The following is a 107868-nucleotide window of genomic DNA, read 5'->3' on the forward strand; positions in this document are numbered from 1 at the left end:
AGGAATCCGGCAATCGCACCGGCGTCCGCCGATTGTCGATTACGGACAGCCGCGGGCTGGGAATTTCATTGAGCGCAGCGCCATCCGCGCCGGTGGAATGCAATGTATCGCCGTATACCGCTTTCGAGCTGGAAAATGCGGCGCATCCTTGGGAGCTGCCTGCTGTGCATTACACCGTCGTAACTGTTGCCGGACGCCAGATGGGCGTAGGCGGCGACGACAGCTGGGGAGCGCCTGTGCATGACGAGTACGTCATCCCTTCCGACTGCGAAATGACTTTTGAATTTGTATTGTCAGCGGTGGATCGTTCCGCAGAATAATAAGAGGGCTGATGCTTCCCGGTTCGAATTAGGACTAGGCGGGGCGTCGGCCTTCTTTTTTTCTGGTTCAGAGGCCGTTTATTTCATTATGAATCATGCTACAATGGTACATAACGATGAGAGAAAGGCGGAGATTAGATGGCTTATCCATTTGCAATCGAACCTGCTGATTATACGGTATTTGAGAATGAGGCAGCGCAGCTCGCCCAGTGCAAAGAATGGGGCTTGCTTTCAGATAAAGCGACGAAGAATAAGGTGTTTTACTATAAAGGAAACGGCTTGAATGAGGCGGTCTCCATTATTGGCTATGCCGACAAGCTGACAGCTGTTATCGAGCTGGGGGACGGTGCTGTACGGCATTGCATTCATCCTTCGTATTTGAAGGAGATGCAGGCTTCCAACTACAGCGGCGTGAAGACGGCCGCAGCGGCGGAGACTGATGCTGGCGAAGACGTGGAAGCAGCAGAGGCAATAGATGCTGCAGCGCAGCCGGAGTTCGACGGTGGCGATGGGGAGCAAGGAGCTGCTGAGCTGGCCCAGGCAGGCGAAGCTGCGGCTGATGCGGCAGCTGGGTCTGTGAAGGCAAGTGAAGCTGTGGATAGTGTGACGGCGGGGTCTGTGGATGCAGGCGACATTGCTGCTAATGTGGATGCGGAGTCGGTGAAGGCAAGTGAAGCTGCTGCTGGCGGCAGCGAGGAGGCGTCCGTGTCAGCGAAACCAGACGCTGCAAGTGAAGCGGACGAGCCTGCTGCGGAGAAAGTGGCAGCGAAGCCGAAAGCGCCGCCGAAGGCGAAGAAGGAGAAAGCGCCAAAGCTTGAGCTGCCTGAGGAGAAAGTCAGGCTGACGGCGACTGTGCAGGAATTTACGACTGTCCCGAACCATTTCTCCGATACGGATGACGAGGTTATTATTTATGAAGCGGTGGCCATTCTGGAGTCTTCGACGGATGTCGGTCTAGCATGGTCCAGCCATAGCGCGACCTTGAAGAAGCTGGAGCTTGAAGTCGGCGATACGATCCAATTCGATGCTAAAGTTGTAGCCAAGAAGCTGACGAAGCACCCGGTACCTTACAAAATCAACAACCCGGCAAAAATCCAAAAGGTTGAAGACTAGCAGAGACGGTTGTTTAGAGCTTTGGCCAGGAAAGTCTAGTTCATAACATGCTGCGACATCCACCTAACTCTGTAGACGTTACCACATGTGCGTCCCGCATGCTGGAACTTCATGTGGTCATACCAAGCAATCCGGTTCCTTAATGGCACCGGATTGCTTTTTATTTAAGTTCGGTTTGGAGTGGATGTGACCCTGGTTGTTGTATAGATAGGCGGCAAAGAAGTCTAGTTTATTCGGTTGCCTTCTTTATCGTGTGCCGCAATCGTTATATCGTTCAATGCCTCTTCACTTAGTAAATAGTTCAAATCCTGCTTGGACAGCGGCGGGGAACGGAGCACGGCTGCATTAGTAACAATTTTCTGTGAGATTGAACCGCTTTCTACTAGTGTGTATCCCTTTATATAACCGGATTCATTGACCCCCAGAATCTCGGCTGTCTTGCCTGTATAATGAAGCTCGATTGCCAGTTCACGAAGCTGATCTTCCGGTATTTGTTCAACCAAAGCGGTGATGTCATACTGAACACCCTCATAAGGGCGGCCGCCTTCTTCGAAGGAAGTTACTCTTGCTTTAATGTTTTCTACGTTAAATGATTGAAGGCTGACTTTGCTGTCGATTTCTTTAGTCTTCTTATTCGGTTGAGCAACAGTGCAGCCAGCAAGCAACACCGAGGAGATCAATACAATAACTGCAGCTTTATTAAAGCGCATGATAGACATCCTTTCTTAATTACGAGTTACATTGAGCATTAACGAAGCAGCTTCGCTGTATAACGAACTGAATTTCGCTAATGGAGCTACTTCTGTGTAGCATCGGGTATTAGCGAACCAAATTTCGCTGTTGGAGAACTTAGGTTCATGAGCAACTAAATATGGTTCGCTATCTGATGCGGTCACTGCTGCATGCCGCCAATGAGCGAAACCAGGTTCACTATTTAGCGAACCTGATTCGTTCCCGCACTCGCCTCACTGTCTGATTTACATAATTATACATTGAGCGTAGCGAGTATAGCTATCTTCACCTTTCCAGAGGACTGAGAGCAACAAAAAGACCGTCCCACTTCCTGATCATAGGAGGAAGGGACGGTCTTTTTGCGGGCTTCTGCTAGGATTCACCGGGCGATCCGGCAAGCTGCAGCTGGTGGTATTGTTGTTGAATAGCTAGTTGGTTTATTTCCAGCTCATTTAAGTAGGTTTGGATATTGGACTCCAGTTTATGGATGATTTGAAGCTTCATGTCGTGGATTTGGTCTTCTCGGCAAAAGGCGGAGCAAGAGAGGAAGCCGTGTGCAAAATGTTTGCTTTCTTCACAGATGGTGTTCAGCTTCTCTTTATAGAGCCGTTTTACGGCGCCGGTCTCCGGTTTAATCTCATAATACCGATTCGTTTCGATCAACAGTTTCCACTTGCCTATTCTGAAGAGGAGCTCTCCGTTATTCAAATCGCCGGTTACTTTGCAGAATGTCGTTGCCTTCGTCATGTTGTATGCAATCCTCTCGTTCATTCATGCATGTCACGCTAATAAATCCACTATGACGATCATGGTGGATATGGAAATTATAGCATAAAATGCGACTTAGAAACTATGAATAATATGTGAAAAGTAATTCTTAAGAACTATTTTTGTATGAGAGTGATTTCATCGTAAAACAAACTGCACTGGCTAATCGTTTAGACATGTTTCATAATAGGGAATGCGCTAGAATGAGAGAGCAAACCGACGGAGGCATGACGGTGAAAACGATACTGCAGTTGAACACGATTTTTTTGAGCATGATTATGGAGGCTATTCCGTTCGTGCTGTTAGGCGTCTTGATCTCCGGCTTTATTCAAATTTTTTTAACTGAAAAATGGATCGCCCGCATGATGCCGAAAAACCGGTTTCTAGCGTCTTTGATCGGCTGCGGGATCGGAATCTTTTTCCCGGCTTGCGAGTGCGGAATCGTTCCCATTACGAGAAGGCTGTTGAAAAAAGGGGTTCCGCTGAACGCCGGCATCGGCTTCATGCTGACAGGTCCTATCATTAATCCGGTTGTATTGTTTGCCACCTATATCGCTTTCGGCAATGATTGGAAAATGGTGGGTATCCGGGCAGGGCTAGCTATCGCGGTTGCTTTGGCCGTATCGATCATAATAGGCTTTTTGTTTCCTGTATTGCCGCTGCGTCTATCCGTTGCGGAGCAGCAGGCCGCAGCCGCACTTGCTATCTCGGATATGCAGTCAATTCCCGTGGAGCCTCCAAAGCCTCCATTAAAGCATCAGCTCATGGATGTGCTCAGCCACAGTGTGGAGGAGTTTTTCTCAGTTGGAAAATATCTCGTGCTAGGCGCTTTTATCGCTGCTTGCATGCAGACCTTCATCCCGACCTCGACACTGCTGCATTTAGGCAGCAATCCGCTGACGGCTTCTTTAATTATGATTGGGCTCGCCTTTACGATGTCCCTATGCTCGGAAGCAGATGCGTTTATTGCTTCATCCTTCCGAAGCACATTTTCCACAGGCGCGCTTTCGGCCTTTCTGGTCTATGGCCCGATGATCGATATTAAAAATACGATTATGCTTCTGGCATCGTTTAAAGGAAAATTTGTAGCGGTGCTTATCGCTTTGGTGACGCTGTTTACTTTGGCCGGATCATTGCTGGTAGGGAGGTTGTTCGGATGACGCGTCTTTATATTTTGATTGGTTTTATACTTATGTTCGCCTTGATGCATAGCAGCGGCGATTTGAACAAATATATTAACATGAAATACGCTTATCTCTCGATTAGCGCGATTGTTCTGCTCGCTGTGCTCGCGATTGTTGAGTTTGTCCGTATCTATCAAAAGGAAGGGGCGGAAAAGGCGAGGGCCGAGGCTGCTGCGGCCGCTCATGCTAAGGAGCATGCTGGCTGGGCTGGTGATGTGCATAGCGAGGGCGAGGAAAGAACGCATGACCATGAGCATAGCTTTGGTCACGTTCATGCGCATGATCATCATACACATGGCCATGGTGATCACACTCATAGTCATGATCATCATACACATGGCCATGGTGATCACACTCATAGTCATGATCATCATTCACATAGCGATAATCATCACCATCATGATGGCGATGACAGTCATTTTGGCCATTCGCATGAACCGTCCTCCAGATGGAAGCGGGTCCTCGGTTATTTTATTTTAATCGTACCGATTCTTACGGGTATCTTCCTCCCGGTACAAACGCTCGACTCCAGCTTTGTAAAGGCGAAGGGCTTCTCTTTTCCAACCTTTGAGGAAGCAGAAAATAATCCCGGACAGCATCAGTTTCTAAAGCCGGATTCCAGCGTGTTTTATGGTAAGGAAGGTTATGAGAAGCTGAAGAAGAAAGAGCTGTCCGAATTTGCAGGCATGGGGCAGATCGAGTTGAACGACAGCAATTATTTGAAGGGTATGGAGGCGCTGTACAACAATCCGGGGCAGTTTATGGGGGCGTCTATTAGCTTTGACGGTTTTGCCTACAAGGGCGAGCAGGTAGACGGCAATCATTTCTTTGTGTTTCGCTTCGGCTTCATTCATTGTGTGGCGGATTCCGGTGTATTCGGCATGCTAGTCGATTTTCCGAAAAATACGAATTTGAAAGATAATGATTGGATTAACGTAACCGGGAAGCTCACTTGGGAGTTTTACCAGCCATTCAAGCAGACCATTCCAGTGCTGCAGGTGACGTCGTGGAAGCCGATTGCTGCACCGAAAGATCCTTATGTTTATCGGTTATAATAGTTTTTGAGCAATTAGGGATTGCAATTCGTCGGCGTCTAGCCGATAGTAGAGTTATTACTTAGAAGGAGTTGACTTATAAGTGCGTATTGGAGCGATTGAAGCAGGCGGAACGAAATTTGTCTGCGGCATCGGCAATGAAGAAGGCGTAATTGAGGATCGCGTAAGTTTTCCAACGGAGCATCCGGAGAGCACAATGGCAAATGTCATCGCATATTTCGAGGGCAAGGGAGTCGAGGCAATCGGTATCGGTACATTTGGTCCGATTGATATTGATAAAGCAAGTCCTACTTACGGTCATGTAACGACGACACCAAAGCCGGGCTGGTCTGGTTTTGATTTTCTAGGCACGATGAAGCGCAATTTCGATGTTCCTTTCGGCTGGGATACCGACGTGAACGCTGCTGCTTTTGGCGAAGCGACATGGGGTGCTGCAAAAGGGCTCGACAGCTGCGTTTATTATACGGTTGGTACGGGCGTCGGAGTTGGCGTATATAGTGAAGGTAAACTGGTTCACGGTCTTGTTCACCCGGAAGGCGGTCACGTGCTGACCCGCCGTCATGCTGACGATGACTATGAAGGCTTCTGCCCTTATCACGGAGATTGCTTGGAGGGGATGGCGGCAGGTCCCGCATTGGAGAAGCGCTGGAAAGTAAAAGGCAGCGAGCTGCCGGTAGATCACCCGGCTTGGGCGCTGGAAGCTTATTATCTCGGACAAGCGGTTAGCAACGTGATTCTGATGCTTTCCCCGAAAAAAGTAATTCTCGGCGGCGGTGTTATGCATCAACTGCAGCTTTTTCCGATGATTCGCGAGGAAGTGCGCAAGCAGCTTAACGGCTACGTAAGTGCCAAAGAGATCGTAAGCGGTCTCGACAGCTTCATCGTACCTCCGGGTCTTGGCGACAACGCCGGCCTTAGCGGCTCTCTGGCCCTTGGCTTGGACGCGCTTAAAGGCAAATAAGTAATTGTGATAAGAGGCGGTGCAGGATAAATTCCTGTACCGTCTCTTTTTTATGCTAGGGGAGGGCTCTGCAAGCTTGAGGTTAAGAGTCACTGAGGGCCTTAAGGGAATAGCTGCCCCCGTAAAAACGAGCAACGGAGCTTGGTTTCGGACTGTTAAGACCCCGGGAGGGTCTTAACAGTCCGAAATAATTGAATTATTGATAGGTTAAAGCCCTGAGAGGGCTTTAAGGTAGCTGTCTTCCCCGTAAAAACGAGCAGAGGAGCGCAAATTCATACTGTTAAGACCCTGGGAGGGTCTTAACAGTCCGAAATGATTGAATTATTGAGAGGTTAAGGCCCTGAGAGGGCTTTAAGGTAGCTGTCTTCCCCGTAAAAACGAGCAGAGGAGCGCGGATTCAGACTGTTAAGACCCCGAGAGGGGCTTAATGTGTTGAAACTAATAAATTTCTGAGAGGTTAAAAGGCTCAGAGAGCCTTAATGGAACAATTGCCTCCGTAAAACGAGCAGCGGAGTGTGCTGTGACTACGTTAAAACCTTTTGAGGGTCTAGTAGGTCTACTGGGTTACAACAAAATAGCAGCTTCAGAACGCCGCAGTTTGCACCACGCAAGAGCTGCACAAACAAGCTTCATTCGAGTCAGGCAACCTGCGTCAATTAGTTCCCCGCACAAAAAAAGACCCCAAAGGGTCTTTTTTTACGCAGCCGAGTCAACAATCATCGTCTTCAGGCGTTTATCTCAATCCAATATAGAATTATTTAATGTACTATAGAATAGTATTATAATAGGAATTATAAGAATTTAATTGCTCCAAGTAACCAGCCGTGCTAGAATAGTTCAAATTAATGGAAAAGCATAAGGGAACGGAGCTGAGGGTCATATGAAATTTGCATTGTTCAGCATTATGATGAATGTCCCAAACGCGGTAAGCGGGGAGACACTGACTTCGCAGCAAAAATTTCAAAATATATTAAAGCAAGCGGCATTGGCGGAGGAGGTTGGCTTTGAGGCATATGGGGTGGGCGAACGGCATGGAGAGCCGTTTCTGTCCTCCTCGCCTCCCGTGGTGCTTGCCGCAATAGCTGCACGCACCTCCAAAATCCGCTTGCTGACGACGGTAACGGTACTGAGTATACTCGACCCGGTAAGGGTCGCTGAGGACTATGCAACGCTGGACCATCTCTCCGAGGGAAGGCTGGAGCTGATCATCGGCAAGGGCAATGACCCTCGCCACTATCCGCTCTTTGGCATCAAGGAGGAGGAACAGTGGGAATCGCTTGCCGAGCGGTACGCCCTCCTCAAGCAGCTGTGGAATGAGGAGAACGTAACCTGGCAAGGGAAATATCGGCCTGCGCTGGAGGGAGTAACGACTTATCCAAGGCCGTTCCAAGCCTCTATTCCAGTCTGGCACGGAAGTGCCTCGAGCACCAATTCCACCGAGCTGGCGGCGAAATATGGCGAGCCGTTATTCTCATCAAATACGTTTCACCCGCAAGCGAAATATAAAGCATTAATCGATCATTATAGGGAACGTCTCGCTTATTACGGACATGATCCGAAAAAAGCCGTTGTCGGCTCAGGGGCGGGAAGCCTTTATTTGGCTAATACCCGTGAAGAGGCGATCAGCCGATTCCGGCCTTATTATGATGCATTTCAAGGAACGGGAGCGGCGCTTCACAACAATTCGCCATTTAAGGGACTTGAAGACAGTATCGAGAACGGCCCTACATTGGTGGGCAGTCCCGACAGCGTCATTGAGAAAATTTTGAATTACTATGAAGCGTTCGGCAATCAAGTGCTTAGCATATCTGTCGACGGATTGACCGAAGCCGAGCAGCGTGAGCAAGTGCAGCGGTTTGCGGACGAGGTTGCTCCAGTGCTTAGAAAAGAAATTCCGAGCAGCGTATGGGAAAATAATAAGCCGTCCGTGTCCTCATCCGCCTCTCTCGCCATTTAAGCGCCGCTTTTTAACACTTGTCTTTCTTCCGCAGTCGCGCTGCGATCTTCGCTGCTGTTGGAGCGGGAACGAACGGATCGGCGGTAGGCAATGGTTGTGATGCTGACCGCTATAGCAACGCCAACGGCGCCGATCCAGCTTACCGCATGCAGCGAGCCCTGCTCAACGACGATGCCGCCCAGCGCCGCGCCTGCAGCCATGCCTAACTGCAGCACGGAGCTGTTCAAGCTGAGCATAATACCGGTGGCGCCTGGAGCCATGCTAATCAGGTTATACTGCTGCGTTGGACCAGAAGACCAGGCTGAGAATGCCCAAAGCATCAATAGAGGGAACATTAGAGCAGCAGACTGGCCAGCGGCTGCAAGCAGCAGCAGCGCAACAATTTGCAGAGACATGCCCCCGATAAGCGTTCGAGGGGCTCCCCAGCGATCTGTGCTAAAACCGCCCAGCTTCGAACCGAACAGACTGGCGATGCCAAAGGCAAACAGGCCGATGCTGACCCCTTGCTCGCTCATGCCGGTAACCTCCAGCAGGAACGGTGATATATACGTATAAGCGATAGAATAGCCGCCGATCCAGAAAAAAGTAACCAGCAGGGCCGCCGTAATACGCGGCTCTTTAAACAGTTTCAGCTGGTTGCGGAGCGGTATCGGCTCATCGCCATTCATTTTCGGAATGAAGAACGCGATAAGAAGCATGGAAAGCAGGCCTAGTACACCAATTCCTCCGAAAATCATTTGCCAGCTGTAGACGGATGCTATGACCCTTCCTAGAGGTACACCCACAATGAGTGCGGCACTAAAGCCCATTACGACAGTAGCGATCGCGCTGCCCTGCTTCTCCGGCGGAGCCAGTGCAGAGACGACAGTCAAAGAGGTTACGACGAATACGCCTGCGCTAAGCGCCAGAATAATTCGCGAAATGATCAGAAATTCAAATCCGGACAATACTGCAGCAATGCCGTTGGCTACGGCAAATATAGCAAGCGAGTAGAGGAGAAGCTTCCTTCGTTCCATCCGGGAAGTGAAGGCAATTAAAAAAGGCGTACCGAATGCGTAAGCAATCGAGAATACGGTAATAAGCTGGCCGGCTGCCGATACGGATACGTGAAGATCTGCGGCGACCCGATCCAGAATACCTGCGATAATAAACTCAGAGGTACCTACAAGAAAGCTGATGACAGCCAGCAAGTAAATTTTCCACACTTGCGACATAAATGAATTGCTCCTCTCTCCACTCCAACTCTAATATTTTATATTTCTAAATATATAGAAATAACGACGAAAAAAAATTACTCCAGCAAATAAGGGGCATATCTCCGCGCCAGCTCGCGGTCAATGCTGTAGTAGATGTAGGTGCCGTCTTTGCGCGTATGAAGAAGCCCGCATTCCGTCAACTGCTTCAAGTGATGAGACAGCGTTGAGCCTGCCACCTTTTCGAGTTTGCTCCCGATATCCGAGCAGCACAAATTTTTCTCATCCATAAGCAGAAGAGCGATTTTAATCCGGGTAGGCTCTCCCAATGCTTTGTATACTTTTACGGCTTGACGTACTTCCTCGGTATCCCCTGCCATCGTCCCTCACCTTTTTTTGCTGCGTCATTATTTCGATAACTGTGGAAATAAAGATAGCACACCTTTTCAGGATTGTAAATGGCATTTTTCCGATTTCTGATTTCGGATAAATTCCCCCAATTATGAAACCATTACCTTTTTCCAGCGTCTAATCTAAAATAGAAAAATGTTGAAAACGGAGGGGGAGGGTAATGCGGAAATATGGAATGGGTTTGCTTTTGCTCGTCATAGCTGTCTCATGGGGCGGGAATCTTTGGTATTATAAAATGCAAAAACTGGAGCAGCCGATTTTTCTGCAGCATTATTATGAGATGCCTGCATCGTTGTTCGAGCATACAAGCCTATACTATGTGTTGAATAAGGATGATCGCAGAGAAGCGGGATATTTTGAACTGCCAAACGGGCAGCTTCTGCAGGTAGAGCATACGCAAATTCGAGAAGAGCAAGGGCGGCTGCAGCTGAAGGAAGCCATCGTCTCGCCTGTCATTAAAGAGGAAATGGAGCAGCTGAAAGAGCCGCTAATTATTGATCAATTGAAGGTGTACTATACAACTGGCGGAGAGAATGAAACGGTATCGATCGGCAAAATCATCGTTTATCCGGAGCGCAGAGAGGAGCGGGCTTTGGAGCAGCAGTCGGTTCATGCCTCATCGGGCGGGACCGGATCAGCCAGTTACACAACCACTCGAGACTTAACAATTGCAGCTGTCGATTATAGTTTTCCCGAAATGCTCCAAGGAATACTAGACGTTAAAGCGAATGGAATAGATGCTGCAGACGTTGCTTCGTTTCCGATTCAACTGAAAAAAAGCACAGGCTTTCATGTAACTTACAGCTCTCGCATGCCTAAAAATGATAAAAGACGATTCCAGTCATTTATCGTGCGAATTAATTATTGGGATGAGAAAGGCGGCTCATTAGGAGCGCAAACTTTCTATATGCAACCACAGCTGTACGGCAGTGACCTTCGTTCCTATGTGAAGTCGAGGGAAGGAGGCGACAGCCGTGAGTAGAGCTTTTTACCGGATGAGCTGGGGCCTTTTATTGACCATATTGGATATCCGATTTGGCTTTTTCGATATTTTACCTGATTTTATCGGCTATTGTATGATTTGGAGCGGTATTCGGTCGCTTGAGAATTACTACAGCGATTATCGCAAGGCGAAGCCATTTGCAATTCTGTTGGCAGTTGCATCGTTAAGCGAGATACTGCCGCTTTGGCCGGGCAGCAGTATTCAATTAACGACTAATGAAATTGTTTTTTCCCTCCCCAGCCTAATTTATTTGGGTGCAGTTTTGCTGGCTCTGCTGCTTATGCTGAACAGCTTTCTGTCAGCGCTTCATAAGCATGCTTTGCAAGAGGGAAAAAGAGAATTAGCCTACAGCGTCCGAGCAAGAAGACGTTTCTTTACGTTTGTATCAGCGGCAGCCTTGATTGTACTTCCTTTCAGCATGAACGCAACGAGTGATGTGCTTCTCACGATGATACCTATTATGCTGCTTGGGACGCTGGCATTAACTATTGTCTTCTTCACCCTAAGGAAGGCGGGAAAAACATTTGTCCTCGCTGACAGTCGCGAAGCTAATTCTATGCTGGAGGAAGAGGAGGATTCCTGGGAGGAGAACGAGGAATTCATACCTGCGGATGAGTCCGCTGATTCCTCGCCTGCCCCGCCGAATGAGGGCAACGACAAAACATAGCTCCGACTGCTGGCAAAGTGAACTGGGATATGTAAAAGATAGAGCAGCCTCGCGAGGGGCTGCTTTTTTGCTGCGTGAGGATTAGCGGAGTCCAAGCGGACTCCGCTTACTGCTGCGAGCGTATTTGCTGTGCAAAAGCGGGCACCAAGATGCGCAGAAAGGTGCCGGACTTGGCGCAGTGCGAGCCCGCGAGCGAAGCAGCTTCGCAATATACGCGAAGCACAGATGCGCAGAAAGGTGCCGGACTTGGCGCAGCCAGAGCCCGCGAGCGAAGCAGCTTCGCAATATACGCGAAGCACAGATGCGCAGAAGGTGCCGGACTTGGCGCAGTCCAGGCCGCGAGCGAAGCTGAGATGCTATGCAAGAACTCGGCGCAGCCAATGTCCGCGAGCGAAGCAGCTTCGCAATATAGCGAAGCGAATTTCGCTGTGGATGCCTCAACAGCGATCGAGTGTGGCATTTGCGAACTAAAATTCGTTATCCGCGAACCTAGATTCGCGAATAGCGAATTTTAGTTCGTTGTACCTCTGCAATCAACTCGGCTGGCAGGCAGCAGCGAAGCAAGGTTCGCTAAATTGCGAACTTGCTTCGCTCGAGTAAGTCTTCCGATTCAGAGGTCAGGGACTATGGACTTTGACGAGTAGTGCGATAGTAACGGATCTCTTTTTGCCGTAAATTGGACATTTCAGCGCCAGCTTGGCCTTTACAATAACCTATCACTTCTGTCAAAAATATCGTGCTAAACTAATGGCGGATTCAAACTACGTCTTATCGAAAATTAGGAGGCATGGGATGAGAGGGCTGGAGTTTTTTAAGAAGAAAGGTGTCAAGCTGGCGATACTGTTATCACTCGTACTGTCGATTCAAACCGGATTAATCCGCAATTATGAGACAGTGCATGCAGAAGGGCCGGTCGATCCGGCACCGTATATTGAAGCGAAGGTCGTTAATGGAAATGCAGGTAAAAAAGTGTTGTTCGACAATACGCACGCTCAAACATCAGGTGCAGCGGACTGGGTGATTGACGGCGGCTTTTCCGACTTTGGACAAGCACTTGCGGCAGACGGCTATTATGTCAAAGAGCTGCGCAAAGCTTTGCCCTTCAACTTCAATGATTTGAAGGACTATGACGTATTCGTTATCGCGGAGCCGAACATTCCGTTCAAGCAAAGCGAGCAGGCTGCTATGGAGCAATATGTACAAGGCGGCGGCAGCATCTTCTTCATCGGCGATCATTACAACGCTGACCGCAACAAAAACCGCTGGGACGGCTCGGAAGCCATCAACGGCTACCGCCGTGGAGCTTGGACCGATCCGGCCAAAGGCATGAGCGCTGAGGAGAGAAACTCAGCAGCTATGCAAGGCGTAGTCAGCTCCGATTGGCTGAGCGACAACTTCGGCGTCCGCTTCCGTTACAACGCGCTGGGGGATATTGATGCGAACAACATCGTAGCGCCAAGCCAAGCCTTCGGCATTACGCAGGGCGTGAACGCCGTAGCGATGCACGCCGGATCGACGCTGGCAATTACAGATCCGACGAAAGCGAAAGGGATCGTATATTTGCCAAAAACGAATGCAGCATGGGGCAGCGCGGTTGACCAAGGCGTCTACAATGGCGGCGGCGTTGCAGAAGGGCCTTATGTGGCCGTAGCCAAAAAGGGCGCGGGCAAAGCTGCTTTTATCGGTGACTCGTCGCCGGTCGAAGATGCAACTCCGAAATATTTGCGCGAGGAAACAGGCGCTAAGAAAACGACATACGACGGTTTTAAAGAACAAAACGACGGAGTTCTGCTAGTCAATGTTATTAACTGGCTTTCCAAGAAAGAGAGCTATACAAGCTTGGATCAAGTAGCAGGCTTGCAGCTTGACCAGCCGACAGCGCTGCTTCCGATGGAAACGCCGGCCTTGTCGACAGAGCCTCAAGCAGAGCCTTGGGCAGCACCTGCAGCCGGCTACAAATGGTATGACAGCTCTACGTTCAAGCCTGGCTCATACGGCGGTACTACAACTAGTGCCCCGGCAGCTTACAGCTTTGTAAACCAGGCGCAGCTTCCGAATGCGCAAGACTTCCAGATTCGTGTTGTTGTAACGAATTTGGCTCCGAATACGACGGTATCCGGCTTTAGCACTGGCATTTATTTGACCGGCGGCACGCAAGTTGCGTTGTTCCAGAAGGATGACGGCACTTGGCCGACGGCGTATGGCTACAGCTCGAATTTCAGCGTTACCTCCGACAGCAAGGGACGAGCAGTTAAGGATATTACGGTCCGGATCAAAGGGGGAACGGTCAGCAGCACAGCCAGCCTGCGTCTCCGCTTGAACGGTACCAACCTGATCACGAATACGGTGTCGATCGCGGATGTGCCGGCAGAACCGCTGCCGGTAGAAGAAGGCCCCATTCCGGCGAAAATTACAGTAGCAGAAGCACGGAGCAAAGCAGAAGGTACGACGGTTACGGTTGAAGGCGTCGTAACGACAGAGCCGGGCGCATTTGGCGGCCAGGCGTTCTATCTGCAAGACGCTACAGGCGGTATTTATGTCTTCCAGTCGCAAAGCGGCTTCCATCAAGGCGACGTTGTGAAGGTTACCGCACCGCTCGCGCTGTACAATACTGAACTGGAGCTGGCTGATGTTGCAGCCATCGAGAAGACAGGAACAGCTTCGCTTCCAGTTGCAGCACAAGTTGGCGCTATTACCGATGGTCTGCAAGGGCAGCTTATTCAACTCACTGATGTGAAAATCAGCAATATCATTACAGCAACACCTGCCGGTTCTTTTGAATTTGACGCTGTAAAAGGAAATGTGAGCAACCATGTTCGGGTTGATGTCCGTACGGGCTTGACGCTTGCCAACTTCCCATACGCAGAAGGCGATGTTGTTGATATTACTGGCGTAGCCGCTATTTTCAAAGGTGTGTATCAGCTTAAGCCTAGAGGCATCAGCGATTTCCATCATCAAGCGGATAGCGCAGCTCCTGTGACGACAGCAACTCTGTCGGCTGAACCGGCTGCCGGAGCAAACGGCTGGCATAAGGAAGCAGTGACGGTCACGCTGAAGGCAGTTGACGATCAACCAGGCACTATTAAAACGTACTATACGATTGACGGAGGCAGTGCAGCGCTTTACAACGGTCCAATTACAATCGGCACCGAGGGTGTTCACACACTTCGCTATTATTCGGTTGATGCGGCTGGCAATGAAGAATCGCCGCATGCTTTGGAAGTCAAGGTTGATTTGACAGCACCAGCTGCAGTGCTGACGCAAAATGGCGGAGCAGTTAGCGACGTAACAGATACAGCTCAGCTGATTTTTGAATTAAAAGGAACAGACGCGCAATCCGGTATTGCCTCCGAGAGCTTGCTGCTTGACGGAAAAGCAATTGTCAGCGGCCAATCGCTGAATGCAGCAGCTTTGGGCACAGGCACCCATACACTAGCATATACAGTGACGGATTTTGCCGGACATTCTACGCAAGGCAATGCATCTTTCAAAATTACAGCTTCAGAAACGCCTAAGGCAACAGGAGCGCCTGCCAAGCCTGTTCTTTCCGACAATAACGGGCAAGCAAGCGGACTTCGCGGCGGCAGCTATACGGTTACAATGAATGTATGGTGGGGCAACAACGGCTCGGAATTCAAGCTTTATGAGAATGGCGTGCTGATCAGCACGAAGCGCGTGACAGACAACTCTCCAGCAGCGCAAACCGTGCAGGTTGACGTTTCCGGCAAAAAGAACGGTACCTACATCTATGTAGCTGAACTGACTAACCGTTTTGGCACGACTACGAGCGCACCGCATGTTGTTAATGTAACGGATGCAGCACCGGGTAAAGCGGTATTGTCCCACAACAATTGGAGCGGCAGCGGAAGCTACAGCGTTACGATGAATCTGTGGTGGGGAACGAATGCATCGGAATACCGTCTATATGAGAATGATAAACTGATCGATACGAAAAGCTTGAAGGAAGCTACCCCGAATGCGCAATCGGCAGTAACGGCAATCGAGGGCAGAGCACCGGGCCGTTATGTTTACCGCTGCGAGTTAATCAATGCGGCAGGCTCGACATTCAGCGAGACGATTACGGTACAAGTGAAATAGCAGCATGAAACGAAAGGACCTCACAACCCGCAGCAGAGCGGGGAGTGAGGTCCTTTTTCTAAATCCAATTACGGCGTATAACATTAACCGGCAAGCACGATGTTGAAATCTTTTTTCAAATAGTTATGAATGCGTTTGAAGTCATCTGGCGTAAGCTCCTTCAGCCGCTTGTGGCCCGATTCACGGCCGATTATGATGCCAATCGTTTGGGCAGCTGTAGCTGTATTCGGCATAATTCTCGCGCTTCCGTAAGCCTGAATCGATGCACCGACGTTTTTGCCTGCGACAATGACATTCTCGTAAGCCTTGAGCTGGAATGAACGCAGCGGCATGCCGTAGCGGTCCGTTAAGCCAAAGCCGATTCCTGACGGTATCCGTTTTGTAGCCTGCAGATCCATTCCATATCCGCCAATGCTCACATTATCCCAAAACATCTTGTTCGACTTTAAATCGTCTTTCTGGAGAATATGCTCCGTTTCAAAACGGTTATAGTCTCTTACGTAAAGGTAGTCCGGAAAACCGTCGAGCTCGGCATTGGCAAAGCCGGGAATGTTCTGGCGTAAAAATTCCAAAATATGCGGAGCCTCTGCCGACCCTTTGGAAATAGCCGCTTCAACTGACTCCGGATTGGACGGGTCCACATCAAAAATAAGCAGCGCATTCATAATAGCCCGACCGTTTTTCTGATTGAGCGTATTCATGCCTCTTAACACCAATTGCGGATCAGTAGTCTTGTATTGATTAATCAAATTTCCGAAGCCGGTCGCAATTGTCCAATCGACATAGGTGTTCGGGCCATACTTCTTCTGAACGTTCCTCAGCGGATAATCCTTAAGAATCGTCTTATGAAGCTTGGACCAATCCACATTTTTGAATTTGATCATCAACGTTGAGGACATATATTCAGGCGTGGGATCTTTCTTGGAGACAAGGCTTTCCATTCCCGGTATCCGCTTGAGCTCAAGCAGTCCTGTAAGGGCGTTGAAATCTGTATTTTCGACCCAGTAATTCGCTTGTACTTCACGCGTTATGCCGTCTTTCGTTTGGTAGGTGATGGATTTCAGAGACTTTTCTGCTGCTAACGGCACCGTTTCGATCGTCTGAATCGTAATGCCCTTTTCAATAGGAATTCCCCGGGTTAAATGATTGAAATATTGATTGAATTCATGTGCTTTGCGAATGGTTCCTGACTTATAGGCGTCAAATAAATATTTAATTTCTCCCTGTACAATGCTCTTGTTATTCCGGTCATTGGGGATATCCAGAAAGTGCATCTGTCCTTGAACGAGCTCTCCTCCGGATTGAGTGCGAGGATCAAGAATAAGGACGCTTTTGCGTGCTTTGTGAACCTCTTTCGCCAACAGAACGCCTTGAATTTCGCTGCCGATGACGATTACGTCATAGTAGCTGCAATCTTTATCGCAGGACGACTCTGCTTGCAGATGCGGCTCAAGCGAGCTTGGCGCAACGAGCTGAAAAACAATTGAGAGCATGACGACAACCATAATGGTACGAGCGGCTTTAGAAGCTTTTAATCGATTAAACAAAGCTGTTTATCTCTCCTCTGGAACAATAATGGATGGAAATATAATATTTTCCATAAAGAAATATAACAACCTTGAGGGTAACATAGAATGATGAATCTATCAAATTTTTAGCAGAATAGGGCGGCCTTCTAGGAGCTGAAACTGGAACTGGGGAATATAAGCTCAGCTCGAAGAAGGCGCACTATGTTAGGGGGGATGAATGAGGATTATTAGACTAGACGTTTGCGGATCAAGCCGGAGATTGCGTCGATTACGGTAATCATAACGATGATGCCGAGCAAAATAATGCCGACGCGGTCCCAATTGCGCGTGCTCAGCGCGAAGATCAGCGGGGTTCCGATGCCGCCGGCTCCGATAACGCCGAGAATGGTGGCGGAACGCACATTAATCTCGAACCGGTACAGCGTATAGGACAGGAAGCCCGGCAGCACCTGCGGAATAACGGCGAACCATAGCAATTGGAGACGATTCGCTCCTGCTGCGGTCAACGCTTCTAACGGGCCGCGGTCGATATTTTCAATTTCATCGGCAAACAGCTTGCCAAGCATCCCGACGGAATGAAGGCCAAGCGCCAGCACCCCGGCGAAGGAGCCTGGGCCAACGGCTTTGATGAATAAAATAGCCATGACGATCTCAGGGAACGTACGAATGATGCTCAGCAGCAGCTTGCCCGAGCCCGATACCGCGCCGGAGCGGCTCATATTGGTTGCCGACCAGAATGCGAACGGAATACAGATTAGCGTAGACAGAAAGGTGCCGCCAATCGAAATGGCGAGTGTATCCAGCAAGCCGCGCAGCAGGTCCTCGCCGTCGGGCAAATAGACGTAGTCCCAGTCGGGGGAGAAAATGCCGCTAATGATCGCTTTCGTAATCTGAGCAGCCGTCTCTTTGAAACCCGTGAACGGAATGCCGGCAAGCGCCCAAGCATAGACGGCTATAAGTGCAAGGAGAATGAGCCAGCGATAGCGGTTTTTGCGTGGTTTGGGAACGAGGGTATCCCATGACTTACCCGCTCGTACTGTAGAATTCGTATTGTTGGTTGGATTCGAATTTGTCCTCATAGCAGCTTCTCCCGCAGCTTCGTGCTTGCAAAATCGATAATCAGCACGATAGCCAATGTGAAAATAATGATGGTGCTTGTTTTGTCATATTCCAGGAAACCAAGCGTTACTTCATAATAATGTCCGATACCGCCGGCTCCAACGAGGCCGAGAATCGCTGCGGCGCGGATGTTAATCTCGAACGTATACAGCGTAAAGGACATAAAGTGAGCCTGAATTTGCGGAATGACGGCGAAAATAATTTTTTGCAACCGGTTTGCACCTACCGCTGTCATCGCTTCAAGCGGCCCGCGATCGATCGTCTCTAGCGCTTCATAGGTCAGCTTGGCGATAAGGCCGATGGAGAAGACGGTCAAGGCGAAGATGCCTGGCACCGGCCCAAGGCCAAAGATCGCGACAAACAGAGCTGCGAGCAGCAGGTCAGGTATCGTCCGTATGAGATTCAGCAGCAGCCGGATCGGATAGAATATCCATGCGGTGCCGACCATATTGCTTGCACTCAGCAGCGCTATCGGCACGGCCAGAATTGCGCCTGCCGTCGTTCCGATGAGTGCCATGCGGATGGTCTCCAGCATCGCATCAGTGATTTTTTCAAAGTAGCTCCACTTTGGCGGGAACATCTCCCGCAGCAAGTCCATCATATTGGGCAGTCCGCCGATCAGCTCGCCGAAGTTCGCTTCCGTCTGAAAGAAGCTGCCCCACAGCAGAACGATGAGCAGTGCTCCGGTCATATAAAGCTTCAGTCTTCCGGGCGGCTTTGGCCGGTTCAGTTCCGTGTTCGCTTTCATCCTTCAAGCTCCCCTAACAGCTCGTCCCGCTTGATCGGACGACCGTAGATTTCAGCGAACTTCTCATCTGTAGCCTCTTCCACCGGCCCGTCGAATACAACCTGGCCAGCGCGCAGCCCGATAATTCTCGTCGCATATTCCCGCGCAAGGTCGATAAAGTGCAAATTGACGATCGTCGTAATACCAAGCTCTTGGTTAATGTTTTTCAGATCGTCCATAACTTGCTTTGTCGTAAGCGGGTCGAGCGAGGCGACGGGCTCGTCGGCCAATATGATCTTAGCTTCTTGAGCGAGCACTCGGGCAATTGCAACCCGCTGCTGCTGGCCGCCGGACAGCTCGTCTGCACGGGCATACGCTTTTTCCACGATATTAACGCGGTCCAAAGCCTGGAAGGCAAGCTCGGTGTCGCTTTTCGGGAACAAGCCAAGCAGCGTCCGCCAAGTGGAACGGTAGCCGACACGCCCGGCGAGCACGTTCCGCAGGACGGAGGAGCGTTTGACCAGATTGAAGCTCTGGAAGATCATGCCGATATCGCGGCGGATAAAACGCAGCTTTTTCCCGGAGGCTTTCGTAATTGAGGCGCCATTAATGAGAATTTCGCCTTCGCTTATATCATGCAGCCGGTTGATTGAGCGGAGGAGCGTTGATTTTCCGGCCCCCGACAAGCCGACAATGACGATAAATTCCCCTTCATGGATCGTCAGGTTAATATTGTTCAAGCCTTTGGTTGCGTTGGGATACACTTTAGATACGTTGCGGATTTCGATCATCTTCATGTTGATCCTTCCTTTTCGCTTCATAAAAAGTACAGCCAGCACGGGCTGCGCCCACACTGGCTAAATGCCTAGCTGATTATGCGATTGCCTTTGCCAATACCGGCCTACTCGGTTTTTACTTTTTCGCCGTATTCGCGAACGATGTTGAAGATGCTGTCATCGGATTTAACGTAGCCTTCGTGCGAATAGATTTCTTTAATGATGGCATGTCCATCCGGGTCATTGCCGATATCGATGAAAGCTTGCTGCAGCTTAGCGATCCACTCTGCACTCATGTCGGAACGAACGGAAATCGTATCGTTAGGGATAGGCTCCGTGAACGTAAGTACGCGAGTATCTTCGAATACCGTCGGATAGTCTTTGCTTACAATGTTGCGGGCGTCTTGGAAAATCGCTGCGGCATCAACATCGCCGTTCAATACAGCGATAACGCCTTGGTCATGGCCTTTAACCGTTACAGGTACAACGTCTTTCAGCGGATCAATGCCGTTCTCCAGCAATTTGCCTGCCGGCCATACGTAGCCTGCAGAAGAAGTTACGTTTTGGTAAGCGATCTTTTTGCCTTTCAGATCGGCAACGGATTTGATTGGCGAATCCTTCTTAACGATAATCATCGATTTGTAGAAGTCGACCAGATCTTCTGTTGGAGCGCCAGTCTCGTCTTGTACGCCAAAACGCTGTGCTTGAAGGATAACTTCAGCTGCGCCTTTTTGCTTAGCCAGTACATATGCGGATGGAGGAAGGAAGCCGACGTCGATTTTTTTCGAAGCCATTGCCTCGATAATCGTGTTGTAGTCGGTCGAGATGCTTACTTTTACGTCAATGCCAAGCTTGTCGCTGAGCAGCTTCTCAAGCGGCTTCGCTTTTGCTTCGAGCGTGTCAGCGTTTTGCGAAGGTACGAATTGCACCGTCAACGTTGTTGGCGCATAGCCTTCCGGTTTCGGAGCCTCGGTGGCCTCAGGCGTATTTGTTGCTCCGCCATTTGCAGCGTTGTTCGGGGCATCATTTTTCGCGCCGCAAGCGCTCAACAGGGACACGGATACTAACAGTGATAGTACGACTGCCGTCAATTTTTTCAATTCCAAAACCCTCCAGAAATAGTTTGTTTTTTGGTTGCTTGTTCACTATAGGGAAAGTTTATTAGCTGTCCGTAAACGGTGGTATAAGTATTTGTAAATGTCGGGGACAGGCATTAAAAAATAGGAGGCATCCTGTTAAACTAACCTTGCGCTACTGTTGGGCATTATGAATAGAGGTTGGGAGATTGATGCAGAAAATGAATAGGACAATGACAGACAGCGGCTTGTATCGCTTTACGGTTTTGGCGACAAGCGATGTACACGGGCAGATCGTTCCTATAGATTATAGGACGGGTACACATAGAATAGCTTCGCTTGCAAGTCTGGGTACTATGATTAGAGAAGAAAGGGAGGCTGCGCCGGAACTGCTGCTCATCGACAACGGCGATGCTCTGCAAGGAACGCCTCTGGCCCATCATGTGTCCCGGCTGAGCGAGGCTCAGATCCATCCCATCGTTGCGGCGATGAATGAGCTTCAATATGATGCGGCGGTGCTTGGCAATCATGAGTTTAATTTCGGAAGAGAGCTGCTGGATAAAGCGATTGGTCAATCGGCCTTTCCTTGGTTGTCCGCAGGTATTGCAGATCAGGCAACAGGTAAACCGGCTTTCGGCAAACCTTATCTCATTAAAATGCTGAATGGCGGCTCCATTAAAGCCGCGCTGCTTGGCGTAACGACGCACTACATTCCGAATTGGGAAAATCCGGAGTATATATCCGGTCTTGTTTTTCATGATGCATTAGATTTGCTGCTGAGCTGGGCAGCGCGCATCCGGGAAGAGGAGCAGCCCGATGTGATTATTGCCGCGTATCACGGCGGCTTTGAGCGGGATTTGGCTAGCGGAGAGCCGACTGAACGATTGACGGGCGAAAATCAGGGCTATGCAATGTGCCAGGCGGCGAAGGAAGCCGGAATTGATGTGCTCATTACCGGCCATCAGCATCGGCTTATTGCATCCGAAGTGGCAGGAGTGACGGTAGTACAGCCCGGTACGGGCGGGCAGGCGCTCGGGAAAATTGAGATTGCCTTTGCGCTGGAGCAGGGGAGATGGATTGTGAAGGAGAAGCGGAGCGAGCTGTTGTTTCCGGATGAGCGCACGGTACCTGATGCCAGGATAATGGCCGTGATGGAGGAAGCGGAGGCAGGTACGCAGATTTGGCTTGATCAGCCGCTTGGCTATGTGACCGGAGATATGTCAGTTGGCGATCCGCTGACATGCCGGCTTGCGGATCATCCGTTTCTATCTTTTGTCCAACGGGTGCAGCTGGAAGCATCGGGTGCCCAGTTGTCGGTTGCGGCACTGCTCAGCGAGCAGCCATCAGGCTTTGGCGCAAACGTGACGATGCGCGAGGTGCTGGCGAACTTTATGTTCCCCAATACGCTGACGGTGCTGCGCCTGTCTGGACGCGATATCCGAGCGGCGCTTGAGCGGACCGCCGATTATTTCCGGTTGGGAGAAGATGGCAGTCCAATCGTGAACCCGGCCTATATAGAACCGAAGCCGCAGCATTACAATTACGATATGTGGGCGGGAATTGCCTACGAGCTGGACATTAGGCGTCCCGTGGGCCAGCGGGTTGTTAAGCTGGAGCGTGACGGACGTCCAGTAATGGATGGGGACAGCTTTGACGTGGTCATGAATAATTACCGGGCGAGCGGGGGCGGCGATTACGAGATGTTTCAGGGCAAGCCTGTCGTGAAGGAAATTATGGCAGAATCGGCTGAGCTGGTGGCCGATTATTTCCGCCGATACGGTACCGTGACGGCTGAGTGCGATAACGGCTGGCGGGTTATTTATTAGTTAAAGTTTGTTCAGATTCTGCAGTTTTGTATGCAGAATCTTTTTGTTTTTTTACTTATTATTAATTATTCGCACGCAGCAGTTGGTTATTGCATGCATTTCTTGCAGCAAGCATCATTTATTACTAGGATAGATAATAGAGTAAACTTTGGATTGCAGATATAGCTGCATTTTGCAATCAAGTATAGGGAGTCTGGTTATGAATGGCTGAACAAAGAGCTGGTATTGGCGCAACTGAAGCACATGGCCTGCTTCTGGCAAACAGCTTTAAGAAATGGACGGGCAGAGAGCTGGTGTCATTGCCGGAGGGAGAAGGCAGCTTGTCCGAAGCGCTGTTTGAGGCGCCATTTGTCATTTTGTCTCACGGAACGGAAGCTGATCCGGTATTGAACTATGGGAATGCAGCTGCGCTCCGGTTGTGGGAGACAACCTGGGAGGAGCTCACTTCAACGCCGTCCCGTCTGACGGCGGAGCCGATGGAACGGGCCGAGCGCGACCGTTTCTTCGAGCAGGTGACAGCCAACGGATTCGTAGACAATTATACGGGCATCCGAATATCCTACGCCGGCCGGAGATTTTACATCGTAAACGCAATCGTCTGGAATTTGATTGACGATGAGGGTGTATACAGGGGACAGGCGGCTGCATTTTCGGAGTATCGGTATTTGGATTGAAGTAAATTTGGGCAATGATGCAAAGCCTATTATCGATTCGGTTCTATAAAAGTTAGAACTGCCGTCTTACGGGAGAGTTGGTTACGATTGAGCGGTAATCTATATTTTAACCGGGGATGATCGCTCATGACTCAGTCGTTATGGAGAAAATGCTTTACCTATTTATGTGCCAAATTGGCCGCCTCTGGCGGATTGTTTTTGCTGTTTATGCTCGTTACGTCTGGCCTGGATTTGTATAAATGGTCGCAGACGGCGAGCTTTTCGTTTGTATGGATATTGTTTTACGGGTATGCCTTCTGTTTTTCAATAGCTGGGGACGTCGTTTTAAAATTAGCCCGAAGATCTGGAGAATGGTATGTATTGCTGAAAATTCCGTTGTATATCATAGGGGGAGTATTGCCTTTTCTTTTCATGCTCGGAGGGTTCGAAGGTGCAGGACATGCATCTTGGCCATTCATTCTTTTTGGATTTTTGGGTGCCATTTGTGCTGCGATTTATGACGGAATTTACTTTTATATGCGAATGAGATTTTCATACACGGCTATCGTTGCGCTGACGCTGCTGCTGTTATTTATTGTACTTTCGAAAGCAGATATGACTGTGACGAGAGAGTGGAAAGCGGTGCAGACAGATGGGAGCTATGAGGCGAACTTCGATTATTTCCATGGAGAAAAGGCGATTAAGATTGCCTTGGAGAAAGGGCAGTCGCTGCATTTTAAGGTTGACTGGCCGTCGGAAAATAGCGGCGGCTACGGATTGCATGTGTTGGATAAACAAGGCAAGCTGGTGCCGCAATATGACGCTACTGAATATGGCGGAATAATTAAAGCCGAGCAGACTGAGGCATACCGGATCGTGGTGACGGGCGATAAGCTGAAGGGCGCACTATCGGTGCGCTGGAGTGTTAAGTAGTGCGGGGTGTACAAGTAGCTTGAAGTTAGTGGCGGGGATGGGGTTTGGAGTTCTACAGGTACGATTTTGAAAATAGCGAAGCTGGTTCGCAAAAGAGCGAAGCGAATTTCGCTAAATCGAAGCTGCAGTAAGCTGAACTGCCCCGCAGCGAATCAAACTTCGCAATTGGAGAACCAGGGTTCACGACTAGCGAAGATTAGTTCGTTGTAGCAGTGCGTGCCCAGTTGGTGGGTACGTACAAGTAACTTGGGTTCGTTATATAGCGAATCAGGTTCGTTGTAGTGGAGATGGCTCGACTGGTGGGTCTGAACAAGTAACTTTTGTTCTTTAAAAAGCGAATCATGTTCGCTGTAGTGGAGAAAGCTCGGCTGATGGGAAAGTACAAGTTACTTGAAGCTGGTGGTGGGCATGAATTTCGTAGTCCATTGGGTGCGATTTCGAAAAGAGCGAAGCCGGTTCGCAAAAGAGCGAAGCGAATTTCGCTAAATCGAAGCTGCAGTAAGCTGAACTGCCCCGCAGCGAACCAAACTTCGCAATTGGAGAACCAAGGTTCGCGACTAGCGAAGATTAGTTCGTTGTAGCATAGAGCGCCCGGTTGGTGGAGTTCTACAAGAAACTTGGGTTCGTTATATAGCGAAATAGGTTCGTTGTAGCAGAGAAAGCTCGGCTGATGGGTCTGAACAAGTAACTTTTGTTCTTTAAATAGCGAATCAGGTTCGCTGTAGCGGAGAGTATGGCAACGGACAACCAGCAGCACTCCCTTGAAAAACCAATTCCAAAAAAAGGGTTGAACACCTTTGGAAAGAGTGCTATTATTAACCATACAATTCCACTGGGAATAATTATTTAGAGCACGACCGGATAACCGGAGGCTTCGTCGCTGCAGAGCAGCACGGGGCCTTTTTCTGTATGTTGGCCGTCCTCGATACTACTAAAATCATGATCTTTACCGGACAGCCGGAGAGGTCGCATCCTGCGACAACTCTGGCTGTTTGCTATTGTAAAGCGCATCGGTTGAGCCGCGTCCAAAAGCGCGGCAGCCGCATACGCTTTAAGCGCAGCTGGATGGCGAACAACATACGCTTGAAGCCAGCGCTGCGCCATTAAAGGAGGCAGAGCGAACATGGCAATTACATCCGAACAATCGCAGCAGCAACAAGAACCGGAGAAAGAGGGGAATACGTTCCCTGGAGCCGCATATGCCAAAGCGGTGCTACAGCCCGCTTACGATAATGCGAAGCAGCATTTGCTGGAGCCGATGCTGGCTATTCATAAAGCGCATCTCATCATGCTGAGGGAGCAGGGGCTGCTTCAACGAGAAGATGCCGAGCTTATGGCAAAAGCACTGCTCCAGCTGGATACCGGCAAGCTGAGTACAGGCACGTACAGCGGGAAATTCGAGGATCTTTTTTTCGAGGTGGAGCATCTGCTGCTGGAATTGTCGGAGCAAGCATCCGGCAATCTCCATATGGCACGAAGCCGCAACGATATGGGCATCGCGATATATCGCATCGTACTCCGAGAAAAGCTGGCGGCCGCAATCACCCAAGCACAAGCGCTGCATGAGGAGCTTCACAGCTTTGCGGTCCGGCATGCGGAGACGATTATGATTGCACATACGCATACGCAGCAAGCCCAGCCAACGACGGTTGGCCATTACATTGCAGCCGTGACAGATTCGCTATCCCGCGATATCCGCAGACTGAAAGCGGCCTATGAGGGATGTAATCTCAGCAGCTTAGGTGCTGCCGCACTAACGACGTCGGCATTCCCGATAAGCCGGGAGCGGGTCGCTGAATTGCTTTCCTTCGATGGATTAATAGAAAACAGCTACGATGCGGTAAGCGGTGCTGACTATGTTGGTGAAATCGTATCAGCTGTTCAACTGGCGGCCATTAATTTAGGCCGCTTCGCACAAGAACTGCTGCTGTGGTGCATGCAGGAATTCGCTATTGCCCGCGTAGCAGCACCATATGTGCAGATTAGCTCCATCATGCCGCAAAAACGAAATCCCGTTTCCATCGAGCATGTTCGCTCGCTTCTGTCCAGCGCTGCTGGCGATGCGCAGACAGTCCTCTCGATGATTCATAATACGCCGTTTGGCGACATCGTCGATACGGAGGATGACTTGCAGCCGTATGCTTGGCGCAGCCTAGGCACGCTTGAGTCGGTGTACCGGCTGCTGAGTAAAGTGATCGCAACGCTGGAGATCAATGAAGGGGTGCTTCGCGAGCGTGCAGCGAACAGCTACGCCACTGTAACGGAGCTGGCGGATACGCTGGTGAGGGAGGAGGGGCTGAGCTTCCGGGCGGCTCACTCTATCGTCAGCAAGCTCGTCACCTTGGCTGCGGAGCGAGGAGTCAGCGTAGCTGACTTAAATCTTGCCAGCCTGAACGAAGCTGCTGCCGCAGCAGGACATAACCAGCCGGTTAAGCTCTCAGCCGAGTCGCTGCGCAAAGCGCTTGATCCTGAGCATTTTGTCCGAATCCGCACTCTGCGCGGAGGCCCAGCGCCAAGCGAGCTGCGACGCGCGCTCGACAGTCAAAGCTTACGGCAAGCCGAGCTTAAGCGCTGGCTGGAGGCTAATGACCAGAAGAGGCAAAAGGCGCTCAAGCAGCTGGACCTGATTTTGAACGAATGGCTGGCCGAATCAAGCAATCCCGAATAGGAGAGGTGACTGCAAATGTTCCGAAATAACTTTCAGGTGTATGACATCCATGGACATTTACCGTATCGCATTCAAATCGGCGGAAGCTGGAGCAAGCATGAGCTGATAGAACGCTATGGCAAAGAACGGGGAGAGCGGTTCCGGCTGACCTGGGATTTTCCCGAGGGCGGCGCTGCCAGCTCAGCGGATGATACGACGCCGCTCATTGATCGCTGGGTGCAGGAGCTGGACAAATACAATATTGGCGGCATGAATTTTCTGACTGCGCTGGACAACGACAATATGGCGGATCAACTGGCGCATTTTCCAGATCGGTTCACAGGCTTTGCCTTCCACCCTATCGAGGCTCCGGATGCGGCAGATGAGCTAAAGCGCGCGGTCAATGAACTGGGCTTGAAGGGCTATAAGCTGTTCGGGCCGTTGACGCAAATTCCGTTCGACGACCCTTCGTTGAAGCCGGTATGGACCTTTCTAGCGGAAAAGAAACTGCCCGTTCTCATCCATTTCGGCATGCTTGGCCACGCCGGCGGCATCGTTCACCATCCGAATATTAATCCGCTGGCAATCTTTAATACGGCGCGGGAATATTCCGATATTCCGTTCATTATTCCGCATTTTGGAGCGGGCTACTTTCAAGAGCTGCTGCATTTGTGCTGGAGCTGTCCGAACGTCTTGATCGATACATCGGGCTCGAATCAATGGGTGCGCTGGATGCCTTATGAATTGACGCTGGAGTCGCTTTTCCGCAAGACGTATGAGCTGATCGGGCCGGAGCGGATCGTATTCGGAACCGATGCAAGCGGCTTCCCGCGCGGGTTTCCGTACCGGTACTTGCAGGATCAGGTGCGCGTGGCGAGGGAGCTTCGATTTAGCGAAGATGATATTGAACTTATTTTCGGCAATAACACAAGACGGCTGCTGGGACTTCCAATTCCGCAGGAGGCGGGGCCGGAAGCAAAACAAACGAAATAACGGGAGGAATATGGAGATGAAAAAGAGACCAATACTGGCAGTCGCTGCGGCTGCACTGGCTTTAACACTGGCGTTGACCGCATGCGGCAACGGCGGCAGTAGCAAAACCACTAATGAAAAGGCGGATTCCGCCAATAAAGAAAAAGCGTCAAATACGCAAACGTCCGAGCTGCCCAAGCTCGATCCGAATGCAAAGGTGACGATCGAATACTGGCAATATGAATTTCCTGCCAAGGTCGAGCTCATTAACGAGCTGATCGGACAATTCCAGCAGGAGCATCCCAACATCACCGTCAAACAGACCAATTTCCCTTACGATCAATATAACCAAAAGGTAGCGACGCTCGTTCCAGCGGGCAAAGGGCCGGACGTCATCAATTTGTACTACGGCTGGCTGCCTAAATATGTAGCCTCGGGCTATTTGCAGCCGCTGCCGGAAGCGGACTTTCCCGCTGCGGACATTGAAGCGAACTTCTTCCCGTTCGTAGAGACGGCTAAGCTGAACGGAAGCTACTATGCGCTGCCGACCGGCGTGCGGACGCTGGGGCTATTTTACAACAAGGATCTGTTCGTCAAAGCGGGTCTTGATCCGAATAAGCCGCCTGCAACTTGGGAGGAGCTTGTCACTTACACGAAGAAGCTGACGGAGCTCGATGACAAAGGACAATTTGTCGTAGAAGGCTTCGGTTGGGAGCCGGGGTCGCAGCTGCATCACTGGTTCCGCGACGGATTGCTCTATCAGGCTGGAGCGCAGGATACGAGCGAGGACCGGAAAAAGCTGCTATGGAATGAAACGCCGGCCGGACTGGAAGCTTTCAAATACTTAATTGATTTTGCCAAGGAACATAAGGTCGGCATAAACGGTTTCTACACGGATGACTCCAACGCATTCAAAACAGGCCACGCGGCTATTAACGTCGACGGCTCTTACCGGCTTAGCTCGATTAAGAAGGACGTTCCCGATTTGAACTATGGCATCGCGCCGCTCCCTTCTTATAAGAACAAGTCGACGCAAGCCTCGTTCTGGGCGAATGCAATTCCTTCTAATGTGAAGGGCGATAAGCTGGCTGCTGCGGTCGAGTTTCTGAAGTTCCTAACGAGCAAGGGCGTTCAGGAGCAATGGGTTGAGAAGATCGGTGAGCTGCCGGCACAGAAAGAGGTTGCGCTCCAGGACAAATATGTGAATGACGAGAAGCTTGGCCCGTTTATCGCACAGCTGCCGGACGGCCGCGCTCATTTCTTCATCGATGAGACGCAGGAGCGTACGCTGTTTGTCGAGGCTGTTGATCAAGTGCTGCTGAAGGATGTGCCGATCGAGAAGGCCTTTGAGGATTTAATTACGAAGACACAGAAGCTCTATGACGACTATTGGGCGAAAAAATAACGCCGAACCGGCGCAAGTGAGGTGGTGACGTATGGAGCGGGTCATCGATTCGACGCCTGCGGATAGCGGAAGTCTCGCGGACTCAACACCGACAGGGTCCCGCGAGCGCCAGTGGCGTCTGCCTCGGATTGGCAGGAGAGCGCTAGGGCTTCGGGGCAAACGGTATTTGTTCATTTACGGCTGTCTGCTGCTTCCTTTGCTGTTTTTTGCCATCATACGGCTGTATCCCATTATTTATTCGTTCAATGTCAGCTTGCGGGAGTGGGCGATTCTATCGCCCGACAAACCGTTCGTCGGGCTCGCGAACTTCGCATCGCTGTTTCAGGATGAAGTGTTCCTTGGGTCGCTTCGCAACACAGCGGTCTATGTCATTGTCGGTGTACCGGGGCAGATTATAGCGGGGCTCGCCGTTGCCCTGCTGCTGCAGCGGATTACGATGCTGCGAACCTTTTTCCGCACGGCCTATTTCATTCCGTACATTACGAGCGTTGTTGCGGTCAGCTGGGTGTTCCGCTGGATTCTGATGAAGAACGGTGTCGCCAATGGGATTTTGCTGGAGCTGGGCCTTGATCCGCAGCCGTTTCTGTATTCGCCGACGCAATCGATTTTTTGGATTATTGCAGCGATGATCTGGCAGAGCATCGGTTTTCAAATGCTGGTGTTTCTCGCCGGATTGGAGAATATTCCGCGTCTCTATTACGATGCGGCGTCGATTGACGGGGCAGGAGGCTGGAGCCGGTTCCGCCATGTGACGATTCCGCTGCTTAATCCGGTGCTGCTGTTCTCCGTAGTAATTGCTAGCATCGGATTTCTGCAATCTTTTACACAGGTGCTTAATATGACGGGCGGCGGGCCGCTAAACTCGACGAATTCGATCGTGCTCTATATTTATAATACAGCCTTCAAAAGCTTTGAGATGGGGCGCGCTTCAGCGGCGACAGTCATTCTGTTCGCTATTATTTTAGCATTTACCGTCCTGCAGCTTAAAGTATTGGACCGCAAGGTAGAGTATTGAGGAAAGGGGCGGGTAGAGAGATGGGCAAGATGGTTTCTGCCGGTGGAGATGCTTCGGGAACGGTCCGCACGGCAGGCGAAGTCGGAGCTACAGCTGGAGCGGGAGCAAAGAGTTCGATTAAACGCCAGTCGGCCGCGTTGTCGACAGCCAGTTACCTGCTTCTGACCGCAGGGCTGGCCGTCATGGTATTTCCGTTCATATGGATGATTGCGACCTCGTTGAAAACGCCGCAGGAAATGTATTCCTTAAGCCTTATTCCGCAATTGCCGGCTTGGGACAATTACAAGGCGTTATTTACAGGGTCGCCTTTCGGAACCTGGATTATCAACAGCTTCATTGTGGCAGTGATTGCGACGGCGAGCGTCTGTTTGTTCGATACCATGATCGGCTACATATTGGCGAAATTCCATTTTCACGGTAAAAAAACGATATACCTCTTTATTCTGAGTACGCTGATGGTGCCGACGGAAATGCTGATCATCCCGTGGTTTCTATATTCCTCGAAGCTGGGCTGGGTAGATACGTATTGGGGCATATTATTTCCCGGCCTCATTACGGCCTTTGGTATTTTCCTGATGCGGCAGTTCATGGAATCCGTGCCGTCTGATCTGCTGGATGCAGCGCGAATTGACGGGATGAGTGAATGGGGCATTATGTTCAAAATCGCCCTCCCGCTTGTCCGCTCCGCGATTGCGACGCTGTGCATTTTGACTTTTCTCGGGAGCTGGAATTCCTTTATCTGGCCGTTAATCGTTACGCAGACTGAGGGGCGGTTCACGATCCCGGTCGGCATGGCCTTTTTCTCCAGCGAAGCGAAGGACAGCAGCAATTGGATTCAGATTATGGCGGGAGCTACAGTCTCGGTGCTGCCGCTGCTGATTGTGTTTGTTGTGTTCCAGAAGCAGATCATCCGCGGCATTGCGACGACAGGGCTAAAGTGAAGTTATGTATAGGGAGAAAAGAAAGCGGCATCCGGCATAGGAGCAGATCATTTCTGCTCAGCTGGAGGCCGCTTTCCGCGTTTCAGATCGGCGATTGAATAGCCGAAGTCCATTTGGAGATGCGGGTAATCGCGGAAGTTTTTCCAGTCTCCGCCCCAAGTGAAGCCTAGCTTTTTGGCAATCGCTACGACTTCCATCCAATCCGCCTTGCCGTTTCCGTTGCCGTCGTATTCCATATCCCAGACGACACTGTTATCCTCGACTGTCCGCAGCGCAAAATCGATAGCGAGACCGTAGTTATGATACGACTCTCCTCCCCGAACATTTGTAACGATCGGTCCGCTTTTGCTGCGGCCTTGCTCGTAAAGGCGATCCTGCTCCTCGCTCGTCCGCATTCCGTCCGTAATCAGAATCGTAATGCCGATCTTTGCCGTTTGTGAGATAAGCTCATCCTTCTTGGCAGCTACGATCGGGTGCAGCTTTGGAATTTCGCCGGCGGGAGCCGTTTCTGATTCCGATACGGTGTCTGGAGAGGAAAGCAGCCGCTCAAGCACATTCAAACCGCTGATGCTGCTCCACAGCAGTGCAGCAATCATGGCGAGGATGATGGCGGTCATGAACGGATTGCGTTTCGGTTTTCGTCTTGCTAAAGGCTGGCCATGTCCGATAGCATGCTCATTTGGCGACCATTGATTTTGAGGTGTCATATTCTAGTAATCTCCTAAAATTGTCTCTATCATACTAGTGTATCATAGAAGTTTCCTCGTCACCCCCGACCTGAGGTGGGGGTGGCCGGCTTGGCGAGAAGGAACATGAAGCGATTATTTCGGCAGGCGGTTGTCTTTGCCGCCCACACGGGCTTTGGCGGTGCGGGCATACTCCGATGGAGACATGCCTGTCGATTTCTTAAAATCGCGGGAGAAATAGTGGATGCTGCCGTAGCCAAGCGCAGCCGCGATTTCCGTATAATTAAGCGCATGCTCGCGAATAAGCGTTTTTGCTTCTTCGATTTTCAGCAGCTTGAAATATTCAATTGCTCCCGTTCCGGTCTGGGAGTGGAAAATTTCCTTCAGACGGCTTTTGCCAAGATGCGTTTCCTTGCACAGCTGCTCCAGCGTTAGCTGCTCAGAAAGCTTCGATTTCATAAAATCGATAATGCCGCCAACGATACGTTGTTCAGCCTTTTCCGTCTGAATTGATGAAGGCCGGCGCACTCCAGCAGCTCGGCTCTGTTCAGCGGACCTGTCTGCATCCATGCCGCGCACCAGCCGGATGAGGAGCGCCTCTAAGTAGCCCTTCATCGCTTGTTCACTGGCGAAAGGGGCTTCCGGATTGCGGATCAGCTCATGGACGGAGGGATTATCGTAGGGAGGAAGAAAGGAATGGAAGCCCTCCTGCAGCAGCAGCGACAGCAAATTGCGCTCCGGTGTCCCAAGCGGCAGCAATAAGCTGGCAAAGCGGTCCATGAAAGCGGAGCGACATTCAAAGGCCAGCACGATCAGATTCGGCGGCTTATGCCCTTCACCGACCCGAACGGTATGAAACTCGCCGGGCTTATGGAATATAATCATCCCTTGGGTCAGCTCGTAGGTACGGTCGTCCGCACGTACTTCAACCGCGCCTTTATCCACATAGAGCAGTTCCCAGAAATCATGCTGCTCCCCCTCGAACACATACCCTCTTGTATATTCAAAATAATGAAATGAAATCAGCTTATTAACCGTGATTACTTCCTGAAGCGTCAGCCGGTTGAACTCCATCAAGGACATCCTTTCCCCGGCGCCTGCCGGTTATAAGATTACGCTTGCAATTTTATCATACTTCCATCCAGCATTGTGCAAAACGTCCGGCTGATTGGCTAAAGTCGAAGAGCCCGCTGTCCCTCTATAATGGGCTTACAGTTGAACGAGGAGGGCTTGCAAATGGCGTTGAAAAAAGGAATTAATGCATGGTCGTTTCCTGCGGACCTTAGCGTACGGGAGAGCATCCTGCTAGCTGCGGATGCAGGATTTGACGGTATTGAGCTGTCGCTTAATGCGACCGGCGAGCTTAGTCTGGAGAGCACAGAGGAGCAGCTTCGCGAAATCCGCAGTATAGCGGATGATGCCGGCATTGCACTGACAAGTCTTGCGAGCGGCCTTTACTGGGATTATCCGCTGACGAGCGCCAATGCTGAAACCCGGCAAAAAGCGAAGGACGTAGCGAAAAAACAGCTTGAATCGGCAGCGATTCTTGGCGTAGATACGATTCTTATTGTACCTGGCGCGGTTGGCGTTGATTTTATACCGGGGTCGGAGGTCGTACCTTATGACCAAGCCTATGATAATGCGTTGGAGGGCTTCCAGTCGCTTGCTCCCCTTGCGGAAGCGGTCAAGGTTGCAATCGGGATTGAAAATGTATGGAACAAGTTTCTGCTCTCGCCGCTCGAAATGCGGGGCTTTATCGACGCAGTAGGCTCTGATTATGTCGGCTCGTACTTTGACGTCGGCAACGTCGTGTATGCGGGTTATCCGGAGCACTGGATTTCGATCTTGAACAAGCGGATTAAAAAAGTGCATTTCAAAGACTACCGCAGACAAGCTGGCGGGCTGCATGGTTTCGTTGATCTGCTCGCCGGTGACGTCAACTATCCGGAAGTTGTGAAGGCGCTTGGCGAGATTGGCTATGACGATTATGTCATTGCGGAGATGATCCCGCCTTATACGCATCATACGAAGCAAATCATTTACAATACATCGGCGGCAATGGACGCTATCTTAGGAAGGACGGAACGCTAATGCTGCGAATCGGATTGATCGGACTAGGCTTTATGGGCAGATCGCACTTGGAAAATTATCTTCGCCTGGAGCGGGAAGGTGCGCAAATTGAAGTTGTGGCATTATGCGATATGGACGCCAACAAGCTGGCCGGCGGCAGTGCGGGCGGCAATATCGATACTTCCTCTGAGAATGTAATCGACTTTAACCGGTTCAGCAAATATGCTTCTGTTCAAGACATGCTGGATAAGGAGCAGCTCGACGCGGTAGACATTACGCTGCCGACCTTCTTGCACCGGGAAATAGCGGTTCAATGCTTGAACGCCGGCCTGCATGTGCTGTGCGAGAAGCCGATGGCTATGAATGCTGAAGATTGCGATGCGATGATCGCGGCTGCCGAGGCGAACGGCAAGCAGCTGATGATCGGCCATTGCTTGCGGTTCTGGCCGGCATACGTTTATTTGAAGGAAATTGTAACGAACGGCAAGTTCGGCAAGGCAACAAGCGGCGTCTTTTACCGCGGCGGCGGCACGCCGACTTGGGGACCTTGGGTGCTGCAAAAGGAAAAAGGCGGCGGAGCTCTGCTCGACATGCATGTGCATGACACCGATGCGATTCACTGGCTGTTCGGCAAGCCGGAAGCCGTATCCTGCAGCGGCAAGAACGTGATTGCAGGAAGCGGCTACGATATTGTATCGACCAACTATCGCTATGAGGATGGCAACGTCGTTAATGCTTGCGTAGACTGGACGCTTAACGGTGATTTTGGCTTCGAAATGGGCTTTAGAGTTAATTTTGAAGGCGGCAATATTCAATTTAATGGCGATCGGGTCAAAGTGAACCCGAATGACGGATTGGGCTTCGAGCCGCAGCTGTCGCCAGACCAAGGCTACTATTTTCAGCTGAAATACTTTGTCGAGACCATTGCCAGCGGCGGTCAAATTGCCGAAGCAACTTCGCTGAGTGCAAAGGGCAGCATTCAAATAATTGAAGCCGAGCGTGAATCGGCTGATAACCGCGGGGAATGGGTCGCTGTCAAATAAAGCGGCGTCAATCACGGATTTAATAGAAAGAGTGAAACCTCTCCGGCTCAGGGGAGGTTTTTCATTCCCATTTGTTCGGCTGCTGTGGAGATGAGTGCAGGCGCTATTTTCCAACTGTTGCGATATAATAGGAAGGGCTGTTGATATCGATCGTTAGAAGGGAGCTCGGGCGATGCGTTATGTATGCAGAAAAGTAGAAGGGCCGATTGAGTCGGTGAAATGGGACGGGCTGGAGGCCGTTTCTCTCGTTCAAGTAGTGAACGGTGAGGCCGCGAGGCTGCAAACCTCCGTTAGAGTGTGCTGGTCTGAGGATGCTCTCATGGTCCGCTTCGATTGCGAGGATGACCACCGTGTAGCGACGATGACGGAGCGGGATGCTCCGCTTTATCAGGAGGATGTCGTTGAAATTTTTCTGGATGCCGCCGGCAAAGGCCGCCAGTACCGGGAATTTGTCATCAGTCCGCGCAACATCGTATATGATGCGGCGATCGGCAATGACGGCGAAGGAAATATCGATATAAATGTCGGATGGAATGCAGAGGGGCTGCAAACCTCGGTTATTGAAGGGGAAAATGGTGCATGGGCTTGCGAGCTGTACATCCCGTTCATTAACTTCGACGCTGTGCCTATTGCTGGTATCGAGTGGCGCAGCAACATGTACCGGATTGATGATGACAAGCAAGGCAACCGTCACTTCTGGTCCTGGTCGCCGATAGGTTCGGTTCATTTTCATCTGCCCAAGCATTTTGGTACGCTAGTATTTGCGGAATAATAGAATAAGCTGCTTTTACGTAATTTTGAGGTGAAAAGAATCTTCATTCCCACTTTAATAGTGGTTTTGAAGGTTCTTTTCTTATGTTATCAAAGTCGCTCACCGAGGTTTACCCTTTGGGGACCATTCTTTACAGTTTTTCGCACCGCACGCCCCCCGGCAGGCGCTGCCATCCTGAAACGCGGTACTCGGTCGCACGTCGGCGGTCCAACCTCGTGTTGTTAGCGAAGCTCGTTCGCTTTTTAACGAACTTAACTTCGCAATTGTTCCTCTCGCGGTGTGTCATTCTTCCATTAGAGAAGAGCTCTTCGTTATCCGTGAACCTGCGTTCATGAACAGCGAAATTTGCTTCGCTGTTTTCTGAAGGGGGTCCAGCTACACCCTCCTACAACGAAACTGACTTCGCTAATTTGCGAACCTGCTTCGCTCTAGCACTCGTATCAACGTGTGAATGAATGTGAGACAGGTTCAGTTAGATTACCCGCACTGCCCTGTATTATGTCGTTACTAGGGGCTCAATGACGGCAGTTGGAGGTGAAGGGCCGCGACCGCCCTTTCATTAGGTTCAAGCAATAGAGTGAATTCAATTACGGTCTCTTATTACCAATAACTAAGCAATGCCGCATTGCCCGGCCTTTGCTACGATATAGAGATTGCAGCTCTTCCAATCTAGCTGATCAAACCGATCAACTGGAAGGATAGAAGAGAAGGAGGATCTCGATGTATCGGAAAATTGGGAAATGGGCTGTGGTGCTCTTTGCTCTCACTCTTGTTTTTCATATGCTGGACGGTGTTCCGCGCTTGTCGGCTGCCGAACTAATGACGGCATTAACAGGTGAAAAGGATAAAAGACCGTTTGACGATATTGCTGGAAGCTTTGCCGAGGCAGCCATTATTCGGCTCAATGAGAAGAAGATATTACAAGGCACAGCGGAGCGAACCTTTTCTCCTAAAAATCCGGTTACGCGAGCTGAGTTTATAACGATTGCGGACCGTGTGCTGGGGCTGGAGCAAGTGCAGAGTCCCATCCAGCCGTTCTCGGATGTAGCGCAGAATGCTTGGTATACCGGGTATGTTCAAGCAGCGGTTCAGCTTGGCTTAGCTGACGGTACAGGGCCTCGAACCTTTGAACCGGCCAAGCCGGTGACGAGACAAGAAGCGGCGGCGCTGCTCGTGCGTGTATTTAAGCTGACTGCAGCCAGCCACGGAACGCTCCCAGCCTTTAATGACGCTAATCGTATTGCCGATTGGGCCAAGGACGCTGTTGCGATTGCGCAGGACGTTGGTTTAATGAAAGGTGACGATAACGGCAAGTTTCGTCCTGAAGCGCCGCTAAGCCGGGAAGAGACCGCTGCCATACTGGATCGTGCGCTGCAGAACAAAGAGTGGGCAGCTGATTTGGCAGCCAAGCCTCAGACCAAAATCCAGCTCGGCTGGCAGTATGGACAAACGACGGAGCAATTCGAGCAGTCGGTGCTGCGTTCGAAGACGGTCAATACGCTGTCGCCGCGCTGGTATTTCACCGATAAAGCGGGCAATCTAACGGATACAACCGATTCATCGCTTGTGACGTGGGCTTCACGCAACGGCAAGCAAGTATGGGCCATGGTCGGCAATCGCTCTAACATGGAAGCTACTCATCAATTGCTGTCCAGTGCCACAACCAGAAATAAGCTGGCGGCGAGTCTTGCGAATGTCGTTCAGAAGAATAAGCTTAATGGACTCAACATCGATTTCGAAAATGTCGATCCACAGGATCGGGCTAATTTTACTGCATTTATAACTTTGCTGGGCAATAAGCTGCATGCGATCGACGCGGTTTTATCAGTCAATGTATCGCCTGATTTAGGAACGGACTGGACGGAAGCGTTCGACTTTAAGGCGCTTGGCTTGCAAGCCGACTATATCGTCATGATGGGGTATGACGAGCATTGGGAAGGCGGCTCAGTGGCAGGCTCTGTCGCTTCTTTGCCTTATGTAGAGCATGCTGTTACTACTTTGCTTAAAGCTGTTCCAGCGGATAAAATCATACTTGCCATGCCGTTTTATAACCGCGACTGGGCATTGAATAGCAATGGAAGCGCCGCTTCATCGGCGGTGCTGTCGCTTGGTGAACAGAACACACTGGTATCCAAACGGTCCATTAAGCTGCTGTGGGACAGCACCGTCGGCCAGTATACAGGCGGCTACCGTCTGCAAAACGTACAGCATCGGATATGGCTGGAGGATGGACGATCCTTGTCAGCTAAATATAAATGGGCAGTAGACGAACAATTGGCGGGATTGGCTTATTGGTATGTCAGCGGTGAAACGCCGGATATATGGAGTAGTTTGCGCAATGCTGACCGATTTTATGGGATGAGTCTGGGTTTGACTACGCCATAGTTAACGGCATGAATGAATTATTGATGAGCTCGAATACGGCAGCTGGTTCATAGCCTTTGCTGCGCTGGAACCACGAGACGTTGCAAAAACGTCTGTCGTGGTTCTTTTTTTGCTGCCCCAAATGTGACATGATAGAGCAAGGAGGTGATGGGGTGTACGCTGATATTAAAATTGCAGACGACCGGCCGGTATATATACAGGTCAAGGATTATATGAAAAGGCTTATCCGGAGAGGCGCTCTGCAAGGCGATCAGAAGCTCCCGTCTACCCGAGAATTAAGCGCATTAATGAAAATTAGCCGGAACACAGTTGTTACAGCTTATAATGAGCTGGAGGAAGAAGGCTATATATACGCCGTGCAAGGCAAGGGCAACTTCGTTGCTCCGGGGGCTGCAGGAAACCTCAGCGAGCTTTCTTATGAAGAAGGAGAGTCCGGGTCCGAGGACGATGGCGGGCATATCGACTGGCGTCAGCGTATCAGCCATTATGCAAGCGAGGCGGAGCGGCTGGATCTCATGAAGCGGGGCATTCGAGCGGAAAAGGGTTCGATTTCTTTTACAAGTATCGCGCCTGACGAGAAGCTCTTCGATCTTCACAATGTGAAGCGGGCGTTCATGGACCGGATGTCCATTGAAGGCGAAGTGCTGCTCAACTACGGATACGCCAAAGGCTATAAGCCGCTGATTGATTTTTTGCTCCGTTATATGGAGAACAAGGGCGTTGATCTGACCGGCAAAGATATTCTGATCACGAACGGATTTACCGAAGGCTTTGACATCGTGTTATCTGCACTGGGCAAAAATAGCGGCAGAGCGATTTGCGAGAATCCGACGCATAATACGGCGCTCAAAAATATGAAGCTCCACGGCTATGCCATCACCGGCGTCGACATGGAGGCAGACGGTATCGACCTTAGGCGGCTTGAGCTGGAGCTGGATTCCGGCGAGTTCGACCTTGCTTATCTGGTTCCGTCCTACCATAATCCAACGGGTATCGTCATGTCGCCGGAGAAACGAATGGAAGCGATGAGACTGCTGAGCAGCCGCGGGATTCCAATTATTGAAGATGGCTTCAATGAGGAGCTGCGCTATTCCGGCTCGCATGTCGCGCCATTGATTGCCTCGGCAGGACGAAGCAATAACATTATTTATTTGGGCAGCTATTCGAAAATATTGTTCCCGGGCCTGCGCGTAGGCTGGGTGCTGGCGGACAAAGAGCTGATCGGCTATCTGGAGAGCATCAAGCGGTCACGGACGATTCATACTTCAACGCTGGATCAGTCTTTGCTGTATCAGTATCTGCATAACGGCAATTTCGAGAAATATTTGAAACGGGCCAAAGCTGAATACAAACGGAAGTATGAGCTCGCTATTGAAAGCTGCAAAGCCTATCTTCCGCTGCGGAAGCTTTCGGGTGACGGAGGTCTTCATCTGTTCATCGAGTTTGATGAAGCGCTGCTGACGAGAGTGTTGCTTGAAGCTTGCACACGCAAAGGCGTTGTGTTTACACCGGGCGATAACTTTTATGTGGAGGAAGGACAAGGACGGCATACGATGCGGCTCGGCTTCTCGCGGGTAGCGGATGAGCAGATTGTACAGGGGATACGAATTATTGGCGATACAGCTAGAGAATTGATGGGCTGAGCGAGCCGTAACGGCCGCGGAAAAAGGAATTCACATACATGGGAGAGTGCGGGAATGAAAGTCGGAGTTGTTATGGGCGGCGTATCCTCGGAGAGAGAAGTATCGCTGTTGACGGGCAAGGAAATGATCGCGAATCTCGATCGCGGCAAATACGAGGTTGTTCCGGTCGTGCTGGACAGTAAGCGTGATCTGATCGAAAAATCGGCGGGCATCGATATCGCTCTGCTGGCGCTGCACGGCAAATACGGGGAGGACGGTACCGTTCAAGGCACGCTGGAATCGCTTGGCATTCCTTATACGGGTTGCGGAGTATTGTCCAGCAGCGTGAGTATGGATAAGGACTTGTCCAAAAAGCTGCTCCGTTTCGAGAATGTTCCAACGGGCAATTGGATTCAGGTGGAAAGCCTGGAGGAGCTGTCGGTTGACGAGGTAGAAGCGCAGCTGGGACTTCCGGTCGTTGTGAAGCCGAATTCGGGCGGCTCCAGCATCGGAACGAAGCTGGTAAAGACAAAGGAAGCGATCGCGGACGCGGTGAAGGAAGCGCTGGAGTGGGACCGCTCCGTTATGATCGAGCAGTTTATCGGCGGACAGGAAATTACTTGCGCCATATTGAACGGGAAGCTGCTGCCGATCGTGGCGATTAAGGCAAATGCCGAGTTTTTCGACTACACGTCCAAGTACGAAGACGGCGGCGCCGATGAGCAAATTATCGAGTTGGCGGCAGAGGTGCAGGCGCGGGTCGAGGCGGCAGCACTGGCGTGTTACCGGGCATTGAAATGCAGCGTGTACGCCCGTATCGATATGATTATTACCGAAGAAGGCATGCCGTTTGTACTGGAGGCCAATACGCTTCCGGGACTTACGAAAAATAGCTTGCTGCCGAAAAGCGCAGCTGCGGCGGGCATTTCTTTTAGCCAGCTGCTGGATCACATTATTGAATATTCTTTGATCGAAAGAAAGCATGAAAAATAAGGAGTAGAGTGATATGAGAACGGTAAGCGAGTACTTGTCGCCGGTTGTGAGGGAGATTCCGCCATCCGGCATTCGAAAGTTTTTCAATGCGGCGGAAGCGGGCCGCGACATCATTTCGCTGGGAGTGGGCGAGCCGGATTTCACGACGCCGAAGGTGGCTCGGGATGCGGCTGCACGTGCACTCGATCGGGGTTATACAAAGTACACCGAGAACGCGGGATTTCTGGAGCTTCGGGAAGAAATTTCGGCCTACTTGGACCGTGGTTTCGGTATTCAATACGACCCTGCCAGCGAGGTGCTCGTCACTGTGGGCGGGAGCGAGGCAATCGATCTTGCGCTGCGGGTGCTTCTCTCTCCCGGCGATGAGCTGCTCGTTCCCGTTCCGAACTATATCGCATATTCGCCGATTACGAAGCTGAACGGCGGCGTAGCGGTGGAGGTAGAGACTTTTGCTGCGGATGGCTTCAAGCTGACGGCTGAGGCACTGCAGAAACAATTGACGCCGCGCTCGAAGCTGCTGCTGGTCAGCTATCCGAACAATCCGACTGGTGCTGTCATGACCTATGAGGATTGGCTGCCGATTGCGAAGCTGGTGGAGGAGCATGACCTCATTGTATTGTCGGATGAGATTTACGCTGAACTGACCTATGGCCGGACACATGTCAGCTTCGCCTCCTTACCGGGGATGAAGGATAGAACGATCGTTATCAGCGGTTTCTCCAAGGCGTTTGCTATGACCGGCTGGCGTATGGGTTATGCTTGCGGTCATCCTGATTTGATCGGTGCAATGTGCCGCGTTCATCAGTATACGCTGCTGAGTGCGCCAACGCTGGCGCAGATTGCGGCTATCGAATCACTCCGGCATGGGCTGGGTGATAAGGATGAAATGGTTATGTCCTACAACCACCGGCGCAAAATGTTCGTGCAAGGACTGCGGGATATCGGCTTGTCCTGCCATGAGCCGGAGGGCGCCTTCTATGTCTTCCCGTCGATCGCGTCGACGGGGCTAAGCTCGCAGACGTTCGCCGAGCGCTTGCTGCATGAGGGCCGCGTTGCGGCGGTGCCGGGCGACGTATTCGGCCCGGGCGGCGAAGGCTTCATCCGCTGCTCGTACGCCGCTTCGGAAGCCAACCTGCTCGGCGCGCTTGAGCGCATGGACAGCTGGCTGCGCACGTTGAACCGCGTCGGCGTTTAGCCGACGCGAAGGAGCCGCGGGGGATTTATGCTCCCCGCGGCTTTTTTTTGCATTGGGTCTGCTGCGGGCAGAGTTGCCGCAGCAGGCCTAGGGGTAAGGGCCTGCACGGCTATTTGCTGAGGCTGCTGCGAGCGGTGCTTAAGCGGCTAGCTTTTCTTAAATTGCGAACTAGATTCGCAATTTAGCGAAGCCAGGTTCGCTGCGTGGAGCCTGGATGTTGCGCAAGTAGCGGGCTGTAGGGATTAGCGAAGCAGTTTCCCTATTAGCGAAGCTGAAAAGCTGCGCCTCTGAAAATAACGAACCGTTTTCGCTAATAGCGAAACCAAGTTCGTTACATTAGTGTGAACAGGTGCAAATTATGCCTGCAGCGAACCAGACTCGCTAAATAACGAAGACAAGTTCGCTGTATGGTGATCGGAGATGGCTGATCCGGCCTGCAGCGAACTTAATTTCGCTATCCATGAACCTAGGTTCATGAGTAGCGAAGCTAGGTTCGCTCTGGCGCAGAGGGTGCTCAAAATAGGCTCAAAACGCCAAAAGAGCGAAATGAAGTTCGCAAAATAGCGAATCAGGTTCGTTGTGCGGAGTTTGCATGGAGCGCGAAGGGGCAGCCAAAGGAATTAGCGAACTGCTTTCGCTAATAGCGAAATGAAGTTCGTTACACGAGTGTGGACAGTGCAAAATGAACCTGCAGCGAACCAGACTCGCTAAATAACGAAGCCAAGTTCGCTATGTGGAGAGCAGCAAGAGCTGGTCCGGCCTACAGCGAACTTAATTTCGCTATCCTTGAACCTAGGTTCATGAGTAGCGAAGCTAGGTTCGCTCCGGCTCAGAGGGTGCTCAAAAAAGGCTCAAAACGCTAAAAAGAGCGAAATGAAGTTCGCAAAATAGCGAATCAGGTTCGTTCGAACTTGGATGCGGCTGCAGATGGCTAGAAAACGGCAGGGATGCTCAGAATTATTGCTAAAGTGTGCAGCTGTGCCATAGTAGATCCACGAAAAGTTAGTTCAAAGTAACCTGATCTTAGGCGTATTTACTGTATCCTCTAGCCAACCTCATAGTATTTAACTTATTCTCATTGGATCTTCAAGTAGCTCTCATTGTTAGTTTAATTTTTGGTGTTGTGAGCTTTGCCGCGCGATTGAGCGGAAGAGAGCTTGGAGTCAATTCAGATCATAGTTAGTTGAACTTAGGTGGAGTGAGTCTATGCCGAGCGATTAAGCGGAAGAGAGCTTGGAGTCAATTCAGATCATAGTTAGTTGAACTTAGTTGGAACGAGTCTATGCCGAGCGATTGAGCGGAAGAGAGCATGGAGCTAATTCAAATCATAATTAGTCGAACTTAGGTGGAGCGAGTCTATGCCAAGTGATTAGGAGGAAGAGAAATTTTTATTATTCTAAGCACAGCCAGCATTAGATAGTGCGGGGCAGCAGTGAAAGGGTTTTACAGACAAATAAATGGCTGGTCGTTGTATGCCAGCCACGGCCCGAAAAGGTGAACGGCATCCGGTTACGTGCTATAATGATTCCAGCGTTAAACAGAGTAGATCGTCTTCTGTCAGAAGGCGGTCTATTTTCACTTCATAGACCGCTCAAAGAAGGAGAACAACATGACTACAATTATTGTCAAACCTTTCAATGAAGAAATGCAAGCTCAGCTGGGACAGCTTGATTCCGGCTATCATGCCGGGGAGCTGAGCCAGAAACCGCAAGCAGAATTGCCGGAAGAAATCTACATCATAGAAGCCGAGGACGAAATGGTCGGCTATGCTGTGGTATGGGAATATGCGAATGAGAAGGCCTTGATTAACAAGGCAGAACGGGATTATTTTCATATCGATGAGAAGTACTTGGAAAGAGATTTCTATATCGATATCAAGAACGAAAGGAACTTCATTTTTATTGAAGCACTGGACGTGCTCAAGGACCATGAGGGTAAGGGCTATGCCGCTTTTTTCATTAATTGGCTGAAGGCTAAATACCCGAATAAAAAAATGTACGTCTACTCGCTCGATAAATCACGCAACTTCTGGTTCAAGATGAATTTCGAGCCGGTGGGAGATACGGTGTGGATGTCCTTTAATTAAACGTCCGCACCTATCCTCCCCGTTCAATCCCCCGACTTATGAAGCTGAGTGAGCTTCTGCATTTTGTACTCCTTGGCGCTGATGCCGCATAATTTGCTGAAGTAGGCGGAGAAATATTTGTAATCCTTGTAGCCTACGAGCTCTGCAATTTCATAGTATTTGAGATCACTGTTCAGAATGAGCTCCTTCGCCTTGTTGATGCGAATCCGGTTCAGCCACTCTTTAAAGGAGTAGCCGGTTTCGTTTTTGAAAATCCGGCTTAAATAACCTGTCGACAGATAGGCGGCTTTGGCGACATCAGCAAGCTTCAGATCCTCGTTGTAATTCCGGCTGATATAATCCAGTGCGGCTGCAAAATGCACATTTTTGGATTCGCCTTCCTTTACAGGCTTGGCCAAGCTTAACACCAGCTCGATAATTTCTTCAGGCGTCTCTGTTTCCGCGATAATATCGATCGTCTTATGCGACTCGGATTGCCGGTCCATAACCGCCTCCATAAGGACGGCGATGCGATTAACCGACTCCAGAAAGCGGGAGCGCGAGACCGAATTCTCTTGCATGAATGTAAAATAGTTCAGAAGCGCCTGCTCCATTTGAGCAGGGTTTTTGGACAAGACCGCAGAGATGACCTTGCTTTCGCAAAACTGCGCTTGCCCAGGCTCGCTGCTGGAAAAGGTGTCGTGCGTAGAAACCTTCGTATATTCCCTCTCGGAATGCCAGAAGCAGCCGTCCAGCGCCTTGTCCAGCATCGCATAGCAATCCGCGAAGTGCTCCAGCGCATCAATCCGGTTCATGACAACCAGACTGTTGCCGAAAATATGCGGTTTAAGCCCAGGAAATGCTTTGTCCATCCTATCATCTGTCAACCCGTCAGGCCCGACATTCAAGACGGCAACAAGTCTTGTCCGGTCGATAAAAAACACAAACGGCTGAAATTCCTCAAACGCCCTTATAAACAGGTTGTGAACGATCCAGTTGTCATTTGTCTGGCAGCTGGCGACCAGCAGCGAGTAGAAGGGACCTGGCAGCGGAATATCGAGCTTCTCGGCTCTCTTCCGGAACTTGTCCAGCGGGACCTCGCCCTTCAAAAATTTCGCGAACAAGTCGGATTTGATCAGCTGCTGGTTTTCGTTGTAAATGGTTTGAATGAGCGCATTTTGCCCCTGCGCCTCATATTCCGCCAAGATGCTTTCCTTAACCCGCAGCGCGGATTCCAATATCTTACCCGAATCAGCGTTTTTGAGCACGAAGGAGCTCACCTTGACTTCAATAGCGCTGGTGAAGTTTTCTGTGTTGCCATACGCCGACAGGATGATGACCTTGGTGCGCGGCAAATATTCATTTAATTTACGGGCCAGCTCGATTCCGTTCATCACCGGCATTTGGATGTCGGTAAAGACGATGTCCGGAGCCAGTTGGATCGCGAGCTTCAAGCCATCCTCCCCGTTAGCCGCTTCGCCCACAATTTCCATACCATGCTCTTCCCACGGAATCGTATGGCGGATTCCTTGACGGATAAAGGCTTCGTCGTCAACCAGCAAAATTTTGATCATGATGTCCCCGCCCCCTTGTTCATTCTTTACCCCTCGCACCATCCGGCAGCGGCAGCTCCTCCTCCGCACCATCCGCGTCTTTCCTCAGCTTTTGTGTAATCTGGAAAACGGTAATCCCGTCTCGCACATAGCAGTCCAGATGAAAGCCATGACCATTTTTCAGCGCAAGACGTTCCCTGATGTTCCGCAGTGCAAAGCCGCGAATGCCGCTGCTGTCCTCCTCCTCTAGCAGCCGCTTAATCTCGGCGACGTCCGCAGGTGTGCCATCGTTCATAACTTCATAAATAAGCGTGTTCTGGGCAGGATAGATCTTCACCTTCACCATGCCGCTCGTGCTGTCCTTCAAGCCGTGCACCAGAGCGTTCTCAACGAGCGGCTGAAGCAGCAAGCGAAGCACATAGCAGGACTTCAAATCTTCCGGACAATCGATCTCAAACACAAATTGATCACCGTAGCGGATACGCTGAATATTGATATAGCTGCTCAGGTGCTCCAGCTCTTCGGACAGCTGCACCATATCGCGATTGTTGGGCGAGAGCGTCAGCCGCATCATTTTCGACATATTCGATACCATCAGGCTTACGTTCTTCGTGTCACCCATTTCGGACATCCAGTAAATCGTATCCAGCGTGTTATATAGAAAATGGGGGTTGATCTGCGCCTGCAGGGCATGAAGCTGAGCCTGCTGCAAATTCAGACGGCTCATATATACTTCTTTATATAGAAAATCGAGCCGCTCCGCCATCCGGTTGAAATTGTTAGCTAGTACCGATAGTTCATCATTTCGCTTCACATCGATACGGACGGAGAAATCCTCATTCGTAATCGACTTCATGCGCTTGCCCAGCTTGACGAGCGGGGCCGTTATGATCTGGGAGAACGTGACGGATAATAGAAGCGCAAATATAAACACAAGCAGTGCAGTTAAAGAAAGACCTTTAATAAGGGTTTCCTTAATGATTGTGAGAATATTCGGCTTGACGACGCTGTATAGAATAAACGGCGTTCGTTCTATTTTATGGGCCGAAATGTAGTAGTGTCCGCTGATTTGTGTGGAGCTTGCCTCCCTGTCCGCCAACTGCAGCAGATTGTCGTAAGAGGTTTCTGGCCCCAGATTGAAATCGCCCGCATCTCCCTTCGTGTCGACCAGCGCTTTATTCGCTTCATCTACAATAAAGTAGGCGATATCATGGTCAATCTGATCCGCCAAAATCGTCTCCGCAAGCTGCTGCCTGCTCATCGCGATTTTGATATAACCGATTTCTTCTGATAAATTGCTCGGATTTTTTAACATGCGGGTTACGAAAATATGGTTGTACGCTTCCTGCTGTACATCCTCCAGCCCGGAGACGTCATGATATTCCCAGTAGGGCGATGACTTTAGAGCTTTGGCTGCTTCGATTTCTTCCTTGGACAGGTTAAGATTAATGCCGGCATTAATCGGAATCTGGCTGCGTGACAGGAGGGATACCCCTCGTATGCCGTTGGAAAAGCCGTAAGGCATGGACAACAAAATATTGTTCGCGTTGCTGATGAGCTGGAAGTGATTCTCACTGCTGTCCGGCATATTTAAAAACGCTTTCAAATTAGTTTCCATTAAAGGATAGGTCGTCAGATCAAGCGCATCTGTAAAAAAACGATCGACATTTTTCCCGACCCCGTGAATATTGTTGGAGAAACGCAGCTGCAAATCGGTTTTGGTATTGTCATAAAAGATGCTGATGGCCACGGAATAGATCGTAATAATCGGGATAGCGACAAGAAAGATAAAGAACAGCATAATCTTTTTGCGCATGCTCACAGGCTCGCGACCTCCCTTGATGTTATGCAATCATTCTGTCATTGCGAGTTGTGCGTGTCAAATCCGTTTCGCCAAATCGGCAAAGAGGACATTTTTTTCAGATAAAAAGCAAATTATAAGGATAAAAATCAAATCCCGGTTCATCAGACATCCGTCAAATTGATTATAAAGGACAAATAAAAGGGATAACGAGGTAATGAAAGCGGATTCAAAACTAGGGGGCACTCCGTGTAATATTGGATTCAGAAAGGCAAATACATTTTTGGGGGGACAACATGAAGACGAACAAACGATTTACTGTCATCTCATTATTACTGGTATTGTCCATTATGCTTGCTGCTTGTGGAAGCGGTAACAATGGCCCGAAGGAATCGAACGGCTCGAGCGGCTCCAACGGTTCTGGCAAAAAGGTGGAGCTGACGTTCTCGCATTATTATTTGGAGGAAGAGCGTCCTACAAGCGCTGAAATGGACAGCTATATGACGCTGGTTGAGCAGTGGGAGAAGGATAATCCCAATGTGAAGCTGACGCAGTCGGTCATGTCGCAGGCCGATTATTCGACGAAAATCCAGGCACAGGCAGCCGTTAACGAAATGCCGGATATTTTTTTCCTGAAAGGCTCATGGGTAGGCAACTTTGCAAGCAATGATCTGCTGATGCCAATCAACGATGAGCTGGACAAGTACGAGTTCAAAGACAAGTTCCGCAAGGGCGCGTTTGACGCAGCTACGGTCAACGGCGAAATTTATGGTCTGCCTAATCAGTTGTCCATTACTTCCATCGTCTATTACAACGAAAAGCTGTGGAAGAATATCGGCTACGACAGCTTCCCGGACAACTGGGATGATATTAACAAAGCAGCTGCCAAATTCAATGAAAAGGGCATCGCAGCGATCTCTCTCGGCAATAAAGATAAATGGCCGGCGGAATCGACGATTCTCTCGACGATGGGCGACCGTTTCACCGGCGCTGATTGGACAAACTCTATTATTAACCATGATGGCCAGGCGAAGTTCACAGATCCGGAGTTCGTCAATGCGCTGGATATGATGCAGAAGAGCACAGCAGCGAAAATCTTCAATCCGGATTTCAACGTCATCTCCAATGCGCAAGCCGAGGAGTATTATGCGCAAGGCAAAGCGGCGGCTACAATTGATGGCCACTGGGCGATCAGCTACCTGCTTAATAATGCGTCGGAAGATGTGCTGAAGCAGACGAAGGTAGCGATACTTCCTCCGGTTGACGGCGGTAAAGGCGAGCCAAACACGATTTCCGGCGGAGCCGGCTGGTATGTAGCCATCAACAAAAACCTGACAGGCGAAAAGCGCGATGCCGCTATGGATTTCTTGTTCAAAACAGCAGGCTACGATTTCTCCAAAGTATATATGGAGAAATACGGAATGGCGGGACCAAGCCTTGTTGATGGCGTAGATATGACCAAATTCCCGCAGCTTACGCAGGATTTCGCTAGTCTGACTAGCAAAGTAACGTTCACGCCGATCTATGACATGCTAATGCCAGGCGGTATTATTGAAACGATGAATACAGGCTTGCAGGAAGTGCTCAACGGTACAAAAACCGGCAAAGCGCTGGCCGAGCAGCTTCAGTCTGCTCAAGACAAACTGTAGAAGCCGCAGGGATTGGATAGCCGGCACCAACGGCGTGCCGGTTGTCCGATTACGTATTCGGATGGAGGGGGAACTATGAACCAAGCTATGCGTCCGTCCAGGAAGTCATTCGCTATGTACATGCTGCCAGGGTTTTTCTTATATACCTTTATCGTGTTCGTCCCGATTGTGCTTGCCTTCTATTACGGATTTTTCGATTGGTCGGGCGGAACCAAGATGACCTTTATCGGTTTCGACAACTTTACTGCGCTGCTGAAGGATAACGTCTTTATCCAGTCCTTCTACAACAACATTTATTTGACAGCGCTATGTGTCATCGGCCAGGTTGGTATCGCTTTTGTGCTTGCGCTGATGTTGCATTCAAAGCGGGTAAAGCTCAAGTCGCTGCACCGGACGATGTCTTATTTTCCATCGGTTCTGTCGGCGGTTGTCATCGGCTTTATCTGGACCATGCTCTATGACTATAACTACGGTCTAATCAATATCATTCTCAGGCAAATCGGCTGGGGGCAGTGGGCGCAGCCTTGGCTGAACAATGAAAGTCTCTCGTTGACACTGGTAGCTATTCCTTTGATCTGGCAGTATATCGGCTACTACATGATTATCATTCTGTCGGCGCTGTCCGCGGTCGATCAGCAGGTGCTGGAGATGGCCGAAATCGATGGAGCTAACAGTTGGAAGAAGGCCGTTCATATTACGCTGCCGCTGATTAAAAACACGCTGGCCGTATGCGTCACGCTTTCCATCGCAGGGACGATGAAGGTGTTTGATCACATTTATGTCATGACCGGCGGAGGTCCGGGCACGTCAAGCAACGTGATGGCATTAAACGCCTATAAAACTTCTTTTCTCACTTATAAAATGGGGTATGGCAGCGCGATGTCGATCGGCGTCTTGATTTTAAGCTTAGTTGTAATCGTTGGAACCCGCTGGATCATGGGAAGCTTCACGAAGGAAAGGGAGGTGCGCTAATGGAAAGAGCCTATTCAAGAGGGCGGTTTATGTCCGGACTGGCGCCTAACCTGATTTTGCTCGTCTTTTCGATTTCCTGCATTTTTCCTGCGGTATGGCTGTTCTACTCTTCGCTGAAAGGGAAGTCGGAGTTTTACGCCAATCCGATCTCGCTGCCGCATAGTCCAAGCTTTGATCAATATGTGGCGATTTTTACGAAAAGCAAAATTTTGCTCTGGATGTGGAATACGACACGAAATAGCGTGCTTTCGCTGCTGATCATTCTTATTCTTGGCTTTATTATCGGTTATTTTCTGTCGAGGTTCCGGTTTAAAGGGCGCAATGCGCTTTACAATTACTATCTCTTAGGGATGCTGGTTCCGATTCATGCGCTCATGGTTCCGATGTATGTACAGTTCACGCAAACCGGAATGAGCGATAAGTGGTTTACGCTTGTATTGCCTTATGCAGCCTTTGGGTTGCCCATTGCGATTTTTCTGGTAGACAGCTATGTACGAAGCATTCCGATTGAGGTAGAGGAAGCCGCTTGCATTGACGGGTGCAGCTTCCACCGTACCTTGTTCAGCATCGTACTTCCGATATGCCGTCCCATTCTTTTCACCGTCGGTATTATTCAGTTTTTCGTCGTCTGGAATGAATTTACGTTTGCACTTATTTTGAACAGCAAGGATTCGCTCATGACCGTTCCCGTTGGCATCACCTTGTTCAAAGGACAATTCGTGACGGACTATCCGAAAATGATGGCTTCGATGCTGATTACGATTTTTCCTGCGATGATCTTGTACTTCGCTTTTTCCAAACAAATCATTAAAGGAATGGTTGCCGGCTCGGTCAAAGGCTAAGGTTAAGGCGGGAATTTTATTCTAACAGAAGGAAGTGTATGGGGATGAAAATAGTTGGGTTGAACGAAGCATGGCAGGTTCACGAGGCGCCTCTGCATTGGGGCAGAGAAAGCTTGGCAGCGGTAAAAGCGCTGAAGGAGGGCTGGTACGCTTGCACGCTTCCTTCCGATGTTCGTATTCCGCTCATTGAGAACGGAATCATTAAAGATCCGGTTCTATCCGATTATGCGCTGGAAAGCGAATGGATTGAGCAGCGGTCATGGTGGTACATGAAGGAATTCGACGGCTCCGGCCTCGACTTCGACAGCGATATTATCGAGCTGGTCATTGAAACGATTGATTCGCATAGCGATATTTTTGTTAACGATCAGCATGTAGGCAGCCATTATAACGTTCATTATCCGTTTGTACGCAATGTGAAGGATCAGCTGACACCGGGCAAAAATACGATTGCCGTTCGGGTAACGACCGGCCTGGAAAGCGTCTCCGAGAGCAACCTGTCTGAGCTCAATTGGGCGACCTGCCGGGAGTATGACAATGGCGGCAAAGACCGCGGCGACTATCGCCGTTCCTTCGTAAGACGGCCGCAATATACGGTTGGCTGGGACTGGGGCCCGCGCGTCGTAACTTGCGGGTTGAACGGCAACGCTTACCTTCGCTCCGAGAAAAACATCGCTATTCGGGAAGCAAGCGTGGTCACCGTTGGTATTGCACCGACTGCCAAGCTCAAGGCGACGGTCAACATCGAGAATCTCAATATTGTCGGCACTGCTAGCGGCGACTTACTCGTCGAGATTTCTTATGAGGGCCGCGTCTGTGCTTCGAAAAAGCTGGAAAACCTGCTGCTGACCTCCGGCATCAACTACTTTGATCTCGACTTTGAAATCGAGAACCCGCAGCTTTGGTGGCCGGCCGGCTATGGCGAGCATCCGCTGTACGATGTGAAGGTAGAGGCGGTGTCTGGAGATGTTACGACGGAATTCCCTTCCTTCCAATTCGGCATCCGGACCATCGAGCTGGATACGACGGTGCTGCAAGGAGAAGACCGGAACTTCCGGCTGGTCGTCAACGGGATGCCGATTTTCAGCAAGGGCGGCAACTGGATTCCGAACGATTTTATCTACTCGCGTGTACCTGAGGAAAAATATGTGACGCTGATCCGTGAGGCTGTGGAAGCGAATTTCAACATGCTGCGTATTTGGGGCGGCGGGCTGTTCGAGCGGGACATTTTCTATCAGCTGTGCGACCAGAATGGACTGCTGATTTGGCATGACTTCATGCTGGCATGCTCTACCTACCCGGATCACAGAAGAGAATTTATGGACGAAATGCATGACGAGATGGACTACCAGACCAAGCGTCTGCGCAACCATGCTTCGATCGCTTTGTTTTGCGGCACGAATGAAGTGCACTGGATTTTCAATAAAACGGACAATCCAAGATGGAATATCGAATTCAAGCATGAGAAGCAATACGGCTTGTACATTGCCAATGTGCTTGCTAAGAAAGTGCTGCACAACAACTGCCCTCATATTCCGTACTGGAACAGCTCTCCGTATGGAGGAGCGCTTCCGAATGCCGATACAGTTGGTGACGTTCACCGCTGGCATAATGCGTTTATGAGTCTCAATCTGGAGGAGCGGATCGAGCCGATGGATTTCGATAACGTGGAATCCAAATTCGTCAGCGAATACGGTTATGTCGGGCCTTGCAATCTGGAGAGCACGAAAGCATATTTGGACGGCGGGGAGATTGATTTTGACAGCAGCGTCTGGGAAATGCACTGCAACGTATTTGAGAAAGGCACCGTAGCGGAGGGGATTTGGAAAAGCTATCTCGACCGGTCTGACAAGCTGTCGGTCGAAGATTATTTGCTCTACGGCGGCATGGTTCATTCCTTGATGCTGGAGTATTCTCTGGAAGCGATGCGCTTTAAGCCGGACTGCTCCGGCGCGCTGTTCTGGATGTACAATGATGCATGGGGCGAAGTGGGCTGGACGATCATTGACTACTACTTGCGCCGCAAAATTTCGTATTACGGCGTGAAGCGGGCGCTTGCCCATACGAAGCTGACCTTGCGTGCCGTGGACGGAAAGGTTGTGCTGCAAGGAATTAATGACACCGCAGAGGCTGTATCGTTCCAAGCGGAATTCGGCTACATTTCCTTCGGCGGCGCTGTTCGCGAGACCAAGACGGTGAACCTGACGCTGGAGCCGCACAGCCGCAGCTATTTGCTTAGCGAAGCGCTGCCGGACCGGGATTATACGAAGGGGACGATTATGGTCATCCCTGCAACCGATTCTGTGGATACGGTATCACTGCGAACCGGTGACATGAAGACGCTTCAGTTCGACCGCTCGCCGATTGAAGTCGTCCGCGACGAGCAGACTGGCTCCGATCGCAGCATTACGCTGCGGAGCATAGGGTTCGCCCACGGTGTATACGTCTCTGGCGGTTATGACTGCTCTGATCTGTACTTCGATCTGCTTCCGGGAGAGACGAAGACGATTACGGTCTATTCCGCTGGCAGCGAGCCGCTGTCATTCACTTCAGTCCGATAGATTACGGCAAGCTCGTGATAGAAGAAAGGGAGGCAGGTCCCATGAGAATAGAAGACTATCAGCATTTTAAACCGCTTATATTGGATTACTATGATAAGGCGCAGATTGCTTTAACCGAGCAGGAGAAGCAAGACTTGGAGCTGGCCGATTTCGGGCTGAATGAGTTTGCACAGATCGGGCTTTCTCTCGTCACTTTCATTAATACAGAGCGCTGCTGCGCGAAGGAAATGGTGCTGCTGCCGGGACAAACTTGTCCCGAGCACCGGCATCCTGTGATCCCTGAGCTGGACTATCCCGGTAAAGAGGAAACCTTCCGCTGCCGGACCGGCATGGTATACTTGTACGTAGAAGGGGAGCCGGCCGCTGAGATTAGCGGTACACTCCCGGAATCCGGCAAGGACTATTATTCGGTATTTCATCAAATTGTGTTGAGAGAAGGCGAGCAGTACACCATTCAGCCCAATACGAAGCATTGGTTTCAAGGGGGGCCGGAGGGTGCGGTCGTGTCCGAATTCAGCACGAAGAGTCTGGATGAATACGATATCTTTACCGATCCCCGCATCGAGCGGATTCCTCGTATCGAAGAATGATCATCTGAAAAATAGCGGATTATTGGAGGCGTTTGCGTTGATCAATCGAGCAGCATACATGACAGGACTTAACAAGCTGGAAATTCGCGAGGTCCCGGTGCCGGAGCCGAAGGCGTCGGAGGTGCTGGTCAAGCTTGATTATGTCGGTATTTGCGGGTCGGATGTGCATTATCTGGAGCATGGCAAAATCGGCGATTTCGTCGTCAATGGAGACTTCATACTCGGCCATGAGTGCGCAGGCACAATAGTCGCTGTTGGCGCCGATGTGAAGCAGCTAAAGGCTGGCGACCGTGTAGCGCTGGAGCCGGGCGATACCTGCGGCAAATGCGAGTTTTGCATTAGCGGGCGCTACAATCTTTGCCCGGACGTTCAGTTTCTGGCAACGCCGCCTTACCATGGCTGCTTCGCTAATTACATTGCCTTCCCAGCCAATCTGGCGTTCAAGCTGCCTGACAGCATCAGCAATAAGGAAGGCGCGCTGATTGAGCCGCTGTCGGTTGGCATGCACGCTGCTAAACAGGGCAGCGTTACACTTGGCAACTCGGTCGTCATCCTCGGCGCAGGCTGTATCGGTCTGACGGCGCTGCTGGCATCCAAAGCGTTTGGCGCGCTCGATATTACAGTAGTCGATGTCATTCAGAAGCGGCTGGACAAGGCGCGGGAGCTGGGAGCTACGAGAGTGATCAATGCGGCACAGGAGGATGTGCTGGAGCGGATTAATGAACTGACCGGCGGCGAAGGCGTGGACATCGTGATGGAGACAGCCGGAGCGGTTAGAACGACGCAGCAAACTCCGCATCTTGTGAAACGCGGAGGGACGGTTGTACTGGTTGGCATGCCGCCGCAGGACATTATCGAATTCAATTTCGCCAAGCTGCTGAGCAAGGAAGCGGAGATTAAGACGGTATTCCGTTACCGCAACATTTATCCGCAGGCGATTAAGGCAATTGCTGAGGGTGTTATTGATGTATCCGGCATTGTCACCCATGAATATGCATTCGATGATATTGCCGAGGCATTCGACGTGAACATCAACCGGAAAAACGAGGTTGTCAAAATCGTCGTCAAAATTGACTAGGTCCTAATAAGTAACGGAGCGCTAGCCCGGCCATTGGCCAAAGTTAGCGCTCCGTTTTTTAGTTCAGCTGTTTATTTCAGCCGCCAGCCAAAAATCTTTACATGGACAAGCAGCTTAGTCAGCCAGTGTATGGCGATATATAAAATCATGAGGACGATGACGAGCGGTCTGAACAGAAACCAGGCCAGTATCCAGCCTATGAGCAGCTGCCAAGGCTTGAGACGCTTCAGCAGCTTGGATGGGCCAAGAATAATCTGGTACAGCTTGGAGTTTTTTTGCAGCGCCTCTAAATATTCATCGCGTATTTGCTTTTGGTCCGGCTGGAGCCGAATCGCGCTGCTAAGCAGCTCCAGCTGCTGGCTATAATCTCCGCGCTCCGAGGCGGCCCAAGCGAGATACAGGAATACATATTCGGATTCGGCTTCAAGGCGCAAAGCCTGGCCTTCCAGCTCCTTCGAAATGCGGTAATGCTGCAGCAAAGCTTCGATGTAGCTCATTAGTGCCAAATAAAGCGCATTGTCCGCGTCCAGCTCCAGCGCTTGCAGCAGCTGCTCCTTTGCTTCCTGATACCGGCCCTTTTTGTTGGACATATTGGCTTGAAGATAGTAATAGAACGGCTCATACGGATCGACGCGCATCGCATCCGCAAGAGAGGAAGCAAGCTCCTTCCATTTCTCTTGATCATAGTAAACACCGCAAGTGATAAACCAAGCCAGATGGTTCTCGGGATCCCGCCTCAGCGCTTCCGCGCACCAATTATGGGCTTCCGTATATTTTTCCAGCTTCCAGCAAACCTGAGCGAGCATGGCGTAGGCGTCCGCATCCTCCGGCTCCTCGCGAATTAGCGCCATCGCTTCCTCGGAGGCTTCCTTGTACCTTTGCCATTTGAGCAAATGCTCGATTCTTTCGTAGCGTGTGGAATAGGTATCGAGTTGAATGGACATAGCGTTACCTCAATCCGTGGGTTTTCATATATTCCAGTACGTTCTGGTAGTCTTGATTCACGTCGCTGAAGGTTGCGTAGTTTTTAGCGGTGGCAAACCAGTCCAGCGTTGTTGCTTTGCGGCCCTTTGCCGCCTTTTTCAAATCATCCTGTGTAATGGGCTCGATGTTGCCGCTTTGCAGCATTCGCTCCAGCGCAGATTCCACGGAATCCCTGACGATTTGCTCCAGATCGGCACCGGAGAACATCCGCGTATCCTTAGCGATCCGCCCCAGCTCGACCTTACTCATCGGTTTGCCCGCGAGCTTCAAGCCGAGAATCGTCTCGCGCTCCGCTTCTTCTGGAGGCGGAACGAAGATCAAATGGTTGAACCGGCCAGGTCTTCTGAGTGCTGAATCGAGATACCACGGCGTATTGGTGGCGGCGATAACGAATACTTGATCGTTGAAGCTCTGCAGGCCGTCGAGCTCCAGCAGCAGCTGATTCACGAGCATCCGCTCATGATGCTGCCGCATCTGATTGCGGCTGCCGCCAAGCGCGTCCAGCTCATCGATAAAGATGACGCACGGCTTGTTCTCGCGCGCTTTTTCAAACACATCATGCAGGTTATGCTCGCTTTCGCCGACATACATGGATAATATCGCTTGCAGCTCAATGTGCATGAAGTTGGCGTTAATTTCGCCTGCAACAGCTCTTGCAAGAAATGTTTTGCCGCAGCCGGGAGGACCGTACAGCAGTAGGCTGCCGCCAGCTTCCCGTCCATAAGCGGCGAACACCTCCGGCTGCTGAAGCGGCAGGATGAAGTTAAGGCGGATTTTTTTCTTCACTTCTTCGAGGCCGCCGACGTCGGAGAAGGTTTCTTTGGGCTTATCCGTCTCGACGAGCTTGTTGTCGTCTTTGTCAAACCGGATAACCTTAAGCTTGTTGCGGCGATGCTGATCCAGATCGTTGCGGTCAGACACGGGGCACTTCCTTTCATCCCTATTCTATTGCTAAATTATATCAAATGAGGAAGCATTCGTCCTCACAGGCTACGATCTTTTTTCGTTTGGAGCGGACATATCAGCTTTAAGCTCTGTTAAAATAGTTCGCCACATCTGCTCATCGGCGGATAAAAAATGACCTGCCTCTGGATGGTTGCGGAATTTGGCTTGAGGCATCCGGCCAGCCAGCCGCTCCATCTCGTTATATGGCGCCATCCGGTCCTTTTTCCCGTGCCAGATATGGAGAGGAACTTTAATGCCGGAGGGCTCAAAGCCCCAAGGACCGGCAAGCAGAGCGGGCTCGCTGGCTGCTTCGTCCACACTAATGCGGATTGCTTCGCCAAGGTGAACCATCGATTCTCGCAATTGCTCCTCGGTTTGCATGAACTGCTGGTCCCATTCCGGCAATCGACGGCTGCCGTCCCTAAGTGATTTCATAAATTTGCCGGGATCCTTCTCAATCATGCTGCGCTGGGCGCGGTAGAATGACTTGAGAAGCCGGGGAGCATACTTGCTCAGCCGAAAGGCGATTTTGTTCGAGGCTGTCATTTCTTTGGGAGGCTTTCCGTCTGGAAATGGCGCTGCACTTGAAATCATAGCGGCTCCCAGCACGCGCTCCGGCAGGGCGAATGCACAGGCAGCGGCATAGACGCCGCCGCCGGAGACGCCAAGCACGGCAAACGGTCCGATGCCGAGCTCATCAGCTAGCCCCGCAACGTCGCGCGGCCAATCCAGAATCATCCGTCCCGGCAGCGGATCGGAGCAGCCGAAGCCGGGTCGGTCGGTGCTGATCAGTCTTAGTCCAAGCGCGGCTGCTGTCTCATCATCCTGCAGAAACCAGATTCTGGAGCCGGGCGTCCCGTGAAAAATAAATACCGGCTGCCCGTCCGGATCTCCATATTCGGCATAGGCAAGCTTGCGTCCGTCCTGCAAATGAATGAACAATTCCTCCATAAACAAAATCCCCCTTTTCTCTACCAGACCAAAGATAAGCTCCGTCCTGCTGCAAAGGTATAATTTAACATTGGAGCTTTTTTCCGTCAACGGACTGTGGATGGAATTTCTATGGGAATTTACCGGTCCGGCTTGAAGTTCTCCCAAACTATTTAGTATAACTGGTATAACGCAAGGAAGAACGGAGGCAGCTGAATGGGAATACATATCGGATTGGCGGGCTGGGGCGATCAAGACCGGCTGTACGGACCCGGAATTAAGGCGAAGGACAGGCTGCGGGAGTACGCCAATCATTTTCCACTCGTTGAGGTGGACAGTACGTTTTATGCGATTCAGTCGAAGGAGCGTTTTGCCAAATGGACGGAGGAGACACCGGAGACGCTGCATTTCATTGTAAAAGCCTACCAAGGCATGACCGGCCATCAGCGCGGCCCTGCAGCGAAGGACAATGATCCCGCCGCGATGTTCAGTGCGTTCCGGGATTCATTGGAGCCAGTAATCGAAGCGGGACGGCTGCAAGCCGCTTTGTTTCAATACCCGCCCTGGTTCGATTGTACGCGGGAAAATGTAAGGATACTGCGCGAAACGCGGCTGCGGATGGAAGGGATTCCGTGCGCCTTGGAATTTCGCCATCAAAGCTGGTTTGTGCCGGAATACCGGGAGAAGACGCTTGCTTTCATGGAAGCGGAGAATTGGTACCATAGCGTCTGCGACGAGCCGCAGGCAGGCGTTGGCTCTGTGCCGACCGTGCTGCGGGCAACGCATCCGGAGGTAACTGTCGTTCGGTTCCACGGCCGCCATACCGCCGGATGGAATCAGAGCAGCGCGCCGAATTGGCGGGATGTCCGCTACTTGTACCGCTACAGCAGCGAGGAGCTGCGCGAATGGGCTGGCATGCTGAGGCAGCTTGAAGAGCAAAGCAAGCAGGTATGCGTTATTTTCAACAACAACTCTGGCGGAGACGCAGCGGACAATGCGAAGGAAATGATGGAGATGCTGGGCCAACTCCGTCCTGACGGCCGCGATCCGCAAGAGCCGAAGGAGGAGCCAAAGCCGCCTGAGTATGAGCAACTGGATTTGTTTTGACGTTCGACGGTTGTTGTACACAATACATTCCTCTGGCAGGGAAAGTGCCTCTTTATCCAGAATAATCGTTAGATAGGATGCTGTTCTTAATAGGAGCAAGGAGGCGAATAATGCCTGATTCAAAAATTAAGATGGATGGGACAAGCGGGGCGCTATGGGAGCCGATGTGGCAGCTTCATACAGAGCTGACTCCAGCCGAACGGGAGCTGCTGCAGTCCAGTTGGGTAAGGAGGCTGCATCTGATTCATCATTGCGGCCCCATGTATTTGAATTCCCAATTGAATTACAGCCGCTTGCAGCATACGCTGGGCGTTTTTGCGACGATCGCCTATTTCCATCCCGAGGATATGGAGCTGAGAGCAGCTGCGCTGCTGCATGATATCGGTCATGTGCCGTTTAGCCATACGCTTGAGAGGATCGAGGGGATTGATCATCACGCGATTACGCTGGACCGGATTCAATCCCCGGAGATTAGCGGCATTTTGGCTGCTCATGGTCTGGATCAAGCCCGCTTGCTTCATTTAATAACAGGAGAGACGGCAAGCTTGCTCCGGAATCGGAACCATACGCTTCAATTGGACCATTTGGATTCTTGGGTGAGAAGCGCTTATTTTAGCGGACGATTGCCGGTAATGCCGCGTGCAATATTGTCCCGTCTGGAAGAGGAAGCCGGTTATTTGTACGGGGATATTGAGACCGTTAAGCTCGTTCAGCGGCTTATTGTGGAGGAAGCGGGCATTCACGCCTCAATAGCGGATATTGGGCCGAGTGCTTTGGTTTTGCATTTGGTGCAAATATTAATCGACCGCGGACAATTGTCGCAAAACGAGCTAAGCGGGATGACGGATGAAATGATCGAGCAGCTGCTGCACAATAGCGAGTGGACCAAAGCTGATTTTTCCCGATTCGTTAACCGGCCATGGGAATTGAAGGTAAGTCGCGGTGAGGGTGACGAGCTTATCCCGCAACATAGCTTCGAGTGGACGGTCCGCAAGCTGTATTTGTCGATGCCGCTGACTAAGGATAGCGCAAAGGATACATTTTACAAGGAAACAGAGGAAGCCTATCGGCTGCTGCAGCCGCTGATCGGCAACTATTGGGCATATTGGCTGGATGAATACGAATGCTAACTCGTTAATTTCATGTAAAGCTGGAGAAAAGGGCTTCTGGTGCGATAGAATGGGATGGAGTGCACTAGAAAAGCGCAAGGAGTGTTAATGATGGTATTGAAATGGGACGGGCATACGCATACCCGTTATTGTTATCACGGCAGCGATGCGGCCGAAGAGCAATATTTGGACAGGGCAATCGAGCTCGGCTTCGAGCGTTATACGATAAGTGAGCATCCGCCTCTTCCGGCGGGTTTAATAGAAGACGAGAAGCTGTTCCGCGAGCTGGCTATGCCGCCTGAGGAATTGCCGCTTTATATGGAATATGCCAAGCAAATGAAACAGCAATATAAAGGACGCATCGAGGTTACCGTCGGTCTGGAGCTGGATTATTTGCCGGGCCAGCTTGATTTTACGGAGCGCATTGTCGATCAGTGGGGACGTGATTTGGAAGACGTCGTCTATTCGGTTCACTATTTGCCGGGTATCGGAGGTACGCGCTGTATTGATTTTACGGCAGACTACTCTAGGGAGTATTTGCTCGGTTATTACGGCACGATGGAAAAGCTTGTGGACGCCTATTACGATCACGTCGAAGGAGCGATTGCTTTCGCTGCGGGGCTTCCAATGCGCAAACGGATCGGGCATATTAATCTGATTGAAAAGTTCGCCAAGGCGCTTCCGCCAATTGAAGAAGCTCAAATTCGGGCAAGGCTTGAGGGCATTCTTCCGCTGCTTGCCAAATCAAACGTAGGCATTGACGTCAATACAGCCGGACTGCGGGTGGAAACCTGCGGCAAGCCCTATGTGCCGGAATGGTTCATTGCGGATTGCCTGAAGCAAGGCGTTGAATGCGTGTATGGTTCGGATTCTCATAAACCGGAGCATGTGGGAACCGGCTGGGACTGGTTTGCAGCGCAGATGCAAGGATAAGCGGGTAATGGCAGGACATATGGAGTTAGAGAGCAGAGAGAAGGAGCCGTTACGCTTGCTAGGCGTTTCAGGCTTCTTTTTTTGCATGAAGAAACATTACGCAGGTATCAGCCGTTATAAAAACAGAGATTTTGAACCAGAATGGATAGGAGCATCCGAGTGAAGTTCATGACCGGGAAAAGGCGCAATTGTTTTAAGTTGTTGCTGGAAGCGGAATAGGGAAGAGGGTCGTAGATGAGACATCAGATGAAAAAGATTATTTGCTCAGCTGTTATTATGCTAGTGCTTGCAGGCTGCGGGAGCACAGCCGTCGAGCGAACGATGATCGATTCAAGCGGAACGGCGAAAGAGACGCTGGAGGCAGCGGCTCAGACGGCAGACAGCTCCATGATGCAGCACCTGACACTGGAGAGCGAGGCACTGGGGAAGGCGATGAAGGTAAATGTCTATTTGCCGGAAGATTATGCGGACGGCAAGGGCGGTCCCTACCCTGTCTTGTATGCGCTGCACGGGAAAAACGGCAATGAGAACAGCTTTTTCTCCGGCGGGTTGAACATTGGTGAGCGTGCCGCGAAGCTGGTCAACGAAGAGAAGATCATGCCATTCATTATCGTAGCTCCGCAGCTCGACAACAGCTACGGCGTCAACTCCTCCGATAAGCTGGACAAGCGGCATGAATATGAGCTTGGCAGATATGAGGACTATTTGCTGAAGGATCTCATACCTGCGATTGACGCCAATTATAATACAGTAGCCAGCCGTGAAGGCCGTTATATCGGGGGTATTTCAATGGGCGGCTATGCGGCGCTGCATTTGGCTTTTACCCATCCGGAGATGTTCAGCAAGGTTGGCGGCCACAGTGCGGCTGTATGGAAGGAGACGCCGGACTATCTGGCTTGGCTGTACCAGGGAGGTCAGCCTCAGGAAGAGGTAGACCCGGTAATGCTCGTTGGCAAAGGGACGGCCAGCAAGCTAGCGATTTACCTCGATCATGGCGACAAGGAGCATGAGACTATAGCCGAAGGCAATCAGGCGCTGATGGAAGCGCTGGATCAAGCCGGCGTGAGCTACGAGTATCACATAAGTCCAGGAGGACATAACGATAAGTACTGGGCTGCTCATATGGACGAGTATTTGCAGTTTTACGGTAGCAAGGGTGAGGAAGGGAAAAAGTAGGTTTTACGCGGGAAAGGTGAGGCGGCTCTATTACGGAGGCTGTCGTTGGAAGGGGAACTGTCGGGCAGACGGTTCCTTTTTTTTTTTGCGCTCAGCAGGACTTGCCGTACAGCCGCCGTTCCGGGAAAGGATGGACCTGCTTATCCTATAGAAGGACGTGCTAGGAAAGGAGCGCTGTGATCGATGCAAGCAAGAAGCGGAGGCAATGCGCAAGGAATTGATGTTTCACGTTATCAAGGAACGATAGATTGGAAAAAAACAGCGGCAGACGGCATTTCCTTTGCATTCGCAAAGGCGAGTGAAGGACAATCCTATCGGGACCCTTATTTTGCAAGCAACGTATCGGGAGCCCGGGCGGGCGGCGTGTTGATCGGAGCCTATCATTTTCTCAATGCGGCTTCGACGGATGCAGCGAAAAAGGACGCGGCTAACTTTGCGAACGCCATAGCGACGGTAGGCGGGAAAAGCCAGCTCGATCTCCCTCCCGTGATGGATTACGAGAACAATCCGGGCAAGCTGAGCAAAAGTGCGATTAACGCGGTTGCAAAAGCTTTTTTGACGGAGCTGGAGCGGCTTGTCGGGGTGAAGCCAATTATTTATACGGGGAACAGTTTTGCTGCAAACTTTGACGCATCGCTTGGAGGCTATGAGCTGTGGGTTGCGAGATACAGCACGCAGCCGCCGTCAAACGTCACCGCATGGAGCAAATGGACTTTCTGGCAGTATAGCGACGGTTCAACAGGAGGAAGCAGGCCCAGCGGCGGGCGCAAGGTAGCCGGTATCAGCGGACCGGTCGATCTCAACGAGTATGCCGGAACGGTTGAGGAGCTGCGGGCCAAATATATCGATCAGGAGGATGAACCGATGACAGAAGCGGAAAAACAAGCTTTTAACGAGCTGCAGAATAAAGTTGCCAACTTGGAAAAGTATGTGAACATTTCGGGCAATCAGACGCCGCCCGCGTGGACGAAACCCGCGCTGGATGCTGCGAAGGCAGCTGGAGTCATTACTTCTGTGAATGACAAAGGGCAGCCGGAATTTGTATCGATTCAGATGCTGTACAATGCAGGGCTGTTGAACAGCGAGCTGATTGCTTTTTTTAAAGCTTTTAACGCGAAGACACGCGCGGTGATCGAACAGCTGCAAAAAACGGGCGGGAAATAACACGATCAAACTAGCAAAATACTTCGATAAACGTGCCGATGGACTGCCCCTTCGGTGATCAAAATGTAAAAGTGCAGGTTGAAGGGACTCAAACTGCCGAATTCAGGCATCAAAATGCAAAAGTGCAGTTGAAATGCCCGCAAAGTGCCGTTTTGGGCTGATTTTAGCCAAACAAACTGCACTTTTGCATTTTGAAGGGGAAAAGCAGCTGAAATGAGTGGATCAAAATGTATTTTTGCATTTTGAAAGAACTAAACGGGCAAAACGAGCTGCAGCACATGGTCTCGGCAATGGAACAGGGAGAGGGAAGCGCATGCCTCAGCATGAGACGACGCTTTCTTCTCCCTGTCCTGTTAACCCTATCCCAGCTGTGACATTCCCATTAATAACCAAGCTTCAATATTACCTGACCGCTTGAGAATGTCGTCGTGTTGAACAACAGCAGCACGCCATTAAACTCATTTTCTTTCATATAGCTGGTGATGTTGCCGTTGTAGTAACGCAGATCAATGATATGAATTTCCGGGACATGCAGCGCCAGAAAAGGCAGCATGCTATGCGCATAGGAATCCTTGATGACAAGCAGCTTGTCCAGATCGGCATCATCGGGAGGCAGCTCGGTTTTAATTGTCATTAGCGCGTGAACACCGCCGAGAAAATACGAGTATTTATCTTTTTTCGCCAAGAAGCTGTCTTCATATAATCCTTGCACGGTCGTGTCATCGTCGAAAATATGCATTTTCAACTCCGCTTTGTTTTTCGGCAAATACGCCTGAATGGAATCCGGCTTCAATCCATTGAATTGGCTGCGAGTATGGTAGCTTCCTAGGAAGCTGTTCGTCACTGTACGAATATCGAACTCCGACTCCTCCATAGGCTGCCAGCCCATTTGCTCCGCATAAGCCCGGTAAGCCAAATAAGCGCCGTATGTCGTCCAGTGATGATCGGTACGGTAATACAAATCTCTATTGGGGTCCGTCTCAGCCGCAGGCTTCAAAAAATCAAATCCGTTAATAAAGCGGACATGCTCCCTCACCTGCTCTTTAATGGAATTGTTGACGATAGACTGCGGATAAGCGGGAGCCAGCCACGGCAGCCGCTCCGGGTAAATACCGATCGAGGTCGGCGCGAGCAGGAAGCTAATGTTTGTATGGGGATTTTTATTCGCGAACTTGTTCACAGCCTCCGTGAATTTGGCTAGATTCATGGGCTCCGGTTCGGCAAACTGCTCGAATAGAAAGCCGTCTTTGCCTTTGTAAATTCCGTTGTTCTCCTGCTGAAGCCGCAGCTGCTCCATTGTCGACTTGACAGCAACCCATTGATCCCGCAGCGGAAAATGATCCGTAACGAAGCTCTCTGTCTGTTCGGAAAACGTTTTGTCCAGCAGCTTGTTCCAGCTGAACTGCGGCGTTTTTTGCAGGCTGCGGTTTTCGATTTCGGAGAAAGCCTTCTTCGGCATGAAAAGAAACAGCAGGCTGAACGCGAACAGAAGGATGGCGAAGCCGGCGGCATAGATGCGGTCTGTTCGTTTATTCATCGTGCGCAAGCCCTCCAGGCGGTTCGTTAGAACCGGAAATATAAAAACGGATTAAACGTCGCATCGACCAGATAAGCAATTGAAAGCAGCAGCAGGGCGAAATGCCAGCCCAGCTTGAGGACGGGCAGTTTATCTGCCAAACGGAAGCGGCGCTTAGGCATAGAGGCAATTATGAGAATGACGAGCAGAATGGCGTTCGTATAGAGCAAATACAGCGTTGCATCATCCCAAGCCGGCTGTCCATTGGAGCCAACCATTGCCTGCAGATAATGGCCGATAGAAGGAAGTTCTTCGAAGGCGAAAAACACCCAGCCGATCAGAATGAGCAGCAGCGCATAAACATGGCGCACCCAGCGCGGCAGCCGTTGCAGCAGCTTCAGCAGAAACATTTTCTCACCGGTCAGTATGATGCCGAAGTATAAGCCCCAGAACAGGAAGTTCCAGCTTGCTCCATGCCATAGTCCCGTCAGCATCCAGACGATGAGGATATTTCTTAGCTGCAGGAGCAGTCCGCGGCGGTTGCCGCCAAGCGGTATATATACATAGTCCCGGAACCAGGTGCTGAGCGAAATATGCCACCGTCTCCAGAAGTCGGTAATACTCTGCGCTGTGTATGGCCGATTGAAGTTTTCGTTAAAGCGGAAGCCAAACATAAGCCCGAGACCAATCGCCATGTCCGAATAGCCGCTAAAATCAAAATAGATTTGGAATGCGAACGCAACAATTCCCAGCCACGCCATTAAAGCGGGCATCATATGAGGACTAGTGCCGGAGATTGTATCCCACAGCAATCCGATATTGTTGGCGAGCAGCACCTTTTTCGCTAGTCCGACCGTGAAGCGCCGAACCCCTTCGGCGAAAAGCTCCGTCGTTGCCTTGCGGTTCCGCAGCTGCTCCGCAACAGTGGAGTATTGGACGATCGGACCGGCCACAAGCTGTGGAAACAAGGAAACGAAGGTGGCAAAATCAAGCCAGTTCCGCTGCGCCTTCACGGTTCCCCGATAGACGTCGATGATATAGGACATTGATTGAAAGGTGTAAAATGAAATCCCGATTGGCAGCGCCAGATCGGTTAGCGGAATATTTGTGCCTAAAAGCGAATTCAAGTTGCCGATTAGAAAATCGGCATATTTGAAATAAGACAGCAATGCCAGATTGACTGCAATCGAAAGCGCGACAACCGCTTTGCGTTTGCTGGCGGATAAGCCCGGCCTGCCAAGCAGCAAGCCAAAGCCATAATCCGTAACGGTAGACAATAGCATGATGACAATATAGACAGGCTCGCCCCATGCATAGAAAACCAAGCTGGCTGCGAACAGGACGAAGTTTTTAATCCGCCAGGGCGAGATGAAATACAGGGCCAGTACAGCAGGCAGAAATAGAAACAGAAACAGCAGGCTGCTGAATACCATAGCTGGTGATTATTTGAAGTAAGCTTCGAAAGCTTGCTCGAGCTCGTCTGCACTTTCAGATATGATGAAAATAACGTAGTTGCCTTTCGTCACAAGCTTGTAGTTTTTAGCATTTTCATATTGATCCGGCAGGTAGGTCTCGAACGTTTTTTGCACGTCTTCAGCGCGTTTCTTCACGCCTTCTTCAACAGCCGCTACATCTTTGGAATCCTTCACCTTCAGAACGGCGATCTCATTCGTCTTCACGTTCATCATCGGTGTCATAATCGTCGATTCTTCCAGAAGGGCAGGATCGAAGTGGTACATATCTTTGACCATCGCGCTCTCAAGCTCCAGCAATTTTGGCTGTTCATGCGCAGCAAGCACGCTGTCTACCATTTCTTTCGTTGATTTGACTGGTGCTTTAGCCGATGAATTATTTTCTTGAGTCACGTTGGAGGAGTTGTTCGAATTGTTCGTTTTGCCCGGATCACTTGTGTTGCTTGCTCCTGAGCATGCTGATAACATAATACCTAGTGCGATAATTAGCGTTGCTAGTCCAAATTTTTTGTTCAATTTGTTCATGATGTCATTCAATCTCCTTGATGTTTGTTTTGTGCACACACTGTAGAAAACGAAGGTTATTCTATTAATGTTGCAAATGCACGTTCTGGTAATTTATTGGTCTGTTTAATTTTGTAAATGGGGTGTGCGTATATGGCGGGTAAAAAACAGCTGGTGGATCTGCCGAAAGTTCCGGCTTCTCTAGAATCTCTGGATTTAGATATTAATGAGCTCGGTCAAGATTGCGAGTTTATAGACAGCATTGTTCAGGATTGCGAACTGTATGGAGAAGCGCCTTACAAGGCTTGTTTTGACCGGATGAAGTTCACGAATGTGACGATGCGGGGAGTACGGATGCGCAAATCGGAATTTACTGATGTCATTTTCGAACGCTGCGATTTATCGAATGCCGATTTTCAGGATGCGATTTTTCATCGCGTTGTGTTCAAGGATTGCAAGCTGATCGGAATGGATATAAGCAGCGGTATGCTTCGCAATGCTACCTTTATCGATTGCTATGCCGAATATGCAGTTTTTCGCATGATTAATGCGAAGCGGGTCAAGCTGCAAGGCGGAACGTTCGCCTATGGGGATTTCTTTAATTCGAATTTGACCGAGTTTTATTTGGAGGAGACCAAGCTGGATCAGGCACAGTTCTCGCAGACGAAGCTCTCCGGCATCGATTTGAGCAGCTGCGAGTTTGATAGTTTGGGCGCTACACTGCCTGAGCTGCGCGGCTGCATCATTTCGCCGCTGCAGGCCGCCGCATTTGCCGGGCAGCTTGGCATGGTTGTGAAACGCTGAGAAGGGCAGCTATCTTGGAACGCCGTTCCCCCTTTTTCTATGAATCTTCCTTTTGGCGAGTACCAATCTATCAAATCCGCATAGCATAGAAGCAGGATACATCACGCTATGGGAGGCGATCGGATGGGTTCGAAAGCAAAGGGTAAGGCAGTTAGGGAAAATCAGGTTTATTCAAATCGGGTAGCCCGCTCAGAGTTTGACCGGCATTGGTCAACCCGAATTTCACAAACAGGCTATGTGATTTACACAGCCAAGGTGAACGGGGCGAAGGTTGACGTGCTGCTGACTAACGGGCAAAGCAAGCTCATTGCTTTTCCGAAAGGCGGACAGGTTTTCGTTGGAGGCGGGGGCACGAGTCATTACAGCAAGCCGCATTTCGTGAAAAACGTATAGCATGCGCGTAAAATTGCCGGCAACAGGGAACCAATAGTAGGGAATGAACAATAATTGGGGAAAGTTGGCGGACTTGGCAATGGAGCAAAACAATTGCGATTTTTCACCGCTTAAGCAGGAAATCAAGCAGGAGCTGCTGTCAATGAAACAGTCATTCATTGATTTATTCCATCGGCTGGATGAAGAGAACAATGACTGCATGCTGAATGAATTCGAGCAAATCAAGAATAAGGTCGTGGAGCTGGAATCGCTTGCCGCGGCCTATTACTTAAGATGCTTTTTGTCCAACTATACGAACAAATTCGTGGAACTGTCCACGACAGTCCGCCATTTGTCGCAACGCCGTCACGGCGCACTGCTTGTTGTGCAGCGGAAAGATCCGGTGCTTCCGTTCATTACCAAAGGGATTCACCTGAATGCCGAGCTTACGCCGTCGCTGCTGGAGACGATCTTTGTTCCGGGAGGACCGCTGCATGACGGCGCGGTATTTTTGAACGAGGATCGGATCGTATCGGCAGGCAACGTATTGCCTCTGGCAGCAATGGAGACTGGGGAGCGGAAGCTCGGCACGCGCCACCGGGCTGCGATGGGATTGACGGAGCGCAGCGATGCGCTGGTGCTGGTCGTATCAGAGGAGACAGGGCAATCCTCGTTCAGCGTAGAAGGCAAGCTGTATCCGTTCGCTGCACACTAGAGCGGCGACGTAGCTGGCCGGCAAGCAGGGTGACAACCTGCTTTGCCGGCTTTTTTTGTGGGCGGGAGAGGAGAGACGGGGAGCTGCGGGGGATGCGAAATAGTTGGACATATGTCCTAGTGTGGCATAGCGAGTTGTGGTAAGTCATAGCATATACGCTGATTTACTACACTAACTGAGCTCTCAACTGAGAAGCATTTAAACTAACTAATGGTCTTTGTACGCTGCACACTCCACGTTGTAGTTCAGCTGCGCGGAGTGGAGCAGGGTTGCTGAATAAACGACGATAATTGCACAGCAGATTACGTTCGCGATGCTTCCTTCTGCTGGGAATCTCGAGGAACGAAGGCACTACACTTTGCAGTCCGGCTCGATTTGATTCTTGTAACGAACCAGGTTCTCAAATTAGCGAACCTGATTGCGCTGTAGCATGCGTACGCTGCTGCTCCTCCAGTTGGAGCGAAGAAAAGTTCGCTACTCGTGAACCTAGGTTCTCGGATAGCGAACTTTTCTTCGCTGTAGGCCTTGGCACAGTCTGTTGAGGCGGAAAGAGCGAAATTGGGTTCGCAATTTAACGAATCAGCTTCGCTGGAGCAATTTACGCTCAATGTATTGTTAGAGTATTGAATTATAAATGGAGCACCGCTTGGTGGAGCGAATCAGGTTCGCAAATTAGCGAACCTAATTGCGCTGTAGCATGCGTACGCTACTGCTCCTCCAGTTGGAGCGAAGAAAAGTTCGCTACTCGTAAACCTAGGTTCTCGGATAGCGAACTTTTCTTCGCTGTAGACCTTGGCACAGTCTGTTCGGGCGGAAAGAGCGAAATTGGGTTCGCAATTTAGCGAATCAGCTTCTCTGGAGTAAGTCACGTGTCAAATGAATGATGAATAGTGTGAGTGATGTGTACTGGTTGGGAACTTGGATTATCAAACAACGAGCAGTAATGCGTGTCGAGTAGTTACGGTTTATGACTAAGCGTTCACGCATAGCGGTAGCGTAGCGTGCACAAAAAAAGCCGTGAATCGTCTATAGAGATCCAGACGATTCACGGCTTTCACGATTTTATTTAGTCAACAGCTTGTCGGCGACAACTGCCGCCATTTCCCGGGTTACCGGAGATTTCGGACTGAAAAATCCGCCGGAACCGGTCATGATGCCTTGCGAGCTTACTGCTTGCACAGCTTCAAGCGCGGAAGGGGAGATGCTTGCCTGATCTTTATAGGCAACTGCAGCCGTTCCTCCCGATAATTTAAAGGCTCTGGCTATCATAATAGCCATCTCTTGGCGGGTGATCGCCTGATCCGGCTTGAATTCCGTTGCCGAGATGCCTTGAATAATGCCTAATTCTTGTGCCTTCATTACACTGCCGTAGTACCAGCTTGATGGCTTCACATCTTTGAAGATTTGCTTGGCTTCGGCAGCCGGCGTTTCGTTAAGCAGGTTAACGATTAACTTGGCAAATTCTGCTCTTGTCATAGACTGCTTAGGAGCAAAGCGCAGTTCGGTATCGCTGACGCCGACCATCACTTTGGCCTCAAACACACGATGAACAGCTTCCAGCGCCCATGACGAGATCAGGCTTTCATCTGTAAACGTTGGACGTGGTGTGCTTAGCTTGCTGCGGTCGATGACGGCAAATTTGGTAAAGTGAGTCACTTTGCCGGTAATAAGGCCTGTTTTCAAATCCAGCACGGACGGGATCGGAATCCACTCGCCGGTGCGCTCGTTCAGCCAGCAAATGACCAGGTCGTCAGGGTTTGCTGTCTGAACGGGAACTTTGAATTGGACATACACAGCTTTGCCGAATACGGTATCCTTCGGCGTAAATTCAAATAGCGATGTAGCCAGCCCAGGACGCTGTTCTTTTAATTCCTGAATGGAAATCGTAAGCGGTCCGGTTGTTGCGCCTGCCGGAACGATAACCGCAGCTTCTCCCAAGCTATCGGAGATGACTGTTTCCTTGTCGGTTGACGTAGTTTTGCTAACCGAGACCAGCCCGGCTTGCAATGCCTTCAACAGCTCTTCGACTTGCTGCTTGCTCATCGCGTTGCTGCGGTTCAAAACCTCTGTCGTACGGACCGTTTGTCCAATCGGCAGCGTATTGTCCGCTTTAATAGACAACTGTCCAAAAGCCTGCTCCAATTCCTTGCTAATAGCCGACGGTGTATCCGGCATGCCAGCGTTAAGATCTTGGCCAAGGTTTACGGTATAATTCCAAGTCACCCGGTCTTTGTCTTTCAGTGTATAGATGCCGGCGCTGACTTCCGGATAAATACCGTTAACGGCAAACATCCAGCCGCTTTTTGGTCCCCGGTCAAATTCGGCAAGTCCATCAATGGCGGAGACGTAGATGGACGGACCGGACCCCGAATAGACCACTTTAGATCCCAATTCGCGAAGAAGTACGGAAAACGCGGTGTCTCCATCAGCAAGCTCGATCGTTTTGTTGCTTACGATCGTGCCCTTCTGACTGTCGCCAACGACAGAAAGCGTGACGGTGCGAGTGACTGGCTCCACATTGGCAGATTGTATCGTAACCGGACGGGTGTCGCGGACGAGCGCCGGCCCTTGGTTTTCACGCAGATGTGTAATGACCGCTTCATAAGAACCGGCAGCCGGAATCCCCCCGGTAAAGCTTGCGACGCCGCTATTATCGGTAACGGCCGACACACCGGCTATCGTTACCGTTGCACCTTCCGCTGGAGTAATGAGATCTTCGTTACTAACCCAGTCCCATGTCCACTGATTGACGGAGACGGTGAACGCTTCACCTGCCTTCGGCTGTGCCGGAGACAGCGTAACGGATTGCACCAGCTGCGTATCCATCTCTCCATAATAGATCAGCAATTGGTCGTTCGCGTCCAGATCAAAGTCCGCCATTCCGACTTGCGGCATCACCCATTGATTGTCACGCTTGACGACATACATCCAGCCGTCATAACCGCCGTACAAGCCCTGTTCGATGCCTTGGATGCTGGTTACGTAAGTGCCTCCTCCAGCAAGTCCGACTGCAATGTTATTTGCGTCTGCCGCTTGGAGCAGTGCATCCATAGCGGTAACGCCATGTGCAGTACCTTGGTATATTTGTCCTTCCGGGCCTTGAATTACGGTATTGACCGTTACGCCAAATTCGACTCCTGGAAGCTCGGTCTGTGTATAATCGTAAAGTCTACCGTTGTTTTCCGTATAGAGCTGATAGGCAACCAATGCCTGCAGTGCTTGCTCAGTGGAAAATGCATTGCTGGAGCTGTCCGACAGCTTATGGCTGTAGCCGCCGTCTGCTTTGCGGAACGAGAGGAGCCGGCTAACCAGACTTTCCCCGTCTTTCGTATAGTCGGTGTCCGTCGGATCGAAGCCAGCTGCTGTAAGCGCAATGATGGCTTGGGCAACGCTTTCGCTGCTGTCATCATAGCCCCCATGCGGCTGCTGCTGCGCGGAAAGCCATTGAACAGCCAGTTCCCCGGCTGTCTTGGCCGGTTCTTGATCCATGTATGGAGCCAGTGCGATAAGCGCCATCGCGGTCATATCCGGTGTGCTGGTTGTTCCAGCATACCCGTATCCGCCATCTGGATTTTTGTACTCGATTATTTTATCGATTAAGCTGTTGCGGTTCCATTTTGCATCATTGGGAATCGTATAGCCGCCGGAATCAAGCGCAATGAGACCATAGATTGGACCGTTTACGCCTTGAGCCGTGATATTGTTAAAATTATAGATTTTCTCGATCAGATTATGAGCTGCAAAGTTCGTTGCATCGTAGCCGAGGGCTGTAATGGCGAGAGACAGCCGCTCATAATCGGTAACGTTGGCAAAATTGCCATTCGCTTGGCTGATACGCTCGATCAGTTTATTGTAGTATTTCTCGGGTACTGTATAGCCGGCTCTTGCAAGTCCTGCTGCTTCCCAGTCCGAGGTGACACCTTTATTCAAAATCTGCCTCGCGGCGCTTTCAACAGCAACATCTACAGATCCGCTGCTTGGCTTTGCTACTTTGCCCTTGCGCAGGCTTAGATAATAAATAACAGGCTGTTTATCGCCGTCTTGGGCAATGACCCGGACGAGCCGGGGCTCTGAATCGCTCAACGTAAGCACTTTGTTAACTGGAGCATTAGCGGTGCCTCGGGTATTATTTACGTAAATATTTGCAGCATCGCCGTTAGCTGTAATCTTGATGCTGTCCGCATTCACGACAATGTCGTCATAAACATACTGTCCTGGCGTCAAATGCCAGATCTGCGGCAAAGCGCCAGGCGTGGTGCTGGAGAGCGACAATGTATTTAAATCGTCTGTGACTCCTGTTTCACTGCTGACTGGTTTAGCTGGAATGAGTCCGCTGACTTCCGTGCTGACCTCTCCGAATGCTCCGCCGTCGATTTGAACGGCTGTATAAACTTTGATGAAATCGACGGATTCCAGATTGGCGGGCTTACCATCTTCGTCGACAGCCCATGCGATATCGATGGGGTCGCCATTTGGGGCGGACGCTGCGTAAGGGTTTCCGAGTACATCATACGGCCCATTCCCCATGGAATGGCTGTCGGCATAACCAAAAGCATTATCTCTAACGTTGATATTAACGCCAGAGTAACTGTAGCCTGTGTTGGTGAAATCGGCAGGCTTTAACGGATAATTATCGGGAATCGGATAATAGGGCCTTCTATTGTAGTTGTTGGTCTTGATCTCGCCGGTATTTCCTTGATTATCCGTCCAAGGAATGTTGATGCCGTTGGTTATGGCAAAGTCGGGGTCCGGGTTTGTATAGTTGGCCTTGTAGTCCCATATCGTAGCATCCTCATAGTGCTCGGAGCCGGCGATATGATACCATGTTCCGGGCTTTCCTGTACCGTCATCTTGGGCAACGGCAATGGCGCCCGGTTCCATGAAGCCGGTAAAAGCATTTCCGTATACGTTAAAGTCAACGCCATAAGGATGGAGAGGGCTGTCGACGATTGGCTCGTCCATTTTGAAAATCACATAGCCGCCAAATGCGCCGAGCGGCATAATTTTGCTCAAATTATTGTTCCATTCCGCATTTGGATCGCTCATTAAGTAGGTGTTGGAGAATTGTCCAGGCGCGGGCAAGTATTCGTAGATAGTGAACGGCCCCAGATTCGGATTGCCGCCGGAGGCCGCATAAGCTTTATGCCCTGTAAAAGGGGCGATGCTGAACATGGATAGAAAGACGAGCAGGGATAATGCCAAAGCTGTCCACTTTCGCAAAAGATAAGATTTCACTAGTATTGTCGCATCCTTTCCTATTAATAGAATAGAAAACAAAAAAATCCGCCTCCAAAGCAGGGGCGGTTTACGAACAAAGAACAGCAGCTGCAGGCGCAAGGCATGCGTCCTCCGCGAGCTGCGTTTCTCTTTTCTCACCTCCCGAAGAAAAATAGAAACATCAGAAAAAGGCAGGTCTCCTGGCTCATGAGTCATCGCTTCCCTTGGCCTTCCCGATAATCTTAGATATCAGTGGCACCTATCAAGAGTTGCTCGTCAATAACAGTGGCGGGACCGCGCCGGATTTGCACCGGCTTCCCTTTTAAGCGTCCGATCGTATTTGTTTGGATCGAAAGCACCATTTTCTGTGCAATATGTAATTATCGATTTGATCATACTCTTTAGTGCAATCTTTGTCTATGAATCTCTGGATAATGTCTATCATTCCGCTAATACGTAAAAAAACACCTAGTCCGTTTAGAAGCGCACCTCGTGTTGTAAGCGGTTGCAAATTATGATGGAAAGGAAAGGCATTTATTCCATTCCATTGAGGAGGATCCGATTGATGCGGAGGTCTACTGCAAGGTGGTTATCCTGCATGCTTGCAATGCTGCTTTTACTGACAAGCATGCCTATTTACGGGGCGGCGGCGGAAGCGCCGGAAGCGGAAGGTCAGCAATTGACGGCAGAAGCTGATGATACGGCGCTTGCTGCAAGTCTGCCGACCGGGGTCAGCTATGTCCGTTTGAAAAACAGATGGCAAAGCAACTATTTGTACGAGGATTCAAATGGTCTTGTACGTTATGGTTTCACCAACATAGCGAATGAGAGCTCACATTGGCAGGTAGAGGACTATAACGGCAACAAACGGCTGAAAAACCGGGCGACCGGCCACTATCTGACGATGGCGGAGGTATCCAAGCGCAGGGACGCTGTCACCAGCCGTGAAATAACGGAAAGCGCAGCGACGGACCAATGGTCGTTCCACGAATCAAGCCGTCCTGGATACATCGTCATTAAGAGCGCCTCGGCGCCTTCGGCATCGAACCTTGTGCTGCACGTCGAGGATCAGCTCGGTTTTGCAGAGGTCAGCAGTGATATTAACATTACGTTTGAAAGTCCGCAGTGGAAGCTGGAGCCCGTGTCGGAGCTTCAGCCGGTACGAATCGGGAATCAGTACCGGGATGGACAATATTTGTACGAGGATGCGAAGGACGGCTCCATTAAATATGGTCCTCTAGGTGCGGCCGATCCATCCTCTCACTGGTACCTGGAAGAGACGACGGATGGAAGCGGCGGTGAAAAAATCCGTATTCGCAATCGGGATACGGGTCATTATGTCGTGCAGGGCACAGACCCCGAAGCGGTTCTGCTGGCTTCGACGGATGGAAGCTCTGCCACTAGCGAGTGGAATAAGCTAAGCGCGGGCAACAATTTCTACAATTTCACTAGCGCCAATCCGGTTAATCCGGCTGTATACATCCTGCATGCGGAAAGTGGCGGCGGAAAGATCCTTTCCAATTCTGGCGTACAATTAGGCTGGGGAAGCGCACAATGGAAAATCGAATTGGCTCATGATATTGTGCCGGTCCGGATCGTTAATTTTACAACAGAAAAGATCGGCACTTCTTATTGGTACGAAGATCAAGGCCAATTGAAATTCGGGCCACTGGGTCAAGCCAACGCGCAAAATAAATCGTATCAATGGCTGGTGGAGGACAATAACGGGGCGAAGCAATTCCGCAACGCGGGTACAGGCAGCTATGTGACCTTGCCAGGTGCGGAAGAAGGCGCCGGCTTGAAAGTGGCACAGTCAGCTCCAGAGACACCGGCTGAGGGCTGGATCATCACGGATTCTACAATCTACGATGATTATAAAAGCTTCCGGAGCGTAACAGAATCGACGTATTATGCTCATACAGCGGATGATTCCGATCTGGTGCTGGGAGGCGTGACCGATCCGGAAACGGATGCAGCGCAATGGCTGCTCGAGGATTTGAACGTAAGCACAGACGGAACGCCGCAATATGTTCGGATTTCAAGCGTTTGGCAAAATATGTTCCTTTACGAGGATGATTTTGGCCGGTTGAAGTACGGCAATCCGAAGGCAGATGATCAAAGCTCACACTGGCTGATTGAGAAGTTTAACGGCCGCAAACGGATTCAGAACCGTGAGACAGGGCATTACATCAATCTCGCTCCAAATGGAGGAGGCATTCAGGTCTCCGAGGTGGAGGACGAGAATAACGGTGCAATCTGGGTTATTAAAGATCTGGGCGGGCCGAAACTGATTAACAGCGTACTGGATAAAAACAATATCGAAGGCCAGCAGAAATTTATCAATCTGCAAGGGTTGACGAAATACGCGGAGTATAGCGTCATTAACCCTGCCTGGTCGAGTCCGAGATGGACGTTTGTTCCGGTATCGGATGCAATGCCATCCTATATCCGCCTGAAGGGCAAGGGTAACGGCCAATATCTCTACGAGGTTACGGAGCCCGGGGATGATCTTGGAAAAGTGAAAAACGGCAATGTTGGCGTGGACAATAAAGCTTCTGTCTGGTTTGTGGAAGGTACGGATGCAGCGGATCAGTTCCGTCTGAAAAACCTTGCAACGGGTCAGTACATCACAATGGAGGATATCGGAGCAGGCGAGGATGCGCCGGATAAGCAAGTGAGTACGTTCAAGGATATTTGCTTATGTTGGGGAAGTGCAAAGTGGAAGCTGCAACCATCGGATTCCGAAGGCTTTATCAATATCGTAAGCGCCTGGGACCGTCATATTCTCTATACAGCAGGCGATTATACGAAGATTAGCCGGTTAGTAGCCTCGCAAGATGCAGCGAAATTCGCTATCGAGGCTGTGACGGTTGAACAGCCGCTGCCTGAAGAGGCAATTCGAATTAAAAACTCGGCGAATGGCCAGTTTTTATATGAAAACAAGGGCGGCATCATTATGTATGGTGCAGTTCAGCCGTCCAACGGTTACTCGCATTGGTTCATTCAAGACGTTAATGGCCGCAAGCAGATCGTGAACAGGGTAACCGGCCATGTGCTGACAACACAGCATGATTATACGTATATTACAGCGGAAGAGCCGGCGGCGGATTCTGCTGCGCAAAGCTGGAGCATTGAGAACGCTCCTGCGCAAGGCAGTTACTTGGTACGCAGCCTCAATGGCAGCTACAACGATGAATATTTGAATGTGCAAAACAATGCAGGCTATGTTGAGCGCGGTCTCTATCCGGATTCTTTCGGATCGCTGCAATGGAAGCTGGAGCAAGCACCAGAGCAGTTTGAAACGCCGGATATGGGCGAAGCACGAAATGATGTGACATCGACGCCAATCTTTAGCGACACGCACTATATCAATATTCAATCCAAAGCAACAGGCGAATTGCTTGTTGAGCAGAATGGTACGGTATCGACGCAAGCTGTGAACGGCAGCAGCAGTGCTGCGCAATGGCTTCTGCAGGAATATAATGGCCGCAAGCTGCTGCAGAACCGTCAATCCGGCCGCTACTTGAGCGCAGAGCTGAAGACAGCTGCATTAGAGGCGGGCAATAATCTTATTCAGTGGACGCTGGACGAGAGAGGCGGCTACGTAACAGCAAGAAGTGCTGCTGACGGCAGCGGTCTGCTTACAGATTCCGCTTCAGGTACAGCTTACGGCGTTCCCGCAACAGCAGACGCTTCCTTATGGAAGCTGAACCCGATTGCAGCGGACGTCATCTACGAAGCGGAAGAAGCATTCATCGCAGGCGGCGTTAAAGTGAAGTCGGCGACGACTGGCTTCTCTGGCGAAGGCTATGCGGATGAGTTTACGGCTGTGGGCAGTAAAATTACGTTCACCGTCAATGCGCAAGCTGCGGGCGACTATGATACTGTCGTTCGCTACAATAATGCTTCAACAGAGGCAAAACGATTCAACGTCTATGTGAACGGTCTTCCTTCGGGACATATCGAGCTTCCGGCTGCCCAAGGCTGGTCAACGGCGGAGCTCGACCTTGCGCTTCGCTCGGGCATCAATACGGTGTCATTGCAGGTGGATGGGGCAGGTGATGGCGGAGCCGCTATTGATTACCTGATCGTGAAGAACAGCGTAGGCAAAGCATTCCGCGGAGCAACGCTTCCATATATCACATATGAAGCGGAGCATGGCAAGACGAACGGCACGCTCATCGGGCCGTCGAGATTGTATAAGGAAGTAGCCTCGGAGGCTTCGGGCCGTCAAGCGGTAACGCTGGCGAATACCGGAGAATATGTGGAATTTGAAACGGCTGAGGCCGCTAATGCACTGACGCTGCGCTTCTCTATGCCAGACAGCAGTGACGGAACAGGCATTAACGCTTCGTTGGGTCTCTATGTAAATGGTGAGCTTCGCGAGCGCTTGTCGCTGACCTCGAAGCATGCATGGGAATATGGCAGCTACCCTTGGTCTAATGATCCGTCGCAAGGCAGTCCGCACCGTTTCTTCGACGAAGCGCATGTGCTGATTGGGGATGTGCCTGCAGGCTCGGTCATTCGTCTGCAGAAGGATGCGGCGGATACAGCTGACTATTACACAATCGACTTGGTTGATCTGGAGCAGGTCGCTGATGCATTCGCGATGCCGGCCAACTTCTTGTCGGTGACTGATTTTGGCGCTGTTGCCGGAGACGGCAACGACGATACGGCCGCGCTGCTGGCAGCGATCGCTGCAGCGAAGGCGCAGGGCAAAGGCGTATGGTTCCCGCAAGGCGTGTTCCATTTCACAGGCGACAACATTACGCTGGATCAAATTACGATTCGCGGAGCGGGCATGTGGCATACGACGCTCATTGGCGCCCGTTTTATCGGTAAAGGGGCGAACATTCAGGTCTATGATTTGCTCATTGACGGCGAATTGAATATTCGTGACGACGAAGCTTCGACACATGCGTTCGAAGGCGCGTTCGGCAAAGGCTCGGTCATTCAGAACGTTTGGGTCGAGCATTCCAAAACGGGCTTGTGGCTGACGAAGGTGAAAAACCGCGCGGTGCCAGGCGAAGTGTATTTTGATGAAATTACAGACGGTCTTCATATGGTTGGACTCCGCTTGCGGAACTTGATGGCTGACGGCATCAACTTCTGCGTAGGAACGCAAGACAGCATGATGGAGCAGTCGGATATTCGTTACCCGGGTGATGACGGCATTGCAATGTGGTCATACCTGGTGCCAAGCATCAACAACACGGCAAGATTTAATACGGTTTCGCTGCCGTGGCTGGCTGACAACATCGTTGTTTTTGGCGGACATGGCAATAAAATTCAAGACAATGTAACGAGCGATACGATCACGAATGGGGCAGGCATCGCAGTCTCCACTCGCTTCAACCCGGTACCGTTTACGGGCACGACGATTGTGGAGCGCAATACGCTCATCCGCAACGGCAGCTACGATACAGGCTATCAGGTTAATCTGGGTGCGATCTGGATTTTTGCCGGCGAGAAGGATCTGGACGGCGAAGTAATCGTACGCAATAATACGGCGCTCGACAGCACGTATTCCGGCCTGATCGTACACGGCGACTTCCGCGTTGATAAAGTGAAGCTGATCGACAACGTTCTTGACGGAATGGGTACGAGCGGCGTCGAAGTAACGAAAAACGTAAAAGGTTCCATTGAAATCGACAACGTCATCGTACGCGGAGAGCGGATTTCTCCGGTTACGAACAGTGCTGACGGGTTTGTATTCAAAGAAGTAAACGAAGGGTTTGCTTCGCTTCTGAAGCCATTCCATATCGATTCCGGTGATAAGAATGGAAGACTGACAGTGAAGGCTGGATCATCACAGTCAGTTACCGTTCTTAATGCGAACGGCGATATCGTAACACCGCAAGCGACAATTGTGTCCGGCAACAGCTCAATCGCTGCGGTTAGCGGAGGCAATGTCATTACCGGGGTTCAAGCTGGAGCAACAACGATTGCAGTAACGGTAAGCGGCTCATCCCGTACGTACTCCTTGACGGTGCTTCCTGCTGACGGTAATGGCGGCAATGGCAGCGGTCCGGGAACTGGCAGCGGCGGCGGAAGCGTGCCGGTCGACAACAATGCTAATACCTCGGCTAATGACAGCAAGCTGAAAAATGCATTGAAAGACAATCCGTCCACAGTCAGCTTTACGGCTGGAGCGAACGGTGTGTCCTTCTCAGTTCAAGCTTTGCTCGAAGCAGAGAAATCGAATCCTAACACCATTATCGTTGTAGAGAGTGGAGGAGCAACCTACCGGTTCCCTCTGTCTCTAGTGGATAAGGCGTTGAAGGAATCCGGCATTACGGCTAATTCCGATGCGGTGTGGACGTTTGCAATTAATCAGCTAAGCGAAGCGGCGTTAAGCGAGCTGCGCAAGCATGCTGCTGCAGCAGGGCTGGAATTGAAAGGCTCGCCTGTCGATTTCAGCATCACGGTGAAAGCTGGCGACCGTACCGTACAGGTAACAAGCTTTGGCGGTACCTATGTGGCGAGAACGATCATCGTAGACGGCAAGCTGGACAGCAGCAAGACGACCGCACTTGTCTATGATCCTTCCACCGGCCAATTCCGTTATGTGCCTGCTTTGTTCGAGGCGGTTAACGGAGATAAAACGCTTGTGACGATCAAAAGCGTCAGCAACAGCATTTATGTTATTGCTTCCTATTCCAAGACCTATGCCGACATTGCAGGTCACTGGGCGAAGGCAGATATCGAGCTGTTGTCAGCAAAACGAATCCTGAACGGCGCATCGGCGGATCGTTTCGAGCCGAACAAAGCGGTAACGCGCGCGGAATTTGCTGCCATGCTCGTTCGCTCGCTTGGTCTGCCTGAGCAGGCAGGCGGTGCGGCTTCTGCATCGGGCTTTAAGGATGTGAAGGGCGGTGAATGGTTTGCGCCAGCCGTAGCGTCTGCCGTGAAATACGGTCTGCTGAAGGGCTATGATGACGGAACCTTCAAGCCGAACCGGACGATTTCACGTGAGGAAATGGCCGTTGTGGCTGCTAACGCACTGAAGCTGTTCGGCCAAGGTAAGGCAGTGGGCGAAGAATCCGCTGCAGCCTTCACGGATGCAAACACGATCTCTGCCTGGGCGGCAGAATCCGTGAAGCTTGCGGTAAGCGGCGGAATTATGAATGGAATCAAGGCGGACGTATTCTCGCCGAAAGAAAATTCGACCCGCGCTCAAGCTGCTGTCATCTTGAAGCGGCTGCTTGAATCCTTAGAATTGCTGAATAAATAAGCTGTGAAATAAGAGGCTGCCCCGTTAATCATCTGCAAAGGTGATAGCGGGGCAGTTTTTATTTACGGAACCTTTGCGGGGTGCCGGAAGTAAATATATGGACTGGGACATAGATTGGAGCGATTCTTTCGTTTTATTTTCAGACAATGTGGAAATACTAGTTTTATAGATTACGTGGTAGAAAAGGGAGGATAATGATGAAATCAAAAACAATTGTAATCGTCATGCTGCTGGCTTTAACGGCATGGGGATTATCTGCTTGCGAAGGAAAAGCGACGACAGCACCTGTCAACGAGAACGGGAAAACGGATAACCGCAGCGAAACCCAGCCCGGATTTACGGTTTTGGCAGAAAAGCTGAAGGTGCCTTGGGCGCTTGATTTTGACAAAAATACGGCATACATTACCGAACGCGGCGGTACGATTGTGAAGCTGGAGGGCAAGAAGCTGACTCGTGAAGCGGTAGAGCTGAAGAAGCCTCTATTTGCAGAAGGGGAAGGCGGATTGCTCGGATTTGCACTGGCTGCTGATTTTCCACAAAGCAAACGCGCTTATGCTTACCATACGTATAAGGAGAATGACGCGGTAGTTAATCGGGTTGTCGTATTGGAGCACACGAACAAAGGCTGGGCAGAGGTACAGTCGCTGCTGGAGGGCATTCCCGGTTATTTCAATCATAACGGCGGCAGAATCGCGCTTGGTCCGGACGGCAAGCTGTATGTAACGACAGGCGACTCGGATCAGCCGAAGCTGGCGCAAGATCTGAACAGCCTCGCCGGCAAAATATTGCGCTTGAACGTGGACGGCTCCGTTCCGAAGGATAATCCGTTCCCAGGCTCTTACGTCTATTCGTATGGCCACCGGAATCCGCAAGGCATCGCCTGGAACAAGGCGGGAGAGATGTACAGCACGGAGCACGGGCCTTCCGGCGATCCTGGTGGTCACGACGAGGTTAACCGGATCATCGCGGGAGGCAATTACGGCTGGCCGGACATTATTGGTGACGCTGAGAAGGAAGGCATGATCGTTCCGCTCTATCATACGGGCGATAAGGCGCTGGCACCTTCCGGCGCGGCCTTCGACGACAACGGCAAGCTGTTGTTCGCTGCGCTGCGCGGGGAAGGCTTGTTCCGGTTCGATCCGCAGACGAATGGCGTGGTGCAAGTGCTTTCCGGCCAAGGACGCATGCGGGATGTAAAGGTCAAGGACGGACAAGTCTACATTCTTACGAACAATACGGACGGCCGCGGTACGCCGTCGAAGGAAGATGACCGGCTGCTGCTGCTTAATGGATATAAGGATTGACAAGAAACCTTTTGGTTTCCTATAATGATTAACGAGGAAAGGAAACCAAAAGGTTTCGTAATAAGCTGACGGAGGGAAGCCTGATTCATGAACGAAGCTTTGGTGAAAAAAATGCATTATAAGCAAGGCAGTGCAGCTGTGCTTCATGCTCCGGAAGGATATGCTCTTGGCATCGAAAGCGGTGACGGGCAAGACGGGCCGTATGCATTCGTTCAGCTGTTCGTCAGCAGTCTGTCGAACGCGGCGGAGAAAATACCGCAAACGCTGCCCCTGCTGAGTGAAGATGCAGTTTTTTGGATCACTTACCCGAAGAAGGGGCCGAAAATCAAGCCTGATATCAATCGCGATACGCTGGCGGCACTTGTACAGGAAACAACAGCTTACCGGCCTGTCAGTAATGTAGCGGTGGACGAGCAATGGTCCGCGCTGCGTTTTCGGCTGAAGGATAAAGTGGAGTCCCTCAAATAAGGGAAGACAACATGAGGAGGAATATCGCAAATGAGTGAAGCAGCTAATCAATTGCCGGATATTCGGCAAACACTTGTATTAAAGGCGCCCATTGAGAAAGTATGGAAGGCTGTTGCGACGGCTGAAGGAATTGGGGCTTGGTTTATGCCGCCGGTCAATTTCGAGCCGGTTATCGGCCATGAATTCCAGCTTGAAGCCGGCCCGTTCGGCAAATCGCCGTGCAAGGTAACAGAGCTGGAGCCGCCGAACCTGCTCTCGTTCAACTGGGGCAAGGATTGGACGCTTTCCTTCCAACTGAAGGAGACGGGTGAGAAGGAAACGGAGTTTACGCTCGTACACAGCGGCTGGACGACGGATTCCGTCACCGAGTTCGGAGAAGCACACACGCTTGTCCGGGAGAGAATGTCCGGCGGCTGGGACAAGCTGGTATTGGCACTCCAGAAGTATGTCGAGGCTTAACGGGGCTGCCGAGCCGGCGCAAGATGTGTTCCAGGCAATTGCCGATCCGACACGGCGCAGTCTGCTGCAGCTGCTTGTCGATCAGGAGCTTCCGGTGAATGCAATCAGCGGTCATTATCCGATGAGCCGCACTGCCGTCTCCAAGCATTTGCGGATTTTGGCAGACGCGGGGCTGGTGAAGGAGCGGAAGGTCGGCCGGGAAACCCGGTACCGGCTGGATGCGGAGCCGCTGCGCGAGTTAAAGCGCTGGCTCGCTTATTACGAGCGCTTCTGGGAGAACAAGCTCGGAGCACTTAAACGGCTCGTGGAAGAGGATGAGGAGGGCGGCAAAGGTTAGGCTGTTGCGGCGGAAACCAATACCAGCCTCCTGCCTTGGCTTCGTCCAGCAATCTCAATTCGAAAAGGCAAAAATGGCGAAATAGCGTCGCATAGCGGCGATATTTCGCCATTTGCTATTTTTGACTGGAAATAGGCGAGCAGGCTGGCATACAATAGGGTAATAGTTAGGCTGAGCGAGGAGTGTAGGTGTGTGCACAAGAAAAAAATTATGTTTACAGGCGGCGGATCGGCGGGGCATGTGACGGTCAACCTGGCGCTCATTCCGCGTTTCGTGGAGGAAGGCTGGTCTGTCGATTACATAGGCTCGGAAGCGGGGATCGAGCGTCAGCTTATTGCTCCGCTTAAAGATGTCAAATACTACGGGATCGCAACAGGCAAGCTTCGGCGCTACCTGGATTGGCAAAATGTGAAGGACCCCTTCAAAGTCGTAAAGGGCGCCTTTCAAGCTTACCGGATTATTCGAAAAGAAAAGCCCGACGTCCTGTTCTCGAAGGGCGGCTTCGTGTCGGTGCCAGTCGTGCTGGGAGCCAAGCTGAACCGGGTTCCGGTGCTGATTCATGAATCGGATCTGACGCCGGGTCTGGCGAACCGGATTGCGATTCCGCTCGCAACGGGTGTCTGTACGACGTTTACGGAGACCGAGCAATATTTGCCGGCAGGAAAAGCCCGGTATGTCGGCGCGGTTATTCGCGAGCAATTGAAGCAGGGGAATGCATCGAAAGGCCGAGCTTTTTGCAGCTTTTCCTCAACGAAGCCGGTGCTGCTCATTATGGGCGGAAGCCTTGGCGCGCGCAAAATCAATCAAGCGGTCAGATCAGCACTTGGCCGGTTGACCGAACGGTTTCAGATCGTCCATCTTTGCGGGAAAGGGCAGGTAGAGCCGTCCCTGGAATCGCCCTATTACCGGCAATACGAATATATTAATGAAGAGCTGCCCGATGTGCTGGCGCTGGCCGATGTGGTAATCTCCCGGGCGGGCTCCAATTCGATCTTTGAATTTTTATATTTGCGCAAGCCGATGCTGTTAATTCCGCTGACAAAGGAGCAAAGCCGCGGCGACCAGCTGCTGAATGCGCGCTCGTTCCAACAGGCGGGCTTCAGCGACGTGCTGTTCGAGGAGCAGATGACGGCAGAGACGCTGACAAGCAGCGTGGAAGCACTGTACGCAAATCGCGACAAATATATCGAAAGAATGGAGCAGGACGAACGCAAGGATACGCTGTCGATGCTGTTCCAAATGATTAAAAATACGGCAAAGCCCGGCCGGAAATAAGGCAGCGCTACGCTGTACTTAGACATTTGGCTGCCTACGGAGACGGCTCCAGCTTAAGCGGGACAAATTACTGCTTGAGGTTGGAGCGGTCTTTTTCGTATAATGGGGGGAAGCATAGGCAAGGTTATTGCCTTATTTGGCAGGACATGTGCGTTAAATTGCAGGAGGGAATCGAACATGGAATATATCAGTACCCGGGGCAATGTCGGGAAAATCGGATTTATCGATGCGTTTTTGATGGGCTTGGGAGATGACGGAGGCTTGCTCGTGCCAAGCGAAATCCCTGCTATTTCCGCAGCAAAGCTGAAGGAATGGCAGAATCTCAGCTATCAAGAGCTGGTTCTTGAAATCTTTTCCTACTACACGAACGATGAAATTCCGCAAGAAGATCTGAAGAAGCTTGTCTATGACAGCTATTCGACGTTCCGCGATCCGGAGGTAACACCAGTGCGCAAGCTGAACGACAGCTTGTATTTGCTGGAGCTGTTCCACGGGCCGACCTTTGCGTTTAAAGATATCGCCCTGCAGTTTATGGGCCAGTTGTACACGTACGTATCCCGCAAGCAAAATAAAACGATCCACATCCTTGGCGCAACTTCCGGCGATACGGGGGCTTCGGCTATCGAAGGCGTACGCGGTAAAGAAGGTATAAAAATTGCCATCCTTCACCCGAACGGCAAAGTGAGCAAGGTACAGGAGCTGCAAATGACGACCGTTCAGGATTCGAACGTACTGAATCTGTCGGTGGAAGGCAACTTCGATGATTGCCAGCGCATCATTAAAGATCTGTTCGCTGATCTGGATTTCAAAGCGAATAACCATCTATGTGCGATCAATTCGATCAACTTTGTGCGCATCCTGGCGCAAACGGTTTATTACTTCTATGCCTACTTCCAAGTTGCTAAGCAGACGGGCAGCGAGCAGCCGCTTAACTTTAGCGTGCCGACGGGCAACTTCGGCGATATTTTTGCCGGTTACCTGGCGAAACGGATGGGGCTTCCAGTCAACAAACTTATTCTGGCAACGAATGAAAATAATATTTTAGAGCGTTTCATTCAAGAGGGCGTGTACAAGCCGGGCGGCTTCCGATCGACTTACAGCCCGTCGATGGATATTCAAGTTGCCAGCAACTTCGAGCGCTACCTGTATTATGGATTGGACGAAAATCCGGCGCAAATCCGCGAGCTGATGGACGGCTTCAAACGTGATGGCGAAATTGTCATTCCAGCGGATGCACTTGCCCGCGTACAAGCGGAGTTTGCTGCTCACGGCGTGCAAGGACAGGAATGTCTGGATACGATTTCGAAATACAAAGCGGAAACCGGCTATCTGCTTGATCCGCATTCCGCATGCGGTGTAGCGGCTTCCGACGTGCGCAGCGGCGCACAGGAAGTAACAGTATCGCTTGCGACGGCACATCCTGCGAAATTCAACGAAGCGATTGCGCTTTGCGGCATTGAGCAGCAGTTCCCGGAGCAAATCGAAGCGTTGTTCAGTAAGCCTCAGCGTCAGACGCAAGTGGACGGCTCAGCGGAAGAAATCGTGCGCGAGCTGGTTCAATTTTATAACGCGTAAAATATAGGGGAACTCCCGGATAGAACCTTCAGACCGTCGTTTATGGCGAGTCTGGAGGTTTTTTTGTACATGGATGCCGCATTCGTGATGAAATTGCATAACTGGGACTGCGGACTGTACAATTTAAGGCATATAGATCAGCTATTCATACATGGAGGAGGGGCAGGAGGATGAAATATTCAAGCAGCATCGTCCTTGTAACAGGAACTGGACAAGGCATCGGGCGGGCAATTGCACTTGCTTACGCTGCCCTAGGAGCGAAGGTGGTTGCGGTTGATCGTAACGATGAAGCTGTCCAGCAAATCGTACGCGACATTCAGGAGGCAGGAGGAGAGGCCGTCTCGTATACCGTCGACCTGAGCCGCCCTGAGGAGATTGAAGCTATGTTTGCTGATGTGCGCCGACAGTTCGGAAGGCTTGATGTACTCATTAACAACGCGGGGCTTTCCTACTGGAAATCGCCATATGATATAACGCTGGAGGAATGGGATTACGTGCTCCATACGAACTTGCGCGGCACATTCCTGTGTGCGAGGGAAGCGGCCAAAATAATGCGGGAGCATGGCGGCGGGGCAATCGTCAATATGGCTTCGACCCGCGCAATAATGTCCGAGCCGAATTCCGAGGCGTACGCCGCTTCGAAAGGCGGCATCGTATCGCTGTCGCATGCGCTCGCCGTATCGTTCGCAGCGGATCGCATTCGCGTCAATACGATAAGCCCGGGCTGGATCGAGAACGGGGATTATTCAGCGCTTCGCGAGCAGGACCATGCGCAGCATCCTTCGATGCGGGTCGGACGGCCTGATGATATCGTGCGCGCATGCTTCTATCTGACCGATCCGGGCAATGATTTTGTCAACGGCATTAACTTGGTCGTAGACGGCGGAATGACGCGTAAAATGATTTATGAGGAGTAGGAGTAGGAGTAGGAGTAGGAGTAGGAGTAGGAGTAGGAGTAGGAGTAGGACAGGGTTCGCGAAGCCGGTCATTTGGTGTAACGAGCGAGCGGGGTGCAGGTGATGTGCTGATCCTGTGGATTTCTCACAGAGAGGTTTGACATCCGACGTGTGACCAAGCACCGCGCACCGGGAGGTGCGCGCGGTGCCATTGCGATGCATAGAGCATAGAGCATAGAGCATAGAGCATAGAGCATAGAGCATAGAGCATAGAGCATAGAGCATAGAGCATAGAGCATAGAGCATAGAGCATAGAGCGGCTTTCTGCCTCCAGCGAAGCTGGTTCGCTAAATAGCGAAGAGTGGTTCGCTGATTAGCTCGTACAGAAGGGTAATTCAGCGGGGGCGCCTATATAGCGAACTCATCTTCGCTTTCCGTGAACTAAGGTTCATGAGTAACGAAAATAAGTTCGCTATAGACGGGGCATGCCCAATTTGCTTCTTATATAACGAAACTAGCTTCGTTATATAGCGAAGCTGCTTCGCAAACATCCCGGAAATTGACACAAGCAGAAGGATGCTGCAAGTATTGCAACACTTCTAAAGTTGGATATAACCGCATACGCCTCGCAAACTCCTACAGCAGCACATCAACACTAAAACCACCACTCAAATTCATTATAGCGAAGCAGCACCGCCGCATAGCCCTGTCTAAAAATGCAGCATTACCGTGGATGCTTCTCATACCCGCTATAGAAGCATATATCTGCAAACCCGCTAATGTAGAGAAAGCGGCAAAGTCCTCAAAACCATTAAAGCAGAAGTCACCCTTAAATGCCTCGTACAATCGTTCAAGCGGCGCCCCGCAGCATACACACTTCAACGATCAGCAAACACTTCCCAGCCCTGAACAAAGTAAAGGAAACATCATAAACACCTTTTAACTCTCCAAGACTGGAAGGTTGCCATAAGTGTATCGTTGTAATCCAGCTAAAGTAAGCACCATCCCTTTCGCAAATCTCTTCCACATACATTACATGAAAGTGCCTATGCCGAGTGCAGGTGCTTTATTTGTCGTATACCCCAAATGATTCCCATTCAAGCCGCTCTCATTGTAGTAGAGCTGCTGTTTAAGGCTGCTGAAATGATCTTCGCATTTTAATTATCTAACATATAAATTACTTTAATAGTTATCTATATGTTAGATATACTTGAATTTTTCTTAAACTAATTAAATTTTGTGTCAATTAAATTGACATATAAAAAGAGCCCATGCTAGTATACGGTCAAGAAGTTAATTAAACAGTTAATAAGCATTAACCAACTATTTAATTAACCGTTTAAACCGATCTTTTACTACAACGACAAGAGTGGTGATCCTGATTGTCTTACATCAAAGTGGAAAAGGTATACAAACGATTTATTCGTCGGGGACAGCAGACGGAGGCGCTTCGGGACATCAATCTTGAATTGGAGCAAGGCACGTTCGTTAGCCTGATTGGCCCTAGTGGCTGCGGCAAATCAACGCTCTTGCGTATTATTGGAGGCTTGACCGATTCCTCTGAGGGAATCGTATCCGTTGGAGGCCAGACCCCGCAGCAGGCGCAGTCGGATAAGCAGTTCGGCTTCGTGCCGCAAGCGGCGGCGCTATTCCCTTGGCGGACGGTGCTGCAAAATATGAATTTGCCGTTTGAAGTAAACAAGAAGGCAGGGGCTGTCTCAACAACCGAGCGCGAGGATCCGGTAGAGCTGCTGAAGTCAGTAGGCTTGGGAGATTTCGTTCATGCTTATGCCAAAGAGCTCTCGGGCGGCATGCAGCAGCGGGTCGGCATTGCCCGTGCTTTCGGATCGGGAGCGCCGATTCTGCTTATGGATGAGCCGTTCTCTGCATTAGATGAGATTACGCGTGAAATGCTGAGCTACCAGTTGCTCGATATTTGGGAGACGCATAAGAAGACCGTTATTTTCGTGACACACAGTTTGCGTGAAGCCGTGCTGCTCTCCGATAAAGTCGTCGTCATGTCGAGCAGGCCAGGGCGAATATCGCAGATTATCGATATCGATCTTCCCCGTCCCCGGAGGGCGGAGATGGAAGATTCGGATGAGTTTCATCATTATATCAGCCTCGTTAGAGGACAGCTTCGGGAAAGGTGGGGATGACAGATGAGCGAGAGTATTTTGAAAAATACCAATGAGAACGGACCGGATACGCAATCCATGCTTGCTGCCGTGCGCAAGGAGGGCCCCCCGAAAAGAGAGGCTGCGAGAAGCCTATGGCCATCCGGTGCACAGCGGTTGAAAAACTGGCTGGCTAACTCCGCAGTCATGCCGCCGCTGCTCGCATTTGCAGGCCTGTTCATTTTATGGGAACTGCTGGTCCGGGTGCTCGGCATCGAAGCGATCACACTGCCTGCTCCGTCATCCGTATTGAAGGAGCTGGCAACATCATTTGTTTTCTACTTGCCGCATGCGTGGGTTACTTTGTACGAAGCGGTGATCGGCTTCCTGCTCGGAACGCTTGTCGCGTTCATCGGCGGCGTGCTGATGGCACATTCGAGGCTGCTGGAGAGAACGCTTTTGCCCATAGCGGTATTGGCGAATGTGACCCCCGTCGTCGCGATTGCCCCGTTGTTCATCATCTGGTTCGGGTTTGGCGCGCTGCCGAAAATACTTATTTCAGCGATTATTACGTTCTTCCCGATGCTGGTTAACTCTATTATGGGCTTCCGATCGGTGGACGAGAACAACCATGAATATATGCGGTCGCTGCATGCCAGCAAATGGGAGATTTTCATGAAGCTGCGACTGCCGAACAGCTTACCGTATCTGTTCTCGGCGGCTAGAACCTGCGTCAGCCTTAGTGTTATCGGAGCCGTCGTCGGCGAGTGGAGCGGGTCGACCCAAGGGCTTGGCAACATCGTCATGATGGCAAGCAATTACATGCAGATGCAGCGTATGTTTGCAGCTATTCTCATGCTGGCGATTATGGGCATCGCCCTCGTCAACCTCGTTCGGTTCATTGAACGGAGAGTGCTGTCCTGGCATGTATCGGAACAAAAGCAAGGCTGATTGCCAGCGCAGCAAGAAGCGAGCAATCAAGCGCGGCGCGTATCGAAGTTCCCTTAGCGCAGTGCAAGCAATCATTCCGTTGTGTTTTTAGCAAAAAAACATAGAGATGAGTGGAGGTCTTTACGATGAAAAGAAAGATTTCGTGGATGTTACTGATTGCATGCTTAATGGTAGTGGCCGCGGGCTGCGGGCAGAAAGAGAACACGCCTGCCGCAAGTCCAACTGCCAGCGCAGGTACGAATAATGGCGGGAACGGGGCTTCGATCGATTGGGAAGCGCGCAAGGCGGAAAATAAGAAGGCCGGGAAAATCACCTATGTTACTGGCTATTACTATGCCGCTTCCCCTCCCGATATTGAAGCTGTGATGGCAGACGAGCTTGGCTATTTCAAAGAGCTGGGCCTGGATGTCGAGATTATGCCGGGACTGGATTCGGAAGGCATGAAATTTCTGGCAGCCGGGCAAGCTCAGCTGGCAAGTGCAGGCGTACCAAGCCTTGTCATTCAATCCGTAGCGAATGGCGCTCCGATTAAAGGAGTAGCGACATTTGGCGCAACGGGAACAAGCGCAATTATGGTTATGGATGATTCAGGCATTAAAGAACCGAAGGATCTGGAGGGCAAAACGCTGGGCTTTCATGGCGCGCTTCCGGCTAACATTTCGGCGATGTTCGAGAAGTCGGGCGTCGATCCGCTGAAGGTAAAAGGAGTATCGGTCGGTTATGATCCGACTGTGCTGAGCCAAGGCAAGGTCGATGCGCTGACGGTGTACAAATCGAATGAGCCTTACATTATGGAGCAGGCGGGTAAAAAAGTAAGATTGATCGATCCCGGCCAATTTGGTGCCGAGACCTCCTTTGGCGTTATTGCCGCCAACAATGATTTTGCGAAAAAGCATCCGGGCGCGGTAGAGGATTTCCTTCGTGCCGTCTCCAAGGCGCATGACTACGCGGTGGCTAATCCCGACGAGGCGCTGAAGGTGCTGCAAGGCCGTTCCCAATCGACGTATGATTTGAAGGCGGAGACGAACCGCTGGAAGGTTGAGCGGGAGATCGTGGAGACTTCACGTCTGAAAGGGAAAGGCGTCGCCGTCCAAACGAGCGAGCAATGGCAGCGGGAGATCGACATGCTGTCCGCCTCCAAGGTAATTACCAAAAAGATAAGCGCCAGTGATGTAATGGACAATTTGTTTATTGAAAGTATTTATAACGGTGAAACGCTGATTTGGCCATAATCTTTAATCCGGTTCTCTTGATACGACTACTAAATTCATTGGAGTGAAGAAGATATGACGACAGCTATTAATTATAACGAGATTGATTTTGGCGTATTCCTGCCGGTTACGAACGGCGGATGGATCATTTCCGAAACCTCCCCGCGGCTGGACGGCAGCTATGAGCTGAACCGCAGCGCAGCAATTATTGCTGAGGAGAACGGCCTCGATTTCATTATGTCGATGGCAAAATGGAAGGGCTACGGCGGTACGACTGACCATTGGGGCACTTCGCTGGAATCGATGACGATGATGGCTGGTCTCGCTGAAGCAACCTCCCGCGTAAAAATTTATGCGACGGTTCATACGCTGCTGTTCAACCCTGCGGTAGCGGCCAAAATGTTCGCGACGCTGGATCAGATCAGTAATGGACGCGTCGGCATGAACGTCGTCTCCGGCTCTTATGCCGGTGAGTTTTCACAAATGGGCATGTGGCCGGAGCACCTCGATCATGATCAACGCTATGATCTGGCACGGGAATGGATGCAGGCTGTCAAGCGCCTGTGGAGCGAGGATTCGGTCACTCACGAAGGCGAATATTTCAAGCTGAACGACTGTACGTCCAATCCGAAGCCGCGGCAAAAGCCGCGTCCTGAGATCATCTGTGCAGGACAGTCTGAGAAGGGGATGGGCTTCACTATTGAGGAAGGCGATGCCTGCTTTATCGGCGGACGCGATCTGGAGGAGCTGGCAGCCGTCAGCCGCCGCGCGAAGGAAATGGCGGCTGAGCGGAACAAGACGATCAAAACGTATGCGATGTTCTCCATCGTGCCTGAGGAAACCGATGAACTGGCTGATGAGCGGATGAAGCAGTATCAGGAAGGCGCGGATATCGGAGCGATTAAAGGCATGCTGAGAAGCTATGGCCTGGAGCCGGACGGCCGCGAGAATTCGATGGTCGCGCGTGCCAAAAGCGCATTTATGTGCGAGACGATCTCCGGAAGCTTGGAGACGATTGTGGCAAGAATTCGCGAAATTATAGAAGTGACAGGCATTGACGGCATGATGCTGACGTTCCCGGATTATATTGAGGATCTTGCTTACTTCGGCAAGCAAGTGCTGCCTGCATTAAGAGGTACGAAGTAATGGACAGCACTGTGCCAAAGGGGCAAACGGCGCTGCTGATCGTGGATGTTCAGAACGACTTTTGCGCAGCGGACGGCAAGATGGCGGGCTTCGGCGTGGATTTATCCACGATCGATCCCGCAGTCGACCGCATTGAACGGCTGGCCACATCCGCGCGGCGCAGCGGCGTTCCGGTCATCTTTATCCGGCTCGTGACGATGCCGGAGACCGATTCGAAAGCGCTGCTGGCCTTATATGCGCGGCAGGGCATCGGCCCGGAGGGAGCGGCTGTATGCCGTAAAGATACCGCAGGGGCAGATTACTACCGAGTATTTCCGCAGCCTGGCGACCGGATTGTGGATAAGCAGCGCTACAGCGGTTTTGCAGACACGAATCTGCAGTTGATGCTGTCGGCTGCGGGTATCGTAAGTCTTGTCGTAACGGGCGTGACAACCGAATGCTGTGTCGACTCGACGGTGAGAGACGGCTTCATGCGTGATTACGAAGTATTCGTCGCATCCGATGCATGTGCTGCCTATGAGCCCGATCTGCATGAAGCGTCGCTGAAGTCATTAGGCTTGAACTTTGCGACGCTGCTGACGACGGAAGAGGTACTGGCAGGCTGGGAAAAGGCAGACTAGAGCAATAAACGATGTGATTCAAATGTTAAATGTTGAATGGGATGGAGAGGGCTTATATGAATAATTCGCAGCAGCAGAACGATTTATCGCGGCTCACTTTGGAAGAGGCTGCTGATGTCATTCGAAGCCATGTCGACCGGGAGGAATTGACGGCCCTTATACTGGAGCTTTGCAATATTCCAAGTCCGGCCGGATTTGAGAAGGCGGCTGGCGATTACGTCTACGAATGGATGCAAAACGAAGGCTTCACTCCCAAGCGAGTAGGTATGGTCGAAGACCGCTTCAACGTCATCGGTAAAATCGGCGGCGATAGGCCGGGCGAAGGCAAAAACCTGTTGTTCACGAGCCATCTGGATACCGAGGGCCCTCAATACAATTGGCGGGACAGCTGGAAGTACCGGCCTGGCTCCGTTGAACGCCCGGAATGGCTCGAGGCGCGGCTGGAGAACGGTGTGTTCTCCGGCCGTCCCGTTGAGAATGACCGGGGCCCGATGGCCTGCTTCCTCATGGCGGCCAAAGCGCTCAAGAAAGCAGGGTTGCCGCTGGCTGGATCGCTTTACTTGACCGCTTGTCCCGCTGAGATCGGCCCGGAGCATGTGGAGGAATTTCAGGGCCCGATCTATCATGGCAAAGAAATCGGCGCGCAATATATGATGACGCATGGCGGGGTTGCTCCCGATTATGCAATTGCGGCGGAAGGGACGGATTTCGGCATCTCTTGGCTGTCCTGCGGCCATGTCAATTTCCGCATCGACCTTTATGGCGAAGATGTATTTACGCCTCTGCTGGAGCATCCGCCTTTGCTTCGAGACCACCCCAGTCCGCTCGTCATGGTCGCTCCGCTAATCGAAGCGATACAGCAATGGGCTGTCGTCTACGAGAAGGAGAACACGTATCATGCACCGGGAGGCACAGCCGTACCGAAGGTGCAAATCGCAGCGATCCGGGGCGGCGACCCGCATCTAATGGGCAGCGGGAGCGAAGTATGTGCCGTCTATTTGGAAGTGAATTTGACGCCCCGGCAATCGGTGGCCGACGTTCAGCGGCAGCTTGAAAAGGTGCTCTTTCAAGAAGGCTTCGAAGGAAAAATCGAGCCGATCGTTTACCGTCAAGGCTTTGAGGCGGATGCGGAGCAGGTGCAGCCGTTGAAAGCAGCCATCGGTACGGCGAGTACAGCCGCTGGCAGAGGCGAGACGGAGATCGCCCATCCGATCTATTCCAGCATGTGGCGGGATCATAATGTGTTCAATATGTACCATATACCGGCCGTAACGTACGGACCAAGCCGTTTTCGCCCGACCGTGGACGATATGGTTGATGCGGCTGTTGCCTACGCGGTTACCGCATGGCAAATTTGCAATCAGACACACCCTAATCCCGGCAAGGAGGCCGACTAAATGGATGCGATGAATTGGAGAAGCACAATGGGCAAGTTTGCAACGGGAGTAACGGTTATTACGACGGTGGATGAAGCGGGAAATCCGCTTGGCATGACGGCCAATGCGTTCACTTCACTGTCGCTCGACCCGCCGATGGTATTGATTTGCGTCGATAACAAGAGCGATACGCTGACGAAGCTGCTCGCTTCTGGCAAATATGGCGTGAATATTTTGGCCGGCAATCAGGAGACGTTATCCCGCGCATTTGCTAGAAAAGGCGGCTCGGAGAAATTCGAAGGTATTGCTTATTCAACGGGGGAGACAGGCGTCCCGGTTCTCTCCGGCTGTCTGGTCAGCGTGGAATGTATCGTGAAGGAAGCGGTGCAGGGCGGCGATCATATGATTTTGCTGGGCGAGAGCGTGCGCATCCATGAGGAAGCGGACGCGACGGAGCCGCTGCTATTTTACAAGGGAAAATACGAAAAATTGAATGGCATAGGAGCATAATCACTTGCAAATTACAGCGATTGTAGGAAATCCGAAACCGTTATCGAAAACGTATCATATCGCCGTGGAAGCCGTGTCGCAGCTTTCGGTTCTGGCATCGGAGCAAGGCCGCTCCGCGGAGCAGCTGGTCATTGATTTGGCCGATTATGCCGGCGCCTTGGTACAGTGGGGAAATCCTCAGGCGGGCAAGCTGGTTGAACTGGCAGCGGGTGCGGACATTCTGCTATTCGTGAGTCCTACCTATAAAGCAACTTACACCGGGCTTCTGAAGCTGTTCGCAGATCAGATTCCCCAGAATGGATTGGCAGGAAAAATAGCAGTGCCGGTTATGGTAGGGGGGTCGCCCCATCACAGCTTGGCAGTTGAGCATGCCATGAGGCCTTTGCTGGTTGAAATGGGTGCAAGCTGTCCAACTCAAGGCTTGTATGTGCTGGACTCGCAATTCGATGAGCTGCCGTCTGTCGTAGCCGGCTGGATTGAACGGTCGCGCTGCGGATTATCCCGGGTGCTGTAGCCGCTCCGCTCCTTTCCTTAGAGGAAACGGGATTCCGCGGATGGCCAGCAGCAGGGAGATACAGCCGTGCGGGATAGCCGTTAAATAAGGAATGGAGGAGCGCTATTGTCGCAATTGATCGGTACAGAAGAAGGAAAAACGACGGTGCAGGAACGGATTCTAAATGCGGCCGAGGAGCTGTTCGCCAGGAACAGCTTTGCCGGCACGCGGATTAGCGAAATTGCCTTGAAGGCGGAAGTCAATCAGGCGATGATTCATTATTATTTTGACTCGAAGGAAAAGCTTTATCAGGAGGTGCTGGCGCGGCTGTTTCAGCATTGGGAGCAGTACGTGCGGTCGATCTCGTGGGACGGCCTGGAGCCGGAATCTATCATCCGGGAATATATTAAAGTGCATTATGAGCTCAAGTGCCAGATGCCGAACCTGTACAAAATTTTTCATTGGGAGGCGCTGGAGGGCGGGGAGCTGTTCAATAAATATGCATCCTCCACCTGGGTCGAGGATTTTCTCGACAAGACGCAGCTGTTCAAGGAGTGGAAGCAGGCTGGCATCGTAGATGCGAATGTGAATGAGACGATATTGCTCTTTTCGCTCTGGGGCATGATGAATCAGTTCTACTATCGCGATCACAATAATTTGACGATGATTGTTGGCAGAGACGGTTCGACCGAGCAATTGCAGGCGGAGATCGTGGAGCAAATGGTCCAGCTTACGCTGCGCGGTGTGCTGGTGAAGCATCAGCAGCCCCGCGCTTCGGGAAGCGGCGAGGCGGTGAAGAATGTCGCCGTTCTGCTGCCGGAAGCAGCGGAGACGATCGAGAACGCGGAAGCGATGAAGCTGCTGGATAAGATGATGGCATTGCCGGACTGGGAAGTGAAGACGACAGCTGATGCTGGGCAGGCGCTTGAGGATTGCCGCAATGGAGCAAGCTTGTTTGTATTCGCTTCCACGAAGTATGGCGAGGTGCCGCAGCCGATCGTTCAGCTGCTGTACGGACTTGAACAGGACACAGCTTCAGTAGCCGACCGGTTTGTCGGTCTGTGGGTCATCCGGGACAATCCGGCGTCCGAATCGCTTCAGCGAACGCTGGAGGAAGCCTTCAACCGGCTGGGCGCATTTGCGGTGGCAAGGGTATCCGGGCAATCGCAGAGAGACTACATGAAACGTTGTGCCAAATGGATCGGCAAAGGCTAGAAGCCGCTAAAGCGCAGCAGGAACAGGTGATGGAACATGACAACGGAATCGGATAAGCTTTCGAAATCCCGTCTTAATTGGATGATGGGAGCGCTTTTGGTAACTATATTTTTGACCCAGCTGGACCAGACAATCGTCTCGACGGCGCTGCCGACCATTGTCTCCAAGCTGCAGGGCTTTGAGCATATGTCATGGGTGTTTACGGTCTATATGCTGGCTTCGACCGTCATGATGCCGATCGCAGGCAAGCTGTCGGATTTGTACGGCCGCAAAATCTTTTTCATGCTTGGACTGTTATTGTTCATGGGCGGCTCTGCTTTGTGCGGAGTGGCGGGGAGCATGCTGCAGCTGGTGCTTTACCGGGGCATTCAAGGGATCGGTGCGGGCTTTCTGCTGCCGGTTACGTTCACGCTCGTCTTTTCGATTATGCCAAAAGAGCGGGCGGGCATCTATCAGACGCTGTATATGGGCGTATTTGCCCTTTCCTCGGTCGTCGGGCCGGCGCTTGGCGCGGTCATAACGGCATTTTTGGACTGGCGGTGGATTTTTTTCATCAACCTGCCTTTTGGCATCGCGATCTTTTTTGTCATGAATCGGCTGTTGTCCGGCGTGAAGCCGAATGCCGGGGTGAAGCCCTCCGTCGATTGGGCGGGAGCTGCGCTCTTGTCGGTCTCCACGCTGGCTCTCTTGCTTGGACTCAAGATGGGCGGTGAGGAATACGGCTGGCAATCGGTCCGGGTCATTTCACTGCTTGCTCTCGGTGCTGCTGCTGCCGTATGCTTCACGGTTGTACAGCTCCGGGCGAAGGAGCCGATTTTGCCGTTTGAGCTGTTCCGCAGCAAAGTGATATCTGGTACGCTAATGGCAACCTTTGTTCAAGGTATCATGATGTACGGCGCGCTCGTCTACATTCCTTTGTTCGTACAAGGAAGTCTGGGCGGTGACGTTGGCGATTCCGGCGGCGCACTGACCCCGCTTATGTTCTGCGTGATGATAGGGGCAACCTTCAGCAGCTCGCTTATTAAAAGATGGAGCTGGCGCTTTAATATCGCGCTCTCGATGCTTTTTACCGGAGCCGGCCTTCTAATGGTCATCTATATGCCGTATGACGTGAACCCTTGGCTTATGCGCTTGATTATGGCGCTGATCGGCATTGGCATCGGCATCATGATGATGGTCGGGCAGATGGCGGTCAGCATGAGCGCCGATGAACAGATTAAAGGAGTGGCAACCTCAACGGTCGGATTTTCCCGCTCGATCGGCGGTGTGTTTGGCACGGCGGTGCTGACCTCGATCGTCAATAGCCGTCTGTCCGCCCTCTTGATGGAAAAGGCGGGGCAATTGGAGCTTTCCCCGGACGGGGTGGAACGACTGGCAGATCCGCAGGCGCTGCTGCAGGCCGATTCCGGCTTGCCTGCCGAGACGCTGCAGCTTCTGCGTGCCACACTTGGCGAGTCCGTGCAGTTTGGCTTCTGGTTTCTCGTTGCGGCAGCTGTGCTTGGCATAGCCGCTGCAGTATGGATGGGCTCGGCAAGGTTTGAAGCCGGGCGGAGCAGCGTACAAAAGCCGGAGAAGCTCGCAGGTTCGCATATGCTGTAGGCGGTTTGCTTTTGGGATGGTGTAAAAATTTTTTTCTAGGGTTTGTTATTTTTTGCAGCCCCGTGTCGTCTTCCTTATAGCAGAGTTATTTAGCGCTTATGGAGAGGCGGCGGCGACGGTGGGATTGGAGCAGAAACGTAAAATAGACAAGTTAAGAGAGCTGGAGATAATCGGCTATCGGCTGTGCTACGGCCTGCTTCAATCCGAGCGGCTTGCGCATGAAGCGGCAAAGGAGCTGCTGCTCCGTTTGTTCCGGGACAGCCGTATCTTTGCAGGCGCTGCTGCGGGCTGCGAGGCAAAGCTGCTTCGGCGGGAGGCAACGGAGGTATGCCGCCGTTATATGAGCCGGGCGGCTGGGCAATAATCTAATCATCCTCCCATGGGAAAATAGGAAACCCTGCATCACGCGCCTGGGCGGCGAGCGATGCAGGGTTTTATGTTGTTTATTGATAGGCGGAAAGCTCAAACGCTTCTGCTATCAGCCGATAAGATTTCACTCTGGCCTCGAAATTATGGATCGAGCTCATGACAAGCACTTCGTCTGCCTGGTATTGCTCAGCCAGACGGAGCAGGCCAGCCTTTACTTGATCGGGCGTGCCGATAATACGGCGTTCGCGCGCCCTGTTGATCCGGTACAAATCACTCTCCGTATACGGGTAGTCTAGTGCCGTCTGAACCGAAGGGAAAGCATGCTGATCCACACCATTCTCCAGCAGCAGGAAGAATAGATCGGTGCTCAGCGCAAGCTGGTTTGCTTCTTCCTCGGTGTCCGCGCAAATAGCGAGCGCAGCGACCATCGATTTCGGGCGGTCATTAGACGGGGAAGGCTGGAAATGCTCCTGATAATGCTTCATCGCCGTTTCGCCGCCCGGCGTGCCGAAAAACTGGGCGAATGCGAAGGCGGTGCCGAGCTGGGCTGCGATTCTCGCACTCTCGAAGCTGGAACCGAGCAGCCATACTTCCGGCGGCTGTGTGATGGAAGGAGCAGCATGCAGGCCGGAGAAAGGATGGCCCTCCGGCAGCTTGCCGTTCAAATAGCCGACGAAGTCCATAATCTGCTGCGGATATTTGTTAATGTCGACGAACTTATTTTCTTGCAGCGCTCTCGTCGCTAGCGGCATACCGCCAGGTGCGCGGCCGAAGCCGGCATCGATCCGGCCGGGATACAGCGCTGCCAGCAGCTTAAAGTTTTCAGCGAGTTTGTAAGCACTATAATGAGGGAGCATGACGCCACCTGAGCCTAGGCGGATTCGTTCCGTCGCATTCGCCAGATGAGCGATCAATATTTCCGGAGTGGAGAAGGAAAGCATTTTGCCGGCATGATGCTCGGAGATCCAATAGCGGCTGTAGCCCAGCTTTTCGACTTCCTGAGCCAGTCTCGTCGTATCGGCAAGCGCATCAGCGGCTTGCTGGCCTTCCCCGATATGAGATTGATCCAATATACCTAATTTGATCATGATCAAGCACCTCCTATGATGAAAAACTGCTAACTGTTATTTTTTTAGATACATTTATTATTATACCGATAGTGGACTGGAAACATCAACCGGGCGTGTCGGAGGGCTCAAAATCAGCGCAAATATTGACTTGGGGCGTTATTAAGGGTATTATTACACAATCGTGAATAATGAACAGTAAGGGTGAAAATCTTGAATTCGAAACTGCAAATTAAGAATGTAACCTTGGCGGACAAAGACTTGAAATCCGGTTTGTTCCAGTACATTATGACGCTTGGCGACGGTTCCAGAGCGCGGTTGTTCTACAGCAGCACTCCAGAGTGGAAACTGACTGGCGTTACCCGCATGTTGAATGTGCCTTGCCCGCTTTGCCGGAAGGACTACTACTGCGGATGCTTCGAGAAAAACGCGGATTTGTTTGAACGTCAAATCACCGATCAAGACCTGATCCCGGCTTCGCTGAGAGGCTAATTGTCACTTTAGACGCTTAACGGCAGAAACGGCTCCGTCCCGATGGACGAAGCCGTTTCTTTTTTTTTTGTGCGGCGGTTCGGTGTAAGGGCGAGGGTCAGTTAGCGAAGCTGCTTCGCAAAATAGCGAAGAAAAATTCGCTGTATGGGCTTGCTGGGCAGCTGAATGTGGATTAGCGAAGCTGCTTCGCAAAATAACGAAGCAAAGTTCGCTGTATGGGCTTTTGCTGGCAGCTGAATGTGGATTAGCGAAGCTGCTTCGCAAAATAACGAAGCAAAATTCGCTGCATGAGCTTGCTGGGCATCTGAATGCTGGTTAGCGAAGCTGCTTTCGCTACTCGCGAACCTAGGTTCACGAGTAGCGAAAATAGGTTCGCTCTGCAAATAAGATTAGCTGCAGCAGCGTTCTATAGCGAAATTGCCTTCGTTAAATAGCGAAGGCGGCTCGTTACAGAAGAGAGTTGAAAGAAGTGGTGAAGGTGCAGACAGTTGGTTAAATGCCTAGCGAAGCAGCTTCGCAAAATAACGAAGTAAAATTCGCTGTTTGGGTTAAAACAGGCAGGGATTTACTCATTTGCGAAGCTGCTTTTGCTACTCGCGAACCTGGGTTCATGGTTAGCGAAAATAGGTTCGCACTGCAAATAAGATTAGCTGCAGCAGCGTTCTACTGCGAAATTGCCTTCGTTAAATAGCGAAGGTGGTTCGTTACAGAAGAGAGTTGAAATAAATGGTGAAGGTGCAGACATTGGGTTAAAAGCCTAGCGAAGCAGCTTCGCAAATTAACGAAGTAAAATTCGTTGTTTAGGTTGAAAAAGGCAGGGATTTACTCATTTGCGAAGCTGCTTTCGCTACTCGTGAACCTGGGTTCATGGTTAGCGAAAATAGGTTCGCTCTGCAAATAAGATTAGCTGCAGCAGCGTTCTGCAGCGAAATCGCCTTCGTTAAATAGCGAAGGCGATTCGTTACAGAAGAGAGTTGAAAGAAATGGTGAAGGTGCAGAAATTGGGTTAAAAGCCTAGCGAAACAGCTTCGCAAATTAACGAAGTAAAATTCGTTGTTTGGGTTGAAAAAGGCAGGGATTTACTCATTTGCGAAGCTGTTTTCGCTACTCGCGAACCTAGGTTCACGGTTAGCGAAAGTAGCTTCGCTCTGCTAATAAGATTAGCTGCAGCAGCGTTCTACAGCGAAATCGTCTTCGTTAAATAGCGAAGGCGATTCGTTGCAGAGGTGTTCGTAAGGTAAGTTGAATGTACAGACAAAATGCAAGTGCAAGTGCAACTACCGCGAATGTGTAAGCACATAGGCACTTTTACTTCTACAGTCGCGATAGTTGCCTCTTGAGTTCATCTGTCCCGTTAGGAAGTGAATTTTTTCAGCACGATAACGGCGTTATGGCCGCCGAAGCCAAATGAGTTGGAAAGCCCAATCGTCAATTCAGCTTCACGTGCTACGCCCGGGACATAGTCCAGATCGCAATAAGGATCCGCTTCCTCCAAATTAATCGTCGGCGGGATGAGGTTATGCTGCATCGACTTGACGAGTGCAACAGCTTCTGCGGCACTAGAAGCGCCGAGAAGATGGCCCGTCATCGATTTGTTGGCGGTGACGGGAATCCGGTAAGCATGCTCGCCGAACAGTTTTTTGATCGCTGCAGTCTCGGATTTGTCCCCGACAACAGTGCTCGTTGCGTGAGCGCTTATGACGTCCACTTCGTCAGGACGGATGCCTGCGTCGGCAAGGGCAGCGCGCATCGCCTGATAGGCGCCGATTCCTTCGGGATGAGTCGCGACCATATGATAAGCGTCGGAGCTGGCACCGTAGCCAATCACTTCAGCATAAATATGAGCGTTGCGCTTTTGGGCGTGAGAGAGAGACTCCAGAATCAGAATGCCTGCACCTTCCGCCATAACGAAGCCGTCACGGCCTGCGTCGAAAGGACGGCTGGCATGAGCGGGATCATCATTGCGCGTAGAAAGTGCCGTCGCATTGCTAAAGCTGGCAAGCGAAATATCAACAACGGCAGCCTCCGTGCCGCCTGCGATTACCGCGTCGGCTCCGCCAAGGCGAATGAGCCTTGCCGCCTCCCCGATCGAAGTATTGCCGATGGAGCATGCCGTTACCGGCGAGAGTGTAGGACCCATTGCGCCGTATTTGATGCTGATCATTGCAGCAGCCATGTTGGAGATCATGAGCGGCACCAGCGTCGGGCTTACCCGCTCTGGTCCGCGTCCGCGAAGAACATCGGACTGATCGAGCAGCGTCTGAATGCCCCCGACACCTGAGCCGACGTAAACGCCAAGGCGCTCATAATCGAGAGGCGAATCAGGCGCTCCCAAGCCGGAATCCTTCCATGCCTGCTCAGTTGCGGCCAGTGCCAGCTGGCAGAAACGGTCCATTTTCCGCGCTTCTTTTTTGCCAAACACAGCCTCCGCATCGAAGTCTCGCACGAGACCCGCAATTTGCGATTTATGCCGGGATACGTCGAACGTATCAATTTTTGTAATGCCCGACTCGCCTTTCCGCAGTCCTTCCCAGAAGCGATCTACTGTATTGCCAAGGGGGGAGAGCACTCCCATGCCCGTAATGACGACTCTTTCCATCTATATTCCTCCTTCAAATCATCCAAGCTGACTCATTCTTAGATGCTATCTTGTCATGTTTGATATCCTATTACAAGTTGTAGATTATAATAGTATAATGACTACTAGGATAAAGTATGTAAGGGTGGGATCAGCAAATGAATCAGCAAACGAGACTTCAGGCGTTATCCGCCTTTTTGAAGCAGCAGCGATCCAAAATCGCACCAGAGTCGGTTGGACTGGCGGCAGGAACCCGCCGGAGAACCCCTGGTTTGCGCCGGGAGGAGGTCGCTCAACTGGCCGGGGTAAGTACTACTTGGTACACCTGGCTGGAACAGGGACGGGATATCCGGGTGTCGGCATCCGTGCTGGATTGCGTGGCAAGCGCCTTGCAGCTTAGCGTCGATGAACGCAAATATTTATTCGCGCTGGCTCTGGAGACGGGCGGACAAGCGGTTCCATTGGAGGGGCAGGCACAACCCGAGATCAGCCCATCGCTGAAGCGGATTTTGCATGAGCTGCGCAATTGTCCGACGATCATCACCGACCGCAGGCATGATATTGTCGGCTGGAACGAGGCCGCCGCCCATGTCTTTCTCGATTTCGAACGGATTCCGCCCGATCAGCGCAATATGCTCCGGCTGCTGTTTACCCGTAAGGAGCTGCAGCGTCTCGCTGTGAACTGGGAGCATTTTACGAGCGGCTTCCTTGCGATCTTCAGAGCCTACTACGGGCAATACGTGGAGGACGACTGGTATGAGCGGTTTCTGGAGGAAATGAAGACGGCACATCCGGACTTTGAACGGCTTTGGAGGCAAAGTGAAGTGAAGTCGGCACCGGAGGTGCTGATTGAGTTCCGTCATGCGAAGGCGGGCAAAATGCTGTTTCATCTTACTTCGCTGCAGGTACAGGGAAGCGCGGATTTGCGCTGCAGCATTTATACGCCTGCCCCGGAGTCTTCCACAGAGTTTAAGCTGAGACAGCTGATGGAAAAGCAGTAGCTTTTGAAAAAGCAGCTTACAGCACATATAGTAATATGTTCCCTCTCCGAGTATTTATTGCATCGTCTGGACATAATCTGACAGGTGTAACTATAGGTTCTGGAGGCGGGGCAAACGTGAGATTAAAGGATAAAGTAGCCATTATTACAGGTGGAGCGAGCGGCATCGGCGCGGAAACCGTCAAGCTGTTTGTAAAGGAAGGCGCGAAGGCGGTCATTGCTGATTTTTCCGATCAGGGACAACAGCTGGCGGAAGAGCTGAACGGCGCTGGACATGATGCGCTGTTCGTCAAAACAGACGTAACGAAGAGTGACGACATACAGAGGATGGTAGAGGAGACGGTTCGCAAATACGGCCGTATCGATATTTTATTCGCCAATGCGGGTATCGCGAAGGATGCGCCTGGTCATGAGCTAAGCCCGGAGGCTTGGCAGCGCACGGTGGATATTAATCTTACAGGTGTTTTTCTCAGCGACAAGTATGTGATTGAGCAGATGTTAAAACAGGGCACCGGCGGCGCTATCGTTAATTGCGGCTCCATCCACAGCCATGTGGGCAAAGGCTCGGTAACGGCTTATGCAGCGGCCAAGGGCGGCGTGAAGCTGCTTACGCAGACGCTTGGCATCGATTATGCGTCCAAGGGCATCCGCGTCAACGCGGTATGTCCAGGCTATATCGACACGCCTCTGCTGGCAGGCATGAACGATGCAATCAGGCAGCATTTGATCAGCCTTCATCCCATTGGCCGGCTCGGAAAGCCGGAGGAGATCGCCAAAGCGGTATTGTTTCTGGCGAGCGAGGATGCCTCCTTCGTCACCGGGACTACTTTGCTTGTTGATGGCGGTTATACGGCTCAATAAACTTTGGTGCAGCGGGAGGCCTTCGAGAGGCCTCCCGCTTTCCATTTAAATTTCAGCCGGCGTGCGGATGCCGAGCAGATGCAAACCTTCCTCCAGGCAGGCTCCAGCTGCTTTTACTAGCTCGAGCTTAGCGGTTCTTTCGGCGTTGTTTTCCGTAAAAATCCGCTGATGGCGGTAAAAACGGTTAAAAGCCTGCGCGCACTCGATCAAATATCTTGCGAGCACAGAAGGCTCGCTGCGCTCGGCCGCTTGTACCAGCGCCTCAGGATAAGCGATAAGGTGCTTGAACAGCTGCCAGCTATAATCATCTGCAGCTTCTTGGAATGAATACGCTGCGGCTTCCGCCGCCTGCTGCTGTCCGTACTCAAGCTCGGCACGTGACAGCAGACGCTGGATTCTGGCGTAGGCGTATTGAACATACGGGCCAGTCTCGCCTTCGAAATTGACCGTGTCCGCCAGGTTAAAGTCGACGTTCAATATACGGGAATGAAGCAGATCGGCGAATACGACTGCACCGATGCCAATAGCTTCCGCAACGTCCCGCTTATCGGCCAAATCCGGATTTTTTTCCTCGATTTTTTGCAGCGCATGCTGTACCGCCTCATCGAGCACCTCTTCCAGAAATACGACTTTTCCTTTGCGCGTGGACATCTTTTGCCCATTCATCCGCATCAAGCCAAACGGTACATGCTGCAGCTGCTTCGCCCAAGGCTTGCCCATCCGCTCCAGTACCAGCGCAATTTGGCGGAAATGCAGCGTTTGCTCGGAGCCTACGACATAGAGCAGCCTGTCGCCGCCCATCACATCGTGCCGATACAAGGCGGTAGCCAGATCACGGGTTGCATAAATCGAAGAGCCGTCAGATTTGCGGATCATGCATGGCGGCAGTCCTTCTTCATCCAGCCGAACGACCATCGCACCGTCGCTTTCCTCCAGCAATCCCAGCCGTTCCAGTTCTTCTGCGACAGCGTCCATTTTATCGTTGTAAAAGCTTTCCCCCAGCACATGGTCGAAGCGGACGCCTAGCCTGTCGTACAGCCGCTGAAACTCCTTCTTGCTGTCGGTAATGAACTTATTCCAGTAATTCAGCGCGGTCTCGTCGCCGGCTTCCAGCTTGGCAAACCATTCTCTCGCTTGCAGCTCTAATTCAGGGCGGCTTTCGGATTCCTGATGAAATTTTACATACAGAGACAAGTACGCTTTGATCGGATCGGCAGCAATTGCCGCATCATCGCCCCACTCCAAGTAAGCGACGATTTGCTTGCCGAATTGCGTGCCCCAATCGCCCAAGTGATTGACGTTGACCGTATCGTACCCGACCTTGCTCAAAATATGGTATAAAGCGTTGCCGATCATCGTCGACCGCAAATGGCCGATGCCAAACGGCTTCGCAATGTTCGGGGAGGACATATCGATGATGACTCGCTTGCCTTGTCCGATGTCAGGTGCTGCCGTAAATCCGGCTCCGTTCCGGCTGCCCGACATATATTGCTCCATTACGAGCGAACGATTCAGCTTAAAATTCAAATACGGGCCGGCTGCTTCAGCTTCCCAGTAATCGCTCGCCAGCTTGGGCGCCCACTCGGCAGCGATTTGCTGCGGGCTCAGCTTGAGCTTCCGGGACAAAATAAAACAAGGAAGCGCCAAGTCGCCATGAGCTTCATGTGCAGGCACCTCAAGCGCCTGAAAAATTTCCTCTTCACTAAGCGGCAGACTGGATGCCAGTTGTTGTGCAATACGTTTTTTTAACAATGGGAACGACCTCCTGTACGGTAAAATGAACGCATAAAAACCCCGTCTCAGAAGAGACGGGGTTAAATTCCCGCGGTACCACTCTAATTGTCCGAATGATGCATTTGCTGGCAGCATCATAGGGGCATCTCGCCGTTGTAACGGTACTGAACCGGGCTAGCCTACGACAGTGACGCTGCGAATTAACGCTGCGCTCGTATTCGGCAAGCCATCTCCCGGGTCCGCTTCATCCATTCGGTCATAACCGGCTCCCACCATCCCGGCTCGCTTGATATGACAGGAGCAGACTACTGTCCCGTTCGTCGACATTCGCTATTCAGGTAATGTCAGCTATCATAATGAAAAATGACGGAAAAGTCAAACGATTTTATAAACAGTGGACGAACAAAAGACCCTCCGCAGGGTCTTTTGTAATTTGGAATAGTCAATGGAAGCGTATAAGCGTTTATAGGTTTGGCGTGCGATAGCGGGTCGTTTTTCTGTATGAGCTGGTGCAATCACTAGGGCAAATGGAAGGGATTAACTTAGCAGCCTTTGTTCCAGCCGCCCAAACCGCAGCTGCAAGCGATAATCACCAAGAGGATGAAGAGAACCAGAATAACTCCCGTGTTCGAAAAAGCACCACCTACGTAACCGGACATTTTGAAATGCACCTCCTCACGTATTGAGTACACTATAAGATATGCATGCCTGTCACAATTGGCGTGGGTGTTTGTCGGGGAGCGAATGAATCGCGGGTATTTGTTGATGCGTGAGAGGTGGGAGGGGGGAGAAAGTGAGGGAGATAGACCGGCAGGAAAAGGGTCAGCTATATGCAGGAGTGCTGTATCTTCTCTAAAAAGTGGTTGTGCGTAGGGTGCGAGGCATGGCTATGGCATGCAGCGAAGCACCTTCGCAAAATAGCGAAGGCAATTTCGCTGGAGGGAGCCGACGAACTCAAGGATGGAGCGATAGCGAAGCGCCTTCGCAAAATAGCGAAGGCGATTTCGCTGGAGGGAGCTGGCGAACTCAAGGATGGAGCGATAGCGAAGCAAATTTCGCTATCCGTGAACGCAGG

At 51.2% G+C, this 107868-nt stretch carries 91 protein-coding genes, 1 riboswitch and 1 other annotated feature (1 of these 93 running past the window's edge); of the genes, 66 read left to right on the forward strand and 25 right to left on the reverse strand.

What is annotated here, in order from left to right; translation table 11 throughout:
• Both lacZ and ACFVVF_RS13035 read left to right on the forward strand, forming a co-directional pair.
• Nucleotides 1–320, forward strand: partial view of a beta-galactosidase, LacZ type gene (lacZ, locus tag ACFVVF_RS13030; protein ID WP_387809784.1) — the final stretch only. 2785 nt of this gene lie to the left of the window's left edge; 320 of the gene's 3105 nt are visible here — the last part of the coding sequence; the start codon falls outside the window, past its left edge; the stop codon is at nucleotides 318–320.
• 138 nt (nucleotides 321–458) lie between these two features.
• On the forward strand, nucleotides 459–1433 hold the full coding sequence (locus ACFVVF_RS13035; RefSeq protein WP_387809787.1) for a hypothetical protein: 975 nt from the start codon (nucleotides 459–461) through the stop codon (nucleotides 1431–1433).
• Nucleotides 1434–1657: 224 nt separating this feature from the next.
• Here ACFVVF_RS13035 and ACFVVF_RS13040 read toward each other — a convergent pair whose 3' ends face one another.
• Nucleotides 1658–2143, reverse strand: a complete 486-nt coding sequence (locus ACFVVF_RS13040) for a hypothetical protein (protein ID WP_387809790.1) — start codon at nucleotides 2141–2143, stop codon at nucleotides 1658–1660.
• A 394-nt stretch (nucleotides 2144–2537) separates the two neighbouring features.
• Entirely contained in the window at nucleotides 2538–2912 is a 375-nt protein-coding gene (locus tag ACFVVF_RS13045; RefSeq protein WP_387809792.1) for a hypothetical protein, read from the reverse strand.
• 248 nt (nucleotides 2913–3160) lie between these two features.
• On the opposite strand from ACFVVF_RS13045, the gene ACFVVF_RS13050 reads away from it, so the two are divergent.
• From ACFVVF_RS13050 to ACFVVF_RS13065, 4 genes are all read left to right on the forward strand, one after another.
• On the forward strand, nucleotides 3161–4093 hold the full coding sequence (locus ACFVVF_RS13050; protein ID WP_387811425.1) for a permease: 933 nt from the start codon (nucleotides 3161–3163) through the stop codon (nucleotides 4091–4093).
• Nucleotides 4090–5172 carry a TIGR03943 family putative permease subunit gene (locus ACFVVF_RS13055; RefSeq protein WP_387809795.1) on the forward strand — a complete coding sequence of 361 codons (1083 nt, stop codon included), beginning with the start codon at nucleotides 4090–4092 and terminating at the stop codon, nucleotides 5170–5172. Before ACFVVF_RS13050 ends, ACFVVF_RS13055 begins: the two co-directional genes overlap by 4 nt.
• Before the next feature lie 82 nt (nucleotides 5173–5254).
• A complete protein-coding gene (locus ACFVVF_RS13060) occupies nucleotides 5255–6133 on the forward strand; it encodes an ROK family protein (RefSeq protein ID WP_387809798.1) in 879 nt (292 codons plus the stop codon).
• Between the two features lie 880 nt (nucleotides 6134–7013).
• On the forward strand, nucleotides 7014–8090 hold the full coding sequence (locus tag ACFVVF_RS13065) for an LLM class flavin-dependent oxidoreductase (RefSeq protein ID WP_387809801.1): 1077 nt from the start codon (nucleotides 7014–7016) through the stop codon (nucleotides 8088–8090).
• Here the strand turns inward: ACFVVF_RS13065 and ACFVVF_RS13070 are convergent.
• Both ACFVVF_RS13070 and ACFVVF_RS13075 read right to left on the reverse strand, forming a co-directional pair.
• The gene (locus tag ACFVVF_RS13070) at nucleotides 8087–9304 is read right to left on the reverse strand and encodes an MFS transporter (protein ID WP_387809804.1); all 1218 of its coding nucleotides are present in this window, start codon (nucleotides 9302–9304) and stop codon (nucleotides 8087–8089) included. The two genes, ACFVVF_RS13065 and ACFVVF_RS13070, sit on opposite strands and share 4 nt — an antisense overlap.
• Before the next feature lie 77 nt (nucleotides 9305–9381).
• The gene (locus ACFVVF_RS13075; RefSeq protein WP_387809807.1) at nucleotides 9382–9663 is read right to left on the reverse strand and encodes an ArsR/SmtB family transcription factor; all 282 of its coding nucleotides are present in this window, start codon (nucleotides 9661–9663) and stop codon (nucleotides 9382–9384) included.
• A gap of 206 nt (nucleotides 9664–9869) precedes the next feature.
• Here ACFVVF_RS13075 and ACFVVF_RS13080 point away from each other — a divergent pair, with 206 nt between their 5' ends.
• From ACFVVF_RS13080 to ACFVVF_RS13095, 4 genes are all read left to right on the forward strand, one after another.
• A complete protein-coding gene (locus tag ACFVVF_RS13080) occupies nucleotides 9870–10676 on the forward strand; it encodes a hypothetical protein (protein WP_387809810.1) in 807 nt (268 codons plus the stop codon).
• On the forward strand, nucleotides 10669–11364 hold the full coding sequence (locus ACFVVF_RS13085; RefSeq protein ID WP_387809812.1) for a hypothetical protein: 696 nt from the start codon (nucleotides 10669–10671) through the stop codon (nucleotides 11362–11364). The genes ACFVVF_RS13080 and ACFVVF_RS13085 overlap by 8 nt, the downstream gene beginning before the upstream one ends.
• A 74-nt stretch (nucleotides 11365–11438) precedes the next feature.
• Nucleotides 11439–11879 carry a hypothetical protein gene (locus ACFVVF_RS13090; protein WP_387809815.1) on the forward strand — a complete coding sequence of 147 codons (441 nt, stop codon included), beginning with the start codon at nucleotides 11439–11441 and terminating at the stop codon, nucleotides 11877–11879.
• A 277-nt stretch (nucleotides 11880–12156) separates the two neighbouring features.
• Complete coding sequence (locus ACFVVF_RS13095) at nucleotides 12157–15462, forward strand: OmpL47-type beta-barrel domain-containing protein (protein ID WP_387809817.1); 3306 nt, start codon at nucleotides 12157–12159, stop codon at nucleotides 15460–15462.
• Between the two features lie 83 nt (nucleotides 15463–15545).
• Here the strand turns inward: ACFVVF_RS13095 and ACFVVF_RS13100 are convergent, their stop codons facing one another.
• The 5 genes from ACFVVF_RS13100 to ACFVVF_RS13120 all read right to left on the reverse strand — a co-directional run bounded on the left by ACFVVF_RS13100 (nucleotide 15546) and on the right by ACFVVF_RS13120 (nucleotide 20713).
• A complete protein-coding gene (locus ACFVVF_RS13100; RefSeq protein ID WP_387809820.1) occupies nucleotides 15546–17009 on the reverse strand; it encodes an FAD-dependent oxidoreductase in 1464 nt (487 codons plus the stop codon).
• A 209-nt stretch (nucleotides 17010–17218) separates the two neighbouring features.
• Nucleotides 17219–18070, reverse strand: a complete 852-nt coding sequence (gene phnE, locus ACFVVF_RS13105) for a phosphonate ABC transporter, permease protein PhnE (RefSeq protein WP_387809823.1) — start codon at nucleotides 18068–18070, stop codon at nucleotides 17219–17221.
• The gene (gene phnE / locus ACFVVF_RS13110; RefSeq protein ID WP_387809826.1) at nucleotides 18067–18858 is read right to left on the reverse strand and encodes a phosphonate ABC transporter, permease protein PhnE; all 792 of its coding nucleotides are present in this window, start codon (nucleotides 18856–18858) and stop codon (nucleotides 18067–18069) included. Before phnE (ACFVVF_RS13110) ends, phnE (ACFVVF_RS13105) begins: the two co-directional genes overlap by 4 nt.
• Entirely contained in the window at nucleotides 18855–19628 is a 774-nt protein-coding gene (phnC, locus tag ACFVVF_RS13115) for a phosphonate ABC transporter ATP-binding protein (protein ID WP_387811428.1), read from the reverse strand. Before phnC ends, phnE (ACFVVF_RS13110) begins: the two co-directional genes overlap by 4 nt.
• A 110-nt stretch (nucleotides 19629–19738) precedes the next feature.
• Nucleotides 19739–20713 carry a phosphate/phosphite/phosphonate ABC transporter substrate-binding protein gene (locus ACFVVF_RS13120; protein ID WP_387809829.1) on the reverse strand — a complete coding sequence of 325 codons (975 nt, stop codon included), beginning with the start codon at nucleotides 20711–20713 and terminating at the stop codon, nucleotides 19739–19741.
• A 197-nt stretch (nucleotides 20714–20910) separates the two neighbouring features.
• Here ACFVVF_RS13120 and ACFVVF_RS13125 point away from each other — a divergent pair, with 197 nt between their 5' ends.
• The 3 genes from ACFVVF_RS13125 (at nucleotide 20911) to ACFVVF_RS13135 (ending at nucleotide 24101) form a co-directional block, all read left to right on the forward strand.
• Nucleotides 20911–22515: a bifunctional metallophosphatase/5'-nucleotidase gene (locus ACFVVF_RS13125; RefSeq protein ID WP_387809832.1), complete on the forward strand. Its 1605-nt coding sequence runs from the start codon at nucleotides 20911–20913 to the stop codon at nucleotides 22513–22515.
• A gap of 203 nt (nucleotides 22516–22718) precedes the next feature.
• Nucleotides 22719–23189 (forward strand): MEKHLA domain-containing protein, encoded by a 471-nt coding sequence (locus ACFVVF_RS13130; protein WP_387809834.1) that lies wholly within the window; start codon nucleotides 22719–22721, stop codon nucleotides 23187–23189.
• Nucleotides 23190–23711: 522 nt separating this feature from the next.
• Nucleotides 23712–24101: a hypothetical protein gene (locus ACFVVF_RS13135; RefSeq protein ID WP_387809836.1), complete on the forward strand. Its 390-nt coding sequence runs from the start codon at nucleotides 23712–23714 to the stop codon at nucleotides 24099–24101.
• 846 nt (nucleotides 24102–24947) lie between these two features.
• Here ACFVVF_RS13135 and ACFVVF_RS13140 read toward each other — a convergent pair.
• Entirely contained in the window at nucleotides 24948–25205 is a 258-nt protein-coding gene (locus ACFVVF_RS13140) for a hypothetical protein (RefSeq protein WP_387809839.1), read from the reverse strand.
• A gap of 19 nt (nucleotides 25206–25224) precedes the next feature.
• Between ACFVVF_RS13140 and argH the strand changes: the two genes are divergently transcribed.
• From argH to ACFVVF_RS13165, 5 genes are read left to right on the forward strand one after another with little or no spacing between them, the layout of a single operon-like run.
• Complete coding sequence (gene argH / locus ACFVVF_RS13145; protein ID WP_387809842.1) at nucleotides 25225–26769, forward strand: argininosuccinate lyase; 1545 nt, start codon at nucleotides 25225–25227, stop codon at nucleotides 26767–26769.
• A 15-nt stretch (nucleotides 26770–26784) separates the two neighbouring features.
• Entirely contained in the window at nucleotides 26785–27741 is a 957-nt protein-coding gene (locus ACFVVF_RS13150) for an amidohydrolase family protein (RefSeq protein ID WP_387809845.1), read from the forward strand.
• Nucleotides 27742–27757: 16 nt separating this feature from the next.
• Nucleotides 27758–29125 carry a sugar ABC transporter substrate-binding protein gene (locus ACFVVF_RS13155; protein WP_387809848.1) on the forward strand — a complete coding sequence of 456 codons (1368 nt, stop codon included), beginning with the start codon at nucleotides 27758–27760 and terminating at the stop codon, nucleotides 29123–29125.
• A gap of 31 nt (nucleotides 29126–29156) precedes the next feature.
• A complete protein-coding gene (locus ACFVVF_RS13160) occupies nucleotides 29157–30140 on the forward strand; it encodes a carbohydrate ABC transporter permease (protein ID WP_387809851.1) in 984 nt (327 codons plus the stop codon).
• Between the two features lie 20 nt (nucleotides 30141–30160).
• Nucleotides 30161–31081, forward strand: a complete 921-nt coding sequence (locus ACFVVF_RS13165) for a carbohydrate ABC transporter permease (RefSeq protein WP_387809854.1) — start codon at nucleotides 30161–30163, stop codon at nucleotides 31079–31081.
• 47 nt (nucleotides 31082–31128) lie between these two features.
• Here the strand turns inward: ACFVVF_RS13165 and ACFVVF_RS13170 are convergent, their stop codons facing one another.
• Both ACFVVF_RS13170 and ACFVVF_RS13175 read right to left on the reverse strand, forming a co-directional pair.
• The gene (locus ACFVVF_RS13170; protein WP_387809856.1) at nucleotides 31129–31788 is read right to left on the reverse strand and encodes a M15 family metallopeptidase; all 660 of its coding nucleotides are present in this window, start codon (nucleotides 31786–31788) and stop codon (nucleotides 31129–31131) included.
• 114 nt (nucleotides 31789–31902) lie between these two features.
• Complete coding sequence (locus ACFVVF_RS13175) at nucleotides 31903–32850, reverse strand: AraC family transcriptional regulator (RefSeq protein ID WP_387809859.1); 948 nt, start codon at nucleotides 32848–32850, stop codon at nucleotides 31903–31905.
• A gap of 159 nt (nucleotides 32851–33009) precedes the next feature.
• Here ACFVVF_RS13175 and ACFVVF_RS13180 point away from each other — a divergent pair, with 159 nt between their 5' ends.
• The 8 genes from ACFVVF_RS13180 to ACFVVF_RS13215 all read left to right on the forward strand — a co-directional run bounded on the left by ACFVVF_RS13180 (nucleotide 33010) and on the right by ACFVVF_RS13215 (nucleotide 43933).
• Nucleotides 33010–33858 (forward strand): sugar phosphate isomerase/epimerase family protein, encoded by an 849-nt coding sequence (locus ACFVVF_RS13180; protein WP_387811431.1) that lies wholly within the window; start codon nucleotides 33010–33012, stop codon nucleotides 33856–33858.
• Nucleotides 33858–34880: a Gfo/Idh/MocA family protein gene (locus ACFVVF_RS13185; RefSeq protein WP_387809862.1), complete on the forward strand. Its 1023-nt coding sequence runs from the start codon at nucleotides 33858–33860 to the stop codon at nucleotides 34878–34880. Before ACFVVF_RS13180 ends, ACFVVF_RS13185 begins: the two co-directional genes overlap by 1 nt.
• 172 nt (nucleotides 34881–35052) lie before the next feature.
• The gene (locus tag ACFVVF_RS13190; RefSeq protein ID WP_387809864.1) at nucleotides 35053–35652 is read left to right on the forward strand and encodes a carbohydrate-binding family 9-like protein; all 600 of its coding nucleotides are present in this window, start codon (nucleotides 35053–35055) and stop codon (nucleotides 35650–35652) included.
• Nucleotides 35653–36372: 720 nt separating this feature from the next.
• Nucleotides 36373–38037, forward strand: coding sequence for an S-layer homology domain-containing protein (locus ACFVVF_RS13195; protein ID WP_387809867.1), 1665 nt, complete (start codon nucleotides 36373–36375; stop codon nucleotides 38035–38037).
• A gap of 152 nt (nucleotides 38038–38189) precedes the next feature.
• Entirely contained in the window at nucleotides 38190–39680 is a 1491-nt protein-coding gene (locus ACFVVF_RS13200) for an aminotransferase-like domain-containing protein (protein WP_387809870.1), read from the forward strand.
• Nucleotides 39681–39734: 54 nt separating this feature from the next.
• Complete coding sequence (locus ACFVVF_RS13205) at nucleotides 39735–40652, forward strand: D-alanine--D-alanine ligase (protein ID WP_387809873.1); 918 nt, start codon at nucleotides 39735–39737, stop codon at nucleotides 40650–40652.
• A 13-nt stretch (nucleotides 40653–40665) separates the two neighbouring features.
• On the forward strand, nucleotides 40666–41847 hold the full coding sequence (locus tag ACFVVF_RS13210; protein ID WP_387809876.1) for an aminotransferase class I/II-fold pyridoxal phosphate-dependent enzyme: 1182 nt from the start codon (nucleotides 40666–40668) through the stop codon (nucleotides 41845–41847).
• Between the two features lie 1609 nt (nucleotides 41848–43456).
• Nucleotides 43457–43933 carry a GNAT family N-acetyltransferase gene (locus tag ACFVVF_RS13215; protein WP_387809878.1) on the forward strand — a complete coding sequence of 159 codons (477 nt, stop codon included), beginning with the start codon at nucleotides 43457–43459 and terminating at the stop codon, nucleotides 43931–43933.
• 23 nt (nucleotides 43934–43956) lie between these two features.
• On the opposite strand, the gene ACFVVF_RS13220 is transcribed toward ACFVVF_RS13215, so the two are convergent.
• Both ACFVVF_RS13220 and ACFVVF_RS13225 read right to left on the reverse strand, forming a co-directional pair.
• Nucleotides 43957–45486 (reverse strand): response regulator, encoded by a 1530-nt coding sequence (locus ACFVVF_RS13220; protein WP_387809881.1) that lies wholly within the window; start codon nucleotides 45484–45486, stop codon nucleotides 43957–43959.
• Between the two features lie 19 nt (nucleotides 45487–45505).
• Nucleotides 45506–47281 (reverse strand): sensor histidine kinase, encoded by a 1776-nt coding sequence (locus ACFVVF_RS13225; RefSeq protein ID WP_387811434.1) that lies wholly within the window; start codon nucleotides 47279–47281, stop codon nucleotides 45506–45508.
• Between the two features lie 281 nt (nucleotides 47282–47562).
• Between ACFVVF_RS13225 and ACFVVF_RS13230 the strand changes: the two genes are divergently transcribed.
• From ACFVVF_RS13230 to ACFVVF_RS13255, 6 genes are all read left to right on the forward strand, one after another.
• Entirely contained in the window at nucleotides 47563–48915 is a 1353-nt protein-coding gene (locus ACFVVF_RS13230; protein ID WP_387809884.1) for an ABC transporter substrate-binding protein, read from the forward strand.
• Between the two features lie 75 nt (nucleotides 48916–48990).
• Nucleotides 48991–49887, forward strand: a complete 897-nt coding sequence (locus ACFVVF_RS13235) for a carbohydrate ABC transporter permease (RefSeq protein ID WP_387809886.1) — start codon at nucleotides 48991–48993, stop codon at nucleotides 49885–49887.
• Nucleotides 49887–50729: a carbohydrate ABC transporter permease gene (locus ACFVVF_RS13240; RefSeq protein ID WP_387809889.1), complete on the forward strand. Its 843-nt coding sequence runs from the start codon at nucleotides 49887–49889 to the stop codon at nucleotides 50727–50729. The genes ACFVVF_RS13235 and ACFVVF_RS13240 overlap by 1 nt, the downstream gene beginning before the upstream one ends.
• A gap of 44 nt (nucleotides 50730–50773) precedes the next feature.
• On the forward strand, nucleotides 50774–53290 hold the full coding sequence (locus tag ACFVVF_RS13245; protein ID WP_387809892.1) for a glycoside hydrolase family 2 protein: 2517 nt from the start codon (nucleotides 50774–50776) through the stop codon (nucleotides 53288–53290).
• A 41-nt stretch (nucleotides 53291–53331) separates the two neighbouring features.
• Nucleotides 53332–53880, forward strand: coding sequence for a cupin domain-containing protein (locus tag ACFVVF_RS13250; protein ID WP_387809895.1), 549 nt, complete (start codon nucleotides 53332–53334; stop codon nucleotides 53878–53880).
• A 37-nt stretch (nucleotides 53881–53917) separates the two neighbouring features.
• Nucleotides 53918–54958, forward strand: coding sequence for an NAD(P)-dependent alcohol dehydrogenase (locus tag ACFVVF_RS13255; protein WP_387809898.1), 1041 nt, complete (start codon nucleotides 53918–53920; stop codon nucleotides 54956–54958).
• Between the two features lie 71 nt (nucleotides 54959–55029).
• On the opposite strand, the gene ACFVVF_RS13260 is transcribed toward ACFVVF_RS13255, so the two are convergent.
• The 3 genes from ACFVVF_RS13260 to ACFVVF_RS13270 form a co-directional block, all read right to left on the reverse strand.
• Entirely contained in the window at nucleotides 55030–55902 is an 873-nt protein-coding gene (locus tag ACFVVF_RS13260; protein ID WP_387809900.1) for a tetratricopeptide repeat protein, read from the reverse strand.
• 4 nt (nucleotides 55903–55906) lie between these two features.
• The gene (locus ACFVVF_RS13265; RefSeq protein WP_387809903.1) at nucleotides 55907–56863 is read right to left on the reverse strand and encodes an ATP-binding protein; all 957 of its coding nucleotides are present in this window, start codon (nucleotides 56861–56863) and stop codon (nucleotides 55907–55909) included.
• A 69-nt stretch (nucleotides 56864–56932) separates the two neighbouring features.
• Nucleotides 56933–57838: an alpha/beta fold hydrolase gene (locus ACFVVF_RS13270; RefSeq protein ID WP_387809906.1), complete on the reverse strand. Its 906-nt coding sequence runs from the start codon at nucleotides 57836–57838 to the stop codon at nucleotides 56933–56935.
• 195 nt (nucleotides 57839–58033) lie between these two features.
• Here ACFVVF_RS13270 and ACFVVF_RS13275 point away from each other — a divergent pair, with 195 nt between their 5' ends.
• From ACFVVF_RS13275 to ACFVVF_RS13300, 6 genes are all read left to right on the forward strand, one after another.
• A complete protein-coding gene (locus tag ACFVVF_RS13275; RefSeq protein ID WP_387809909.1) occupies nucleotides 58034–58924 on the forward strand; it encodes a DUF72 domain-containing protein in 891 nt (296 codons plus the stop codon).
• A gap of 110 nt (nucleotides 58925–59034) precedes the next feature.
• Nucleotides 59035–60054, forward strand: a complete 1020-nt coding sequence (locus tag ACFVVF_RS13280) for an HD domain-containing protein (protein WP_387809911.1) — start codon at nucleotides 59035–59037, stop codon at nucleotides 60052–60054.
• Nucleotides 60055–60141: 87 nt separating this feature from the next.
• Nucleotides 60142–60966, forward strand: coding sequence for a histidinol-phosphatase HisJ (hisJ, locus tag ACFVVF_RS13285; protein ID WP_387809914.1), 825 nt, complete (start codon nucleotides 60142–60144; stop codon nucleotides 60964–60966).
• A 7-nt stretch (nucleotides 60967–60973) separates the two neighbouring features.
• Complete coding sequence (locus ACFVVF_RS13290) at nucleotides 60974–61129, forward strand: hypothetical protein (protein ID WP_387809917.1); 156 nt, start codon at nucleotides 60974–60976, stop codon at nucleotides 61127–61129.
• 71 nt (nucleotides 61130–61200) lie between these two features.
• Nucleotides 61201–62142, forward strand: coding sequence for an alpha/beta hydrolase-fold protein (locus ACFVVF_RS13295; protein WP_387809920.1), 942 nt, complete (start codon nucleotides 61201–61203; stop codon nucleotides 62140–62142).
• Between the two features lie 183 nt (nucleotides 62143–62325).
• Entirely contained in the window at nucleotides 62326–63306 is a 981-nt protein-coding gene (locus ACFVVF_RS13300; RefSeq protein WP_387809921.1) for a glycoside hydrolase family 25 protein, read from the forward strand.
• Between the two features lie 382 nt (nucleotides 63307–63688).
• Here ACFVVF_RS13300 and ACFVVF_RS13305 read toward each other — a convergent pair whose 3' ends face one another.
• The 3 genes from ACFVVF_RS13305 to ACFVVF_RS13315 are packed head-to-tail and all read right to left on the reverse strand — an operon-like array spanning nucleotide 63689 to nucleotide 66819.
• Nucleotides 63689–64843, reverse strand: a complete 1155-nt coding sequence (locus tag ACFVVF_RS13305; protein WP_387809924.1) for a DHHW family protein — start codon at nucleotides 64841–64843, stop codon at nucleotides 63689–63691.
• A gap of 26 nt (nucleotides 64844–64869) precedes the next feature.
• The gene (locus ACFVVF_RS13310) at nucleotides 64870–66255 is read right to left on the reverse strand and encodes an MBOAT family O-acyltransferase (protein ID WP_387809927.1); all 1386 of its coding nucleotides are present in this window, start codon (nucleotides 66253–66255) and stop codon (nucleotides 64870–64872) included.
• 9 nt (nucleotides 66256–66264) lie between these two features.
• Entirely contained in the window at nucleotides 66265–66819 is a 555-nt protein-coding gene (locus tag ACFVVF_RS13315) for a DUF4358 domain-containing protein (protein WP_387809929.1), read from the reverse strand.
• Nucleotides 66820–66951: 132 nt separating this feature from the next.
• Here ACFVVF_RS13315 and ACFVVF_RS13320 point away from each other — a divergent pair, with 132 nt between their 5' ends.
• The 3 genes from ACFVVF_RS13320 to cdaS all read left to right on the forward strand — a co-directional run bounded on the left by ACFVVF_RS13320 (nucleotide 66952) and on the right by cdaS (nucleotide 68689).
• Nucleotides 66952–67602, forward strand: a complete 651-nt coding sequence (locus ACFVVF_RS13320; protein ID WP_387809932.1) for a pentapeptide repeat-containing protein — start codon at nucleotides 66952–66954, stop codon at nucleotides 67600–67602.
• 123 nt (nucleotides 67603–67725) lie between these two features.
• On the forward strand, nucleotides 67726–67995 hold the full coding sequence (locus ACFVVF_RS13325) for a hypothetical protein (RefSeq protein WP_387809935.1): 270 nt from the start codon (nucleotides 67726–67728) through the stop codon (nucleotides 67993–67995).
• A 79-nt stretch (nucleotides 67996–68074) separates the two neighbouring features.
• Nucleotides 68075–68689: a sporulation-specific diadenylate cyclase CdaS gene (gene cdaS, locus ACFVVF_RS13330; RefSeq protein WP_387811437.1), complete on the forward strand. Its 615-nt coding sequence runs from the start codon at nucleotides 68075–68077 to the stop codon at nucleotides 68687–68689.
• A gap of 1062 nt (nucleotides 68690–69751) precedes the next feature.
• Here cdaS and ACFVVF_RS13335 read toward each other — a convergent pair.
• Nucleotides 69752–73909 (reverse strand): S-layer homology domain-containing protein, encoded by a 4158-nt coding sequence (locus tag ACFVVF_RS13335; protein WP_387809938.1) that lies wholly within the window; start codon nucleotides 73907–73909, stop codon nucleotides 69752–69754.
• A gap of 170 nt (nucleotides 73910–74079) precedes the next feature.
• Nucleotides 74080–74284: riboswitch (cobalamin riboswitch) on the reverse strand.
• Between the two features lie 220 nt (nucleotides 74285–74504).
• Here ACFVVF_RS13335 and ACFVVF_RS13340 point away from each other — a divergent pair.
• The 20 genes from ACFVVF_RS13340 (at nucleotide 74505) to ACFVVF_RS13435 (ending at nucleotide 99056) form a co-directional block, all read left to right on the forward strand.
• On the forward strand, nucleotides 74505–81140 hold the full coding sequence (locus tag ACFVVF_RS13340) for an S-layer homology domain-containing protein (RefSeq protein WP_387809941.1): 6636 nt from the start codon (nucleotides 74505–74507) through the stop codon (nucleotides 81138–81140).
• 194 nt (nucleotides 81141–81334) lie between these two features.
• Entirely contained in the window at nucleotides 81335–82444 is a 1110-nt protein-coding gene (locus ACFVVF_RS13345; protein WP_387809943.1) for a PQQ-dependent sugar dehydrogenase, read from the forward strand.
• An 87-nt stretch (nucleotides 82445–82531) separates the two neighbouring features.
• Nucleotides 82532–82912, forward strand: coding sequence for a hypothetical protein (locus ACFVVF_RS13350; RefSeq protein ID WP_387809946.1), 381 nt, complete (start codon nucleotides 82532–82534; stop codon nucleotides 82910–82912).
• A 30-nt stretch (nucleotides 82913–82942) separates the two neighbouring features.
• Nucleotides 82943–83371 (forward strand): SRPBCC family protein, encoded by a 429-nt coding sequence (locus tag ACFVVF_RS13355; protein ID WP_387809949.1) that lies wholly within the window; start codon nucleotides 82943–82945, stop codon nucleotides 83369–83371.
• Nucleotides 83358–83708: an ArsR/SmtB family transcription factor gene (locus ACFVVF_RS13360; RefSeq protein ID WP_387809952.1), complete on the forward strand. Its 351-nt coding sequence runs from the start codon at nucleotides 83358–83360 to the stop codon at nucleotides 83706–83708. Before ACFVVF_RS13355 ends, ACFVVF_RS13360 begins: the two co-directional genes overlap by 14 nt.
• 210 nt (nucleotides 83709–83918) lie before the next feature.
• Complete coding sequence (locus ACFVVF_RS13365) at nucleotides 83919–84983, forward strand: undecaprenyldiphospho-muramoylpentapeptide beta-N-acetylglucosaminyltransferase (RefSeq protein WP_387811440.1); 1065 nt, start codon at nucleotides 83919–83921, stop codon at nucleotides 84981–84983.
• A gap of 177 nt (nucleotides 84984–85160) precedes the next feature.
• Entirely contained in the window at nucleotides 85161–86558 is a 1398-nt protein-coding gene (gene thrC / locus ACFVVF_RS13370) for a threonine synthase (protein ID WP_387809955.1), read from the forward strand.
• 170 nt (nucleotides 86559–86728) lie between these two features.
• The gene (locus ACFVVF_RS13375; RefSeq protein WP_387809958.1) at nucleotides 86729–87475 is read left to right on the forward strand and encodes an SDR family NAD(P)-dependent oxidoreductase; all 747 of its coding nucleotides are present in this window, start codon (nucleotides 86729–86731) and stop codon (nucleotides 87473–87475) included.
• A gap of 538 nt (nucleotides 87476–88013) precedes the next feature.
• Nucleotides 88014–88397 carry a hypothetical protein gene (locus ACFVVF_RS13380; RefSeq protein ID WP_387809960.1) on the forward strand — a complete coding sequence of 128 codons (384 nt, stop codon included), beginning with the start codon at nucleotides 88014–88016 and terminating at the stop codon, nucleotides 88395–88397.
• A 439-nt stretch (nucleotides 88398–88836) separates the two neighbouring features.
• The gene (locus tag ACFVVF_RS13385) at nucleotides 88837–89613 is read left to right on the forward strand and encodes an ABC transporter ATP-binding protein (protein WP_387809963.1); all 777 of its coding nucleotides are present in this window, start codon (nucleotides 88837–88839) and stop codon (nucleotides 89611–89613) included.
• 3 nt (nucleotides 89614–89616) lie between these two features.
• The gene (locus ACFVVF_RS13390; RefSeq protein ID WP_387809966.1) at nucleotides 89617–90522 is read left to right on the forward strand and encodes an ABC transporter permease; all 906 of its coding nucleotides are present in this window, start codon (nucleotides 89617–89619) and stop codon (nucleotides 90520–90522) included.
• Between the two features lie 125 nt (nucleotides 90523–90647).
• Nucleotides 90648–91754 (forward strand): ABC transporter substrate-binding protein, encoded by a 1107-nt coding sequence (locus tag ACFVVF_RS13395; protein ID WP_387809969.1) that lies wholly within the window; start codon nucleotides 90648–90650, stop codon nucleotides 91752–91754.
• A 54-nt stretch (nucleotides 91755–91808) separates the two neighbouring features.
• Nucleotides 91809–92879, forward strand: a complete 1071-nt coding sequence (locus ACFVVF_RS13400; RefSeq protein ID WP_387809971.1) for an LLM class flavin-dependent oxidoreductase — start codon at nucleotides 91809–91811, stop codon at nucleotides 92877–92879.
• Complete coding sequence (locus tag ACFVVF_RS13405; protein ID WP_387809974.1) at nucleotides 92879–93499, forward strand: cysteine hydrolase family protein; 621 nt, start codon at nucleotides 92879–92881, stop codon at nucleotides 93497–93499. The genes ACFVVF_RS13400 and ACFVVF_RS13405 overlap by 1 nt, the downstream gene beginning before the upstream one ends.
• Nucleotides 93500–93555: 56 nt before the next feature.
• Nucleotides 93556–94896, forward strand: coding sequence for a zinc-binding metallopeptidase family protein (locus tag ACFVVF_RS13410; RefSeq protein ID WP_387809977.1), 1341 nt, complete (start codon nucleotides 93556–93558; stop codon nucleotides 94894–94896).
• On the forward strand, nucleotides 94897–95385 hold the full coding sequence (locus ACFVVF_RS13415) for a flavin reductase family protein (RefSeq protein WP_387809980.1): 489 nt from the start codon (nucleotides 94897–94899) through the stop codon (nucleotides 95383–95385).
• 4 nt (nucleotides 95386–95389) lie between these two features.
• Nucleotides 95390–95899 (forward strand): NADPH-dependent FMN reductase, encoded by a 510-nt coding sequence (locus tag ACFVVF_RS13420; RefSeq protein WP_387809982.1) that lies wholly within the window; start codon nucleotides 95390–95392, stop codon nucleotides 95897–95899.
• A 105-nt stretch (nucleotides 95900–96004) separates the two neighbouring features.
• Nucleotides 96005–97093: a TetR/AcrR family transcriptional regulator gene (locus ACFVVF_RS13425; protein ID WP_387809985.1), complete on the forward strand. Its 1089-nt coding sequence runs from the start codon at nucleotides 96005–96007 to the stop codon at nucleotides 97091–97093.
• A 36-nt stretch (nucleotides 97094–97129) separates the two neighbouring features.
• On the forward strand, nucleotides 97130–98692 hold the full coding sequence (locus tag ACFVVF_RS13430) for an MFS transporter (RefSeq protein ID WP_387809988.1): 1563 nt from the start codon (nucleotides 97130–97132) through the stop codon (nucleotides 98690–98692).
• 118 nt (nucleotides 98693–98810) lie between these two features.
• Nucleotides 98811–99056 (forward strand): hypothetical protein, encoded by a 246-nt coding sequence (locus tag ACFVVF_RS13435; RefSeq protein WP_387809991.1) that lies wholly within the window; start codon nucleotides 98811–98813, stop codon nucleotides 99054–99056.
• A 79-nt stretch (nucleotides 99057–99135) separates the two neighbouring features.
• On the opposite strand, the gene ACFVVF_RS13440 is transcribed toward ACFVVF_RS13435, so the two are convergent.
• Complete coding sequence (locus ACFVVF_RS13440) at nucleotides 99136–100149, reverse strand: LLM class flavin-dependent oxidoreductase (protein WP_387809993.1); 1014 nt, start codon at nucleotides 100147–100149, stop codon at nucleotides 99136–99138.
• A gap of 192 nt (nucleotides 100150–100341) precedes the next feature.
• Between ACFVVF_RS13440 and ACFVVF_RS13445 the strand changes: the two genes are divergently transcribed.
• Together ACFVVF_RS13445 and ACFVVF_RS13450 are read left to right on the forward strand one after the other, a co-directional pair.
• Complete coding sequence (locus tag ACFVVF_RS13445; protein ID WP_387809996.1) at nucleotides 100342–100620, forward strand: hypothetical protein; 279 nt, start codon at nucleotides 100342–100344, stop codon at nucleotides 100618–100620.
• Between the two features lie 496 nt (nucleotides 100621–101116).
• A complete protein-coding gene (locus tag ACFVVF_RS13450) occupies nucleotides 101117–101311 on the forward strand; it encodes a hypothetical protein (protein ID WP_387809999.1) in 195 nt (64 codons plus the stop codon).
• A 663-nt stretch (nucleotides 101312–101974) separates the two neighbouring features.
• Here ACFVVF_RS13450 and fabF read toward each other — a convergent pair.
• On the reverse strand, nucleotides 101975–103219 hold the full coding sequence (gene fabF, locus ACFVVF_RS13455; protein ID WP_387810002.1) for a beta-ketoacyl-ACP synthase II: 1245 nt from the start codon (nucleotides 103217–103219) through the stop codon (nucleotides 101975–101977).
• A gap of 137 nt (nucleotides 103220–103356) precedes the next feature.
• Between fabF and ACFVVF_RS13460 the strand changes: the two genes are divergently transcribed.
• Nucleotides 103357–104199: a helix-turn-helix transcriptional regulator gene (locus tag ACFVVF_RS13460; RefSeq protein ID WP_387810005.1), complete on the forward strand. Its 843-nt coding sequence runs from the start codon at nucleotides 103357–103359 to the stop codon at nucleotides 104197–104199.
• Between the two features lie 116 nt (nucleotides 104200–104315).
• On the forward strand, nucleotides 104316–105059 hold the full coding sequence (locus ACFVVF_RS13465) for an SDR family NAD(P)-dependent oxidoreductase (RefSeq protein ID WP_387810008.1): 744 nt from the start codon (nucleotides 104316–104318) through the stop codon (nucleotides 105057–105059).
• Nucleotides 105060–105104: 45 nt separating this feature from the next.
• Here the strand turns inward: ACFVVF_RS13465 and argS are convergent, their stop codons facing one another.
• Both argS and ACFVVF_RS13475 read right to left on the reverse strand, forming a co-directional pair.
• Nucleotides 105105–106811, reverse strand: coding sequence for an arginine--tRNA ligase (gene argS / locus ACFVVF_RS13470; RefSeq protein WP_387810011.1), 1707 nt, complete (start codon nucleotides 106809–106811; stop codon nucleotides 105105–105107).
• Between the two features lie 49 nt (nucleotides 106812–106860).
• Nucleotides 106861–107123 (reverse strand) — a binding site (T-box leader).
• A gap of 212 nt (nucleotides 107124–107335) precedes the next feature.
• Nucleotides 107336–107452 (reverse strand): sporulation protein YjcZ, encoded by a 117-nt coding sequence (locus tag ACFVVF_RS13475; protein ID WP_081735345.1) that lies wholly within the window; start codon nucleotides 107450–107452, stop codon nucleotides 107336–107338.
• Between the two features lie 204 nt (nucleotides 107453–107656).
• Here ACFVVF_RS13475 and ACFVVF_RS13480 point away from each other — a divergent pair.
• The coding region (locus ACFVVF_RS13480; protein ID WP_387810014.1) for a hypothetical protein at nucleotides 107657–107868 on the forward strand (212 nt) is incomplete at its 3' end.

This window comes from Paenibacillus sp. NPDC058174 (assembly GCF_042883865.1).
GTDB lineage: Bacteria > Bacillota > Bacilli > Paenibacillales > Paenibacillaceae > Pristimantibacillus.

Coding starts and splice junctions, on each gene's coding strand:
- ACFVVF_RS13035 (WP_387809787.1), top strand. CDS start 459: ATGGCTTATCCATTTGCAATCGAACCTGCTGATTATACGGTATTTGAG.
- ACFVVF_RS13040 (WP_387809790.1), bottom strand. CDS start 2,143: ATGCGCTTTAATAAAGCTGCAGTTATTGTATTGATCTCCTCGGTGTTG.
- ACFVVF_RS13045 (WP_387809792.1), bottom strand. CDS start 2,912: ATGACGAAGGCAACGACATTCTGCAAAGTAACCGGCGATTTGAATAAC.
- ACFVVF_RS13050 (WP_387811425.1), top strand. CDS start 3,161: ATGACGGTGAAAACGATACTGCAGTTGAACACGATTTTTTTGAGCATG.
- ACFVVF_RS13055 (WP_387809795.1), top strand. CDS start 4,090: ATGACGCGTCTTTATATTTTGATTGGTTTTATACTTATGTTCGCCTTG.
- ACFVVF_RS13065 (WP_387809801.1), top strand. CDS start 7,014: ATGAAATTTGCATTGTTCAGCATTATGATGAATGTCCCAAACGCGGTA.
- ACFVVF_RS13070 (WP_387809804.1), bottom strand. CDS start 9,304: ATGTCGCAAGTGTGGAAAATTTACTTGCTGGCTGTCATCAGCTTTCTT.
- ACFVVF_RS13075 (WP_387809807.1), bottom strand. CDS start 9,663: ATGGCAGGGGATACCGAGGAAGTACGTCAAGCCGTAAAAGTATACAAA.
- ACFVVF_RS13080 (WP_387809810.1), top strand. CDS start 9,870: ATGGGTTTGCTTTTGCTCGTCATAGCTGTCTCATGGGGCGGGAATCTT.
- ACFVVF_RS13095 (WP_387809817.1), top strand. CDS start 12,157: ATGAGAGGGCTGGAGTTTTTTAAGAAGAAAGGTGTCAAGCTGGCGATA.
- phnE (WP_387809823.1), bottom strand. CDS start 18,070: ATGAGGACAAATTCGAATCCAACCAACAATACGAATTCTACAGTACGA.
- phnE (WP_387809826.1), bottom strand. CDS start 18,858: ATGAAAGCGAACACGGAACTGAACCGGCCAAAGCCGCCCGGAAGACTG.
- phnC (WP_387811428.1), bottom strand. CDS start 19,628: ATGATCGAAATCCGCAACGTATCTAAAGTGTATCCCAACGCAACCAAA.
- ACFVVF_RS13125 (WP_387809832.1), top strand. CDS start 20,911: ATGAATAGGACAATGACAGACAGCGGCTTGTATCGCTTTACGGTTTTG.
- ACFVVF_RS13130 (WP_387809834.1), top strand. CDS start 22,719: ATGGCTGAACAAAGAGCTGGTATTGGCGCAACTGAAGCACATGGCCTG.
- ACFVVF_RS13135 (WP_387809836.1), top strand. CDS start 23,712: ATGAGATTTTCATACACGGCTATCGTTGCGCTGACGCTGCTGCTGTTA.
- ACFVVF_RS13140 (WP_387809839.1), bottom strand. CDS start 25,205: ATGGCGCAGCGCTGGCTTCAAGCGTATGTTGTTCGCCATCCAGCTGCG.
- argH (WP_387809842.1), top strand. CDS start 25,225: ATGGCAATTACATCCGAACAATCGCAGCAGCAACAAGAACCGGAGAAA.
- ACFVVF_RS13150 (WP_387809845.1), top strand. CDS start 26,785: ATGTTCCGAAATAACTTTCAGGTGTATGACATCCATGGACATTTACCG.
- ACFVVF_RS13155 (WP_387809848.1), top strand. CDS start 27,758: ATGAAAAAGAGACCAATACTGGCAGTCGCTGCGGCTGCACTGGCTTTA.
- ACFVVF_RS13160 (WP_387809851.1), top strand. CDS start 29,157: ATGGAGCGGGTCATCGATTCGACGCCTGCGGATAGCGGAAGTCTCGCG.
- ACFVVF_RS13165 (WP_387809854.1), top strand. CDS start 30,161: ATGGGCAAGATGGTTTCTGCCGGTGGAGATGCTTCGGGAACGGTCCGC.
- ACFVVF_RS13170 (WP_387809856.1), bottom strand. CDS start 31,788: ATGACACCTCAAAATCAATGGTCGCCAAATGAGCATGCTATCGGACAT.
- ACFVVF_RS13175 (WP_387809859.1), bottom strand. CDS start 32,850: ATGTCCTTGATGGAGTTCAACCGGCTGACGCTTCAGGAAGTAATCACG.
- ACFVVF_RS13185 (WP_387809862.1), top strand. CDS start 33,858: ATGCTGCGAATCGGATTGATCGGACTAGGCTTTATGGGCAGATCGCAC.
- ACFVVF_RS13190 (WP_387809864.1), top strand. CDS start 35,053: ATGCGTTATGTATGCAGAAAAGTAGAAGGGCCGATTGAGTCGGTGAAA.
- ACFVVF_RS13195 (WP_387809867.1), top strand. CDS start 36,373: ATGTATCGGAAAATTGGGAAATGGGCTGTGGTGCTCTTTGCTCTCACT.
- ACFVVF_RS13205 (WP_387809873.1), top strand. CDS start 39,735: ATGAAAGTCGGAGTTGTTATGGGCGGCGTATCCTCGGAGAGAGAAGTA.
- ACFVVF_RS13210 (WP_387809876.1), top strand. CDS start 40,666: ATGAGAACGGTAAGCGAGTACTTGTCGCCGGTTGTGAGGGAGATTCCG.
- ACFVVF_RS13215 (WP_387809878.1), top strand. CDS start 43,457: ATGACTACAATTATTGTCAAACCTTTCAATGAAGAAATGCAAGCTCAG.
- ACFVVF_RS13220 (WP_387809881.1), bottom strand. CDS start 45,486: ATGATCAAAATTTTGCTGGTTGACGACGAAGCCTTTATCCGTCAAGGA.
- ACFVVF_RS13225 (WP_387811434.1), bottom strand. CDS start 47,281: ATGCGCAAAAAGATTATGCTGTTCTTTATCTTTCTTGTCGCTATCCCG.
- ACFVVF_RS13230 (WP_387809884.1), top strand. CDS start 47,563: ATGAAGACGAACAAACGATTTACTGTCATCTCATTATTACTGGTATTG.
- ACFVVF_RS13235 (WP_387809886.1), top strand. CDS start 48,991: ATGAACCAAGCTATGCGTCCGTCCAGGAAGTCATTCGCTATGTACATG.
- ACFVVF_RS13240 (WP_387809889.1), top strand. CDS start 49,887: ATGGAAAGAGCCTATTCAAGAGGGCGGTTTATGTCCGGACTGGCGCCT.
- ACFVVF_RS13245 (WP_387809892.1), top strand. CDS start 50,774: ATGAAAATAGTTGGGTTGAACGAAGCATGGCAGGTTCACGAGGCGCCT.
- ACFVVF_RS13250 (WP_387809895.1), top strand. CDS start 53,332: ATGAGAATAGAAGACTATCAGCATTTTAAACCGCTTATATTGGATTAC.
- ACFVVF_RS13260 (WP_387809900.1), bottom strand. CDS start 55,902: ATGTCCATTCAACTCGATACCTATTCCACACGCTACGAAAGAATCGAG.
- ACFVVF_RS13270 (WP_387809906.1), bottom strand. CDS start 57,838: ATGGAGGAATTGTTCATTCATTTGCAGGACGGACGCAAGCTTGCCTAT.
- ACFVVF_RS13275 (WP_387809909.1), top strand. CDS start 58,034: ATGGGAATACATATCGGATTGGCGGGCTGGGGCGATCAAGACCGGCTG.
- ACFVVF_RS13280 (WP_387809911.1), top strand. CDS start 59,035: ATGCCTGATTCAAAAATTAAGATGGATGGGACAAGCGGGGCGCTATGG.
- hisJ (WP_387809914.1), top strand. CDS start 60,142: ATGATGGTATTGAAATGGGACGGGCATACGCATACCCGTTATTGTTAT.
- ACFVVF_RS13290 (WP_387809917.1), top strand. CDS start 60,974: ATGGCAGGACATATGGAGTTAGAGAGCAGAGAGAAGGAGCCGTTACGC.
- ACFVVF_RS13295 (WP_387809920.1), top strand. CDS start 61,201: ATGAGACATCAGATGAAAAAGATTATTTGCTCAGCTGTTATTATGCTA.
- ACFVVF_RS13300 (WP_387809921.1), top strand. CDS start 62,326: ATGCAAGCAAGAAGCGGAGGCAATGCGCAAGGAATTGATGTTTCACGT.
- ACFVVF_RS13305 (WP_387809924.1), bottom strand. CDS start 64,843: ATGAATAAACGAACAGACCGCATCTATGCCGCCGGCTTCGCCATCCTT.
- ACFVVF_RS13310 (WP_387809927.1), bottom strand. CDS start 66,255: ATGGTATTCAGCAGCCTGCTGTTTCTGTTTCTATTTCTGCCTGCTGTA.
- ACFVVF_RS13315 (WP_387809929.1), bottom strand. CDS start 66,819: ATGAACAAATTGAACAAAAAATTTGGACTAGCAACGCTAATTATCGCA.
- ACFVVF_RS13320 (WP_387809932.1), top strand. CDS start 66,952: ATGGCGGGTAAAAAACAGCTGGTGGATCTGCCGAAAGTTCCGGCTTCT.
- ACFVVF_RS13325 (WP_387809935.1), top strand. CDS start 67,726: ATGGGTTCGAAAGCAAAGGGTAAGGCAGTTAGGGAAAATCAGGTTTAT.
- cdaS (WP_387811437.1), top strand. CDS start 68,075: ATGGAGCAAAACAATTGCGATTTTTCACCGCTTAAGCAGGAAATCAAG.
- ACFVVF_RS13340 (WP_387809941.1), top strand. CDS start 74,505: ATGCTTGCAATGCTGCTTTTACTGACAAGCATGCCTATTTACGGGGCG.
- ACFVVF_RS13345 (WP_387809943.1), top strand. CDS start 81,335: ATGATGAAATCAAAAACAATTGTAATCGTCATGCTGCTGGCTTTAACG.
- ACFVVF_RS13350 (WP_387809946.1), top strand. CDS start 82,532: ATGAACGAAGCTTTGGTGAAAAAAATGCATTATAAGCAAGGCAGTGCA.
- ACFVVF_RS13355 (WP_387809949.1), top strand. CDS start 82,943: ATGAGTGAAGCAGCTAATCAATTGCCGGATATTCGGCAAACACTTGTA.
- ACFVVF_RS13360 (WP_387809952.1), top strand. CDS start 83,358: ATGTCGAGGCTTAACGGGGCTGCCGAGCCGGCGCAAGATGTGTTCCAG.
- ACFVVF_RS13365 (WP_387811440.1), top strand. CDS start 83,919: ATGTTTACAGGCGGCGGATCGGCGGGGCATGTGACGGTCAACCTGGCG.
- thrC (WP_387809955.1), top strand. CDS start 85,161: ATGGAATATATCAGTACCCGGGGCAATGTCGGGAAAATCGGATTTATC.
- ACFVVF_RS13375 (WP_387809958.1), top strand. CDS start 86,729: ATGAAATATTCAAGCAGCATCGTCCTTGTAACAGGAACTGGACAAGGC.
- ACFVVF_RS13390 (WP_387809966.1), top strand. CDS start 89,617: ATGAGCGAGAGTATTTTGAAAAATACCAATGAGAACGGACCGGATACG.
- ACFVVF_RS13395 (WP_387809969.1), top strand. CDS start 90,648: ATGAAAAGAAAGATTTCGTGGATGTTACTGATTGCATGCTTAATGGTA.
- ACFVVF_RS13400 (WP_387809971.1), top strand. CDS start 91,809: ATGACGACAGCTATTAATTATAACGAGATTGATTTTGGCGTATTCCTG.
- ACFVVF_RS13405 (WP_387809974.1), top strand. CDS start 92,879: ATGGACAGCACTGTGCCAAAGGGGCAAACGGCGCTGCTGATCGTGGAT.
- ACFVVF_RS13410 (WP_387809977.1), top strand. CDS start 93,556: ATGAATAATTCGCAGCAGCAGAACGATTTATCGCGGCTCACTTTGGAA.
- ACFVVF_RS13415 (WP_387809980.1), top strand. CDS start 94,897: ATGGATGCGATGAATTGGAGAAGCACAATGGGCAAGTTTGCAACGGGA.
- ACFVVF_RS13430 (WP_387809988.1), top strand. CDS start 97,130: ATGACAACGGAATCGGATAAGCTTTCGAAATCCCGTCTTAATTGGATG.
- ACFVVF_RS13440 (WP_387809993.1), bottom strand. CDS start 100,149: ATGATCAAATTAGGTATATTGGATCAATCTCATATCGGGGAAGGCCAG.
- ACFVVF_RS13450 (WP_387809999.1), top strand. CDS start 101,117: ATGCCTAGCGAAGCAGCTTCGCAAAATAACGAAGTAAAATTCGCTGTT.
- fabF (WP_387810002.1), bottom strand. CDS start 103,219: ATGGAAAGAGTCGTCATTACGGGCATGGGAGTGCTCTCCCCCCTTGGC.
- ACFVVF_RS13460 (WP_387810005.1), top strand. CDS start 103,357: ATGAATCAGCAAACGAGACTTCAGGCGTTATCCGCCTTTTTGAAGCAG.
- ACFVVF_RS13475 (WP_081735345.1), bottom strand. CDS start 107,452: ATGTCCGGTTACGTAGGTGGTGCTTTTTCGAACACGGGAGTTATTCTG.